Raw genomic sequence first — 110,648 nt, forward strand, 5'->3', positions numbered from 1 at the left:
CGCCGCGCCGATCGCCGACGCCCTCGCGCGGCTCGGCGAAGCGCTGGCGGCGGCGGGCGCCAAGGTCGACCGCACCAGCGACCTGATCCCCGATCTCGAGGCGCAGCAGCGCAACTACATGAAGATGCTCAACATCACGATCGCGCGCGGCGTGCCGCAGGATGGATCCGCGCCGACCACCTTGATCGAATGGTTCGACCTGCGCGACCAACAGGCCCGCAACAAGCGCGCGTGGAACCGGCTGTTCGGCCAGTATGATACGGTGATCGCACCGACGCTCGGCATCACCGCCTTCGCGCACGACGATACGCCTCTGCCCAAGCGCATGATCGACATCGACGGCGAGGCGACGCCGTTCGGGCTGCAGTTCGCCTATCCCGGCCTTGCCACCTTCCCGATGCTGCCCGCGACCAGCTTCCCGATCGGTACCGACCCGGACGGCCTGCCGATCGGTGTCCAGGCGATCGCCGACACGTACAAGGACCACACCGCCATCGCCGTCGCGCGGCTGGCGCACGGAGTGATGCAATGAGCGACCTCGACCAATTCCGCGCCGACACTCGCGCCTGGCTGGAGGCGAATTGTCCACCCGAGATGCGCGAGCCGGTGCGCAGCGACAAGGATGCGGTGTGGGGCGGCCGCGACCAGTCGATGCTGAGCCCGGCGCAGAAGGAGTGGATGGACAAGATGGGCGCGCGCGGCTGGACCGTGCCCGACTGGCCGAAGGAATATGGCGGCGGCGGGCTGTCGCCGGCCGAAACCAAGATCCTGCGCGAGGAAATGCAGCGCATCCGTGCGCGCAACCCCCTCAATTCGTTCGGCATCTCTATGCTCGGGCCGGCGCTGCTCAAATACGGCACCGAGGAGCAGAAGCTCGAGCATCTCCCCAAGATCGCGCGCGGCGAAATCCGCTGGTGCCAGGGCTATTCGGAGCCGGGCGCCGGGTCGGACCTCGCCGGCCTGCAAACCTCGGCCGAGGACAAGGGCGATCATTACCTGGTCAACGGGCAGAAGGTGTGGACGAGCTACGCCGACCAGGCCGACTGGATTTTCTGCCTTGTCCGCACCGACAAATCGGTCAAGCAGGCCGGGATCAGCTTCCTGCTGTTCGACATGGCGAGCGAAGGCGTCTCGACCAAGCCGATCCTGCTCATCTCCGGCTATTCGCCGTTCTGCGAGACCTTCTTCGACAATGTTAAAGTCCCCAAGCAAAACCTTGTTCATGAAGAGAACAAGGGCTGGGACGTCGCCAAATACCTGCTCGGTCACGAGCGCGAGATGATCAGCGGCATGGGCCTCGGTGCCGCGGGCGGCAATCCGCTGGTCGAGGCCGCCAAGAAGGGCGCCGACCCGATCCTGCGCGGCCAGATCGCGCTGTTTGAGGTGCGTGCCAAGGCGTTCAATGCGATGTCGGAAAAGTTCATCGACGAGCTCAAGGCCGGCAAGGCGCACCCCGCGCAGCCCAGCATGATGAAATATTACGGCACCGAGCTGAACAAGTCGCGCCACGAACTGCTGATGGCGACGGGCGGCTCCGACGCGCTCGAATGGGAAAGCGAGCGGTCGAACAAAGGCAGCGGCCCGCGCGCATGGCTGCGCACCAAGGCTAATTCGATCGAGGGTGGCACGAGCGAGGTCCAGCTCAACATCATTTCGAAGCGGATCCTGGAATTGCCGTCCTGATCGCCACCTTCGCGTAGACGAACAAGAAAGACTCATATGCCTTTGTATCTGAACGACGAACAGGCGATGCTGCGCGACACGGCGAGGGATTTCGTCGCCGAACATGCGCCGGTCAAGCATATGCGGGGCTTACGCGACACCAACGACGCGACCGGCTTTTCGCGCGACCTGTGGAAACAATTTGCCGAGATGGGCTTCACCGGCATCCTGATTGGCGAGGACGATGGCGGGCTCGGCCTCGGCCATGTCGAGGCGGGCGTGGTGCTGGAGGAGATCGGGCGCAACCTCTCCCCCTCCCCGTTCCTTGCCACCGCTGTCGCCGCGGTCGAAGCGCTCAAGGGCACCGCGCAGGCGGGCAAATATTTCCCAGGTATCCTGGCGGGCGAGACCGTGGCGGCGTTGGCGATCGACGAGGCAGCCAAGTTCCGCGATTCGGTCGCGCTCAAGGCCGAGCGATCGGGCAACGGGTTCAAGCTGTCGGGCAGGAAGCAGTTCGTCACCCACGGCCATGTCGCCGACCTGATCATAGTAGCCGCGCGTACCGCCGGGGCGGCCGATGACCAAGACGGCGTGACGCTGTTCGCGGTCGACAAGGGCGCCGTCGGCCTCACGGCCGAGGCCGAACGGCTGGCGGACTCAAGCCTCGCCGCGCGGCTCGAGTTCGACGGCGTCGAAGTCACCGCCGATGCGGTGATCGGCGAAGTCGACGCTGGGCGCGACCCGCTCGATCGCCTGTTGCGTGCGGGCCGCACCGGCGCCGCATCCGAACTACTCGGCGTCGGCGGCGGCGCGATGGATATGACGGTCGACTACCTCAAGCAGCGCAAGCAGTTCGGCGTCCTGATCGGCAGCTTCCAGGCGCTCCAGCACCGCGCCGCGCACCTCTACAGCGAGATGGAGGTCGCCCGCGCCGCCACGCTTCGCGCCCAGCAGATGCTCGATAGCGCATCTGATCGCGCCGACGAAGCCGTCTCGGTCGCCAAGGCGCAGGCGGGCCTCGCGACGATGCTCGCCGTCCAGGAGGGCGTCCAGATGTTCGGCGGGATCGGGATGACCGACGAGTTCGACATCGGCTTCTATATGAAGCGCCAGCGCGTGCTTGCCGAGATGTTCGGCGATGCGAACTTCCATGCCGACAAATTGGCGCGTAACGCCGGTTACTGATGGCCGAAGAAGACCCCGCCCCCCGCAAACGCTCGCCCGAGGAACTCGTCGCGGGCCTCGTCACGCTGCTCGACGTCGAGGAGCTCGACACCGATCTGTATCGCGGGATGAAGCTGCCCGGCGGGCGCGGGCGCGTGTTCGGCGGCCAGGTGATCGGCCAAGCGCTGCAGGCGGCGCAGCGCTCGACCGAGGGCAAGGACGCGCACTCGCTCCACGCCTATTTCATGCGCGCGGGCGATGATGCGCTGCCGATCGTGTACCGCGTGGTGCGCGATTTCGACGGCAAGAGCTTCGCGACGCGGCGTGTGATCGCGACGCAGAACGGCCAGCCGATCCTCAACATGGCGGCGAGCTTTCAGATCGCCGAGGGCGGGCTGCACCACCAGGACGCCTTCCCCGCCGACATCCCGCCGCCCGAAGAGCTCAAGTCCGAAAGCGAACTCCGCGTCGAAGCGGCGCAGCACATGCCCGAGGAGCACCGCGCGCGGTTCCTGCGCTGGGCCAGCCCGATCGATGTCCGCCCGCTCCATCCGCGCAACTGGTTCTCGCCCGTCGCGCGCGACCCGGTGACCTATAGCTGGATCAAGGCACTCGCCCCGCTCGGCGACGATACCGCGATGCACCGCGCGATCCTGGCGTACGCCAGCGACATGGGGCTGATGGCGACGAGCATGATGCCACACGGGGTCAACTGGATGACGCCGGGGATGCAGACCGCCAGCCTCGACCATTCGATGTGGTTCCACGAGGATTTCCGCGCCGACGACTGGCTGCTCTACGCGATGGACAGCCCGTGGGCCGGGCACGGCCGCGGCATGAACCGCGGGAGCATCTTCACGCGCAACGGGCGGCTGGTCGCGAGCGTCGCGCAGGAAGGCTTGATCCGCAAGCGCGAGCCGCGGGCTTAAACCGCCGTCCGCCCATATTCCTGCTTGGTCACCGGGTGACTCGACGACAGCCCACCATCGACCGCGATCGCCTGGCCGTTGACGTAGCTCGCGGCATCGGAGGCGAGGAAGGCGGCGACCTCGGCCAGTTCCTCGGGCTGCGCACCGCGGCGCAAGGGATTGAGGCGGCCGACGCGGTCCATCTTCCCCGCTTCGCGCGCATAATCGAAGGTCGGCTTGGTCATGCCCGTCTCGGTCAGCCCGGGGCAGATCGCGTTGACGCGGACGTTCGATCCGGAGAGCTGCTGCGCCGACGTCTTGGCGAGGTTGATCACCCCCGCCTTCGACGCCGAATAGGCCGGCGATCCCGCGCCCGACCGGATGCCCGCGACGCTCGCGGTCAGCACGATCGCCCCGCCGCCGCGCTCGGCGATCCTCGGCGCGGCGTGCTTGATCGCCAGATACGGCCCGATCAGGTTCACGCGGAGCACTTCGGTGATCAGCGCGACGTCGGTGTCGAAGATGTTCGCCATTCCGCCCGAAATCCCCGCATTGGCGAAGATGATGTCGAGCCCGCCGAAGCGATCGACCGCGAGTTGGACAGTGCGGATCACGTCCTCCTCCAGCCCCGCATCCATCTGGATCGCGACCGCGGTGCCGCCGGCGTCGGTGATCGTCTTCGCGGTGGCATCCGCGCCATCGGTCTTGTCCGCCACCACGACGCGTCCGCCCTCGCGCGCGAACAACAACGCGGTGGCGCGGCCGATGCCCGATCCGGCGCCGGTGACGATGATCGACTTGTCGGTGAAACGTGCCATCAAATCGTCACTCCCCCATCCATTACGATTACCTGCCCGGTAGTGAAGGCGGCGGCCTTCGATGCGAGGAACACCACGCCGCCGGCGATATCCTCCGGCTCGCCGATGCGGCGCAGCGGGACCGATCGGCTCGCTGCCTCCTGCCGCTTGGGATCGTCGACCAGCACCTTGGCGAAATCGGTACGGACCAGGCCCGGCGCGATGCAATTCACGCGAACGTTGTCGGGCCCGTATTCGTGCGCGAGGTTGCGCGCGAGCTGCATGTCCGCCGCCTTCGACACGCAATAGGCGCCGATCGCGGTCGAGCCGCGCAGGCCGCCGATCGACGAGATGATGATCACCGATCCGTCCCTGCGCTCGCGCATTTCGGGAACGACCATCGAAATCAGCCAATGGTTGGAGACGATATTGTTGTCGAGGATCTTGCGGAATTGCTCATCGGTGATGTCGGCTTGCGGGCCGTAATAAGGGTTCGACGCGGCGTTGCAGACGAGCACGTCGATCCGCCCGAACGCGGCGCGGGTTTCGTCGACGAGGTTCTGCAACGCCGCCTTGTCGGAGATGTTCGCCGCGACGGCGATCGCGGTGCCCTCGCCGTACTTACCGTTGATCTCCGCGGCGACCGCGTCGCACGCATCCTGCTTGCGGCTGGAGATGACGACCTTCGCGCCGTGCTCCGCGAGCTCGAACGCGGAGGCTTTCCCGATTCCTTTCGACGATCCGGTAATGACCGCGACCTTGCCGGTCAGATCGAACAGCGACATGGCACTCTCCCCAGTTTCACGCCCCCGCCTTTTCCGCGAAGGCCCAGGCCGAGTCCGCCAGCCGGTACACGTTCGCTGCCGATTTCTCCGCCTGTGCCGACGATGCCGTGCCCTCGACGATTCGCTTCTTGATGCCCTGAACGATCCCGGTCAGGCGGAAGAGGTTATAGGCGAAATACCAGTTGAGATCGGGCACCCCGTCGCGCCGGGTTGCGGCGCAATACCGCGCGACCATGTCGTCGATCGTCGGGATGCCACTGTCGCCGCCCGCTACGCCCTCGACGCCGGAGCGTCCCTCGGGCTTGGTCACCCACGACATCAGGAAATAGCTGAAATCCGCCAGCGGATCGCCGAGCGTCGACAATTCCCAGTCGAGCAACGCGATCACGCGCGGCTCGGTCTTGTGGAACATCATGTTGTCGATGCGGTAATCGCCGTGCACCACCGACGTGCGCGTCTGTTCGGGGATCGTACGCGGGAGGTAATCGATCAAGCTCTCGACCGCGGGCATATGCTCGGTTTCGGCGAGCTTATACTGCTTGGTCCAGCGCGCGACCTGGCGCTCGAAATAATTGCCCGGCTTGCCGTATTCGCACAGCCCCGCCGCGACGTAATCGGTGTTGTGGAGCGCGGCGAGCGTGTCGCACATCGCGTTGTAGATACCCGTGCGCTCTTCGGGCGCGTAATCGGGCAGCGTCCCGTCCCACAGGTTGCGCCCGTCGGCGAAGCCCATGACGTAGAAGTCGGTGCCGATCACATCCGGATCGGTGCACAAGCCATAGGGTCGCGCAACCGGGAAGCCAGTCGGGAAGAGCCCGGCGATCACGCGATATTCGCGGTCGACTGCGTGTGCGGAGGGGAGCAGGTTGCCGAACGGCTTGCGGCGCAGGACATATTGCCCCGACGGCGCCTCAATCTTGTAAGTCGGGTTGGACTGGCCGCCCGCGAACTTGGTGTAGCTGAGCGGCCCGGCGAACCCCTCGACGTTCGCCTGCATCCACGCCCCAAGCTTATCGAGGTCGAGCCGATCCTTCCCAGCCACTTCGATCGTCTTGGGTGCGTCGTCACTCATCAGGCGAACTCGATCACGCTGCGTGCGGCGTCGCCCTTGCGCAGTTCGTCGAACGCATCGTTGATGCGGGCCAGCGGCATCCGCTCGGCGATGATCGTGTCGAGGTCGAGCAGTCCGCGCAGGTAGAAATCGACCAGCCGCGGGATGTCGACCGGGAAGCGGTTGCCGCCCATCAGCCCCCCCTGCAGCTTCTTCGACCCGAGCAGGTCGAGCGCCGACAGCCCGACCTTGCTGCCGAGCGGCATCATGCCGAGGATCGTCGCCGTGCCGCCGCGCCGCAGCACCTTGACCGCGGTGTCGGCCGACGCCTCGCGCCCGACCGCTTCGATCGCGTGGTGCACCCCGCCCTTGGTCAGCTCGACCACCTCCGCGACGACATGCTCGCCCAGCGCGTCGTAGCTGTGCGTCGCGCCGAGCTTTTCCGCCAGCGCGCGCTTTTCCGGCACCGGATCGAGCGCGATGACCTTGCCCGCGCCGGCGATCTTGGCGGCGTTGACCGCGGCGAGCCCGATGCCGCCGCACCCGACCACGCACACCGTCTCGCCGGGCGTCACGTCGGTCGAATTGAAGATCGCCCCCGCCCCCGTGGTCACCGCGCAGCCGAGCAGCGCCGCGCGGTCGAGCGGCATGTCGGGGTCGATCGCGACACAGGCATGCTCGTGGACGAGCATCATCTCGGCATAGGCCGACAGGTTGAGCATCTGATGCACCGGCTGGCCGTTCATCGTCAGCCGCGGCGCCGCGTCTTTCGCGCGTTTGACGTCGCTCGAAATGCACAGCGCCATCCGGCCGCTGACGCAGAACTCGCAATGCCCGCAGAACGCCGAGAGGCAGGTGACGACCGCATCGCCGACCTTCACCGTGCGGACTTCTTCACCGACCGCCTCGACGATCCCCGCCGCCTCGTGCCCTGGGATCGCCGGTAGCGGCGTGGGGTATGCACCGTCGACGAAGTGCAGGTCGGACCGGCACACCCCGCACGCGACGGTGCGGATCAGCACCTCGTGTGCACCCGGTTTCGCTACATCGACGTCACAGATTTCGAGCGGCTTTTTCGGCTCGAACAATACGGCTGCCTTCATCTCAGCGGCTCACCCCGATATCCCCGCTCGACGCGATGTCGGCCTTGTAATCGGCGTATTTCCCGAACTCGTTGCGCGCGATCGCGCGGTTGTGCACTTCGTCCGGCCCATCCGCGAAGCGCAAAGTCCGCATGCTCGCCCACGCGCTCGCCAAATGGAAATCGCTCGACACGCCGCCGCCGCCGTGCGCCTGGATCGCGTCGTCGAGGATTTGCAGCGCCATGTTGGGCGCCTGCACCTTGATCATCGCGATTTCCTGCTGTGCCGACTTGTTGCCCGCCTTGTCCATCATGTCGGCGGCCTTGAGGCACAGGAGGCGCGTCATCTCGATATCGATCCGCGCGCGCGCGACACGCTGTTCCCAGATCGAATGGTCGGCGATGCGCTTGCCGAACGCGACACGCGACAACAGCCGCTTGGCCATCGCCTCGATCCCCGTCTCCGCTACGCCAATCGTGCGCATGCAATGGTGGATTCGCCCCGGGCCGAGCCGGCCCTGCGCGATTTCGAATCCGCGGCCTTCGCCGAGCAGCAGATTCTCGACAGGCACGCGCACGTCGGTCAGCGATACTTCGCCGTGCCCGTGGGGCGCGTGATCATACCCATAAACCGAAAGCATGCGTTCGATCTTCACGCCGGGGGCGTCGAGCGGCACCAGAATCTGGCTTTGCTGGGCATGACGCTTGGCGTCGGGATTGGTCTTGCCCATAACGATCGCCACCGCGCAGCGCGGGTCGCCGACGCCCGAAGACCACCACTTCCGCCCGTTGATGACGTAATGGTCGCCGTCGCGCACCATGCTGGTTTCGATGTTGGTCGCGTCGGACGAGGCGACCGCCGGCTCGGTCATCAGGAAGGCCGAGCGGATCTTGCCGTCCATCAGCGGCTTGAGCCATTGCTCCTTCTGGTCGCGCGTACCGTAACGATGAAGGACCTCCATGTTGCCGGTGTCGGGCGCCGAGCAATTGAAGCACTCGGACGCCCAGCCGAGCTTGCCCATCTCCTCTGCGCAGAGTGCATATTCGAGGTTGGTGAGTTGCGTCCCTTCGAACTCGAAACTGTCGTCGACATGCACCTGCCCCGAATGCGGCGGCATGAAGAAATTCCACAGCCCCTGCGCCTTGGCGATCTCCTTGACCACCTCGATCACCGGGTTGACGCCCCAGCGCTCGCCTGCCTTCGCGGCCTTCAGATATTGGTCGTGGCGCGGGCGGATCTCCTTGTCGATAAAGGCCTTCACCCGGTCGCGGAAATAGGTCTCGCGCTCGCTCAACGTGAAGTCCATTTTGACTCTCTCCTGTGGCTGTCGCGGACTCGGCTAGACCATACCGCACATTCGGTAAAGCCATGGATTTCCTCTTTGCGGCGATCCGCGCGAGATAGGAAAATGCCACATTCCGTTACGCAAAACCGCTAGCCCTGACCGTCGAAGCTGTTAAGCTTCGCATCATGGGGCAAAGTGACACGATCGAAGCGGAAGAAGCGACCGGAACCAAGCGCTTCCGCGCAAAACGCAACGCGATCCTGGCGGCGGCCTCGGAAGCGATCAACGAACAGAGCGCGAAGGGCATGACCTTCGCCGACGTCGCGCGCCGGGTCGGACTCAACACCACCAGCGTGACCTATTATTTCAAGCGCAAGGAAGACTTGGCGCAGGCGTGCTTCGAACACACGCTGCTGACCTTGGGCGACATGCTCGACGAGGCGCAGGCGGAGCCCACGCCCGAAGCGCGCGTCGCCAAATACCTCTCGCTCAACATGGGCCGCTTCGCCCGCATCCGCGAGCATGACGAGCGCGCGCTCGCGGGATTGAGCGATCTGCGCGCGATGGAAGAGCCGATGCTCGGCCGGCTGATGGCCGGCTGGCGCGACATCTTCCGCCGGACGCGCGCGCTGTGGGGCGAAGGCGCGCAAGGGCGGCAGAAGGACCTGAACGGCGCGCGCGCGCACGTGCTGCTCGAGAATACCTTCTGGATCCCCGCGTGGATCAACCGCTACGACCTCGACCAGTTCGAGCGCGTCGAGGCCCGGCTGATGGACATGTTCCGCCACGGCATCGCGACCAAGGGCGCCAAATGGGCGCCGACGATGCTCGACATCGAGCACGGGGAAGCCGAGCCGGGACGCGAGGCGTTCCTGCGTGCGGCGACGCGGCTGATCAACGAACTTGGCTATCGCGGGGCGAGCGTTCAGCGCATCGCGTCGGAGCTCAACGTCACCAAGGGTAGCTTCTACCACCACCTCGACGCTAAGGACGACCTGGTGATCGAATGCTACAAGCGCAGCTTCGACACGATCATCGAGGTGCAGCAGGCCGGCGAGGCGGCGGGCGGCGATTGGTGGCACCGGCTGTCGAGCGTGATCGCGACGTTGCTCGACGTGCAATTCTCGGTGCGTGGCCCGCTGTTGCGCACGACCGCGCTGACCGGCCTGCCGCGCCCGGTGCGCAATTCGATGATCGACCGATCGAACCGCATCGCGCGACGCTATGCCGGGATGCTCTCGGACGGCGCCGCCGAGGGGTCGATCCGCGCGGTCGACCCGCTGATCGTCAGCCAATCGCTGATGGCGCTCCAGAACGCCGCGTTCGACATGCGCAAATGGGCGAGCACGATGCCGCGCGAACAAGCGGTGGCGATGTACGCGTCGACCCTCGCGTTCGGGCTGTTCGACGATCGCGCGGCGGCGGGTTAGGCTGTCGCCACCTTCCCGAACCGCTCGGTCCGGCTGAGCAGCACGCCCGCCCGCCAATAGTGGAAGATCGCCCACGGCGTGATCGCGGCGAGGATGAACATCGCGTAGCGGAGCGATTCGGCGCCGAAATGCGGTTTGAGCATCACGCTCACGGCCCCCACCAACGGCGGCCCCAGCCCCAGCCCGATCAGATTGTTGATCAGCAGCGTGATCGCCGCCCACATCGCGCGTTGCTTGACCGGCGCCTGTCCCTGGATCAGCGAAAAGGTCGGGCCGAGATAGCAGCTCGTGAAGAACAGCGACGCGAGATAAGCGCCGAGTGCGACGGTCGAGTTCGACGCCGAGAAAAACAGTACGGTGAACGGCAGCGCACATGTCTTGAACACCGCGACCATCAGCGATTGCGCGTACAGCCCCTTCTTTTGCCCCAGCCGGTCGGCAACCCGCCCGCTGCCGAGCGCGCCGGCAAGGATGACGACGGCGGCGATCGGCGCGACGATCCAGGCGATATCGAGCTTGGTGTAGCCGAATGAGCGCTGCAGATAGCTCGGGCCAAACGCCGTCTGGCCATATCCGATCATCGACGTCAGCGTGAACCCCATGATCAGGTGAAGCGCCGCGCGGGTCTTGATCAGGCCCTTTAGGCTGTCGATGATCCGCGGCTTGGCGGTGTCCATCGCGATCTGCGCGTCGGACAGCCCGCGCTTGGGCTCGGGCACGACGGCCCAGATGATCAGCGCGAGTACGAGGCCCGGCAACCCGATCACGTACATCGCCGCGCGCCAGCCGTAGAAGGTCGCGACGGTGCCGCCGATCGTCGTGCCGATCGCCGCGCCCAACCCGACGCCGAGCGAATAGGTCGCCATCGCGCTGGTGCGCTTTTCGGGCGGATAGAGGTCGGCGATGATCGAATGGCTCGGCGGGCTCGACCCCGCCTCGCCGATCCCGACGCCGATCCGCGCGCCGAGCAATTGCCAGAAGCTCATCGCCAGCCCGCCGGCCGCGGTGAACGCGCTCCAGATCGCGAGCGCCGCGGCGATGATGCGCACGCGGTTGTACCGATCGGCGAGCCACGCGACGGGCAATCCCAGCCCGGCGTAGAAGATGGCGAACGCGAACCCCGCGATGATCCCCATTTGGAAATCGTTGAGGTGCAGGTCGCGAATGATGTCTTCGTTCAGGATCGCGAGGATCTGGCGGTCCATGTAGCTGAAGAAATAGGCGAAGGTGAGCAAGAGGAGCGTCAGCCCGCGCCTTCTGGCGACGAACGTGGCCTGAACTTCGGGGAGGCTGGTCGGGGAGGACAACGCGGTCCCTTTCTACGCGAGTACCAAAACAAGGCCCCGCCGCGCCGATGGGCGCGGCGGGGCCGATAAAGGCGTCAATCCGTCATCGGTCAGAACTTTACCGAGGCGCCGATCTTGAACTCGCGGCCGAACGGATTGCCGATGAACGGCTCGTAATTGTAGTCTTCGCGCGCGAACGGCGCCTTGGTGTCGAAGATGTTGATCACGGTGCCCGTCAGCACGACGTTCCACGGCAGCTTGACCTGCAAGTTGAAGTCAGTGGTCAGGAAGCTCTTGATGTCGGCCCCCGTCAGCAGCGAGATCGGCGTCGCCGGGATCGTCCCGTCGGGATTGCGCAACGACGCGTCGGGCGCGAACGGGCCGCTCTTCGTGTCGAAACGCTGGTCGTGCAGACCATCCGTGTAATAGACGGTCACGCGCGCATCGACCGGGCCGGAGCCGAGATCGACGAACGCCTGCCCCTTCCACTTGGGCAGCGGATACAGCGTCGACTGGTAGTTGAGCAGTCCGACACCGTCGAACGGATTGGCGACCTTCACCCCGGCGACCGAGATCGCGCTGATCCGGTTATGGATCGTATAGGTCGCATCCACGCCCACGCCGAACCGGAAGTTCGACCCAAGGAACTGGCTGGTGCGATATTCCGCGCTGAAATCGATACCGGAGTTCGACTGGGTCGCGCCGTTCTGGAGGAACGTGTTGACGCGTGAAATCTGCGCGACGGTGGTCGCCGCCGAGCATCCGGCATGGCCCGCCCCGGTGGTGAAGGTGAACCGGTCGGCCAGCGTCGGGTTGGTCGCGCAGGTATTGGGGGCGCCCGCCGGGAACAGCGTCGCCACCATCGCCGCCAATGGATCGGACACGATCACGCTCGACAGGTCGTAGCGGAAGTAGTCGACACTGGCATGGAAGCCGCCGAACTTGAGCAGCAGCCCGGCCGAATAGTTCTTCGATTTTTCGGGCTTGAGCGACGGATTTCCGTTGACGTCGACCGGGGTGAAGGTCGACCCGATCAGCTGCAACGAGGTCACGAAGCCGGTGGTGATGTTGGCCAGCGTCGGCGCACGGAAGGTGGTTCCGAAACCGCCACGCACCGCGAGCCAGTCGGTCACCTGCCAGCGCGCACGGATTTGCGGGTCGAAGGTCGATCCGACGCCCCCGCCATAATCCTCATACCGCGCGGCAAGCTGAACGTTGAGCGTGTCGAACACCGGTAATTGGAGTTCGCCGTACACCGCGTAGTTGCCGCCACGCTGGTACGAGTTGCGGCCGGTGCCGAGAAATCCGAACGCGCCGTTGGGTGCGCTCGGCGGCCCGACCGGCGACGCGGTTGGTGCGCAAGCTGCCGGATTCTGGTTGCCGGTGATCGAGGAATCGCGACACGGGTTGGTCAGGATATTGTTGTTGTTGCCGTAGACGGTGCTGAACTTGTTGTAGCGATATTGCGCACCGACGCCGAACTGGATCGCACCGCCGGGCAGCTTGAGCCCGGTGCTGCCGCTGATCGAAGCGTCCGCCACGAACAGCTGCGATTCGACTTGGGTAGTGCCCTTGACGAATATCCAGTTGGCCAGCGCAGCCGTGTTGGCGAGCGCCGCGTTACCCTGCGGATTGGTCGTGCCGTTGACCGCGCCAGCGACGACGGCGTTGCCGAACGGGTTGAGGTACATGCAGCCGCCGACCCCCGGCGTGCCCGTCAGATAGTTGCAGTTCGGACCGCCGAGGCCGCGCAACGCCAGCTGAACACGATCGCCGTATTCGTCGTAACCGTCGATGTAGCGATAATAATCATGATACGTGCCGGAGACGCTCCAGTCGATGTCGCTGCCGAGCTTGCCCGACAGTTCGGCGGTGATGCGAGTCGATTCCGACTTGCGCATGCCGCGTGCCGACCCCGGCTCATCGGGGTCGCCCAACGTCGAAGGATTGCCCCCCGCCAGATAGGGACGGAACAGCAGCAGCGGAAACACCGCGCCGGTGGTCGTTGCCGGGAACAGCGTCGGGTTCGCCGCACGATAGGCGATAAAACCCGGGTTGCTCGCGGGAACGTAGAAGCCGGTCACGAACGGCGTCGGGTTCGTCCCGCCGAGCGCGATGATCGATGGCGACTGCGTCAGCAGGTACGACGGCGACGTCAGATAGTGCGGGACGGTGCTGCGTCCGTACAGCGCGGTCATCTCGAACTTGGTGCTGCTCGACAGATCGACCTCGAAATCGACGAACGCGGTGCCGCGCTTTTCGAGATCGGCGAGGTTATCGAACTTGGTATATTGATTGTAGCAGCGCCCGTTCGCCCCGACATAGCCCCCGAGGGGAGCGCAGCTGGTGTCAGCCATCAGTGCGGTGGTCGGCGCGCCGCTCGCGGCGATGCCGAGGAAGGTCGCCGGATTGCCGCCGCCGGTCCAGCCACCCTGCGGGTTTTCGGTATACGGCTTGGTCAGATACGGCCGGTCGCGTACCGACAATTCGCCGCGCTTCGCAAAGCTGACGGCCGCGAGGAAGCGCCAATTGTCACCGACATGGCCGTAGCTCAGCGATGCATCGATATCGCCATCCGACCCACGCACGAATTTGTAACTCCCCGCCGCGCGGAAACCCTCCTGGTCGGTGCGCGTGATGAAGTTGACGACGCCCGCGATCGCGTCGGAGCCGTAGGTTGCGGCGGCGCCGTCCTTGAGCACTTCGATCCGGCCGATCGCGGCCGAGGGGATCAGGTTGATATCGACCGACGGTACGCCGTTGCCGGCGGTGACCAGACGGCGGTTGTTGAGCAGCACCAGCGTGCGTTGCGGGCTGAGGCCGCGTAGATTGGCGGTGGCGATGCCTTCGGCGCCCTGCGAGCGGCTGTCGAACTGGTTGGAATCGCCGAGCACGCCACTGGAGGTCGGCAAGGCCTTCAAGAGCTCGACCGCCGACGGGGAGCCCTGCTTCTCCAGATCGGCCGCGCCGATGACGTTGACCGGCAGCGCCGCATCCTCGGGCGTACCGCGGATGATCGAGCCGGTGATGACGATGTCCTTGCCATTGTCCTGCGAGTCGGCGGTGGTGTCGCCTGCTGCGGGCGCGGTCTGCGCCATGGCCGGTGTTGCCGCGATCGCCAGTACCGACGCCGCGCACGCGCAAAGCAGCTGTGTCTTGATCATGAGCCTCTCCCCAACGAGCCAGTGCGCTTGACGGCACCATACCCGGAAATCGAATAGGCACTGCGATTTCCGCTACGTCAAGCGTTCTTCGCGTTGCAAATCGCCATCTGTCTCGGTGTGTGGCGGAAATGTCATTGGCTTATGGTCCCGGATCAGGCCAAACCCGATACCGGAATCACAAATTTCAGCGCCGAATGAGTGCTCCGCGCGATCAATAGCCGTTGAGCGTCGCGAAACGGTCGCGCAGCGCCGAGGTGTTGCCCCACATCGCCTCGAGCACGCGCATCCGCTTGAGGTAGAAGCCCGCGTCATATTCGTCGGTCATTCCGATCCCGCCGTGGAGCTGGATCATCTCGCGACTCATCAAATGGCCGACCTCGTTCGCCTTGACCTTGGCGAGCAGCGCGGCCTGACGCGTGTCCCCGCCACTGTCGACCGCCGCGAGTCCCGCCTCGACCGCCGAGCGCATCAATTCGATTTCGCTGAACAGGTTCGCCATGCGGTGCTGGAGCGCCTGGAAGGTGGCGAGCACTTGCCCGAATTGGACGCGCTGTTTGAGGTAGGCGAGCGTCGTCTCGAACCCCTGCCCCGCCAATCCGAGCATCTCGGCCGCCGCGAGCACGCGCGCGCGGTCGAGCACCTTGTCGAGCAGATCGGCTCCGCCGCCCGTGAGCTTGTCGGCCACGGCGCCGTCGAAGGTGATTTCGGCATGGCTGCGGAAATCGGCGAGGTGCCGGCGCGAACGCGACACCCCCGCCGCGTCGCCGGCGACGAGATACAGGCCGTCCGTTGCGGCCACGACGAACAGCCCCGCGCTGTCGCCTTCCGCGACAAACGCCTTGGCCCCGCTGAGCTTTCCGCCCGAGACGCTCGCCTTGATGCCCGCCGGGTCGTGCCGCGGCCCTTCGTCGATCGCGAGCGCAGCGACGATCTCACCGCTGGCGATCCTGGGCAGCCACTTCGCCTTCTGTTCTTCGCTTCCGCCGAGGATGATCGCCGACGCCGCCGCGGCGGACGCCGCGAGCGGGCTCGCCGTTACCGTCTTACCGAGCTCCTCGATCACCAGCCCCAGGCTGAGCCAGCCGAAATCGGATCCGCCATAGGCTTCGGGAACGATGATCCCCGACCAGCCCATCTGCGCCATTTCACCATGGACCGACGCATCGAACCCCGCCGCCTCGTCGGCGTCGCGTACCTTGCGCCATGCATTCACCGGGCTTTCGTTGCTGGTCCATTCGCGCGCCATGTCGCGCAGCATCGTCTGTTCTTCGCTGAGTACGGCCATGTCGAATTCTTCCCGTAAAGTCGTTGGCGCTGACGCGATTATTGGTGGTCGAGCATCCCGAGGATGCGCTTGGCGATGATGTTGTTCTGGACCTCGGTCGATCCGCCATAGATCGTCGTCGCCTTGCCGAAGAGCCAGGCGCGGACGTTGTGGAGTTCTTCGGAAGTGAACCCCTCGCCTTCCCAGCCGAGCCCCTGCAGTCCCTCGATCTCGATGATCAATTCGGCGCGTTCCTGGCCGAGCTTGGTGCCGACGGTCTTGAGGATCGACGACACTTCGCTGACCCCTCCGACCGCCTTCGATTCGGCCATCACGCGCATCGCGGTGAGCTGAAATGCGCGCCAGTCCATCTCCCATTTGGCAATCCGCGCGCGCAAGTCGCGGTCGGCGATCCTGCCATCCTCCTCGCCGACGAACTTCTTGGCGAGATCGGCAAGGCTCGGCCCCGACATCTGCAGCCGCGACCCGCCGCCCGACAGGTTGGTGCGCTCGTGCTGGAGCAGGCGCTTGCCGATCGTCCAACCCTGCCCTTCCTCGCCGACCAGATTGCCCTTGGGCACCTTCACGTCGGTGAAGAACGTCTCGCAGAACGGCGACATGCCGCTGATCATCTTGATCGGCTTCACCTCGACGCCCGGCGCGGTCATGTCGATCAGCAGGAAGCTGATGCCCTTGTGCTTGTCGGACTTGTCGGTGCGCACCAGGCAGAAGCATTTGTCGGCCCATTGCCCGCCACTGGTCCAGGTCTTCTGGCCGTTGACGAGATAATGATCGCCCTTGTCCTCGGCGAAGGTCTGGAGGTTGGCGAGGTCGGACCCGGCGTTGGGTTCCGAATAGCCTTGGCACCAGCGGATCTCGCCCTTGGCGATCGCCGGGATATGCTCGTGCTTCTGCGCTTCCGAGCCGTACTCCAAGAGCGTCGGGCCGAACATCATCACGCCCATCCCGCCGATCGGGTTCCACGCCCCGACCCGCGCCATCTCGTCAGCCAGCACGCGCGCCTGCGCCTTGCTCAGCCCGCCGCCGCCATATTCCTTCGGCCAGGTGGGCACGCCCCAACCCTTAGCGCCCATCGCCTCGCGCCACGCCGTCATCTCCGGCGTTTCGCTGGTCGGCCCTTCGACGCTGGCGAGCGCGTTGCCCTTGCCCTTCAGCGACGGCGGGAAATTCGCGGCAAGGAAATCGCGCACCTCGGCACGGAAATCGTCGAGCGGGTCCGCGCTTGTTTGCGGTTCGGCCAAGGTCGCCATCGATGCTCTCCTATCGCGCGCCTGGGCGCGGTATCTATTCCATGATTTGAAGATGCGGTACGGCTGTCCGCGCGTCAATCCCGAGTTTCAGCGCAACGGCCCGCCGACCGGCAGGTTCGCTTGCTCGAGCGCGATCGCCTCTGCTTCGCGCGCGCGCAGGATGTCGAGGTTCTCCTCGTGCCGCTGGCGTGTGATCGGGTAGAAGCACAGGATCAGCGCGCCGATCGTCCACAGCCCCATCGAGGTCGGGATGTAATGGACCAGCAGGCTGCGCACCATGTCGCCGGTGACCGTGCCCGGCGCCGGCTTGTCGGGGAAATGCGACCAGGCGAGGATGCGCCCTGTCAGGAAAATCCCGATCGCGGTCGAGCATTGCATCATGAAGCTCGACGCGGCGAAGAACGTCCCCGAATCGCGCCGCCCGGTGCGTACCGCCGAATCCTCGACGACGTCCGCCAGCATCGCCGAGGTGCTGATCAGCGAGATCGCGACCATCGCGCCATAGGTCGAATCGATGAAGAACAAGGTCGGCATCAGCCGCGGGTCGCCCGGCGTCAGGAACATATGATTGAGCGCGAGGAACAGCGGCGTCAGCCCCCAGGCGACGCCCAGGATCGCGAACACCATCGCGGCGGTGCGCTTGCCCATATAATGCGCCGCGGCCGGAGCGAGCGGCGCGGCGATCGTCGCCGCCACAATGCCGCCGAGCGTCAGGAAGGCGAGCTGCCCGCCGTTGAGCTTCCACAGATACGTCCCAAAGAACAGGTTGATCCCCGTGTAGAGCCCGATCGCGCTGTACTTGAACACACCGAACCCGAAGATCGTTAGGAAGCCGCGGTTGCTGAACGACCGGAACATCTCGCGCAGGTGCGTGAACGCGCCGGTCCGCGGCGTGGTCGTGCTCTGTCGCAAATAGGGAATGCGGCTATGCGTGCCGAGCGCGCTGATCAGGATCACGGCCGCGATCAGCGCGGCACTGGTCAGCGCGAATGGCGGGTAGCCCGCGGGGTTGAGCTGGCCGCGCGGATATTTGGGCGTCGACGCGAAGAAGGTCGCGAGGCTGATCGCGCTGAACAGATACGCCCCGGCATAACCAAACCAGTAGCGGATCGAGAACAGCCCGGTCCGCACGCTGTAGCTGTCGGTCAGTTCGGGGGCGAGCGCGTTGCCCGTGATCTCGAACGCGCTGAGCGACATGCGGGTCAGCGCCGCGGTGACGAAGATCCATACGCCCATCGCCGCGTGGCCGAGTCCCGCGGGCGGGAACCAGGTGAGCGTGAAGAACAAGGCGACGGGGACGATCGACCCGTACATGAACGGGTGCCGCCGCCCCCAGCGGCTGCGCGTGACGTCCGACCAGCGGCCGATGAACGGGTCGGAAAAGGCATCGACGAACAGCGTCAACGCGATTGCCCCGGACACGATCGTCGCGGGCACCCCGACGACCTGGCTGTAGTAGAAAAGGAGGAAGGTGGTGAACGCCCCACCCTTTACCCCAGGCGCGACCGCGCCGACGCCGTAGGCCAGCCAGGTGAGCACCCCCATCTTGGGCACGGCGGCGCCCGCCGGCATGCTCGCACCACGCACCACATCGTCTGACGCCACCGTCGCCGCCATCCCGCTCTCTCCCGCTGGTCGGCTTTGCCGACTCCGGGTTTCGAACCTGCGGTATGCGTATGGCGCGGGTCAAGATATTTACGTCTCAGGAAAAACCGGCGTAACTTCGACCGTATGACCACCGGATCGCTCCCCGACCGTGTCCGCCGAGCACTGCAGGTCGTCGCCGACCCCGCGCGGGCGCCGGCGATGCAGGCGTATATGAAGTCGGAGATGCCCTATCTCGGCGTCTCGACCGTGCCGCGGCGCGCGGCGTTGAAAGCGGTGTTCGCCGGGATCGAGTGGCCCGACGCCGCGGCGTGGCAAACCGACGTGCTGGCGCTGTGGCGCGGCGCGACGTTCCGCGAGGAACGCTATGCCGCGGTCGAGCTCGCCGCACTCAAATCCGCCCGGCGCTTCCACACGATCGACGCGCTGCCGATGTACGAGGAGATGATCGTCACCGGCGCGTGGTGGGACCATGTCGACGAGATCGCGACGCACCGGCTGTGGACGATCCTGCAGAACGACCGCGCGGCGATGCGCAAGGCGATGCTCGGCTGGTCGACCGACGCCGACATGTGGAAACGGCGAAGCGCGATCATCTGCCAGGTGCCCGCCAAGGCCGCGACCGATCTCGACCTGCTCTACACCTGCATCGAGCCGTCGATCGGCCGCTCCCAGTTCTTCCTGCGCAAGGCGATCGGTTGGGCGCTTCGGCAATATGCCTGGACCGACCCCGACGAAGTCGCGCGCTACGTCGCCGCGAACGCCGACCGGTTGAGCGGGTTGAGCCAGCGCGAGGCGCTCAAGAATGGCGGGAAGCGGCGCGGCGCGTAGCGCTTCCGCATTTTTTCGCTGTCCTACTGGCCGCGACTTGTGACACGGTTGCCGAAGTGCTGGCCGTTCGTCGTTCGGTTCATCGCATTTCAAAGCGCGCGTCCGGTGACTTTCGTAACCTTCGAGTGGCCGACCGGGGGATGATATGATTCGTTTCGACCATCGCGCGGTGCCGATCGTGCTCGCGGCCGCCGTCATCGACGTGATCGGCTTCGGCGTCGTCATGCCCGTATTGCCGGGGCTGGTGACGCAACTCGGCCACATGAATCTGACCGAGGCGACGCGCATCGCCGGCTGGCTGCTCGCGTCGTTCGCCGTCGCGCAATTCTTCGCCGGGCCCGTGCTCGGCAATCTCGGCGACGCCTATGGCCGCCGCGTCGTGCTGATCGCGTCGATGGTCGCCTTCTCGTTCGACTATGCGCTGATGGCGTGGGCGCCGACGCTGGGGTGGCTGTTCGTCGGGCGGATCATCGCGGGCACCGCGGGCGCGATCTTCGGGCCGGCAGGCGCGGTGATCGCCGACGTGACGCCGCCCGAAAAGCGCGCGGGGGCGTTCGGCTGGCTGGGCGCGGCGTTCGGGATCGGCTTCATTATCGGCCCCGCGCTCGGCGGATTGGTCGCCGATTACGGCACGCGGATGCCGTTCCTGCTCGCCGCGGTTCTTGCGGGCACCAATGCGATCGCGATGATCCTGTTCCTCCCCGAAACGCACAAGCGCGAGAACCGCCGTCCGTTCCACCTGCGCGACGCGCACGTGATCGGGTCGTTCAAGCCGCTGTTTGCCGCGGGCAACGCGGCACCGCTGCTGCTCGCCTGGTTCCTGTGGCAGGTCGGCGGGATCGTCTACCCCGCGGTCTGGTCGTTCTGGGGCGCGATCCGGCTCGGCTGGGGCCCGAAGGACATCGGGCTCAGCCTCGCCTGGGTCGGGCTGGGCAGCGTCATCGTGCAGGCGTTCGTGACGCAGCGCTTCATCAAGGCGATCGGCGAGCGCAAGACCGCGATCGTCGCGCTGACCGCGGGCACGCTCAATCTGTTCGCGCTGAGTTTCGTGACGGCGGGGTGGCAGGTCTACGTGCTGTTCCTCGGCGGGTGTCTCGGCCAGATGGGCTGGCCGGCGATGCAGGGCATCCTGTCCCGAATGGTCGATGCGACGCGACAGGGCGCGTTGCAGGGCGGGATCGGCAGCATGAACTCGGTCGCGCAGATCCTGGGGCCGCTGATCGCGGCGCAGAGCCTGGCGTTCGGCGCGGCGCACGGGTTCGACGGGCTGGCGTTCGTCGTCGCCGGGGCGCTGATCGGGAGTGCCGCGCTGATCATCGCGTTCCGGCTGCAGCCGTTGCGCTATGTCGACGATGCGAGCAACGTCGAGACCGCGCCCTAGCCTTCCTTGCCCGGCCGCCGGGTCAGCGCCATGTCGAGGTGGCCGCCGGCGTCGATCAGCGTGACTTCGCCGGTGATCGCGCGGCTCAACGGGTCGAGCAGGTGGACGATCGGCGCGGCGATCTCGTCGGGTCCCGTCGCGAATCCCATTGGCACGCGGCTGGCGATGTTGGCGTTAAGCTTCTCGAACCCTTCGGCGCCCAATCGTTTCTCGAACCACCCCGTCCCGACATAACCCGGCGCCACCGCGTTGACCCTGACCGCCGGCGCGAGCACCCGCGCGAGGCTCTTGGTCATCGTGATCAGCGCGCCCTTCGACGCGGCATAGGCGACCGACGACCCCATTCCGAACATGCCCGCGACGCTGGCGACGTTGACCACGGCGGACGCATCCTGCGCGCGCATCGCCGGGGCGCAGGCGCGCACCATCTGGAACGCGGCGATCGTGTTGAGGCGGTAGATGTCGACGAAATCCTCGGCGTCGAGCGCGTCCAGATCCTCGTGGTTGGCGAACTTGGTGCGACCGGCGTTGTTGACCAGGAAGTCGATCCGCCCGAACGCATCGGTCGCGGCCTTGGCGAGCGCGCGGCACGCGGCGTCCTCGACGATATCCGCCTGTACCGCGATCGCGCCGTTGCCAGCCGCCGCCGCGACCGTCTCGGCATCGTCCTTGCTCGACGCATAGTTGACCACACACCGCACCCTGCGCTCAGCGAGCATCCGCACGACGCTCGCGCCGATGCCGGTGCCGCCCCCGGTGACGATCGCGACGCGGCCTTCAAACCCCGTGCTCATGCCTTGGCGCTCGGTCGTGCCGACACGCGCTCGTGCCACGCCTTCAGATGCAGCGCTTCGTCGGGCATCTCGACTCCGATGAATTTGCCGAAATCGATCGTTGTCAGCAGCACGATGTCGGCCATCGAATAGGCATCGCCCGCCAGGAACGCTCGGTCGGCGAGGACCGTGTCGAATTCGCGCATGACATGGTCGATCCGTGGGCGGTTGCTCTCGCCGAACTCGGTATATTGATGCGGCACGACCTTCGCGGTCAGCGGGTGCGTGTGAACCCACACCATCCCGATCGGCGTCATCAGCCGCATTTCCGCGCGGCGGATCATCTGGTCGATCTCGGCGGCCTCACGCGCGTCCGCACCGAACATCGGGGGTTTAGGATGAAGGTGATCGAGGTAGCGGCAGATCGACACGCTTTCGGTGATCACGCTCCCGTCGTCGAGCTGGAGCGACGGGGTCTGGCCCATCGGGTTGATCGCCAGATATTCGGGCGACTTGTGCTCGCGCTTGAAGATTTCGACCTGCTTGGTCGGCAGCTCGATCCCCTTTTCGGCGGCGAAGATGCGGACGCGGCGCGGATTGGGTGCCGGATTTCCGGTGTTGAAGAACAGCATTGATTTCCGCTCCCGATTCTCGTTTTCGAATTTGGCGTATGGCATTCGGGCGGCGCTTCGCCTAGCGGATTGGCATGAGCGCGGCCGATCTCCTGACCTCCGATTTCGCGACGCTGCCCGACATCATCCGCGAACATGGCAAGGAGCGCGGCGGCAAGACGGCGGTCGCCGACGACAATACGATCCTGAGTTATGCCGAGCTCGACGCGCTGATGGATCGCATCGCCGCGGCGTTGCAGCGCGACGGCGTCGAGCAGGGCCAATCGGTCGCGATCATCGCCTCGGCCTCGGTCGAATATGCCGCCGTGTTCCTCGGCACGCTCCGCGCCGGATGCGTCGCCGCGCCCTTGGCGCCGAGCTCGACCCCGGAATCGCTCGCCGCGATGATCGAGGATTGCGGCGCGCCGATTGTGTTCGTCGACGGCGACAACGCCACCGCGATCGCGGGCCAGGACATCGCGGCGAAGCAGGTTCGGCTCGACACGCAGGCATTCCACGACTGGCTCGCTCCCGAGGGCGCCAAGTCCGCGCCGGTGACGATCGACCCGAGTCACGGATTCAACATCATCTATTCGTCGGGAACCACCGGCACGCCCAAGGGGATCGTCCAGAGCCACGCGATGCGCTGGGCGCATATCGGGCGCAATTCGGCGGGCGGGTATGGTGAGGCGGTGACGATGAACTCCACCCCGCTCTATTCGAACACGACGCTGGTCAGCTTCCTCCCGACGCTTGGTTGGGGCGGCACGTCGGTGCTGATGAAGAAGTTCGACGCGCGGCGTTTCCTCGAGCTCGCGGAAAAGCACCGCGCGACGCACGCCATGCTGGTGCCGGTGCAGTATCAGCGGATCATGGGCCTGCCCGATTTCGACAGCTTCGACCTGTCGAGCTTCCGTCTCAAGACCTCGACCAGCGCGCCGTTCGCGCCCGCGCTCAAGGCCGATGTGCTCGCGCGCTGGCCGGGCGTGCTGATCGAATTCTACGGGATGACCGAGGGCGGCGCATCGACCGGGCTCAACGCGACCGAGCATCCCGACAAGCTCCACACCGTCGGCCAGCCGCTCGCCGGCCACGACATGCGGCTGATCGACGACGAGGGCAACGAAGTGCCGCAGGGCGAGGTCGGCGAGGTCGTCGGCCGCTCGCCCGCGATGATGACCGGCTATCACGGCCGCCGGCAAGCCACCGCCGATGCCGAATGGTACGACAGCGAGGGCAACCGCTTCATCCGCCACGGCGACATCGGGCGGTTCGACGAGGACGGTTTTCTCATTTTGCTCGACCGCAAGAAGGATCTGATCATCTCGGGCGGGTTCAACGTCTATCCGGTCGATATCGAGGCGGTGCTTAAAACACATCCGGCGGTGCACGACTGCACCGTGATCGGCGTGCCGTCGGAAGCGTGGGGCGAAACCCCGGTCGGCTTCTACGTGCCCGATACGGGTGTGAACGCGAGCGAGGCCGAGATCATGGCGTGGACCAACGCCCAGCTCGGCAAGACGCAGCGGCTGTCGGCGCTCCACGCGATCAACGAGCTGCCGAGGAGCGCGATCGGCAAGGTGTTGAAGCGCGAGTTGCGCGACCGGCTGACTCAGGGGGGCTGATGCAGAGTTTGAAAGCGATCATCGACGCGCTCGAGCCGGTCGACGGCGGGTGGAAGGGCGCGATCCCCGACACTTGGCTGCAAGGGCGGACGAGTTACGGCGGGCTGTCGGCGGCGCTGGCGCTGCACGCCGCGCAACAGGTGGAGTCCGACCTGCCGCCGCTGCGCTCGGCGCTCGTCGCGTTCATCGGGCCGTTGTCGGGCGCCGTCACGATCCGCGCGAGCAAGCTGCGCCGCGGGCGCAACGCCGCATTCATCCAGGCCGACGTCGAAAGCGAGGCGGGTCTCGGCCTGCGCGCGACCTTCGTGTTCATGAGCGCGGTCGAATCGAAGGTCGATCATCAGGTCGGATCGCCGCCCGATTTCGCGCGTCCCGGTCCCGACGATCAAACATACAAGGGCGAGAACTCCAACTTCTTCATTCAGAATTTCGAGCTGCTCGACCGCCGCGACGCGACCGTCGGCCCGACCGAATGGCTCCGCTGGGTGCGGCTGCAGGACCGCGCGGGACTCGATCCGATGGTCGAGCTGGTCGCGATCGCCGATTGCCTGCCGCCCGCCGCGCTGAAGCTGGTCGGCGGCCCCGCGCCGTGCAGTTCGATGACGTGGCAACTCAACGTGCTCGGCCCGCAACCGGCGACCACCGACGGCTGGTGGCTGCTCCGCACCAACGCCGATTATGCGAAGGGCGGTAGCTCGAGCCAGGAAATGATGATCTGGAACGCCGACGGCCAGCCGATCGCGGAGCAGATGCAGAGCGTGGCGATTTTCGCCTAGCAAGTGAGCTATAGCGACAAATTGCGACAATTTCCGCGTGGACTGACACGCGTGGGTGACGAAGGGTGGCGATAAGCAAAGGCGTTAGGAAGAACACCTTCCCTGTCGAGGATCGCTTTGATGAACCGCTTCCTTTTTGCCGCCATCCTCGCCACTGCGGGCTTCGCCGCCGCAGGCCCGCTGTCGGCGCAGACCGCGCCCGCGCCGCAGGACAATCCGGACCGCATCGAAACGCGCGACGACGCGCTGGCGAAGGCCGACCAGCGCTTCGATCGGATGGACGCCAACCATGACGGCAAGATCGACGCGACCGAAATGGCGGCGATGCGTCCTGTCGGCGCGCTCGGCACCATGCCTCCCGCGCCGCCGGCCGGTGGTGCCGTGCCGCCGCCCGCCCCGGGCGGCCGCATGTTCGCGCGGCTCGACGCCAATGGCGATGGCGTGATCGACCGTGCCGAGTTCCGCGCACAGGCGCTGCGCCGCTTCGACCGCATCGACGCCAACCATGACGGCAAGATCGACGCCGCCGAACGCCAGGCCGCACGCGATGCGATGGGCATGCGTGGCGGTCGCGGCCCCGGCGGCGACATGCCGCCGCCACCTCCTCCGGCCCCAGTACCTGCCAGCTGACGCGCCGAAACCAGACGCCGGGCAATAATCCCCAAGTTGCCCAGGCGGCCGGGCGGGCGCCCCTCCTCGCCCGCCCGGCGCTAGCCTTCCCAAGGAGATCAGCTTTGCCTAGCATAACGCGATGAGTGGCCTTCCCCACATCCTGCTGGTCGACGACGAGCGATCGATCCGCGAGCCGCTCGCGCAATATCTCACCAAACAGGGCTTCCGCGTGACGCAAGCCGGCGACGCCGAGGGTGCGCGCGCGCGGATGACCGCCTATGCGATCGACCTCGTCATCCTCGACATCATGATGCCGGGCGAGGACGGGCTGAGCCTGTGCCGCCACATTCGCGCGTCGGGCGACATCCCGGTGATCCTGTTGACCGCCAAGAGCGAAGAGACCGACCGCATCGTGGGGCTCGAAATGGGCGCCGACGATTATGTCGTGAAGCCGTTTTCGCCGCGCGAGCTGGCAACGCGCGCCAAGGTCATCCTGCGCCGTGCCGCCGCGACCGGCAACCGCCAGCACGCGCCCGAAAGCGGGTCCTACGCCTTTGCCGGCTGGGTGCTGAAGACCGGCGAGCGTGCGCTGGTCGACCGCGAAGGCGTGTCGGTTCCGCTGTCGACCGGCGAATACAATCTGCTCCACGCGCTCGCATTGCGCCCGCGCCAGGTGCTGACGCGTGACCAGTTGCTCGACCTGACCCAGGGGCGCGAGGCGATGGCGTTCGACCGCGCGATCGACAATCAGGTCAGCCGGTTACGCCGCAAGATCGAAACCGACCCCAAGAACCCCGAACTGATCAAGACTGTGTGGGGCGGCGGTTATACACTCGCGGCGGAGGTGACTCGCCTTTGATGCTGTGGCCGCGCAACCTGCCGGGGCAGATGGCGGTGCTGGTCGCGCTCGCATTGTTCGTGGCCCAAGCGATCAATTTCGGCTTCACGCTCCACGATCGCCAGCAATTCCGGCTCGAGCAAGTCGTCGGCCCGGTCTCGGCGCGGATCATCGACGCGACGCAGAACCCGCGCGGGCGCGACCCGGTGGTCGATGCGCGCCTGTCGATCCTGCGCCCGGGCGAGACGCCGTGGGACCGCTTTCGCCCGCGCCCGCAAGCCGACAATCCAATGCCGGGTGGGCTGCCCCGGCGCCACGATGTCGAGAACGACATCCGCCGCAAGCTGAGCGAGGCTGGCATTCCGGTCGCCAATGTCATTGCCGCGATCCGCATGGTCGGCCCGAATGACCCGCGATTGTCGCGCCTGCCGCGCTATCGCGCGGAACGATTGCGCATGACCGGCACCGAAATGCTGATCGCGGTGGAACAACCGGGTGCTGGCTGGTGGGTGCAGGGTGTGGCGTGGGACGATTCCGACTGGTCGATCCTGCGCGGGCTGATCGGGCAGACGCTCGTCCTCTACGCGATCGTGCTGCTGCCGGTGCTGTGGGCAACGCGGCGAATCGCGCGGCCGCTGCGCAAGCTCGCCAGTGCCGCCCGGCGCTTCCATCCCGGTGAAGAAGAGGGTCCGATCGAGGAAAGCGGACCGCACGACGTCCGCACGCTGATCACCGCGTTCAACCAGCTGCGCACACGCGTGACGGCGATGCTGGACGAAAAGGACCGCATGCTGGGCGCGATCGGGCACGATCTGCGCACTCCGCTCGCCGCGCTGCGCGTACGGATCGAATCGGTCGATGACGACGACGACCGCGCCAAGATGGCGGACACGATCGACGAGATGAACGGCACGCTTGATGATATCCTGTCGCTCGCCAGGCTGGGACGGCCGAGCGAGCCGGTGACCGAGGTCGACCTCGCCGCACTGGTCGATGCGGTGGTCGAGGATTTCCGCGACCTTGGGAAACAAGTCGATTTCGCCGAGAGCGAGCGGCTGAAGATGCGGCTGCGCCCGTCGCTGATGCGCCGCGCGGTGCGCAACCTGATCGAGAATGCGGTCAAATATGGCGGCGGCGCGGAAGTGTTCCTGCGGCCCGGCCTGCATTCGGTCGAGATTACTGTTTGCGATAGCGGGCCCGGCATCCCGCCCGAGCGGATCGGCGAAGTGTTCGAGGCGTTCACGCGGCTCGAAAGCTCGCGCAACAAGGAGACCGGCGGGATCGGGCTCGGCCTCGCGCTGGCCCATGCGATCGTGCGCGAAGCCGGCGGCGACATTCGCCTCACGAACCGCCCCGAAGGCGGGCTCGCCGCGACGATCACGCTGCCGCGCTAGGCGGCCGGTCGCCGGGTGCCGGTCTCGTTGCGCACGAGCAGCATCGCCGCCGCCGCCAGCATCATCACCCCCGCCGCGACCGCCATCGTCCAGATCGGCTCCTTCGGGAAGAAGGCGTGGATGATCGCCCCCATCACCGTCGCCACCACCAGCTGCGGCAGCACGATGAAGAAGTTGAAGATGCCCATGTAGATGCCGAACTTCTGCGGCGGCAGCACGCTGGCGAGGATCACGTACGGCATCGTCAGGATCGAGGCCCAGGCGAACCCGACCCCGATCATCGGCAGCAACAGCATCTGCGGATCGCGGATGACCAATAGCGAGGCGAAGCTGGCGCCGCCGATCAGCAGACAGACAATGTGCGTGCGCGCCGCCCCGATCCGCTTCGCCAGCAGCGGCAGCACGAACGCCGCGACCGCCGCCACGCCGTTGTAGACGGAGAACAGCACGCCAACCCAATCGGCGCCGTCGTTATACGCTTTCGCGGCGGTATCGGTCGAATGAAACACATATTGCGCGACCACCGGGGTCGTGTAGATCCACAGGATGAACAGCGCGAGCCACGAGAAGAATTGCGCCAAGGCCAGCCGCTTCATCTGATCGGGCATGGTCACCAGATCGCTCATGATCTGGACCAGCGCATTGTCCCGATCGCCGCGGATCATCGCGGTGGCGACTAGCATCAGCGCCCCCGCTCCGGTCAGGATGCCGCCCAGGACATAGAGATCGCGTTCGAGCGACCAATGATGGATCGCCGCGATCAGCACCACGCCCAGCCCGAGCAGCGTGAGACCGGCGCGGGTCAGCACCGCCGGCAGCCCGCCGACGGCCGGCGTTTCGCGATGCCCCTCCCCGGCATCGCCGAACGCCGCCATTTGCTCGGGCGGATATTCGCGCGTGGTCAGCACGGTCCACAGCACCGCGCCGAAGATCGCGACGCCGCCGAGGTAGAAGGAATAGCGCACCGAATCCGGAATGCCGCCCGTCGCCGCGACGTTGCTGACGCCCAATTTCGCCAGCGCGAACGGCGCCAGGCTGCCGATTACCGCGCCCGCGCCGATGAACGCGGTCTGGAAGGCATAGCCCGCGGTACGCTGCGATGGCGCGACCATGTCGCCGACGAACGCGCGGAACGGCTCCATCGACACGTTGATCGACGCGTCGAGCATCCATAGCAGCAGCGCCGCGACGAGCAGCACGCCCGCGTTTGGCATGCCGAAGAGCGCCAGCGCGGCGAGCGTCGCGCCCGCGAGGAAATAGGGGCGCCGCCGCCCGAATCGGCCCCAGGTGCGGTCGCTGAAATGGCCGATGACCGGCTGCACCAACAGGCCGGTCACCGGTCCCGCGATCCACAGCAACGCCAGGCTGCCGACGTCGCTGCCGAGCGACTGGAAGATGCGGCTGACGTTGGCGTTCTGCAGCCCGAACGCGATCTGGATGCCGAAGAACCCGAACGAGATGTTCCACAGCCCGCGCCAGTTCTGCCGCGGCTTCGTCGCCGTCATCGCGTCCATCACTTCGCCTCGCTGGTCGAACGGCGCACGATCAGACGCGGCGGGAGCATCATCGCTTCGGTCGGCTGCGCGCGGATTCGGCGGAGCAGATTGTCGACGAGCATTTCGCCGGCCTTGGCATAATCCTGCGCGATCGTGGTCAGCGGCGGGTGCGACAGGCTCGCCGCCGGGATGTCGTCGAACCCGACCACCGACACGTCGCGCGGCACGTTGAGCCCGGCCTCATCAAGCGCGCGCATCGCGCCGATCGCGATCAGGTCGCTCGCGGCGAAGATCGCGTCGAAAGCAATCCCGCGTGCGATCAGCGTCTGCGCGGCTTCGTATCCCGACGCCTCGGTGGTGATCGCATCGACCTGCAACGCCGGGTCGGGCACAATCCCCGCCTCGGCCATCGCCGCGCACGCGCCGCGATAGCGCTCCTCGAGCTCGGGTGAATGGCTCGACGCTTCGCCCAGAAACGCGATCCGCTGGCGGCCGAGCCCGATCAAATGCGCCGCCGCATCGCGCCCGCCGCGGAAATTGTCGCACCCGATCGTCGTCCCCGGCTGCCCCGGCTGGACCGACCCCCAGCGAACGAAATGCGTGCCCTGCGCCTCGAGCTGTTCGAGCCGCGCGCGGTAGGTCTCGTAATCGCCGTAACCGAGCAGAATGATCCCATCCGCCTTGTGGCTGTCCTCGTAATCGACGTGCCAGTTCGATGAGAGCTGCTGGAACGAGGTGAGCAGGTCGTACCCCCGCAAGGCGCACGTCCGCGCGATCGACCCCAGCATCGACAGGAAGAACGGGTTGATCAGCGAATCGTCTGGCGTCGGGTCCTCGAAGAACAAGAGCGCCAGCGTGTTGGTGTGGCGGCTGCGCAGCGACGAGGCATTCTTGTCGACCTTGTAATTGAGCTGCGCGGCGATCGCCTCGATCCGCTTGCGCGTCGCCTCGTTCACCGTCGGGTCACCGCGCAGCGCGCGCGACACGGTCGGCTGCGACACGCCGGCGCGCTGCGCGATGTCGAACGATGTCGGCTTATCGGTCAGCATCGCGCGCCGGACTCTCCCACTGCCGGCCGTCGAGCGCGGCCGGGTCGGCACGAGTGTAGCGGCGCTCGCAGCGGCGCGATAGGGTTCGCTCGGCAAGATCAATCCCCTCCCCCGGATGCTTATGTCAAACAGGCTAAGCGGGCGTGGCGGAGGCGGATACATCGCAACATACGTATTCAGCCGGCAAGGTGGCGCGGGCGTGGCACAAGGACCGGAACGGGAGGACGGGATGCTGAAACCGATCGCGCTGGCGTTGCTCGCGAGCCTGAGCCTGGCGGTCGCCGCCGACGCCGCGACCCCGCCCGATCGCTACGCGCCCAAACCCTATGTCACGCTCAAGCACCCGGCCTGGTCGAAGGACGCAATCCTCTACCAGCTCAACACGCGCCAGTTCACGCCCGAAGGCACGTTCCGGGCCGCGGAGAAGCAATTACCGCGGCTCAAGGCGCTGGGGGTCGACATCATCTGGCTGATGCCGGTCAACCCGATCGGGGTGCAGAACCGCAAGGGCACGCTCGGCAGCCCCTACTCCGTTCGGGACTATTACGGCGTGAACCCGGAGTTCGGGACGCTCGCCGATCTCAAATCGTTCGTGAATACCGCGCACAGACTGGGCCTGCACGTTATCCTCGATTGGGTCGCCAACCACACCGCGTGGGACAATTCGCTCCACGCCCAGCACCCCGACTGGTACGAGCACGACTGGAAGGGCGCGAACCGCCCGACGCCGTGGTGGGACTGGTCCGACATTATCGACCTCGACTATTCGAAACCGGGGCTACGCCGGTACATGACCGACGCGATGAAATATTGGGTGCGGACCGCCGGGATCGACGGCTTCCGTTGCGACGTCGCGGGGTATGTGCCGCTCGATTTCTGGGAGAATGCGCGGGCCGAGCTCGACGCGATCAAGCCCGTCTTCATGCTCGCCGAGTTCGACCAGCGCGACGTTCACCGCGCGGCGTTCGACGCGAGCTATGCGTGGAAATGGAACAACGCGATGGCCGATATCGCTGCGGGCAAGGCCGATGTCGGCGCGCTGTTCGGCTATTATTCGGAAGTCCAGAGCGCGTGGCCGGCCGAGGCGATGCGGATGACCTATACCGAGAACCACGACCAGAATGCGTGGGAAGGGACCGAGTTCGAACGCTTCGGCAAGGCGCTGCCGGCCGCGATCGTGCTGTCGTTCGTCGGCGAGGGCTTGCCGCTGATCTACAACGGTCAGGAAGCGGGCAATCCCAGGCGGCTCAAGTTCTTCGAGCGCGACCCGATCGAGTGGCGCGACCATCCCAACAACGATCTGTTCAAGCGGCTGATCGCGTTCCGCAAAAGCCATCCAGCGCTGTGGAACGCGCCGTGGGGCGCAGCGATGACGCCGGTGGTCAACAGTGCGCCCACGAAGGTGCTGTCGTTCGTCCGCGCGAAGAACGGCGACAAGGTGTTCGCGCTGTTCAACCTGTCGGGCGATCCGCAGACGGTAAGCTTCACCGACGGGCCGAGCGACGGCAGTTATGTCGACTTCGCCGACGGCTCGGCGCTGATGATTACGCGCGCCACAACCGTCAAGCTCGCGCCGTGGAGCTATCGCGTGCTCGCGACATCGCGCTAAATCGTCAGCGATGCAGCCGTGCAACACCGGCGAATGCATAATCCTGAATACGTATGTGGCCGCCTTGGCCGCTTATGCCCCGCATCATAGAGCGCTTGCATCTGCAACGCGCCGTGTGGGCGCGTGCCGAAGCCACATATGGCGCGGCCGCAAGGGGAGGAATTCATGACCGTTTCTCGTTCGCTCCGTCGTACCGACCTGGCGCTCCGCGTCAGCGGCATCGCGCTCGCCGGAGCCTTGGCAATGGCCGCGTCGCCCGCCTTCGCGCAGACGACGCCTGCACCTGCGACCGGCGATCAGGCGGCGTCCGACGATCAAAGCAACGACATCGTCATTTCGAGCTTCCGCAACGCGCTGCGCACCGCAACCGCGAAGAAGAAGAATTCGGAGCAGGTCGTCGAGTCGGTGTCGGCCGAAGATATCGGCAAGCTGCCCGACAACGGCATCGGTGAATCGATCGCCCGCCTCCCCGGCATTTCCGCGCAGCGCAACGCCGGCCGCGCGAACATCATCTCGATCCGCGGCTTCGGTCCGGACTTTTCGAGCACGACGCTGAACGGGCGGCAGCAGACCACCACCAACGACAGCCGCGCGGTTGAATTCGACCAATATCCGTCGCAAATCCTAGCCGGAGTGGACGTCTACAAGACCGCCGAGGCGGACAAGACCGCGGGCGGGCTGGTCGGCAGCATCGACCTGCGCACGGTCCGTCCGCTCGATGTCGGCAAGCGCGTCTTCGCTGTCGGCGTGCGTGGCACGTTGGTCGACCAGAAGCTCGACCCCAATTCGAGCAACAAGGGCTATAGCGGCTTCGCGACCTTCGTCGACACGTTCGCCGGCGGCAAGGCGGGCATTTCGCTGTCGGCAGCCTACACCAACGACCCGTATCAGACGCGCGACTTCAACGCCTGGGGCTTTGGTGGTTATCCCGGCGGTGCGCAGGGCATGAACGGCATCAAGACCTGGCTGGAAACCGACAAGCTGAAGCGCTTCGGCACGAATGGTACGTTCCAGGTGCGGCCCGACGACAATCTGACGATAACGATCGACGCTTTCTATTCGCACTTCGTCGACAAGATCGACCAGCGCGGGTTCGAAATGCCGTTCAATTGCGGCGGCGGGTGCGGCCACGACGCGATCAGCAACGTCACGTCGTCGGGCGGCCTCGTCACCGGGGCGACGATTACCGGCACGCCGATCATCGAGAATTACGCCAACGATCGCACCGCCGATCAATATTCGGTCGGCTGGAATGCCAAGTGGAAGAACGACCGCGGCTGGAGCGTCATGGGCGACCTGAACTGGTCGCGCACCGATCGCGTCGACGATTCGATCCAGACGACGGCGGGCCTCGGCCGGGCGCTGCCCAATGCGACCGGGACCGTCAGCTACACCACGACCCCGAACGGGCCGCAGTTCACCAGCAATTACAATGGCACGAACTCCGCGCTGGTGCTGACCGACGTCGAGGGCTGGAGCGGTTCGCCGGTCCAGGCCGGATATCGCAACACACGCAAGACGAAGGACGACCTCGTCGAAGCCAAGGCAGAGGTCGAGCGCGACATCGGCGGCTTCGTCAAGTCGATCAAGGTCGGCGCCGACTATACGACGCGCACCAAGGCGCTGACCGGGTTCGAAGGCTTCCTGAGCCCGCCGGGCGGTGCTGCGACCGCGGCCATCCCGTCGAACCTGCTGCTCGCCCCCGTCACGCTCGATCGGGGTCTCGGGACGATCATCGCCTATGATCCGCGCGCCATCATCAGCAACGGCGTGCTGGTCTTCTCGCCCAATATCGACGCCGGCAAGGGCGTCAATTACGGGACGGAGAAGGGCTATAACATCACCGAGAACGTCTGGACGCCCTATGCGATGGCGACGCTCGATGCCGATCTCGGCTCGGCGAAGCTGACGGGCAACATCGGCGTGCAGGGAATCCACACCAGCATCGCGTCGAGCAGCGTGCTCTTCCCGACGGTTCATGACAATTACTGGATGGTCCTGCCCAGCCTGAACCTGAACCTGCGGACGAACAGCGACTTCGTCATCCGCTTCGCCGCGTCGAAGGAAATGATGCGGCCGCGCCTGCCCGACCTCAACAACGTGATCTCGTTCGGCTACGATCCCCAGCTCAAGATCTACTCGGGCGGCGGCGGCAACCCGCAGCTGCGGCCGTATCGCGCGACCGCGTTCGACCTGAACTTCGAAAAGTATTTCGGTACGAAGGGCTATGTCGCGCTGCAGCTCTTCTACAAGAACATCGATACCTATATCGCGAGCGGAAACGGCATTTTCGACTTTGCCGGCCTGCCGGTACCGCCGAACCAGCCGGTCCCGCCGACGACGGTCGGCATCATCGGTGGCCAGGCGAACACGCATGGCGGCCACATGTACGGTGCCGAAATCGCCGGCACGTTGCCGTTCGAAGTGTTCTCCAGCGCGCTGTCCGGTTTCGGGATCACCGGAGGTGCCGGGTACACCGAGACCAAGGTCTTCGATTTCAACAACAACCCGACGGTCATCCCGGGCTATTCGAAGTGGGTCGCCAGCGCGACCGTGTTCTTCGAAAAATACGGGTTCAGCGCGCGCGGCAGCATGCGGTATCGCTCGCAATACCTCGGTGACTTCGCGCTCTACAGTGGCGGGCTGGATCGCCAGACCGTGCTGGGCGAGACGATCTACGACGCGCAGGTCGGCTACGATTTCTCGTCCGGCGCGCTCAAGGGCCTGTCGCTCTACGTGTCGGGCCAGAACCTGACCGATACGCGATCGGCTACGCTGGGCATCGTGACGCAACCGCTGTCCTACCTGAAATATCAGAGCTACGGGCGCCGGTTCATCGCCGGGGCGACCTTCAAGTTCTGATGACACGAACCGCCTCGCCGGATAACCGGCGGGGCGCGTCGGTTGTGAAGGCAGTACATGAGTAAGCGGGCACCCCTCGAGATCGTCATCGCGGGTGGTGGCACGGCTGGCTGGACCGCCGCGGCCACGCTCGCGCGATTCCTCGGCAATTACGCGACGGTCGCGCTCGTCGAATCCGATGCGATTGGCACCGTCGGGGTCGGCGAAGCGACGATCCCGCAGATTCATAATCTGATCGTCGGGCTCGGGCTCGATCAGGCGGAGTTCCTCCGCGATACCAACGCCAGCTTCAAGCTCGGGATCGAGTTCACCGACTGGGTGCGCCCGGGGCACAAATATTTCCACAGCTTCGGGCAGGTCGGGCGCGGGGTCGGGCTGATCCCGTTCCGCCAGCTGTGGCTGCGCGCGCGTGAGCTCGGGCAAGCGGGCGACTACGGCGACTACAGCAACAACGTCGCCGCCGCGCGGCTCGAGCGCTTCGCGATCGCCGACGGCCGCGACGGCGCCGCGCCCGACCTGGCCTATGCCTATCATTTCGACGCGCACCTCTTCGCGCAGATGCTGCGGCGCTACGCGGAAGACCTCGGCGTCAACCGCGTCGAGGGGATGATCGAGCGCGTCGAGCGCGACCCGGAGAGCGGCGATATCCGCGCGCTACGGCTCGACCGCGACCGCGCCGTCGCGGGCTCGTTCTTCATCGATTGCACCGGGTTCCGCAGCCTGTTGCTCGGCAACACGCTCGGCGTGCCGTTCGTCGACTGGCGCCGCTGGCTGCCGTGCGACACCGCGCTCGCCGTCCCCAGCGAAAACGTCCCGGCGATGCGCCCCTACACGCAGTCCGGCGCGCGGCCGGCGGGGTGGCAGTGGCGCATCCCGCTCCAGCACCGCGTCGGCAACGGGCACGTCTTCTGTTCCGAATTCATGGGCGTCGACGAAGCGAGCGAGATATTGCTCGCCAACGTCGAGGGGAAAGCGCTCGCCGATCCGCGCCCGATCCGCTTCGTCAGCGGGCACCGGGAGCAATTCTGGTCGCACAATTGCGTCGCGCTGGGCCTCGCCGCCGGGTTCATGGAGCCACTCGAATCGACCAGCATCCACCTCGTCCAGTCGGGGATCGGGCGGTTGCTCAACGTGCTGGCGGGCGACCTGACCGACACGACGGCGGCGCGCGACACGTTCAACAAGCTCTCGACGATCGAATGGGAGCGGATCCGCGACTTCATCGTGCTGCACTATGTCGCGAACGAGCGCGTCGGCGAGCCGTTCTGGGACCATTGCCGCGCGATGGAATTGCCCGCGACGCTGGCCGAGAAGATCGACCTGTTCCGCGAGGCCGGCCTGTTCGTGCGCGAGGAGGACGAGCTGTTCCTCGACGACAGCTGGGGGCAGGTCATGATCGGCCAGGGCATCATGCCGCGCGGCTGGTCGCCGCTCGCCGACAACGTGCCCGCGCAGGACATCGGCCCGTTCCTCCAGGCGATCGCCAAGTCGTGCCGCGTCAAGGCCGAGGCGCTGCCCGATCACCGCGCGTTCATCGCGACGATGACCGGCCGCGCGCTGGAGCAATTCGCATGATCCGCCGCGCCGCAATCGCCGCGCTGCTTGTGACCGTGCTCGTCCAGCCCGCAGCGTCGGCGCCTGCGCCCGCGGCGTCGTACCGCGACCGTCTGCCCGAGGATGAGGTGATCTATTTCGTCCTGCCCGACCGGTTCGAGAATGGCGATCCGGCCAACGACCGCGGCGGACTGACCGGCGACCGGCTGGTCACCGGGTTCGATCCCACCGCCAAGGGTTTCTATCACGGCGGCGACCTCAAGGGCCTGGTCAAGCGTCTCGACTATATCCAGGCGCTCGGCGCGACCGCGCTGTGGGTCGGGCCGATCTTCAAGAACAAGGCGGTGCAAGGGCCCAAGGGCGACGAGAGCGCGGGGTACCACGGCTACTGGATCACCGACTTCACCCGCGTCGATCCGCATTTCGGGACCAATGCCGACTTCAAGGCGCTGGTCGAAGCGGCGCACGCGCGCGGGATGAAAGTCTATATGGACATCATCGCCAATCACACCGCCGACGTGATCAAGTACCGCGAATGCGTGCCCGACACGCGTTGCGCGTACCGCAGCCGCGCGGACTATCCTTACACGCGGCGCGGCGGCGTAACCGGCCCGGCGATCAACCCCGGCTTCACCGGCGAGAATTACGCCAAGCTGACCGACCCGACCTGGGCCTACACGCCGTACCTGCCCAAGGGCGAGGAAAACGCCAAGACGCCGGCGTGGCTCAACGACCCGCGCTGGTACCACAATCGCGGCGACTCCAATTTCCTCGCCGAGGATTCGCAGCTCGGCGATTTTTCGGGCCTCGACGATCTGATGACCGAGAACCCGCGCGTGATCGCGGGGATGATCGACATTTACGGAAAGTGGATCGACGATTTCGGGGTCGACGGCTTCCGCATCGACACCGCGCAGCACGTCGATGCCGGGTTCTGGCAGGCGTTCGTCCCCGCGATGCTGGCGCGTGCTAAGGCGAAGGGCATCCCGCACTTCCACATCTTCGGCGAGATATTCACCGACCAGATGGACCCGGCGCGGCTCGCCGAGCATACGCGCGTCGACAAACTCCCCGCGGTGCTCGACTTCGCGTTCATGCGTGCGGTGATCGACACCGTCGGCGGCAGCGCCCCCACCAGCGAATTGTTCCGCCTGTTCTTCGCCGACCCGGTCTACGAAAACGGCGAGGCCGGCGCGCGTACCCTCCCCACCTTCCTCGGCAACCACGACGCCGGGCGGTTCGCGCAATTCGTCAAAGCAGGTTTCCCCAAGGCGAGCGACGATGAAATTCTCAAGCGCGTGATGCTCGGCCACGCGATGCTGCTGACGCTGCGCGGCGTGCCGACGATCTATTACGGCGACGAGCAGGGCTTCGTCAGCAAGGGCGGCGATCAGCTGGCGCGCGAGGACATGTTCGGGAGCAAGGTCGCGGTCTATAACGACGAGACGCTGCTCGGCACGACCGGAACCACCGCAACGCCGCGCTTCGGCACCGACAACCCGATCTTCCGCCTGATCGCCGAGTTATCGCGCATCCGCACCAGCCACCACGCGCTGACCCGCGGGCGACAGGAACTGCGCGCGTGGGGCGACAAGCCCGGGCTGTTCGCGGTGTCGCGGTTCGATCCCGACACGGGCAAGGAAGTGCTGATCGCGTTCAACACCTCGACCGCGCCGGTGTCGGCCAACGTGCTGGTCGATCAGGCGTCCAAGACATTCCTGCCGCTCCATGGCGAGTGCGCACTGAAGCCGGCTGCGCCGGGGAGCCTCGAAGTCAAGCTCGCCCCGCTCGATTTCGTACTCTGCGCCGCGGGATGAACGAAGTCGCGCGCCTGACGCCGGCCACGGCAAGCACGCGCGAATGGTGGCGCGGCGCGGTGATCTACCAGATCTATCCGCGCAGCTTCGCCGATTCGAACGGCGACGGGATCGGCGACTTGCCGGGGATCACCGCGCACCTCGACCATGTCGCGAGCCTGGGCGTCGACGGCATCTGGCTATCGCCGTTCTTCACCTCGCCGATGCTCGATTTCGGCTACGACGTCGCCGATTATTGCGGCGTCGACCCGATCTTCGGCACGCTCGCCGATTTCGACGCGCTGATCGCCAAGGCCCACGCGCTCGGGCTCAAGGTACTGATCGATCAGGTCTATTCGCACTCGAGCGACCGGCACCCTTGGTTCCTCGAAAGCCGTGCCGACCGCACCAACCCGCGCGCCGACTGGTACGTCTGGGCCGATGCCAAGGCGGACGGATCGCCGCCCAACAACTGGCAGTCGGTGTTCGGCGGTCCGGCGTGGACGTGGGACGCACGGCGCGGGCAATATTACATGCACAATTTCCTGGGCGCGCAGCCGCAGTTGCACGTCCACAATCCATTGGTGCAGGACGCGTTGCTCGCGACCGCCAAGTTCTGGCTCGACCGCGGGGTCGACGGGTTCCGCATCGACGCGATCAACTTCGCGATGCACGATCCCGCGCTGACCGACAATCCGCCCGCGCCGGGCGGCAAACGCACGCGCCCGTTCGATTTCCAGCAGCACCTCCACAACCAGAGCCAGCCCGAAATCCCGCTGTTCCTGGAACGCGTGCGGTCGCTCGCGGACCGCTACGGCGCGACCTTCACCGTGGCCGAGGTCGGCGGCGCGCATCCCGAGGCGGAGATGCATTCGTTCACCGCGGGCGACCGGCGGCTCAATTCAGCGTACGGCTTCAACTTCCTCTATGCCGACAAGCTGACCCCCGCGCTCGTCCACGACGCGCTGGCGCAATGGCCGCAGGAGCCCGGCACCGGCTGGCCGAGCTGGGCGTTCGAGAACCACGACGCGCCGCGCGCGATCTCGCGCTGGGTCGGGCCCGAGCATCGCGCAGCGTTCGCGCGGCTCAAGCTGCTCTTGCTGATGTCTTTGCGCGGCAACCTCTTCCTCTACCAGGGCGAAGAGCTCGGGCTGACGCAGGTCGATATCCCGTTCGAGGCGCTCAAGGACCCCGAGGCGATCAGCAACTGGCCGCTGACGCTGTCGCGCGACGGCGCGCGCACGCCGATGCCGTGGCGCGGCAACCCCAACGACCATGCCGGGTTCAGCACCGCGACGCCGTGGCTACCGATCGGGCAGGACCACCTCGACCTCGCGGTCGATCGCCAGAACGGCGATCCCGCGTCGCTGCTCAACCTGACGCGCCGGTTGATCGCGTTCCGGCATGCGAGCGACGCTCTGATGACCGGCGACGTGACGATGCTTGCAGTGACCGACAGCGTGCTGGCATTCGAGCGGCGCGCGGGGGCGGAAACCCTGCTCTGCGCGTTCAACCTCGCGGCCGAGCCGGTCGATTGGGCGCCCGCCGAGCCGGCGGGCTGGCGGACGGTCGAAAGCGTCGGCGCGGTCGAGGGTTGGCGGTTGGGCGGTTTTGCGGGACTGATCGCGCAGGCGATGTAAGGAGACGGCAATGCGGTTATGGACGTTCGCGCTGGCGCTGCTGGCGAGCCTGATCGCGCTGCCCGCATTCGCGCAGACCTCCATCCCCAGCGCCACCGTCGAATCGCCGGGCAAGACGCTCAGCGTCACGCTCGCGATCGGCCCCGAGGCGCGCGCGAGCTACACCGTCTCCCGCAACGGCCAGCCGGTGATCGCGCCGTCGCTGCTCGGCTTCCTGTTCACGGACGCGCCGCAATTCGCGCGCGACCTCGAAATCACCAACGTCACGCGGTCGAGCTTTGACGACACCTGGACCCAACCGTGGGGCGAGTGGCGCACGATCCGCAATCACTACAACGAAATGCGCGTACGCTTGCGCGAGGTGAACAAGCTCCACCGCTCGCTCGACGTGGTGTTTCGCGTCTACGACAACGGCATCGGGTTTCGCTACGAATTCGAGGACGGCTGGAAATCGGTCAACATCGCCGAGGAACTCACCCAATTCTCGATCGCCGAGCCCGCCACGGCGTGGTGGTCGACCGCGTTCGAATCGAACCGCGAGGAACAGCTCGAACACCAGACCCCGATCGCCGAGATCGGCACCGCGCAGACCCCGCTGACGCTCAAGACCGCAAGCGGGCTGCACATCGCGATCCACGAGGCGGCACTGGTCGATTATTCGGGGATGAACGTCGCCAAGGTGCAGGGCGGACTGCTCAAGGCGGTGCTGACGCCGTCGTCGAGCGGCCCGAAGGTGAGCCGCGAGGCGCCCTTCCCGACGCCGTGGCGCGTGCTGCTGATCGCGCCCGACGCGCCGTCGCTCTACATGGCCAATCCGCTGATCCTCAACCTCAACGAGCCCAACAAGCTCGGCGACGTATCGTGGGTCCACCCACGCAAATATGTCGGCATCTGGTGGGGCATGCACCTCGATATCCAGTCGTGGAATTCGGGGCCGAAGCACGGCGCGACCACCGCCAACGTCATGAAGATGATCGACTTCGCCGCGGCCAACGGGTTCGGCGGGGTGCTGGTCGAGGGATGGAACGTCGGGTGGGATGGCGACTGGTTCGCCAACGGATCGACCTTCAGCTTCACCCAGCCCTACCCCGATTACGACCTGCAGAAGGTAACGGCCTATGCCAGGTCGAAGCATGTCGTGATCATCGGCCACAACGAAACCTCGGCCAATATCGCGCATTACGAGGAGCAGATGCGCGGCGCGTTCGACCTGTACCAGAAGCTCGGGATCGACACGGTCAAAACCGGCTACGTCTCCGACGCCGGCGGCGTCCAGGCGATGGGCGCCGACGGCAAGATCCATTTCGAATGGCACGAGGGCCAAGTGATGGCGCGCCATCATTTGCTCGTCGTGACCGAGGCCGCCAAGCGCCATATCGCGATCGACGCGCACGAGCCGATCAAGGACACGGGCCTGCGCCGCACCTATCCCAACTGGGTCAGCCGCGAGGGCCAGCGCGGGATGGAATATAACGCCTGGGGCGTGCCCAAGAACCCGCCCAACTGGGAAAGCGAGCTGGTGTTCACGCGGATGCTCGGCGGGCCGTTCGACTTCACACCCGGCGTGCTGAGCCTGAAAGGGCGCGGCGACACCGACATCCTCTCGACCATCGCCAAGCAGCTCGCGCTCTACGTCGTCATCTATTCGCCGATCCAGATGGCGGCCGACCTGCCGGAGAATTACGCGAAATATCCGGGCCTTTTCCAGTTCATCAAGGACGTCGCGGTCGATTGGGACGACACGCGCGTCCTGAACGGCGAAGTCGGGCAGTACGTCACGATCGTGCGCAAGGCGAAGGGATCGGGCGACTGGTTCCTGGGATCGGTCGGCGACGACACCGCGCGCAAGTTCGACGTCAGCCTCGATTTCCTGTCACCTGGCAAGACCTACACCGCGCAAATCTACCGCGACGGCGACGATGCGGACTACCGCACCGACAAGCGCCATTCGATCGTGATCGAGACGCGCAGGGTCAAGAAAGGCGACGTGCTGACCATCGCGCTCGCCCCCGGCGGCGGACAGGCGATTCGGTTCAAGGCGGGGCGTTAGGCCGGCTGCCCTTCGCTGTCGCTCAGGATCGTTCAGGCCAGGATGCGCCCCGCGCATCCGCGAGTCCTGAACGATGGTGCGGGCGGTGGGAATCGAACCCACACTCCTTGCGGAACCGGATTTTGAGTCCGGCGCGTCTACCAATTCCACCACGCCCGCGTGAGGAAACGGCGGCTTGCCTAGACGAGGAGATTCGTCCGGGCAAGCCGCGTCGCGGTTACTGGAAGGTTTCCGCCAGATTGGCGGCACCGCCCATCGGATCGGGGCCGTATTTGTTGGGTCCGGGCGTCCCCGGCAGGCAATAGAAGACCAACAATACGATGGCGCAGACCAGCCCGATCAGCATCAACACACCGGCGAGGCCGGCCATGGCGAGCGAACCGGAGATCAAGCCCATGAACATCAGCGCGATACCCAGACCGTAAGGTCCCAGCGGCAGGAGGATCCACCAGCCGCTACGGTCGGTATCATGCAACCGACGGACACCGACGGCGATCGACGGGATCAGCGTCCCGAGCGACCATATCCCCCCGAGGACGCCAACGCTCGACATCGCCGCCATCCCGGCACCGCCCGGAGCCAAGCTTGTGGTGCTCGTCGACTTGAGTCCGAGTATGCCGTCGATCAAGCCGAGCACGAAGCCGACGATGACGGTGAACAACACCCACATCCAGAATTCCATGCGGCGTGACCGGCCGCTGAACTCGGCATACCGCTTCAGCGGCATCAGCATCCATTCCATTCTAGTTCTCCCCGTTTGGGTTTCGGCGCCGGCGCATGTTGCCGGCAATCGTCGCGACTCGATCGCGATGCGCGGACCGATCGGTCATCATGATGTTGACGCGGGGAGCGGCGCCCGTTGCAGCGTTGCCAGTTGATCCATGCTGCTTACTCCCCCGAGTCGCGGGGAACAGCCTATTCCTTCGTGGCGTAATTACAAACCCGGCGAACGGACCTGGCCGGACGAGGAGATTGGTCCGAGCCTTGCCGTGTCGGTGCTATTGAAAGGTGTTCGCCAAATCGGCGCCGCCGCCCTTAGGATCCAGGCCGTAGTCATTCTCTCCCTTGATGCCGGGCAGGAAGTAGATGACCAGTAGGACGGCGAACAGCAACCAGCTGAGGCCACTCAGGTAACTTCCGATGAGGATCAACAGGCCCGACTGACTGATTGCCCCCAACGTCCCGACAAGAAACGAAAGGAGATAAGGCCCCCAGGACAACATTATCCACCATCCCGAGCGGTCGAGGTCGTGCAATCTTCGTACCTGGACGGCCAGCGTCGGAAGCAACAGGCCAAGCCAGAGGAAAAAAAGCACCAGGCCAAACGTGCTGAGCGACAGGATGACCGCCCCCAAATCTATCCCACTGATCGACGACACGGCATAGGGCATCCTGCCCGATGCGCTCAAACCTACCGCGGCGATTGCGGCGAGGATGACGACCCACAACAAGATATACCCGACGAAATACCACCATATTTCTTGCCGCTGGGAACGCCCCGCGAACTGGGCATATCTCTTTAACGGCAATATCATCCACTTCACGGGCGTTCCCCTTGAGCAATCAATTGATCGGCGCGCGGCGGCGGTAGCTCAGCGCCTCGGCGATGTGCACGCGTCCGACCTCGTCCGCACCGGCCAGATCGGCGATCGTACGCGCGACGCGCAGAATCCGGGTGTAGCCGCGCGCCGACAGCCGCATCGCTTCGGATGCCTGGGCAAGCAGTGTGCGGCCCGCCTCGTCGGGCGTCGCCACCGCTTCGAGCAGATCGCCGTCGATCTCCGCATTGGTGCGCGCCGCATGATCGGCATAGCGTTCGGTCTGGATCGCGCGCGCCGCCGCGACTCGCGCGGCGACCTCGGCCGACCCTTCCGCGGGCGGCGGCAGGACGAGGTCCGCGGCGCTGACCGCTTGCACCTCGACGTGGAGATCGATGCGGTCGAGCAAAGGCCCCGAAACCTTCGCCTGATAGTCCGCTGCGCATTTCGGCGCGCGGGCGCAGGCGAGGCTCGCGTCGCCGAGATGCCCGCAGCGGCACGGGTTCATCGCCGCGATCAGTTGCACGCGCGCCGGGAAGGTCACGTGCGCGTTCGCCCGCGCGACACTGACCGTGCCCGTTTCGAGCGGCTGGCGCAGCGAATCGAGCACCGCGCGCTGGAATTCGGGCAATTCGTCGAGGAACAGCACGCCGAGATGCGCGAGGCTGACCTCGCCGGGCCGCACGCGCAGCCCGCCGCCGACCAGCGCTGCCATCGACGCCGAGTGATGCGGCGCACGGTACGGCCGAGTCCGCGTGATCCGCCCGCCCTCGAGCGTGCCCGCTACCGACTGCACCATCGACGCCTCAAGCGCCTCGGCGGCGTCGAGCGGCGGCAGGATGCCCGGCAGGCACGACGCCATCAGCGACTTGCCCGCGCCCGGCGGGCCGATCATCAAGAGGTTATGCGCCCCCGCGGCCGCGATCTCGAGCGCCCGTTTGGCGGTCTCCTGCCCCTTGACCTGTTTGAGGTCGGGACCGAAGCCCGGCTCGTCGGCCTCGCCCGGCGACGGCGCGCCGAGCAGCTGATTGCCCTTGAGGTGGTTGAGCAGTGACAGCAGGTCGGGAGCCGCGACGACCTGCACCGACCCCGCCCACGCCGCTTCCGCACCCTGTGACGCCGGGCAGACCAGTCCCTTCCCTTCCTCCGACGCGTGCAGCGCAGCAAGCAACACCCCCGGCGACGGCGCGATCCGGGCGTCGAGCCCGAGCTCGCCCACCACGACGAACTCGCTCAGCGTCTCGGCATCGACCACGCCCATCGCACCGAGCAGCGCCAGCGCGATCGGCAGGTCGAAATGCGTGCCCTCCTTGGGCAGATCGGCGGGCGACAGATTAACCACGATCCGCTTGGGCGGGAGCGATAGCCCCATCGCGGCGATCGCGCCGCGCACGCGCTCGCGGCTTTCGCCCACCGCCTTGTCGGCCAGCCCGACCACGGTGAAGCTCGGCAGCCCGGCGATCAGGCTGACCTGCACCTCGACCCCGCGCGCCTCCAGCCCCAGATACGCGACCGTCGATACCAGTGTCGCCATGCAGCCCCCGCTTTCGGCGATTTTGTAACAGCATGCACCAACTTTGGAACAGCGATCAGCGCATCGAATGTTCCCAATGTTCGCACTGGCATGGAGGGAGGCGGACCCGCGTCTGCCCATCGCCAATGAGCGCTCGACGGGTCTCACGCGAACTCCAACATTGCAAGTTTCCGTGTCTTGCGCAGCCAACACACCACACCCACATCGCGAACCGATGCATGGACTCGCCCCCCTCGCGTTGACTTCGCGAACTACCTCGCTTATGCGCGCCCCCAGCAAGGCCGCCTGCGTGGCGGCCCTTTTCTATTCAGACGATCAGGGAATGAGCGATGAAGCGGACTTTTCAGCCGAGCAACCTGGTGCGGGCGCGCCGGCACGGCTTCCGCGCGCGGACGGCGACGGTGGGCGGGCGCAACGTGCTCCGTGCACGCCGGGCGCGCGGCCGCAAGAAGCTGTCGGCGTAACGTCTGATCCTGCTTCGCAGGATGGCGGCACCAGCCCGCTCCCCCACCCGGCCTCCCAGTCATTGTACCCTATGGGAGGCCGGGTGGGGGAGCGGGCTGGTGCCGTTTCCAACGTCGTCCTGACGACGTTGACAAAACGCCGCGATTTCCTGGCGGCTAACAGCGGCAAGCGCGCTCCGATGCCGGCCTTCGTGCTGCTCGTGAAGGCGCGCGATGACGGCGATGCGACGATGCGCGTCGGCTATACGGTCACCAAGAAAATCGGGAACGCCGTGGTGCGCAATCGCATCAAGCGGCGCTTTCGCGCGCTTGTCCGCGACGTGCTGCCGGTGAGCGGCGTGGCGGGCGCGGATCATGTCCTGATCGGGCGCAGCGGCGGCCTGACCCGCGATTTCGCGCAGTTGCGCGTCGATCTCACCAAGGCGCTGGCGAAGGTCGCGCGATGATCGGCCGCTTCTTCACTTGGCTGCTGATCAGGCTCGTGCGCTTCTGGCAGATTGGCCCGTCCGCGATTCTGCCGCCGTCGTGCCGGTATCAGCCGTCATGTTCCGCCTATGCAATCACCGCGCTTCGCCGCTATGGGCCGCTCAAGGGCGGGTGGCTGGCGATCAAGCGGATCGGGCGGTGCCATCCCTGGGGCGGGTTCGGGCCCGACCCCGTTCCCTGATCATCGATAAGGTTTCCCCTACGTGAGCAACGACAATCGCAATTTCATCACCTTCGCGGTGATCGCGGCGCTGATCCTGTTCGGCTGGCCGGTGATCGCGGGACGGCTGTTCCCGCCCGCCAACCCGCCGGTGACGAGGATCGAGGGCGGCAAGACCAAGGTCGTGCCCAACACGACGGCGCCCTCCCCCAGCACGCCAGCGAAGACTCGCGACCTGAAGGCCGTGCTGGGCGAAAGCGCCGGACAGCGCGTCGCGATCGACACGCCGACGCTGAAGGGTTCGATCAACCTGAGGGGTGCACGGATCGATGACCTCGTGCTGAGCGATTACAAGGAAACGATCGCCAAGAATTCGCCGGCGATCCGTCTGCTGTCGCCGGTCGGCACGGCCGATGCTTATTATGCGCAGTTCGGGTGGCAGGATAATGGCCTGAAGCCGCCGAGCACCGACACCGTGTGGCAGGCGAGCGGCGACCTGCTCGCCCCCGGCAAGCCGGTGACGCTGACCGCCGCCAACGGTCAGGGTCAGGTGTTCGGGATCGAGCTGTCGGTCGACGACCAGTATATGTTCACGATCCGCCAGACGGTGGTGAACAAGAGCGGCGCGCCGGTCAGCGTGGCGACGACGGGATTGATCGGCCGCGCGCAGCAATCGAAGGATCTCGACAGCTGGACGATCCAGATCGGGCCGATGTCGGTCCATGACAAAAAGGCTGATTACAATCTCAACTGGAAGGACGTCGCCGCCTCCAAGCCCTTCACGACCAATGGCGGCTGGCTCGGTTTTACCGATAAATACTGGCTGACCGCGCTGGTCCCCGATCAGGCATCGAGCTTCGCCGGTCAGTTCACCGCGCCGACTGGCCAGGGTTATGCCGCCGATTACGCGCGCGCCGCGACATCGCTCGCACCCGGCAAGGCACTGACCCAGACCAGCCGCTTCTTCGCCGGGGCGAAGGAAGTGCGGATGATCGACCATTATTCGGACAACCACTTCGCACCGATGCTCGATTACGCGATCGACTGGGGCTGGTTCCGCATCATCGAAAAACCGATCTTCTACTATCTCGACTGGCTGTTCCGCATGGTCGGCAATTTCGGCGTGGCGATCATGCTGCTGACCGTCACGATCCGCGGCCTCATTTTCCCGATCGCGCAGCGCCAGTTCGCGTCGATGGCGTCGATGCGCGCGATCCAGCCCAAGATGAAGGCGCTGCAGGAACGCTACAAGGACGACAAGCAGCGCCAGCAGCAGGAGATCATGAAGCTGTACAAGACGGAGAAGGTCAATCCGCTGGCGGGGTGCCTGCCGACGCTGATCCAGATCCCGATCATGTACTCCCTGTACAAGGTGCTGATGCTGACGATCGAAATGCGGCACCAGCCGTTCGTCGCGTGGATCAAGGATTTGTCCGCGCCCGACCCGCTGACCCCGATCAACCTGTTCGGACTGCTCGATTTCGTGCCGCCGCACTGGATCGCGATTGGCGTGGTCCCGATCCTGCTCGGGATTTCGATGTGGCTGCAGTTCCGCATGAACCCCGCGCCAATGGACGAGGCGCAGAAGCAGGTCTTCGCGCTGATGCCGTGGGTGCTGATGTTCGTGATGGCGCCGTTCGCGGTCGGCCTGCAGGTCTACTGGATCACCAGCAACTTGCTGACCGTGCTGCAGCAGAAGGTGCTCTATGCACGGCACCCGGCGCTCAAGCAGCCGGTGGTCAAATAGGGTGAGCGACTTCGACGAGGACGCGATCGAAGCCGCGCGGAAGGTGTTCGCGGGACCGATCGCGTTCCTCAAGTCCGCGCCGAAGCTCGAACATCTCCCCGGCGCCGACGTGCCCGAGGTGGCATTCGCGGGGCGTTCGAACGTCGGCAAGTCGTCGCTCTTGAACGCGCTGACCAACCGCAACAGCCTCGCGCGCACGTCGAACACGCCAGGGCGGACGCAGGAGCTCAACTTCTTCGACGTGGGCGAGCCACTGGCATTCCGGCTGGTCGACATGCCGGGTTACGGCTTCGCCAAGGCGCCCAAGGACGTCGTCAAGAAGTGGCGCTTCCTGGTCAACGACTTCCTTCGCGGGCGCGACGTGCTCAAGCGGACGCTGGTGCTGGTCGATGCGCGGCACGGCCTCAAGGACGTCGACCGCCAGATCATGGACATGCTCGACAAGGCGGCGGTGAGCTATCGCCTCGTCCTGACCAAGGCCGACAAGATCAAGCCGACCGAGCTGACCGATGTCGCCGTGCGTACCGCCGAGGAAGCGCGCAAGCGTCCCGCCGCTCATCCCGAGATCATCGCGACGTCGAGCGAGACCGGGACCGGCATCGCCGAGCTGCGCGCCGCGGTGATCGAGGCGATCGCCGGCTAGCTTTCGCGCGGCGCGGTCGTAAGAGTCGGGCGAACAAGGGAGTTTTTCCGAATGAAGCGCATCCTTCTCGCGGCGACATTGGCGGCGCTGCCGCTGACGGCGGCAGCATCGCGCGATCGTGTGGCCGCGCCGATCAGCAGCGCCGACGTGCTCGCCGCCGAGCGCGCGCTGGCGGGTCCCGAGATGCGCGGGCGGGGCAGCGGAACCGCCGACGAAGCGCGCGCCGCCGACTGGGTCGCGGTGCAATTCAAGGCGGCGGGGCTCAAGCCCGCCCCGGGGATGGACGGCTATCTCGAGATCGCGCCGATCGTGCGCCGCACCGCTGCGGGCACGCCGACGCTCACGGTCGACGGCGTCGCCCTGCCGGGAGTCGGCGTCGTGACGACCGACGGCGGGATCGTCGAAGGCAAGACCGCGATCATCGACGGAACCGAGAGCGGCATCCCCGACGCCGCCGTGCTGGTCTATACCGGCGCGCCCGACCGCCTGTCGCAGGTGCGCCGCGCCGCGCGCGGCAAGGCCCGTCTGATCCTGACCGCCGAGAGCGACGCGATGCGCCGCTACCTCGCCGCGAGCGGCGGCAAGCCGCAGCTGCGCACGACGCTCGAGGGTGGCGGCGCTTGGTCGGGCGTGGCGCTGGCGACGCTGCCGGCCGACGCGCTGGCGCGGATCAAGCCCGGCAGCAGCGTATCGCTCGACGTGCCGTTCGCGTCCGAGAAGGGCGTCACGACCAACGCGATCGCCTATCTGCCCGGCACCGATCCCAAGGCGGGTGTCATCCTGCTCTCCGCGCATCTCGACCATCTCGGCGTGCGGCCCGACGGGACGGTGATGCCCGGCGCCAACGACGACGCATCGGGCACCGTCGCGGTAATCGAGCTCGCACGCGCCTTTGCGAAGATGAAGCCGGCCAAGCGCAGCATCCTGTTCGTCGCTTATGGCAGCGAGGAACTGGGCGGGCTCGGCTCGACCTGGTTCGGCCAGCATCCGCCGATCGCGCTCGACCGTATCGTCGCCAATATCGAGCTCGAGATGATCGGCGCGCAGGACGCCAAGCTGCCCAAGGGCGCGCTGATGGTGACCGGCGCCGAGCGGTCGACGCTGTTCGCGATGCTCAAGGCCAACGGCGCGCTGGTCGCGCCCGATCCGTACCCGGAGCAGCACTTCTTCGAGCGTTCCGACAATTACTCGCTCGCGCTCAAGGGAATCGTCGCGCACACGCTGTCGGGGTGGGTCGGGCCGACCTATCACCAGCCGACCGACACGGTGGAGAATCTCGATATCGCGTACATGACCGCAGCGATCAATTCGCTGGTCGCGCCGATCCGGACGTTGGCCGACGGCGATTTCACGCCGCAATGGACCGCGAACGGGCAACCCGTCGGGAGCCGGTAGGGCGCGCCGTCCCTCGCTCTTAATGCGTTGGTAACGCCGCAGCGCTATTCCTACCCTAGCGCAGAGGTGCGCGCGGGACACGTGGCATGCGGTTTTTCATTCTGTTCGGGCTGTTCGCCGCGGTGGTCGGGGACCTGATGTTCCTCGACGGTGAATATACGCGCGCGTTCGGCCATTACCTCGCGAGCTTCGGCGACGCGATCCGCAACAGCAGCGCCGATCTGTGGGGCGTCAACTAAGCCCGATTGCTCCCCATCGCCGACCCGGCTAGATCGGTTGCAACACGCAATCGATTTGGGGAGAGGCACGATGACGGTACCGGCCACGATGCGCGAGCTGCGATCGCTGATCGCCGACGGCAAGCTCGAACTGTCGCTGCAGGATGTCGCGGTCCCCACCCCCGGCCCGGGCGAAGTGCTCGTCCGGATCGAAGCCGCGCCGATCAACCCTTCCGACCAGCCGCTGTTGCTCGGTCCCGCCGACCTCTCGACCCTGGCGAGCAGCGGCGGCGTCACCACTGCGGCGATCCCCGAGGCGATGGCGGGCATGGTCGCCGCGCGTAACGGCGCGTCGCTCCCGGCCGGCAACGAAGGCGCGGGCGTCGTGGTCGCGGCGGGTGACGGTGCGGAGCATCTGATCGGCAAGACCGTCGGCGTGCTCGGCGGCGCGATGTATACGCAGTACCGCAAGGTGCCCGCAGCCTCCGTGCTGCCCTATGCCGACGGCGTGACCCCGGCGCAGGGCGCGTCCGCCTTCGTCAACCCGCTGACCGCGCTCGGCATGGTCGAGACGATGAAGCTGGAGGGTCACACCGCGCTCGTCCACACCGCCGCCGCGTCCAACCTCGGGCAAATGCTCAACAAGGTGTGCATCGCCGACGGCGTGACCCTCGTGAATATCGTCCGCAACGACGAGCAGGCGAAAATCCTGACCGATATCGGCGCGAAATATGTCGTCGACTCGTCCAAGTCCGATTTCCGCGCGCACCTGGCCGACGTGCTGTTCGAAACCGGCGCGACGATCGCGTTCGACGCGGTCGGCGGCGGACCGCTCGCCGGGCACATCCTCGGCGCGATGGAAGCGGCGCTGGTCAGGAAGACGCCGCCGACCGGCGGCTACGGCTCACCGGTGCACAAGCAGGTCTACATCTACGGCCGCCTCGACCTGTCGCCGACCACGCTCGCGCCCAACATGGGCTTCGCCTGGGGTGTCGGGGGGTTCCTGCTCACCCCGTTCCTGATGAAGATCGGGCAAGAGGGTGTGCAAAAACTGCGCCAGCGCGTCGCCGACGAAATCCTCACCACGTTCGCGAGCAGCTACACCTCCGAAATATCGCTCGCGCAGGCGATCGAGCCCGACACGATCCGCGGCTGGCAGCGCAAGGCGACGGGCGAGAAATACCTGATCAACCCGACGCTCTGAAGCCCTCGCCACTTTTACTGATCGCGATCAGCAATTTAGGTAGCGCGCGTTAACCAAATCTATGGCATGACCGTCCCTGCATTTCAGGGGACCAGCGATGGACGAGGATGCGAAGAAGCCCGCGGACAAACGCGGCGGCACGGACCGGCGGCAAGGCGAGGACCCGGATTTTCCCGGTCCGGAGCGCCGCGTCGGCGACCGCCGCAAGGACAAGCCCGCGCCGAAATAATTCGGCTGGCGCTGCGATCGACCGACGCGCCGGTTGCCCGCCGGCGTGATCGCCACTACGCCCGCGGTCATGCTCAAGCTCATCATCGGCAACAAGGCCTATTCGTCGTGGTCGCTGCGCGGCTGGCTCGCGGTCAAGCAGTCGGGGCTGCCGTTCGAGGAAGTCGTCGTCCCGCTGTACGACGACGATTGGGACAAGCGGCGCCAGGGCGACGAGTTCGCGCCGTCGTCGGGCAAGGTGCCGATCCTGTGGGACGGCGACGTGGTGGTGTGGGATAGCCTCGCGATCGTCGATTTCCTCAACGACAAAACCGGCAACACCAAGTTCTGGCCGACCGACGACGCCGCGCGCGCGATGGCGCGGTCGATGGCGGCGGAGATGCACTCGGGCTTCCAGAATCTGCGCGCCAAGCACACGATGAACATCCGTCAGGTCTATCCGGCGCAACGCCCCGACGACGACGTGCTCGAGGAACTGTCGCGGCTGATGGAAATCTGGGCGCAGGCGCGCGCGCGGTTCGGCGGCGATGGGGCTTTCCTGTTCGGCGATTTCGGCGCGGCCGACATCATGTTCGCGCCGGTGTGCACGCGGATCGTGACATACCAGCTCCCCGTCGCGCGCTTCGCCGTGCCGTACGTCGAGGCAGTGCTCAACCACTCGTTCATGCAGGACTGGATCGCTGCCGCGCAGGAAGAGGAATGGGTGATCGAGAAGTTCGAGCAACCCGAGGCCGCCTAAAACCGGCTGCCGTCCTTGCGGCGTTGCTCGCCGACCCCGGCGTAGAGGTGCATGTCGATGTCGGGATAGTGGCAGTCGCTGACTCCCGTCCCGCCGATCGCAACGAACACGCAATCCGTGTCCGACCGGTTTTGGAGCACGTGGCCGTTTCCGTCTCCCTTCGGGAACGCCGCGATGTCGCCCGCGCGCATGACGTGCTCGCCATCGTTATCGACCAGCACCCCCTCGCCCGCGATCATGATCACCGCTTCGTCCTCACCCTCGTGCCAGTGGCGTTGCGCCGACCAGGCGCCGGGCTTGAGCGTGACATGGCTGAACCCGAAATCGCCAATCCCCCCGGCGGGGGCCAATCGGCGGTACCAGCGCTCCTTCACCACCCCGGCATGTTCGGGCGGATAGCCGGTCTTGTTGGTCTGCGGGATTGTATCGAGATCGAGCTTGGGCAATGCGTCCCCCATTGCGGTTTGCCAGGAGCGCATCTTGCCCCAAGTCGTCGATCTGACCAAGGCGTTGATCGCTGCCGAAAGCGTCACACCGGCGCGGGGTGCGGTGTTCGACGTGCTCGCGCAGACGCTGAGCGTGATTGGGTTCGAGATCGACCGCTTTGTGGTGGGCGAGGAGCCTGACGGCCCGGTCGAGAACATGATTGCACTGCGCCGAGGGACGGGACCGCACCTGGCGTTCGCGGGGCACCTCGACGTAGTGCCGCCCGGTGACGGCTGGAGCAGCGGCGCGTTCGCGCCCGAAGTACGCGGCGACCTGCTCCACGGGCGCGGTGCGGTCGACATGAAGGGCGCGATCGCGGCGTTTGCCGCGGCGGCGGCGCGCGTGGAGGGGCCGACGCTCAGCCTGCTCATCACCGGCGACGAGGAAGGCCCCGCGACCTACGGCACGCGCGCGATCATCGACCGCATGACCGAGCGTGGGCTCAAGCCCGATTTCTGTCTGGTCGGCGAACCGACGTCCGACCAGCGGCTCGGCGACACCATAAAAATCGGCCGGCGCGGGTCGGTCAACATCTGGATCGACGTGCCGGGCAAGCAGGGCCACGTCGCCTACCCGCACCTCGCCGACAATCCGATTCCCAAATTGGTCGCGGCGCTGGCGGCGATCGATGCCATCGCACTCGATCAGGGCAACGGCTGGTTCCAGCCGTCGAACATCGAAGTGACCGACGTGACGGTGGGCAATCCCGCGACCAACGTCATCCCCGCCAAGGCGTCGGCGCGGCTGTCGATCCGCTTCAACGACGAGCAGCGCGGCGAGGATCTGGTCGCACTGATCGAGCGCACCGTCGCGCTCCACGCCCCCGAGGCGACGGTGATCGCGCGCATTTCGGGCGAGGCGTTCCTGACGGAGCCGGGGCCGTTATCGGATCTGGTGTCGGACGCGATCGACGCGGTCACCGGGGTGGCTGCCGCCTTTTCGACCACCGGTGGGACCAGCGACGCGCGGTTCCTGTCGCAACTGTGCCCGACGGTCGAGTTCGGGCTGGTCAACGCGACGATGCACAAGACCGACGAAGCCGTGGCGCTCGCCGACCTCGAAACGCTGACCGATATCTACGCCGAAATCATCGCGCGGGTCAGCTGAGCGGCACGAACCGCACCGGCAGCCCGTCCTTCGGTCGCGGGATCGGGAAGAATTGCCACGCCGCGCCGCTGCTCGGGTCGGCCTCGATCCGGTAGCGCGACAGCAAATTCGCCATCAGCAGCTTCATCTGCATCGTCGCGAAATGCAGCCCGATGCACATGTGCGCGCCACCGCCGAACGGCACCCAGGCGAAACGGTGGCGGCCCCTCGACGCCTCGGGCGTGAAGCGCAGCGGGTCGAACCGCGTGGGCTCGGGCCAGATATCGGGCATGTTGTGCGTCCAGGTGATCCCGATCCCGACCTGCGTGCCGGCGGGAATCCGATATCCGCCGAATTCGAAATCGCGAAGCGCGCGGCGCGGCAACGACGGCACCGGCGGCATCAGCCGCAACGCTTCCTTGAAGGCGTATTCGGTCAGGACCAGGCGATCGAGTTGTTCGGCGAACGGAACCTGCGAATCGAGCGTCGCGATCTCCGCGCGCAATTTCTCCTGCCAATCGGGATTGCGCGCGAGCAGCATCACCAATGTCGTCGCCGACGACGTGATCGTGTCGTGCGCCGCCATCATCAGGAAGTTCATGTGATCGGCGATCGCCGCGGCGGAGAGCGGCTGGCCGTCGTCATCGGTCGCGCGGCAGAATTGCGAGAAGAAATCCTCGCCGTTGCCGCCCTTGGCACCGTGCCGACGGTCGGGGATTTCGCGCTCGAACCAGTCGATCAAATAGGCGCGCGCCCGGACGCCTTTGCGCATCATCGTCCCGGGCAAAGGCACGCGGATCGGCGCGATACTGGCCTGCACCTCGTCGACGAATGCCTGGTTGATCCGGCTGGCCTCGGCGCCGAGCTCGACGCCGAGAAAGCTCGTCGCGGCGAGATCGAGCGTGAGCTTTTTGATCGCGTCGTAGAACCGCATCTGGCGCCCGCCCCAGCTCGCCACCTGCGCGGCGATACCGGCGTCGAGTTGCGTCGCGTAATGCCGCATCGGTTCGGGCTTGAACGCCACCGACATCACCTTGCGGTCGGCGCGGTGATGATCGAAATCCATCAGCATTAGCCCGCGCGGGAACAGCAGGTTGAGCAGCGGCCCCCAGCCCTGTTCGGACGAAAAGAGCTTGTCGCGGTCGAACAGAACCAGTTCGTTGGCCTCGGGCCCGAGCAAGGCGATATTGGTCTCGCCGAACGAGCGGTTGCGATAGACCGGCCCGAACCGCTCGACCATCCGCGTGCCGAACCGCACGGGGTCGCGCAGCATGCGCAGCGTGTTGCCGACGATGGGCAGGCCGTTGTCGCCCGGAATATGCGCGAGCGCATCCTTGGGCGCGCGTGGTAGCCAGTGCGGGTTGGCCTTGAACGTGTGCGCGAGCGCGGTCACTCGACCGTCACGCTCTTCGCTAAGTTACGCGGCTGGTCGACATCGGTCCCCTTCGCCACCGCGACATGATAGGCGAGCAATTGCACCGGCACGGCATAGACCAACGGCGCGATCAGCGGGTGGACTTTCGGCATCTCGATCGTTGCGAGGCAATTTTCGCCGGCTTCGGCCAGCCCCTCGGCGTCGGAGATCAGCACGATCTTGCCGCCACGCGCCTGCGTCTCCTGCATGTTGCTGACGGTCTTTTCGAACAGCGGTCCCGACGGCGCGATGACGATCACCGGCACATTCTCGTCGATCAGCGCGATCGGCCCGTGTTTCATCTCGCCAGCCGCATACCCTTCGGCATGGATATAGCTGATTTCCTTGAGCTTCAGCGCGCCTTCGAGTGCGAGCGGATAATCCGGTCCGCGCCCGAGATAGAGCACGTCGCGCGCCGGGGCGATCAGCGGCGCCATCGCGGCGATTTCCTCGTCATGGTCGAGCGCGGCGTTGAGCGCGGCGGGTGCCTCGACCAGGTGATGCACCACCTCGATCTCTTCCTCGCGAGTCATTTTGCCTTTCACTACCGCCAAATGCGCGGCGAGTGCGGCGAGCACCGCAAGCTGGCATGAAAACGCCTTGGTCGAGGCGACGCCGATCTCCGGCCCGGCATGCGTCGGGAGCAGCAGGTCGGCCTCGCGCGCCATCGTGCTGGTCGGCACGTTGACCACCACGGCGATCTTCTGTCCCGCTTTCTTGGCGTGGCGCAGCGCCGCGAGTGTGTCCGCGGTCTCGCCCGACTGGCTGATGAACAGGGCCAGCCCGCCCTCTTCGAGCACCGGGTCGCGGTAGCGGAACTCGGATGCGACATCGATGTCGACCGGCATCCGCGCGAACGTCTCGAGCCAATATTTGGCGACCATTCCGGCGTAGAAACTGGTGCCGCACGCGACGATCGTGATGCGCTTGACCGCCGACAAGTCGAAGTCCATCTGCGGCAGCGCGACGGTCTGCTCGACCCCGCGCAGATACGAGCGCAGTGTTTGGGCGACCACGATCGGCTGCTCGAATATCTCCTTCTGCATGAAGTGGCGGTAATTGCCCTTTTCGATCATCGCACCGGTCGCGCCCGACAGCACGATCTCGCGCTCGACGACGTTGTTCTCCGCGTCGAAAATCTGCGCACCGTCGCGAGTGATGACCACCCAATCGCCCTCGTCGAGATAGGCGATCCGCTGGGTCAGCCCGGCCAGCGCCAGCGCGTCCGAGCCGAGATAGGTCTCGCCGTCGCCATATCCCACCACCAGCGGCGACCCGAGCCGCGCGCCGATCAGCAAGTCATCATGCTGGCGGAACGCGATCGCCAGCGCGAAGGCGCCGCGCAGTTCGGGGAGTACCGCCTTCACCGCGTCGGCGGGCGATGCGCCGGCCTCGACGCGCTCGCTGACCAGGTGGGCCACGACCTCGGTATCGGTTTCGCTCTCGAACACCCGCCCGCGCCTCTGGAGTGCTTCGCGCAACGGCTTGAAATTCTCGATGATGCCGTTGTGGACCAGCGCCACCTCGCCGGTCGCGTGCGGGTGTGCGTTCGAGGTAGTCGGCGCGCCATGCGTCGCCCAGCGTGTATGCGCGATCCCTGTATGCCCGGGTGCCGGATCGGCGGCGAGCACCGCGACCAGATTGGCCAGCTTCCCCTCGGCGCGGCGGCGGATAAGCCGGCCGTCCTGCACGGTGCACACGCCGGCGGAATCATAGCCGCGATACTCCATCCGCCGCAGTCCCTCGACCAACCGGTCCGCGACCTGATCCTTGCCGACAATTCCGATGATTCCGCACATGGTTAGGACGCTTTCTTACAAAGTGTAGGGAACGCGGATGCCCGGCATCGCTGCGGGGAAATCCTTGGTGTTTCGAGTAACGAGGATCGCGCCGTTGACCTGAGCGGTCGCGAGAATGAAGGCGTCGAACAACTTCATCTTGGTGCGATGACGGATATCGGCGGCCGCCTGGGCAATCCGCTGGTCGATCTCAACGACTTCGAATGCGTGAAGCAGCGATTGTACTTCCCGCCGACTCTCGGGCGGCTCGCCGGCCAGCAACTCGGTCCAGACGATCCGGCTGATACGATGCTTGCGGTATCGTCCCAGTTCACTGATCGCCTGTGGCCGGTCGAACAGCCAGTCGATCAATATATTGGTATCGAAGAACGGGTCGGCCACGGCTCAGGCGGGGTCGCGGTCTTCGCGCATCGCGCTCTGATACTCGACGGCGTCGCCGATGTCCCGCCGATGCTTCCAATACCCCGCACCGCGTGCGATCCAGTCCTTGCTGGCTTCCGCGCGATAGCTCGACACCGCTTCCCGCAAGACGGCCGCGCGCGACTTGCCTTCTTGGCTCGCCCTTTGGTCGAGCCATTCGATATCGTCGTCGGGAATATCTACCAGTGTCCGCATGATATCGCGATATCATATCGCGATATCATGTCAACTGCCATCGCCCATTCGCGTCAGCCGAGCACCTCGATCTGGTCGATCGTATCGACGTCGATCCGTGTCTGGAAATATTGCGTGCCGTCGCGCTTGGTAATCGGCACGCGGCGCGCGACACCCTTGATCCGAACGCGTTTGCCCTTGAGCAGATCCTGCGGAAAGCCGCCCAGCTTCGCATGGAGCTTGTTCACGACGTCGGCGTGGAGTTCGGCGGACAAATTGGCCGCGTCGTGATAATCGGCCGCCGAATTGAGATAGGCGTTGAAGCCCGATGCACCGGTCGATCCGACGGTGAATTCGAACACGCCGCTCACTTCGTGCGAGTTCGCCGCCGAAGCGGCTGCGATCGCCTGATCGGGCGTCATCGGCGCGGTACCCTGTCCAAATGCCGGCATGGCGATCGACAGCGCCGCCGCCAGGACCATATTTATCGCTCTACTCACTGACTCTTCTCCGCCTTCTTCGCGCTCATCATATCGCGGAATCGTTTCGCCCAGCCCGGCTTTGTCTCCTGCGGCGGTCGGACCAGCCGCAATGCATCCGCTTCCACATCCTGCGTTACGGTCGATCCCGCACCGACGATGGCACCGGCACCTATCGTCACCGGGGCGACCAGTGCCGAGTTGGAACCGACGAACGCCCCCGCGCCGATCACGGTCTTGTACTTGAAGAAGCCGTCGTAATTGCAGGTGATCGTTCCCGCGCCGATGTTCGCGCCTGCGCCCACCTCGGCGTCGCCGATATAGGACAAATGGTTAGCCTTGGCGCCCTTGCCCAGCGTAGCCTTCTTAACTTCGACGAAATTGCCCACCTTCGACTTCTCGCCGAGCACCGCGCCGGGCCGCAGCCGCGCATAGGGGCCCACCTCCGCGCCCTCTCCCACGCTCGCGCCCTCGATATGAGAATTGGCGCGGATCGTCGCGCGGTCGGCGATCGTAACGCCAGGACCGAAGAACGTATTCGGCTCGATCAGCACGTCGCGGCCGATCTTCGTGTCCCATGCGAACCACACCGTATCCGGCGCGATCAGGCTCGCGCCCGCGGCCATCGCCGCCTCGCGCCGCGCGGCCTGCCAGCGGCTCTCGGCATAGGCAAGCTCGGCGCGGCTGTTGATCCCGATCACTTCGTCGGGGTCGGTCTCGACCACTACCGCGCGGTCGCCGTCGGCCAGCGTGAGCGTGATCACGTCGGGCAGGTAATATTCGGCCGCCGCATTGTCGTTACCGACACGTTCGAGCAGCGGCCATAGATCGGTCGAGCGCACCGCGGTGACCCCGGCGTTGCACAAGGTGATGGCGCGCTCGTCGTCGCTCGCGTCCTTGAACTCGACGACCTTGGCGATCGACCCGTCGCGGTCGGCGATGATCCGGCCATAGGCTTTGGGATCGTTCGGCCGGAAGCCGAGCACCGCGACGCGCGCCGCCTCGTCGCCACTCACATGCTCGACCAATCTAGCGATCGTCGCGGGCTTGAGGAACGGCACGTCGCCGAAACACACGATCGCTATCCCGTCGAACCCGGCAAGGGCATTCTTCGCCATCAACGCGGCGTGCGCGGTGCCGAGCTGTTCGTCCTGCGGCGCGATCCTGACGCCGAGCGGCACGACAGCCGCCTCCACCTGTTCGCGCCGCGCGCCGACCACGACGACCTTTTCCGCCGCGCCGACGGCGTCGAACGCGTCGATCAAATGAAGCAGCATCGGCCGCCCGGCGATCGGGTGGAGCACCTTGTGCAGGTCGGATTTCATCCGCGTGCCCATGCCAGCGGCAAGGATGATCGCGGCGATCGGATCGGTCATCGGTTCAGCATCTCCGTCGGCGCGCCCTGCCACGAAGACCTTGCCATTGCCATAGCGATGGCGGGCGGATCAATTGAGGATCAGCGCCTGCGAATTGATGTTGTAGCCTGCCAACACCGCCTTTCCGCCATCGATACGATATACGAACGTCTCGGTGGCTGGTCCCTTGGCGAAGGTCGTTTGGTAATTGAGCGTCAGGAAATGCCCGCCGGGATTGACCGCATCGTTGAATCCGACCTGCTGACTGGCCCCGCTAGCGCCGAGCTTGCGGTGCACGGCATCGAGCAGCTGGATAAATTGGCCCGGCGTTGTCTTCATCTCGGGACCGGCCGCTGCCTCGATCGCGGCAGATTGCCCCGCATCGAGTTGCTTGTGGAACGCCGCGACGGCATCGCCGCCGGCCTTCACGTCCGCGCCCATCGAACAGCCGCCGAGCACTAGCCCCGCCGCGATCGCGATCGACAACCGTTTCATTCTACGCTCTCCTTACCCTAGCGCCGCCCAGACCGCCGCCGCGCGATTTCCTCGTCGTCGGCGCGTGCGAGCATCAGGCGGTCGACTCGATCGATCGAGTCGGACACATCGTCCTTCTTGCGCGGATTGGCCTCGTGCGCCGCGCGATAGCGGGTCAGCGCATCAGGATACGCCCCGGCAGCCTCCGCACAGACCGCCAGGTTGTAGAGCACCGACGCGTTGTTGGGCATTTGCCCGTCGAGCGCCGCCCATTGCTGACACGCGCCGCGCGCGTCGCTCTTCGACAGCTTCACGATGGCCTTGAACTGATTGCCCAGATCCTTCGGCATACCGTCGCGGTCCTCGCGGAACCGCACGCTGTAGTTTTGGACCGACGGGCGCACGTCGGCGCGGATGCGGCTGGCGATGTCGCGGATCTGCGCCGACACCATCTGCTCGACCGCGATCGACGGCGAACCGCCCTCGCACCAGCTGGTCTCGCTACGCCCCGACTTGTTGTCCGAATAGACCGACAGCCGCGTGTCGGTGCGGATCAGCCGCACGCTGACCGTCACGACCACGACGCGGCGCGTGCACGGCACCGGCACTTGCGCGCGCTTGGTGCACTCCTTGCTGCGGTCGCCGTCCTTCCATTCGACGCAGCGCTCGACGCTGCCCTTGTAGGGATTCTCCTCCACCCCTGTGGTGACGCCGCCGGTCAGAACACCGTCAGGCTGCCCGCCGGGCACGCCGATCGCCTGTTCGAGCAATGTCTCAACCTGCCGGCCGTCGCGGCCGTCGAAGCGGTCGACCGCGACGAACTCGAGCCGCCCCGCTTCGCGCACGCCCGCGGGAAACTTGCCGCGCATCTGCGCGCTTTCGGCGTGCGCGATGCCCACGACCACGACAGCCGCCAACGCCAGTCCGCCCCAATATCCCCGCATGTCGATCTCCCCCGAGTCGCGCGCAGCTATACATCATCGGCGGCTGGCACCGCACGCCGCGCTGCGATAGGGCGGCGGCGATGGACGCCGCCCCGCCCGCCGCTACCGCGCCTCACCTCGACAGCGTGCTCGAAGGCATTGTCGAGCCGGTGCTGGTGCTGGCCGACGGGCAGGTCGAGGCGGCCAACACCGCGGCGCGCGAGCTGCTCGGCAACCATATCGTCGGGCAGGACGTGCGCCTCGCGATCCGCCACCCCGCCGCCGCCGAGCGGCTGACCGCGCCGCCGGGCACGGGGGCTGCGGGGCCGATCAACCTGGTCGGGCTGGGCACGCTCGACCAGCGCTGGGAATTGCGCGTCACCGACACCCCCGACAGGCGCCGGGTGGTTCATCTGATCGACCAGACCGGGAGCTATGCCGCGGAGCGCATGCGGGTCGATTTCGTGGCCAATGCCAGCCACGAACTGCGCACGCCGCTCGCGTCGATCCTCGGGTTCGCCGAGACGCTGAGCGAGAACGACGGCGCCGACCCGACGATGCGCGCACGGTTCCTGAAAGTGATGGTCGACGAGGCGCGGCGGATGCAGCGGCTGGTCGAGGATCTGATCTCACTGAGCCGGATCGAGGCCGAGAAGTACCGCCTGCCCGACGCCTCGATCGATCTCGGCGCGTTGCTCAACGAAGTCGTCGTAGAACTGACCGACACGCACGACCCGCGCGCCGCCGATATCGCGGTCGAACTGGCGGGCGACGTGCCGCCCGTCGCGGGCGACCGAATCCAGCTGAGCCAGGCGCTGCACAATCTGATCGGCAACGCGATGAAATACGGCCGCGCGGGCACCCCCGTCGCGGTCAAGCTGTGGCGTTACCCCAACGGCATGGTCCGCCTGTCGGTCGGCGATGAGGGCGACGGCATCGCGCCCGAGCATATCCCGCGCCTGACCGAACGCTTCTATCGCGTCGATTCGGGGCGCAGCCGGGCGGTCGGCGGCACCGGGCTTGGCCTTGCGATCGTCAAGCATGTCGTCGAGCGGCACCGCGGGCGGCTCGACATCGCCAGCCAGGTCGGGCGCGGCACCGTCGTCACGATCCTGCTCCCCGCCGAACAGGGTGTCATCAAAGGGTAACGCGCGCGTCACACAGGCGGGTGGCGGGCACCGATGATTCTTCGCGCCCGATCGTTGGAGAAATTCGACCGTGGCCACCGATTTCGCCGCTCACGCCTTCGACCGCGATATCGGGCGGCTGCGCGGCATGCTGAGCCAGATGGGCGGCCTCGCCGAACAAGCGATCCACGATGCGATCAACGCGCTGCAACGCGCCGACACCGCGCTGGCCACGCAAATCCGCGAAAGCGACAAGAGCATCGATGTGCTCCAGGCCGAGGTCGAGGCGCTCGCGGTCAGTATCATCGCCGGGCGCAAGCTGGTCGACGGCGACCTCCGCGACGTGGTCGCCGCGCTCAAGATCGCAGGCGTGATCGAACGGATCGGGGATTACGCCAAGAACATCGCCAAGCGCGTACCGCTGATCGACGGCGAGGAGCGGATCGAGCCGATCTCGGTCATCCCGGCGATGGCGCGAATCGCGGCGGAAATGGTCCACGACGTGCTCGACGCCTTCGCCGCGCGCGATGCGCAGGGCGCGGTGCTGGTGTGCGAGCGCGACCGGCTGCTCGACGATTTCTACGACGGCATCTTTCGCATGCTGGTGACCTACATGGTCGAAAATCCCAAGACGATTGGTCAGGTCGCGCACTTGCTGTTCGTCGCCAAGAATCTGGAGCGGATCGGCGATCATGCGACCAATGTCGCCGAAATGGTCTATTTCGCCGCAACGGGCGAACAGATGCCCGAACGCGTCAAGACGGGGGGAGCCGCATGAGCCGCGTGAAGATGCTGCTGGTCGAGGACGACGCCTCGCTCGCCGAACTGCTCGCCTATCACTTCAAGCGCGAGGATTTCGACGTCAAGCATACCCCCGACGGCGAAGAGGCGTTGCTGCTCGCCAAGGAAGCGGCGCCCGATATCGTCCTGCTCGACTGGATGGTCGAGGGACTGTCCGGGATCGAGGTGTGCCGGCGCCTCAGGCGGATGCCCGAGACCGCGAATATCCCGATCATCATGCTGACTGCGCGCGGCGAGGAAGAGGATCGCGTGCGCGGTCTGGAAACCGGCGCTGACGACTACGTGACCAAGCCGTTTTCGCCGCGCGAGCTGGTCGCGCGCGTCGGCGCGGTGCTGCGCCGCGTGCGTCCGGCGCTGGCGGGCGAAGCGCTTACCTATGCCGATATCGAGATGGACACGGTCGGCCATAAGGTTCGGCGCAGCGGCGAGGTGATCCCGCTCGGCCCCACCGAGTTCCGCCTGCTCAAGCATTTCCTCGAACATCCCGGCTGGGTGTTCAGCCGCGAACGCCTGCTCGACGCGGTGTGGGGGCACGACAGCGATATCGAGAGTCGGACGGTCGACGTGCACATCCGACGGCTGCGCAAGGCGATCAACAAGGGTGACCGCCCCGACCTGATCCGCACCGTAAGATCGGCGGGATATTCCCTCGACACAGGCGTTTAGCACGACAAGTTGAATCGCCTCCGAAACGAGGGAGCCATTTCGGGGTTACCGCGTTTTGCCTCCTGTCACGCGCTGCGTGATCGAACTCAGGAGAGTCGCATGAAACTGTTAGTCGCCGCGGCGCTTGCCGCATTTGCGATGCCCGCCATCGCCCAGGATATGCCGCAGACCGCGCCGCCGCCCGCTCCGGTCGTCGTGGCCCCGCCGGTCACCCTGCCATCGCCGAACATGCCGCCGGCAACCACCGACGGCAATTACCCGATGTGCACCAGGACCATCGTCGATCATTGCACCGAGCGCTCGAATGCGCGCGGCGAGCGGCTGCACTCGACCCCGCGCCCCCCGGGCCAATAAGTCGACCGCTGGCGGCGCGGGGCACGACGCCTCGCGCCGTGCGGTCTCAAAAATCGGGAGACGGCCATGAAATTGTGCCTCGCCTTGCTGTGCGCGGCGATCGCCATGCCGGGATATGCGCAAACCACGCCCGCGCCGACCGACCCGGTCGGCGGCTATCAGCCGGCCAATCCACCCGTGCCGCGCCCGCCCGGCGTGCCCATCGTCTTTGTCCAGGCTCCGCCACCCGAGGTGGCCTATCCCCCGCCCGCACCGCTGCCCGACTATCCGTTCTGCAAGCCCGGCCAATTCGACAAGTGCAAGCAGCGCCACGACCCCAAATAACCATCACAATGTTTTTCGTGGTTCCGGTATGGCCGGACTTGCGCGGCCTGCGCATTCGCCTAGGAAGCGCTCCAGATCATTTCAGGGAGCGACCAGATGACCATCCGTTTCGATGACAAGGTGGCGATCGTCACCGGGGCCGGTGGCGGTCTGGGCCGCGAGTACGCGCTGGCGCTGGCAGCACGCGGGGCGAAGGTGGTGGTCAACGATCTGGGCGGCGCGCGCGACGGCACTGGCCATTCCGACGCCGCGCTCAAGGTCGTCGAGGAGATCGAAGCCGCAGGCGGCACGGCGATGTCGAACGGCGGCAGCGTCACCGAATACGAACAGATGGTCGAGATGGTCGCCAAGGCGAAGGAAGCCTGGGGCGGCGTCCACATCCTGATCAACAACGCCGGCGTCCTGCGCGACAAGAGTTTCGCGAAGATGGAGCCGGCCGATTTCCGCTTCGTCGTCGACGTGCACCTCAACGGATCGGCCAATTGCACCAAGGCGGTGTGGGAGATCATGCGCGAACAGGCGTATGGCCGCATTCTGATGACGGCGTCGTCGACCGGGCTGTTCGGCAATTTCGGACAGGCCAATTACGGCGCCGCCAAGCTCGGGCTCGCGGGGCTGACCAAGACGCTCTACCTCGAGGGCGCCAAGTACAACATCCGCGTCAACACGATCGCACCGACCGCGGGCACGCGGATGACCGAGGACCTGTTCCCGGCGGAAGCGTTCAAGGCCTTCTCCCCCGACAAGGTCGCGCCTGCCGCGCTCTATCTGGTCAGCGAGGATGCACCGTCCAACGCGATCGTCGGCGCGGGCGCTGGCGTATTCCAGGCGGCCTATGTCACGCTGACCCCGGGCAAGCTACTGACCGGCGACGAGCTGTCGCCCGAAGGCGTCGCGGCGCACTGGGCGGAGATCACCGACCGCACCGGCGAGATCGTTCCGGCGTCGGGCAGCGAGCAGTCGATGTCGATCATGAAGACGCTGACGGCGGGCTAATCCGGCCAGCCGGCGGAACTCGCGTTCGGCATGATGGTTACACTTCCGCAAGGAGTAAGGAGGATTATCATGGCCGACGACGGAAAGACGACGATTGTCGAGACGGGGAATGGCGGCGGTGGCGGCGGCGCGATCGCCCTCCTCGCGATCGCGATCATCGCCATCGCGGTAGTGCTGTTCCTGGTGTTCGGCCAGGGGTTGCTGAGCAACAGCAAGACGGTCGACGCGAACGTCAAGATCGACACGCCTGCGAAGTAACACCGGCCCCCGGGTCGGCGCCATGCGCGCCGGGCCGGGCCCACTTGGTGTATTGCTACACTAACTCACCTATGCTATGGCGATCCTCCGAGAGGAGAGAATTGCCATGTATAGTGAAAGCGATCTGGAGGGCGCGGTGGCGGCGGGGGTGATGCCCCTGACCACCGCCGACGCTTTCCGCCAGCACGTTGCCACCACGCGCTCGACGCCCGCGGTGGACGAGGAAAGTTTCCGGCTGCTGACCGGGTTCAACGACATTTTCGTCGGTATAGCGATCGCGCTGCTGCTCGCCGCGCTGGCGCAGCTGGGCGATTGGGTCGATCACGCGCTGGCGGGGGCGGCGGTCGCCGCCGCGGCGTGGACGCTGGCCGAATATTTCACGCGCCGGCGCCATATGGCGCTCCCCAGCATCATCTTGTTGCTCGCTTTCGTCGGCGGCGTTGCGGCGACGATGATCGGCGCGCTGGTCGACCTCGACCCCGACTGGAGCGACCGCACCAACGCGCTGGTCGGATCGGGCATCGCGCTGGTGACGGTCGGCGCGACGTGGCTGCACTGGAAACGCTTCATGGTGCCGATCACCGTCGCGGTCGGCGCGGCCGCGCTGGTCGCGATGGCGATGGGCATCTTCTTCGCGATCACGCATGCCAGCGAGCAGGCGATCTATCCGCTCGTGCTGATTGGCGGCCTCGCCACCTTCGCGCTCGCGATGTGGTGGGACGGCACCGACCTCAGGCGCCAGACACGGCGCAGCGACGTGGCGTTCTGGCTCCACCTCGCCGCCGCGCCGATGATCGCGCACCCGGTGTTCCACCTGCTCGGCGTGTTCGAGGGCGATATCGGCGTGGCCCAGGCCGTTATCGTGATGGCGCTGTACGTGGTGTTCGCGATCATCGCGCTGGCGATCGACCGCCGCGCACTGCTCGTGTCGAGCCTGGCCTACGTGCTCTACGCGCTGTCGACCTTGTTCCATCAGGCCGGCGCGGTCGAGCTGTCGATGGCGTTCACAGCGCTGGTGATCGGATCGGCACTGCTGTCGCTGTCGGCGTTCTGGCAGCCGATGCGCCGTTCGGTGATCGGGATGCTGGGCGGGTTGGGCGACCGCTTGCCGCCGGTGCAGTTGGCGCACGCCGCCTGACCGAAAAGACCTGAACGACTTGGCCCGGCGGTCGGCGCGACCGCCGGGTCTTTTGTGTCAGCCGCGCACGTGCACAACGATCAGCCAGATGGTCAACACGATCACGATCCAGGGCAGCAAGAATACCGCCACACCAGCGGCGCGACCAAATCGTTCGGCGACCCACTCGACGGCCAACGCCCAGCCCTCGAACATTGCTTCGAAGACAGCCTCGAGGATCATTCCTCGATCAGCTTCATCAGCCGCCGTTCGACCGGCGCGAGGACCGGGCCGAGCTCGTGCCCACGCTTGAGCACCATCCCCTGTTCGTTGACCAGCGCCCACATACCCTGCCTGTTGCGCAAGTCGGGGCGCTTCTCGATGCGGATTTCGGGGCGCTCGGTCGCGCGGCGAAACGCGGCGAAGATGGCGGCGTCGCGGCTGAACTCGATCGCGTAATCGCGCCAGTGCCCGGCGGCGACCATCCGGCCGTAGAGGTCGAGGATGCGCGTCAGTTCGACGCGTTCGAACCCGATCTGGCTCGGCTGGCGGCCTGTGGGGAGCGGGAATGGCGTGACGGTGCCCATCTACGCCCCCGCCGGGAGGCCATTACGCACGGTCGCGCAAATCCTCTTGCTCGGCGAGCAGCGCGTCAAGCCGCTTCCTCAACGTCTCGATTTCGCACCGCATCAGTTCGAGCTTCTGCGTCTGTGGGTCGAACTGCTCGCTGCACGGCGTGCCATAGGCGAGGAACGGCTTCTCGCCCTTCCCTTCGACCATCGTCGCGCGCGCCGGGATGCCGACCATCACCGCACCCTCGGGCACGTCCTTGGTAACGACCGCATTGGCGCCGATCCGTGCGCCGGCCGCAACGGTGATCGGCCCGAGCACCTGCGCGCCCGACCCGATGATGACATTGTCGGCGATGGTCGGATGCCGCTTGCCCGCGACGCCGTCGGCGGGGTTGGTCCCCCCCAGCGTCACGCACTGGTAGATCGTGACGTTGTCGCCGATCACCGCGGTCTCGCCGATCACCGTGAAGCCATGATCGATGAACAGGTTCCTCCCGATCACCGCCCCCGGATGGATATCGATCGCGGTGAAGAAACGCGCGATGTGGTTGACCCAGCGCGCGAGGAAGAACAGTCGCGCGCGGTAGAGCGTATGGGCCACGCGGTGATAGGCGAGCGCCCACACGCCCGGGTAGAGCAGGATTTCCATGCGCGACCGCGGCGCGGGATCGCGCGCGCGGATCGAATCGAGATATGCCCTGAGGCCGGCCATTGGCGATGTCCCCTACGCCTTGAACGACACATCTAGGCGTTTGGCCCAGCAATTTCCAGCAGCGGCCCGTCTCGCCTTGGAACGGGCAAAATCCATCTTTGTTGTCGGGTTTGGTGGAAAACGGCATGCTGACTGCTTGAATAACGGAGAAACGCCTCGATGTTCGACCTGTCAGCCGCCAGCGTCGAGGCGATCGTGCCGTTCATCGCGATCGGCTTTGCGGCGCAATTGGTCGACGGCGCGCTGGGCATGGCGTTCGGGCTGATCAATTCGACGCTGTTGATCAGCGTGATGGGCGTACCGCCCAAACTCGCCTCGGCAAGCGTGCATGCGGTGGAAAGCTTCACGACCGCGGCGTCCGGAATCAGTCACGTCTTGCACAAGAACGTCAATTGGCGGCTATTCGCGCGGCTGGTGATCCCCGGTATGATCGGCGGCGTGATTGGCGCCTATGTTCTTTCGAACGTCGATGCCTCGGTCGCCAAGCCGTTCGTGATGGCCTATCTCGCCGCGATCGGGTTCTATCTGCTGTACCGTGCATGGCACAGCGCGGTCGAACCCCGACAGCCCAAGATCATCGAGCCGCTGGGGCTGGTCGGCGGCTTCCTCGACGCGGCGGGCGGGGGCGGCTGGGGGCCGGTGGTGACGAGCAACCTGCTGGTCCAGGGCGCCTCCCCGCGCGAGACGATCGGCACGGTCAATTCGGCCGAGTTTTTCCTGACCGCGACGATCTCCGCGACGTTCATCTGGCAGCTCGGCTGGGCCGCTTTCACGCTCCAGACATTGGGTGTCCTGATCGGTGGGTTGCTCGCTGCGCCGCTCGGCGGGTTGCTCGCGAAACGGATGCCCGCGCGGCCGCTGATGACGATGGTCGGCGGGCTGCTGACGATCACGTCGGCGTTTTCGATCTGGCAGGCGCTCGCCGACTGATTTTCGCGGGCCGATCGGCTAAAGCGGTCACATGACGACCTACCTGCCGACGCTCAAGCAACTGCAATATCTCGTCGCGCTGAAGGATCACGGCCATTTCGGCCGCGCGGCGGAAGTGTGCTTCGTCACGCAATCGACGATGTCGGCGGGGATCCGCGAGCTCGAGACGCTGATCGGCGTTACCCTGGTCGAGCGCACGCGCCGCGTCGTGCGCTTCACGCCGCTCGGCGACCGCATCGCCGACAAGGCGCGCCGCGTGATCCGCGAATCGGAGGAACTGGCCGACATGGCGCGCGCCGCCGGACGGCCATTGTCGGGCGAGATGCGGATGAGCGTCATCCCGACGATCGCCCCCTTCATGCTGCCGCGCATCCTGCCCGCGCTGCGCCGCGACTATCCCGAGCTCAAGCTGTTCCTGCGCGAGGAAACGACAGGCGTGGCGTGCGAAGGGCTGCACAATGGCCGCACCGACTGCGTGTTGCTCGCGCTGCCGTACGCCTGCGGCGAGATCGCGGCCGCGCCGCTGTTCGACGACCGGCTGTTCGTCGCCTTTCCCGACGGCGACCTGCCGCAGGCACCCGCGACGATCGCGGCGGACGATATCGACGAGACTCGGTTGTTGCTGCTCGAGGACGGGCACTGCCTGAAGGACCACGCGCTGGCGGCGTGCAACCGCCCTGAGCTCGGCGCGCAGGCGATGATGCTGGGGACGTCGCTCCACACGATCGTGCAGATGGTCGATAACGGGCTGGGCGTGACGATGCTGCCCGAAATGGCGATCGACGCCGGGATATTGGAGCATACGCGCGTGTCCGCCCGGCCGCTCGCGGCGGAGCATGCGACGCGGACGATTGCGCTCGTGTGGCGGCGCGCTTCCCCGCGCGAGCGCGACTTCAAGCTGCTGGCCGAAGTGCTGAAGGCAGCAACCTAGCGCCATTTCTCCGCCGCGGCATGGTCGCTCGCGCGTTCAACGACCCAGCTTGCGTCGCCACCTCGCGTCTCGCGCTTCCAGAACGGCGCGTCGGTCTTGAGCCGGTCGATCAGGAAGCTGCACGCCTCCAGCGCGGCCGAGCGGTGCGGTGCGCAGGTGCCGACGAATACGATCCGCTCGCCCGGCGTCATCGCGCCGACACGATGGACGATCGCCGCGCCCACCAGTTTCCAGCGCTCGACGGCCTCCGCCGCCAGCTTTTCAAGTGCCGCTTCGGTCGCGCCGGGATAATGTTCGAGCAGCAGCTCGCCGACCCCGTCATCGGCGCGGACCAGCCCAGTAAAGGTCGCAACCGCCCCACCGCCGCTCGCTTCGAGCGCTTCGAGTTCGGCCGCAACGTCGATCGGCGTTTCGCTGACGAGGACGCGGATCATCCGCCGGTCACCGGGGGAAAGATCGCCACCTCGCGCGCGCCAGTAATCGGCGCATCGAGCGGCACGAATCGCTGGTCGATCGCGGCGCGAAGCTTAGCCTTGTCAGCGAGCACCTCGTGCCTCAGCCAATCGATCAGATCGCTGACCGTCTTCACCTCGGCGGGCGGATCGACGCGCTCCTGCGCCTTTCCCACGCCCTCGCGGACCCAGGCGAAATAGAGCACCTCGATCATCAGTCCATGTGCTTCAGGCCGACGCGCAGATAATCCCAGCCGGTGATGCACGTCAGGATCGCGGCGCCCCACAGCGACGCCAGCCCGACCGAATGCACCCAGGGCTCGGACGGCATCGCGCCGGCGAGGATCAGCGCGCCGAGCGCGAGCAACTGAAGCGTCGTTTTCCACTTGGCGAGCTGCGACACCGGCACCGATACCTGAAGCCCACCGAGAAACTCGCGCAGCCCCGACACCATGATCTCGCGTAACAGGATGATCATCGCCGCGATCAGGTGCCACCCGCCGATGTCGCGCGTCGCGACCAGCATCAGGATCACCGCCGCGACCATGATCTTGTCGGCGATCGGATCGAGGAAAATGCCGAGCTTCGACACAGTCCCCTGCGCGCGCGCCAGATACCCGTCGAGATAATCGGTCACCGCGATCAACGCATAGAGCACGAACGCCATCGCATAGCCCGCCGGCCATCCCGGCCACCACAGACACGCGACCAGCACCGGCACGCCGACGATTCGCGACAGGGTCAGGATGTTGGGAAGCGTCCACATTTTGCCCATCCTAACCGTGCCTTGCCGCAACGCAAAGTGCCGCCGGGCAAACCGGAGATACGAAACAGCGATTGTCGGCAACGCGGCGGCTGGGCTAAGAGCCGCGCCTCATGTCGGCGAACGAGGCTCCACGAATTTCATGCTGAATGCGCTCGGTCTCATGAAGCAGCGCCGTTTCCTGCCGCTGTTCGTCACGCAGTTCCTCGGTGCCTTCAACGACAATCTGTTCAAGCAGGCGATGGTGCTGGTCGTCGTCTACCAGATCTATAACGATCCAGCGGCGGAACAGAGTTTCAACGGTATCGCGAGCGCGCTCAGCATCATCGCGTTCGTCCTGCTATCCGCGCTCGCCGGGCAATTGGCCGACGCGTTCGACAAGACCCGGATCATCCGCATCGTCAAAACCGCTGAGATCGCGATCATGGTGGTGGGCGGTGCCGGGCTGCTGCTGGCGAAGGGCGGGCACACCCATATCGGGCTGGTGTTGATGCTTGGTACGATCTTCGCGCTCGGCGTCCATTCGACCTTCTTCGGGCCGATCAAATACGCGATCCTGCCGCAGCATCTGAAGGAAGACGAAGTGCTCGGCGGCACCGGCCTCGTCGAATCGGCGACCTATATCGCGATCCTGCTCGGCACCGTGCTCGCCGGGTTCATGAAGGTCGAGCACGCGGTGATCGGGACGCTGGTGGTGGCCGGTATCGGCTGGCTCGCCGCGCGGCGCATCCCGCCCGCGCCACGCCAGGGGCCTAAGCTCAAGATCAACTACAACCCCTTTACCTCATCGTGGCGGTTGATCTCCGGCACGATGCACATTCCGCGGCTGTTCCTCGCGATCTGCGCGATCAGCTTTTTCTGGACGATGGGGATCGTGCTGATCGTCATCTTCACCCCTCTCGCCAAAAACGTGCTGACCGCCGACAAGCATGTCGCGACGCTGCTGACCGCTCTTTTCTCGGTCGGGATCGCGATCGGGTCGGTCGCGATCAATTCGCTGCTCAAGGGCCATACCTCGGCAAAGTTCGGTCCCGCCACGGTGTTGGTCATGGGCGGGTTCGTGATCCTGTTCTCGATCCTGTGCCAGGCATGGCCAGCCGCCCCCGTGGGGCATCTCTACACCACGAGCGAGTTCATCGCGGTGCCGTTCGCGTGGCTGGTGGTCGCGGCGTTGGTCGGAATCGCGATATTCGGCGGGATGTTTGTCGTGCCGCTCTACGCGTTCCTCACGACGACGGTGCACCCGGACGAAACCTCGCGGACCGTCGCCGCCAACAATGTCGTCAATTCGGGCGCGATGGCCGTCGGGTCGGTAATCGTGTCGCTACTGACCGCCTGGGGCGTCGGGTCCGCGCAAATGCTTTATCTGGTCGCCCTTATGTGCCCGGTGTCCGCATGGCTCGCGTGGAAACTGCACAAGGCGTGCGATTAGGGCCTACGATCAGAAAATCAGCGTATAGATGCAGGTGAAGAACGCCGCGAAGCTCAGCATGAACAGCTTCCAGTCCTGATCGTCGCTGCGCTTCGCCATCTCGGCGCGGAGCGCGAGACGCTGGCGGAAGTGATGACGGCGGCCGCGCGGGCGAAGAGCGAAATCGTGTGACATAGGCAGCAGTTAACGCGCCATTTACGATTCGGACCAACGCTATTGACGGTTAACCGGTGTGCGGGTTTGGGACGCTGCGCAGTTAACGCTTACCGCTTAGTTTTTGGCTGGGCGCCGCGGCTAAGCCGCGTCGTCGGCCGGGGCCTTGGCCCCGCCGGCCGTTCGCGCCTGAAAGCTCAAAATAGCTTCGCTATTTTATTGCCCGGCGCGAAATGGTGGAGCCGAGGGGGATCGAACCCCTGACCTCTGCAATGCCATTGCAGCGCTCTCCCAGCTGAGCTACGGCCCCACGTCTTCGCAGGAAGGCGCCGCCCCTAACCGACGCGGCGCCTGTTTGACAAGCGGGAGTTACCCCGCTCGCCGCATAAAATCACTGATCGTCGTCGTTGCCGCCGGTTTCGACGCCCAGATCGTCGTCACCGCCCAGATCGACTTCGTCGTCCGCGGACGGCTCTTCGTCCTCGGCGATGTCGATGTCTTCGCCTTCCAGATCCGCATCGTCCTTTTCGGGCTTGTCGGTCTTGATCACCTCGAACGGCAGCGGCTGCTTCGACTTCAGGATCGTTTCGGGGTGGAACGCGGTGCTGCACGCGATGCACACCACCGGGTCTTCGTTGCCCAGGTCATAGAAACGCGTTCCGCATTTCGGGCACGTGCGCTTCGTGCCCCATTCCGGCTTGATCATGCCGACTTCTACCTTTCGATTTATGCGATTTTCGGGTCGTGAACCCTAAAGTGGCGGGCGCCTTGCCATAGCGCAAGGGCACTGTCAAAGCCCCGGCGATGTCGTTTCCCGCGCCCCAGCCGGTCGAGATTTGCGCGAGCGGCGCGCTCACGGGCCGCGTGACGGTGCCGGGCGACAAGTCGATCAGCCACCGCGCGCTGATGCTCGCCGGGCTGGCGGTGGGCGAGAGCCGGATCGAGGGATTGCTCGAGGGCGAGGACGTGCTCGCGACGGCGGCGGCGATGCGCGCGATGGGCGCAACGATCGAACGCGGGGATGATGGCGTCTGGCGCGTATGGGGCGTCGGCGTCGGCGGGTTGCTCCAGCCGGCGGGCGCGCTCGACATGGGCAATTCGGGCACGTCGACACGATTGCTCGCGGGACTGGTCGCGAGCCATCCGATTACCGCGACCTTCGTCGGCGATGCCTCGCTCAGCAGGCGCCCGATGGGGCGCGTGATCGAGCCGTTGTCGCTGATGGGGGCGGATATTAACGCCAGCCCCGGCGGGCGCTTGCCGATGATGGTGCGCGGGATGAGCCCGGCGGTGCCGATCGAATATACGCTCCCCGTCGCCTCCGCGCAGGTCAAGTCGGCGGTGCTGCTCGCCGGGCTCAACACGCCGGGCGTGACGCGGGTGATCGAACCTGTGCTGACGCGCGATCATAGCGAACGCATGCTGGCGGGTTTTGGCACGACGCTGATCATCGAGTCGACCAATCGCGGCCGCATCATTTCGATTACGGGCGAGGCCGAACTCAAACCGCAGAACATCGTCGTACCGGGCGATCCCAGTTCGGCGGCGTTCTGGGCGGTGGCGGCGTCGATCGTGCCCGGGAGCGAGGTGACGATCGCCAATGTCGGGCTCAATCCGACCCGCGCCGGGCTGTTCGCCGCGCTACGCATGATGGGCGCCGACATCACCGAGGTCGACCCGCGCACTGTCGGCGGCGAGCCGGTCGCCGATCTGATCGTGCGCCACGCAGCCCTCAGCGCAGTCGAGGTACCGCCCGACCTCGCGCCGAGCATGATCGACGAATATCCGGTGCTGTTCGTCGCCACCGCGCTCGCGAAGGGCCGCACGGTGGCACGCGGCGCACACGAATTGCGCGTCAAGGAATCGGATCGCATCGCCGCGATGGCTGCCGCATTGGGGGCGTGCGGGGTGGCGGTAGAAGAGTTCGAGGATGGGCTCGCGATAACCGGGACCGGCGGTGACCCGATCCCCGGCGGCGCGACGATTGCATCGTTGCTCGACCACCGGATCGCGATGGCGATGGCGGTCGCGGGGTTGGTCGCCAAGCAACCGATCACGATCGACGACGCCACACCGGTCGCGACCAGCTACCCGACTTTCTTCGCGACGCTCGAGGGGCTGAGGACATGATCGACCGGCGCGCTTTCCTGCTCGCGGGCGGCGCGCTGGCGGCGAGCCTCGCCCTGCCCACCGCGCTGTTCGCGCGCGACCCCGACGGCTACGCGCCGCCCGATCTCGAGAAGATGGTCCCGGTCGAGGGCGGCCGCGTCTATGTCCGCGTCAACGGCGATCTGCGCGGACCGAAGCCACCGATCGTCATGCTCCACGGCGGCCCTGGCGGCACGCACGCGCATTTCCTGACCGCGCTGGCGCTCGCGAACGAACGCGCGGTGATCCTCTACGACCAGCTCGACAGCGGCCAGTCGGACCGGCCCAACGACCCGAAGAACTGGCGCGTGGCGCGGTTCGTCGACGAGGCGGAACTGGTGCGCAAGGCGCTCGGCGTCGATCGCTGGCACCTGCTCGGACACAGCTGGGGCGGCACGCTGGCGCTCGAATATGGCGCGCGGCGGCCGGCGGCGTTGCGCGGGCTTGCGCTCGCCAGCCCGCTCGTCTCGACCAGAAGCTGGATCGCCGACGCTAACGCGCTGCGCGGCTCGCTCCCCGCCCCGATCCAGGCCGAGATCGCGCAATGCGACACAGCGCCCGGACCGGTGTGCGACGCCGGGACCAATGCCTTCTACCGCGCGTTCAACGGCCGCGAGCCGGCAACGATTCCCGCCATGGCCTATGCCCGCGCGCATCCGGGCGGGTTCAACCCGAAACTCTACAACGCGATGTGGGGCGCGAGCGAGTTCGTTTCGACCGGCAGCCTCAAGGACTATGACGGCGAACCATTGTTGGCAAAGCTCGACGGCAAGCGCACGCTGTTCATCGGCGGCCAGTACGACGAGGCCCGCCCCGCCACGCTCGCCGGTTTTGCCGCGCGCGTGCCGGGCGCGGAGTTCGCCACCGTCCCCGGTTCCGCGCACGGCCTGTTCTCCGATCGACCGCAGGAAACCATCGCTTTGGTCCGTGCATGGCTGGCGCGGCAGGACGCGCTCGCCTAATTTCGCGCGAATGAAGGAAGAATCATGATCATCGCCGTCGATGGCCCCGCCGCCAGCGGCAAGGGCACCATCGCCCGCGCGCTCGCCAGGCATTACAAGCTGCCGCACCTCGACACCGGCCTGCTCTACCGCGCGGTCGCCGAAAATGTGCGCCGAATGGAGCTAAACCCGGAAATCGAAGCGGATGCGGTCGCGGCGAGTAATTTCGACGACACCCTGCTCGACGACGACATCCTGCGCAGCGACGAAGCCGGGCAGCGCGCCTCAATCGTCTCGGCGCATCCGCTGGTCCGCGCGGCCCTCCTCCAGCGTCAGCGCAAGTTCGCCAATCAGCCCGGCGGCGCGGTGCTCGACGGGCGCGATATCGGCACGGTGATCGCGCCCGACGCCGACGCCAAATTGTTCATCAAGGCGACGCCGCAGATCCGTGCGCGCCGCCGCCACGCCGAGCTCAAGGAGCGCGGCTCGACGATCAGCCTCGACCGCGTGCTCGCCGACATCCGCGCGCGCGACTTGCGCGACACCGGGCGCAACGCCGCCCCGCTCATCATGGCGGCCGACGCGGGCATTCTCGATACCAGCTTCCTGTCGATCGAGGCTGCGGTGATCCGCGCGATCGAACTGGTCGAACGGCAGCTTCGGCTGAAATCAGCCTGAGCCGGCAAGCTTCTCGCGCCACGGCCTGGCCAGCCCGTGATAGAGCCGTTCCTTGCACACCAAGGCCGACACGGCGTGCGCGATCAACGCCGCGAGGAACAGCGGTAGGATCAGGCCGCGGCTGGCGGTCGCCTCGACGATGATGATGACGGCGGTCAGCGGCGCACGCACGACGCCGGTAAAGTACGCGACCATGCCGAGCAGCACCACCGCGCCGCCCGGATCGTCGGGGAAGATCACGCGCAGTATCGCGCCCAGCCCCGATCCGGTTGCCAATGACGGCGCGAAGATGCCGCCGGGCAGCCCGCCCGCGGCGGTCGCCAGCGTCGAGCCGAACTTGGCCGGGCCAAACCACCACGGCGCGTTGGTGCCGTCGATGATCGCGCGCGCCGCCGAATAGCCGGTCCCCCACGTCAACCCCGTTGCCACGCCGATCGCCGCAACCGCCAGACCGCAGATCAGCGCCCAGAGCACCGGTCTCTTGTCGAGAAAGGGCAACCAGCGCCGCTTTGCCGCGCCCGCGCCGAGCATCGCGCGCGCAAACAACCCGCCCGTCAGCCCGCCCAGAACGCCCGCAACCGGCGCCACGCGCAACACCGCGCCGACGTTCATGGTCTGCCCGACGACGCCGAAATAGATATAGTCACCCGACAGGCCGAGGCTCACGACACCGGCGATCAGGATGGTCGTCATCACCAACAGCGCGACGCGCTGTTCATAGGCGTCGGCCAGTTCTTCGATCGCGAACGTCACACCGGCGAGCGGCGTGTTGAACGCCGCCGCGACGCCGGCCGCGCCACCGGCAATGATCATCGACGACCGCATCGGCGCGCGCAGCACGCGATGATAGACCGTCATGACCGCCGCCGACACCTGCACTGTCGGTCCCTCGCGCCCGACCGACGCGCCGCACAGCAAGGCGGCGACGGTGAACAGGCATTTGAGCAAACCAGCCTTCAACGAGATCAATATCCGCGCCGCTTTCTTGACGTCGTGCGCGGCGGCGATCACTTGCGGGATGCCCGAACCCGCCGCTTCGGGTGCGACCAGCCGGGTCAGCGCGGCGATCGCCGCGAACCCCAATGGCGTGATCACCAGCGGCCAATAATGATGGCTCGCCGCGACCGCCGAAAATGCACGGCTTGCTTCATCCGCCATTCGCGCGAACAGCAAGGCGGCGAGGCCGACCGTCACCGCGCCCGCGCCCATTGCGATCCGCCGCCGCCAGACGGCGGAGGCCGGACCGTGCCGCCTGAGCAGCACGCGCCAGCGTCGGTTGAGCGTGATTGGCATCCGCGCTCGCTTAGGCGCGCGCCTGCGAAAAAGCCAACGCCCGCGCCACCTTGCCTTAACGCCTCTCCGGCGCTATGTGCGCGCCCGTCCAGCGAGCAGGTTCTCGTGGAGGTTGGCGCGACGGAGTTCCGTTCGCGCCCTTTTCGCTTTTTTAGCGCTTAGCGTTCCTCCGCCGTCCCGTTCGTTCGGATGCCGTGCCGACATGCGGTCGCCGCGGCGTTTTGGCCAAGACCACCGGAGACAACCGGTTGGCCGGAAAACGTTGATTAGGAACTCTATTTTATGGCTTCTGCCGCAACCCCGACGCGCGACGATTTCGCGAAACTTCTCGAACAGACCCTGGGTGATGCCGACGGCTTCGAAGGCCGCGTGGTGCATGGCACCGTCACCGGCATCGAAAACGACATGGCCGTCATCGACGTCGGGCTGAAGTCCGAAGGCCGCGTGCCGCTACGCGAATTCGCTGCGCCGGGCCAGAAGGCCGACCTGAAGGTCGGTGACGAAGTCGAAGTGTTCGTCGACCGCGTCGAGAATGCGATGGGCGAAGCGATGCTGTCGCGCGACCGCGCACGCCGCGAAGCCGCGTGGGACAAGCTCGAAGCCGAGTTCACTCAGTCGGCGCGCGTCGATGGCGTGATCTTCGGCCGCGTCAAGGGCGGCTTCACCGTCGACCTCGACGGCGCCGTGGCGTTCCTGCCGGGCAGCCAGGTCGACATCCGCCCGGTCCGCGACGTCCAGCCGCTGATGGACATCCCGCAGCCGTTCCAGATCCTCAAGATGGACCGCAAGCGCGGCAACATCGTCGTGTCGCGCCGCGCGGTGCTCGAGGAAACCCGCGCCGAGCAGCGGTCAGGTCTCATCCTCAGCCTCGCCGAAGGCCAGATCATCGACGGCGTGGTCAAGAACATCACCGATTATGGTGCGTTCGTCGACCTCGGCGGCATCGACGGCCTGCTCCACGTCACCGACCTGTCGTACAAGCGCGTCGGCCATCCTTCGGAAGTCCTGAACATCGGCGACACCGTCAAGGTGCAGATCATCCGCATCAACAAGGACACGCAGCGCATCTCGCTCGGCATGAAGCAGCTCGAGAGCGATCCGTGGGACGGCGCCGCCGCCAAGTATCATGTCGGCGCGAAGATGTCGGGCCGCGTGACCAACATCACCGAATATGGTGCGTTCGTCGAGCTGGAGCCGGGCATCGAAGGCTTGGTCCACGTCTCCGAAATGAGCTGGACCAAGAAGAACGTCCACCCGGGCAAGATCGTCTCGACGTCGCAGGAAGTCGATGTCGTCGTGCTCGAGGTCGACGAGGACAAGCGCCGCATCTCGCTCGGCCTCAAGCAGGCGATCAGCAACCCGTGGGAAGCCTTTGCCGAGGCGCACCCGGTCGGCTCGACGGTCGAGGGCGAAGTCAAGAATGCCACCGAATTCGGGCTGTTCATCGGGCTCGACAACGATGTCGACGGCATGGTTCACATGTCCGACATCGCGTGGGGCATTTCGGGCGAGGACGCGCTCAACCTGCATCGCAAGGGTGAGACGGTGAAGGCGATCGTGCTCGACATTGACGCCGAGAAGGAGCGCATCTCGCTCGGCATGAAGCAGCTCGAGCGTGGTGGCCCGTCGGGCGCCCCGTCGGCGGCCGCGACGTCGGGCGACAAACTCCACAAGAACGCGATCGTCACCGTGACCGTGCTCGAAGTCCGCGACGCGGGCCTCGAAGTGCAGGTCGGCGAGGATGGCGCGACCGGCTTTATCAAGCGCACCGATCTCGGCCGCGACCGCGACGAGCAGCGTCCGGAGCGGTTCCAGGTCGGGCAGAAGTTCGACGCGATGGTGACCGGGTTCGACCGGTCGAAGAAGCCGACCTTCTCAATCAAGGCGATGCAGATCGCCGAAGAGAAGCAGGCGGTCGCCCAATACGGCTCGTCCGATTCGGGCGCATCGCTCGGCGACATCCTCGGCGAGGCGCTCAAGGCCCGCGAAACCAAGAAGTAAGACCCGGAATGGGTAGCGTCGTCCCGGCGCTACCCACTTTCGGCTTGGTTGTGTCGAATCGGTCCTATTGCGAAACGTGATTTACGATTAAGGTAGATCAATGATTCCGTCGGCGCATGGAAGGGTGGCGACGGCGGGACCGTACACGGCCGGGTTTCCCGGTCTTTTTTGGGGTGGGGAGACCGTGTCCAGATGATCCGTTCGGAACTGATCCAGAAGCTTTCGGAGGCCAATCCGGACCTCGCCGCTCGCGACGTCGAGGCGATCACGACGACCTTTTTCGACGAGATTGCTCGCCGGCTGGCCGCCGATGGCCGCGTCGAGCTGCGTGGGTTCGGTGCGTTCTCGACTCGCGCCCGCGACGCCCGCACCGGCCGCAACCCGCGCACCGGCGAACTCGTCGCGGTGGACGCCAAGCGCGTGCCATACTTCAAGCCCGGCAAGGAAATGCGGGTTAAGCTCAACGTGTGAGCGAAGGCGGCCGAGGCTAAGCGCAGCTTAGGGTCGGACTCGCCGCACGCCGGCCGGCCTCGCAAAGCGAGGACCGACGACCCGGCTTTGCCGGGTCGGCCCAACGCCGAAATTCCCCTTACTTAAAAACACTAGCTTCCTGAGCCGTCACGCGAGTAAATCGCGTGACGTCGGTCCTTGGCTGCGCCAAGGCCGGCCGGCTCGACGAAGTGGCGAACAAGCTGCGCTTGTCCTTCTCTTCGTCAGCGCGCGGACGTGGCGAAATTGGTAGACGCACGGGACTTAAAATCCCTCGCCCTCTGGGTGTGCGGGTTCGAGTCCCGCCGTCCGCACCATGGCGCCGCGGCGCCTTCTTTGGCATGAAGCGCAGCGATGCTGCGCCGCTGGCTCCTTCCCACGCTTGTCCTGTGCCTCGCGGCGGCATGCCAGCAACGGCCCGACAAGGGGGCGGTGGTCGTCTCCGCCATCGGCGGGCGGCCATCCTATATCGATGTCGACAAGCGGGTGGGCGACGCCACGCAGCGGCTGTTGCTCGATTCGACCGCGCAGGGTCTCGTGCGGTTCGACGCCGCAGGGCAGATCGAGCCCGGCCTCGCCGAGCGCTGGATCGTCATCGACGCCGGCCGCACCTACATCTTCCGCCTGCGCGAGGCGGAATGGAGCGACGGGGCCAAGGTCAGCGCCGCCGACGTCGCGACGATCCTGAAACGCGCGATCGCGCCGGGCTCGCGCAATCCGCTCAAGCCATTCCTTGGTGCGATCGACGATGTCGCCGTGATGACCGATGCAGTGATAGAGATCCGGTTGAGCCGCCCTCGTCCCGATTTGCTCAAGCTGTTCGCGCAGCCCGAACTCGCGATCCTGCGCGAGAATCCACTGGGCGGCAGCGGACCGTTCCGCGTCGCCTCGACCGACGGGACCGGCGTGCTGCTCCGCCCGGCGGCAGATCTCACGCGGTCGTCCGACGATGACGGGCCGGTGGCCGCGCCCGAGCAGGACGTGCGGCTGGTCGGCGAAACCGCGTCGCGCGCGCTGGTGCGATTTGCGGCCAAGCAGTCGGACTATGTCGCCGGCGGCACCGCCGCCGATTTCCCGCTGATTGCGCACGCCGGGATCGCGCCCGCCAATATCAAGCTCGATCCGGCGGCGGGGCTGTTCGGGCTGGCGGTCGTGCGGCGCGAGGGATTGCTGGCGAGCGCCGCGGGCCGCGCCGCGATTGCGCAGGCGATCGACCGGACCGCGCTGATCGCGGCGATCACCCCCGACTGGGGCGCGCCGGTCGAGCGGCTGTTGCCCGAGAAACTCGATTCGGCTAACCCGCCCGCGACCCCTACCTGGACCACGCTGGCGGCCGACGCCCGTCTTGCCGCCGCGCGCGCCGAAGTCGCGAAGTACCGCGCCGCCAATCCCGGCCCGGTCGAGGTCCGGATCGCACTCCCGTCGGGTCCCGGCGGCACCCTGCTCTACGGCCAGATCGCGTCGCGGCTGATCCTGATCGGCGTGCGGCCCCTGCGCGCGGCGATGAACGAGCCCGCCGACTTGCGGCTGGTCGATGCGGTCGCGCCGTACGACAGCGCGCGCTGGTACCTCGCGACCGCGTGCGTCGCGTGCAGCGACGAAGCGCAGGCGGCGCTGGAGGCGGCGCGCGACGCCCCCGACATGGGCACCCGCGGCCAGCATATCGCGGAGGCCGACGGACTGATGGCGTCCGACGTCGCGTTCATCCCCATCGGGACGCCACTACGCTGGTCGCTGGTCGCGCTGCGGCTCAAGCAGTGGCAGGGGAACGCGCGCGGCTGGCACCCGTTGAATCACCTGCGCGCCGACACCAATTGAGCAGGACGATGGCCAACACGACTCGCATGTCCCCTTCGGGGCTCAGCAACCTTCCGATCGGTTCCGATGCCGCATCGGTGCGCCGCCGGATCGAGGCGCTCGAGCATCTGCTCGAAGGGCTGTTCACGATTCCCGGCACCAAGCGCAAGGTCGGGCTAGACGTCATCCTCGATATCGTCCCCGTCGGCGGCGACGTGATCGGCGCCGCGATGGGCGCTTACATGGCGTGGGAAGCGCGCAACCTCGGCATGTCGAAGACGCAGATGGCACGGATGTTCGGCAATGTCGGGGTCGATTTCCTGCTCGGGCTGATCCCGTTCGTCGGCGCGATCCCCGACTTCTTCTTTCGATCGAACACGCGCAACCTGAAGATCATCAAGAAGCACCTCGACAAACATCACCCCGCGACGGCGGTGATCGAAGGCTAGCGCCGACGCCCGCGCCAGATTTTGAGCGAGGCATTGGCGGCAAGGCCCCCGGTTCCTGTGCGGCAGCGCGTGTAATTGAGCCGCGTGTCGAGGCACAGCCATAGCTCGTCGAGCCAGCTGCGGTTGGCGGTCACGCGCACCGCATTGGCCGGCACGCTCGGGTTCGCCGCAGCAAACGCCGCGACGAACTGACCGACGGTCAGCGGTCCGCGCGACAGAGCATCCATATCGGGATAGCGTAACCGTCCGTATAGCGCGCTCGATTTGGCGAAATAGGCTGCGGGGAGCAGCCCCGTGCACGTCCCGTGCTTGGCCCATTCGTGCTGGATCAACTGCGCCGAGGGCGTCGCGCACATCATGCCCTTGACCGTCGCGGGCGACAGCAGCGGCGTGGCGGCGCAATATTGCGGCCAGTCCTTGCCAACCCCGTCGGGCCACAGGCCGTGCAGCGTGAAACCGAATCGGTTGCCACCGCCGCACTGGAACCGCGCCGCCGGGGTAAACCCGCCTTTGCGGCAAAACTCCGGGCTCCACGTGATCGCCAGCGTGTAACCGCCGATCGGCAGGACGCGTTGCGGCTGGTCGGTCGAAGGCAGATCGGCGACCGGCCGCGGCGGGTTGGCAGGTGCGCTGCACACCAACGCCTGCGCGGTGGCGACGCCGGGCACAAGCGCCGCCGTTACCGCGACGATCGCCGCGAAGCGCTTCACGCCGTTTCGCCGAACCAGGCACGCGCGTCGGGGCGGAACAGCATCCATACCGCGACCGCATTGAGCACCAACACCGCCACCGACAGGATACCGGCGATCCCGTCGGGCCGCGATCCGAGCGCCAGCGTGAACAGAAAGCCGGCAAGCGACAAGCCGAAGAACACGACCACCACCCATTTCGCGACGACGCTCGCCGAGCGCGCGGTGAAATACCACAGCAGCAGCGAGATCGTCAGCCCGAACACCATCGCGAGCGGCATGAACCAGTCGCCCAGCATCGCCCTCGTCTGCGCCGCCTCGACCGTGCCGTTGACGTCCTTCCACGTCATCGCGGCATTGACGACGCCGAGCAGGATCGAGCCGAGGTAACAATATTCGAACGTGACGATCGACTTCGGTCGCATTGCGTCCCCCTATTTAGTTCAACAGTTTGTCAGCCTCTTAGCGCGAAATCCAGCCCGATATCCGCCGCCGGCGCCGACTGAGTCAGCCGCCCCACGCTGACATAGGTCACGCCCGTCTCCGCAATCGCGCGGATCGTGTCGAGTGTCACGCCACCCGATGCCTCGGTCGGCACGCGCCCGCCGATCAGCGTCACCGCGCCGCGCAACGTCGGCACATCCATGTTGTCGAGCAGCAGATGCGTCGCCCCCGCCGTGAGCGCCGGCTCGATCTGGTCGACCCGGTCGACCTCGACGATGATCCGCGCAATCCCCGCATCCTTCGCGCGGCGCACCGCCTCGCCGACCGATCCGGCCACCGCGACATGGTTGTCCTTGATCATCGCCGCGTCCCACAGCCCCATGCGGTGATTGGTCGCCCCGCCCATCCGCGTCGCGTATTTTTCGAGCGCGCGCAGGCCGGGGATGGTCTTGCGCGTGTCGAGCAACGTCGCGCCGGTTCCGGCGATCTTGTCGACATAGGCGCGGGTCATCGTCGCGATGCCCGACAGATGCTGGACCGTGTTGAGCGCGGATCGCTCGGCGGTCAGCAGCGCACGCGCGTTGCCGGCGATGCGCATCAGGTCGCTTCCGGGCGCGGCGCGATGCCCATCCGGCATCAGCATATCGATTTCCGCCGCCGGGTCGAGCGCGCGAAAGAACGCAGTGGCGATCGGCAACCCCGCGACGACGATCGCATCGCGGCTATCCATCACGCCGCCGAACCGCGCGTCCGCGGGAATTACCGCGGTCGAGGTGATGTCCCCGCCCTCGCCCAGATCCTCCGCCAGGGTGGAACGCACGAAAGCGTCGAGGTCGAATCCCGAAATATCGATCATGGCGCGGTGGTAGCAGAGCAGGCCCGGCGCGACAGCCGAAACGTCACGTGATGACGATGGGCTCCGGGGGCTTGCAATAGAGCATCGGCTTGGTCAGCCAAAGCTCGGTTTGATCGGCCAGGCGAGCGAGCGACGGCCCGATCGACGCGAGCGCACCCGGCGGCACGTCGACGCTCCGCATGACCTTGCCGGACTTGTCGATGATCTCGAGCTTCAGCGGACCGGCGGCATCGAGCGCCAGCACCTTGCGCCAGTCGGGTGCCGCCGGAAGCCAGGGCAGGACGACTCGCCCCGACGCGCCCACCAGCGCGAATGTCGTTCGGTCGGGGTCGGCATCCTTGTCCGCGATGATCACCTGAAGCGTGGCCGGTAACGCTCCGTCAAAGGGAGACCGGAGAACATTGCGAAACCAGGGTAACGAAAAACCGCGCGTGCCGTTGGCATAGGGCCAGCTGGAGATCGCCAATTCGATGCCGGGCGCGAGATCGATCTTCGTCGCATAATGGCCGGCCCATGGCGTGTAGTTCACCATGGCCGAGCCGATGGTCGCCGAACAATCGGTGAATTGACCGGGATCGATCGGCTCGGGAAGTCCGGTCGACTGCGCCACACAGGCCGCGCCCGTCATCTTGACGTCCGCCGGAACCGCGGCGGCCTTTGCACGGCGCGCGGCTTCCAGGTCGATCGTCAGCGTGGCCCGCGGGATCGTGCTACCCTTGGCGTACACGCGGAACCGCAACCGGCGCTCGCCGGGAAACCGGTCGAGCACCGTCGGCAGGTCGAACCGGTAGATGATCAGGTCCTGCTTCGGATCGGCGTCGGCGGCAAAGGCCGCGGCGTCAGATCCGCCATCGAGCACGCCACGCGACCCTTCGGGTATCGTCAATTCGTCATCGAACCATCCGTTCGCCTGGATGATCTGGAGTTCGGGCGGTGCCGATGGCGCGCCATGCCAGCCGACATAGCCCTCGAACCGCCGCCGCTTGCCCGGCACGATCCCGCCCCACGCCGCCTGATAGACGAATGCGCCGTCGGACGATGTCGTGCGGACGAGAGACGTCCCGCCAGCATCGATCCGGCAATAGCGATACGGCGAATCTTCGGCACGCGCCGCCGGCGCCCACAAGACGAAGAGGAAAGCCAGCATCCCGGCGAATCGCATGGTCATGGCGACAGTCTATCGCGATTGCCGACGCGGCGCGATCGACCTAGCATCGCCGGATGACCGCCTATGTCGCCCTGCTCCGCGCCGTCAACGTCGGCGGCACCGGCAAGCTGCCGATGACCGAACTCGTCGCGATGTGCGAGGAGGCCGGCTTCGAGAAGGTGAAGACTTATATCGCAAGCGGCAACGTCGTTTTCACCAGCGGCAAGAGCGAGAAAGCGGTCAAGGCCGCGCTCGAAAAGGCGATGCACGCTTACGCCGGCAAGCCGGTCGGTGTGATGGTGCGCACCGCAAGCGAGATGGCGGCAATCGCCAAGGCCAATCCGTTCGCGAAGGCACCGGGCAACCGCGTCGTCGCGATCCTGCTCGACGCCGCGCCGCCCAAGGACGCGATTGACGAGGCGCGTCACATCGACGGCGAGGAAGTGAAGCTCGGCAAGCGCGAGATTTACGTCCGCTACACCGACCATGGCATGGGTCAGTCGAAGCTCGTCATTCCCGCCGCCAAGGCCGGCACCGCGCGCAACATGAACACCGTCGCCAAGCTGGCGGAGATGGCCGTCGCGCTCTAGAAAGCTCCCCAAACAAGAGGGGATCATTCATGCGCCGCACCGCCATCCTGCTGCTCGCCGCCGCCGCTACGCTCGGCGCGACCGTTCCCGCCACCACGCCGGCCGCGGTCAAGAAGGTCAACGCCAGCGCGCAATTCGCGGCGATCTCGAAGCGCTACATCGACAGCATCGCGCGGTTCCAGCCGGGCTACGGCACGCAGCTCGGCGATCACCGCTTCGACGACAAACTGCCCGACATCACGCCGCGTGGGCGCGGCAACCAGATCGCGTTCGAGCAGGCCATGCTAGGCAACCTGCGCACGGTCGATTTCAAGGCGCTGAGCCGCGACAATAAGGTCGATTACCTGCTGCTCAAGAACCAGCTCGAATTCGATTTGTGGGACCTGACCGTGCTCAAGAGCTGGTTGTGGAACGCGCAGAACTACAACGATGCGGCGGCAGGCGCGCTCTACACGCTGGCGGCGCGCGATTTCGCGCCATGGCCGCAGCGGCTGCGCGCGGCGACCGCGCGGATGGAGGCGCTGCCCGCGTTCCTGCTCGAGAGCCGCAAGCAACTGGCCGCGGCGAAGGTGCCGGCGATCTACGCATCCACAGTCTCGAAGCAGAATAGCGGCATCGTCGAGATCGCCGAAGGTATGCTCGCGCCGCACGCCGGCGAGCTGTCGGGCGCGGACCGCGCACGGTTCGATGCGGCGCTGACGAAGCTGAAGGCCGCGGTCGCCGATCAGCAGGTGTGGCTCGACAAGACCTTGGTCCCGGCGGCGAAGGGCGACTTCCGGCTCGGCGCGAAGCTCTACGACCAGAAGATGAAATTCGCGCTCGTCTCCGACATCACGAGGATCGAGCTGAAGGCGAAGGCGACCGCCGCCGCCGCCGCGACCCGCGCCGAAATGTATGCGCTCGCCGGCGAGGTGCTGTCTGGGCCGCTCCCCGCCAACCCGACCGCCGCCGAGCAGCAAAAGGCGATCGAGGCGGCGCTCGACCTCACCTACGCCAAGCGCCCGACGCGCGACGGCCTGATGGACGCTGCCAAGGCGACCCTCGCCAGCGCGAGCGATTTCGTCCGCGCGAAGGACCTCGTCACGATGCCAACCGCGCCGGTGAAGATCATCACCATGCCCAAGTTCCAGCAGGGCAATGCGGTGGCCTATTGCGACAGCCCGGGCGCGCTCGACAAGGGCCAGGACACCTTCTTCGCGATCTCGCCGATCCCCGACGACTGGACCGACGCGCAGGCGACCTCGTTCCTGCGCGAATATAACAGCTACATGATCCACGACCTCAGCATCCACGAAGCGATGCCGGGGCATTGGCTGCAGATCGACCATTCGAACAAGGACAAGTCGGTGCTGCGCGCGGTGCTGTCGTCGGGCCCGTTCGTCGAAGGCTGGGCGGTGTACGGCGAGGGGATGATGGCCGATGAGGGCTATCTGAACGGCGATCCGTTGTTCAAGCTGACCGTGCTCAAGATGCGGCTGCGGTCAATCACCAACACCCTGCTAGACATCGGCATCCAGACCGAGGGAATGACTCGCGACCAGGCGATGGACCTGATGATGCACGGCGCGTTCCAGCAGGAGCGCGAGGCGGCAGGCAAATGGGTCCGCGCCAGCCTGTCGTCGACGCAATTGCTCAGCTATTTCTCGGGCTACGAGGAGCATATGGCGATGCGCGAGGAAGCAAAGCGCCGCTGGGGCGCGAAGTTCGACCTCAAGACCTACAACGACGCCGTCCTCGCGCACGGCTCGCCCCCGGGGCGGTTCGTCCGCGAACTGGTGTTCAACCTGCCGATCGAATGAACCCGCGCAGCACGTTGCCCTCGGTCGACAGGTAGTTGTCGCGGTAGTTGAATCGCGGCGTGTCGCTGAACAGCAGGTAGTAATATTTCATCTGCTCGGACCACCAATAGCCCGGGCAGTAATCGGCTTGGCGCTTTGTCGTGACGTCGGCCATGTCGGTGTAGCCGTATGGCGCACGGTTCCAGCGTTTCATGTTGAGGTAATGCGTGCGGCTCAACTCGCGCCATTCGGGCCGGCGGTCGAGCAGCCAGTGGTTGAACGCCGCGTCGGCGAGTTCGGGGCGGAGGGCGTTGGTGACGGCGGTCGGCTTACCCGTCGCCGGCTCGTAGCCTTCGGGCAAGATGCCGAACTTGTCCTGTACGCTCGCCCAGGCGCGCGTATAAGTCGCGCCGATTGCCCCCGCGCCGCCCTGCGCTAGTAGCCCGCCATAGAAACTGGCGAGCTCGTCCTGCTCGGTCGTCAGTCGCGCGCCCGTTTCGAAATCGACATCGACGAACCACAGATGCCCGCCGATATGCTGCACCTGATGCTGCACGATTGCTGCGGTCAGCGCGTCGTACATCCGCTTGCAGTCACGGTCGCCGAACAGCTGCCACCCGTCCCAGCAATATTCGTAATAGCTGTCGCACGGCGGCGCGATCGAGGCGCGGCGGCTGAGCCATTGGCTAGTGCGCACGTCGATCTTGTCGGCAAGCAGCCCGATCTTGCTGCGGCGCTGGTACATCGCGGTCAGCGCGCGCTTGGCCGCTTCGTAATATTTCGGGTCGCCGGTCAGCTTCGACAGCGTGCCGAGCTCGGCGATGTGCGTCCCGCACTCAGCCGGATTGGTCGCGGGATCGCGCACCGCCTTCGTCCGCAGGTTGACGTAGCGATACGGCATCCCCGTCGGCGTATCGAACGCCGGGAGCAGCCGGTCGGCGAGGTCGCGCGCCTTCGCCAGCAGCGCCGGATCGCCGCACGCATGATGCGCCGAGAGCAACCCGCCGACGAGGCGGATCTCGGTCTCGAACACCGACACCTCGCCATCGACGTCGAAATCGGCATTGGCCTTCACCCACGCCAGCGCATCGGCGAACTCCTGGTCGAGCCCCATCACCCACAACGTATCCATCGCCTCGATCAGCGACAGTCCCAGATGATGGATCTTGAGCGGGAAGCTGCGGCTGCCGCCGCTCACCGGCAGGAAATCGTCCTTGCCCCAGGCACGTTCGCGATAGTTGGCCCACGCCCATTTCATCTCCGCCTTCACATCGGCGGCGAGCGCGTGCCAGTCGGTGCGCGGCGGCTTGGCGAGCACGGGTGCCGCGGCGAGCGCGCCCAACGCGGCGGTCGCCTCGCGGCGGGAGATCAAACTGTTCACGGCCCCATCCTATCCGTTCGTGTCGAGCGAAGTCGAGACACGCCGACGGGGGAATGCATCTCGACTTCGCTCGATGCGAACGGCAGGTATAAAATACCAAGACGGAGTGCGCGCATGGCGAAGAAGGACGGCGGCAAGAAGCTCCAGCTCGGACTGGTCCAGATGCAGCTCGCGCACGCCAAGACCGGCGAGCGCACGATCATCGTGCTCGAGGGGCGCGACGCGGCGGGCAAGGACGGGACGATCAAGGCGCTGACCGAGCACCTCTCGGTGCGCTCGACCCGCGTCGTCGCATTGCCCAAGCCGAGCGACCGCGAGAAATCGCAATGGTATTTCCAGCGTTACGTCGCGCAGCTCCCCGCAGCGGGCGAGCTCGTGATCTTCAACCGCAGCTGGTACAACCGCGCCGGGGTGGAGGTGGTCAACGGCTTCTCCACACCCGAGGAACAGGCACAGTTCCTGAAGGACGTCCCCGATTTCGAACGGATGCTGGTCGAAAGCGGGATCAAGATCGTCAAATTGTGGCTCGACATCACCAAGACCGAGCAGAAGGAACGGCTCGGCGACCGCGCGACCAACCCGCTCAAGGCGCTCAAACGCTCCCCGCTCGACGCCGTCGCGCAGGACAAATGGGACGATTACACGAAAGCGCGCGACGCGATGCTATTGGCGACTAACAGCGCGATCGCGCCGTGGATTTGCGTGCGGGCGGACCACAAGAAGAAGGCGCACAAGGCGGTGATCCGGCATGTGCTGCGGCATCTGGCGCCGGACGAGGTGGCAAAGACGGTCGAGGCGCCCGATCCGGACGTGCTGTTTCCGTTCGAGGCGAAAGCGCTGAAGGACGGGCGGTTGGAACGTTAAGCCGCGGGTTCTATCCAATCTTGAACGTTATGGTTGCGCCAAAAAGCGCATATCCATGATCTTGAATGTCAGCGATGACCTGATCGCTATCGACCGCGATCCTGTTTTCACCCGGATTGAAATCCACTTGCCGAGGAAATGGGCGAACCTGATGATAATCGGGATCAGTACCGGCCGGAAGAGAGACCTTTGTAACGTCGCTGTTTGCAGGAACCGCTAGATATTTGTCGCCGTGACTAGCGCTCCGGTAGATATCGATCAGCATGTTATAACTCCTTACATTGTGCCCTTGGCGATCGCCGCGCGCACATGCCGTGCCGCTTTGTGGGTGGTCAGAGGTTCAATCCCCCGTCACCCTGACCGGCCCCAAATCCCCCATTCCCACGGTCCCGCTCGCCATCGCTAGCATCGCGTCTAGGCTCTTCTTCGCGCGCAGCCGCAAGCCTTCTTCGATCTCGATGCGCGGCTCCAGATCGCGCAGCGCGACGTATAGTTTCTCCATCGTGTTCAGCGCCATGTACGGGCAGATGTTGCAGTTGCAGTTACCGTCCGCGCCCGGTGCGCCGATGAAATGCTTGTCGGGCGCCGCGCGCTCCATTTGGTGGATGATGTGCGGCTCGGTCGCGACGATCAGCGTGTCGCCGGCCATCTCCCCGGCGAACTTCAGGATGCCGCTGGTCGAGCCGACATAATCGGCATGGTCGAGGATATACGGCGGGCATTCGGGGTGCGCGGCGATCGGCGCGCCGGGGTGTTGCCCCTGAAGCTTGAGCAATTCGGTTTCGCTGAACGCCTCGTGCACGATGCACACGCCGGGCCACAACAGCATCTCGCGCCCGGTCTTGCGCGCTAGATAGCCGCCGAGATTCTTGTCGGGGCCGAAGATGATCTTCCGGTCCTTGGGGATCTGGCTCAGGATCTTTTCCGCCGACGAACTGGTGACGATGATGTCGCTGAGCGCCTTCACCTCGGTCGAGCAGTTGATGTAGGTCAACGCGATCGCATCCGGATGCTGCGCGCGAAACGCGGCGAACTGGTCTGGCGGGCAACTGTCCTCGAGGGAGCAACCCGCGTTCATGTCGGGGAGCACGACGATCTTGTCGGGCGACAGGATCTTCGCTGTCTCCGCCATGAAGCGCACGCCACAGAACGCGATCACCTCGGCGTCGGTCGCCTGCGCCTTCTTCGACAAATCTAGGCTGTCGCCGACGAAATCGGCCAAGTCCTGGATTTCGGGCTTCTGATAGTAGTGCGCGAGGATCACCGCGTTGCGCTCCTGCCGCAGCCGGTCGATTTCGGCGCGCAGGTCGAGGCCCTTCAGGTTGGGATGCTGTTCCATGCGTGCCAAATGGCCCGCGCGAGCCGTGGGATCAAGGCGCGGGCGGCGGCGACCCGAACGCGAGTGGCGGAACGGCGGCTCCCGGCGTACCTGCGGTGACCGCGCGGTAGATCGCGGTTCCGGCCGGGCTGAAGGTCAGCAGTTCGGTAGCAATGATCGAACACGCCATGACCGCAGCGCCGCACCACCAGGCCGGATGAACTCGGCGGCCGCGGCGCAGATCGGCGACGATGCCGATCGCCGGAAAGATCAACACCGGCAGGAACGCCGCCTCGTACGCGCGCGGCATCAGCAAGGGCGACGGCAACAGCCGGCTGATCGCGGGCGCCATCAGCATCGCCGTGCCGCAATAATGCAGTCGCCGGTGCCAGTCGGTCCGCCGCCGCATCGCGATCGCCGCCCAGGTGAGCCCGGCGAACGTCAGCACGGTCATCGGATCGAAGATCAGGAAATTAAGCGGATAGAAGAAGAACGGTATCGCGCCTCGCTGCACCATCCCGACCGTCACCGCGGTGCCGAGCACGATCATCGCCGCGATCCATCCCGCGCCGATCCAGCCGAGTCGGCGATGGAGCGCCATCGACCCGCGAGTAACGAATATGTTCTGGAGGACGTAAATCACGATCCATCCCATGAACGTGACCGCGTGAAGGTGGATCAAAAGCGGCCGATGGAAGGTCGACCGTCCCATCGCGAGGTGAAAGCTGAAGCCGGTGAAAACCAGCGCCATCATCACCAGCGCCATCGTCAGAAAAAAGCGGTCATCGCGCCCCAGCGTCGGCATCGGCTCCGGCAGCGGCTCGGCAAGAGTGGCCATGATCTTTCCCCCCGAAAAGAATATTACCGCGCACGATATCAAATCGTTTTGCGTCCGGCCAGCGCGACGATCAACCGCGCAGTCGCCACCCTCCCACGTCCCTCGCCACTGCGCCGCGCGCTTCCAGCTCAATCAGATGCGCGAGCACCGACCGCTCGGCGGCCGGGAGCAAGCGCGAGTCGATCCCGACATACATTTTCGCGACCATCGCCGGAATCGCCTGCGGCGCGGTGGCGAGCAGACGGAGGATCTGTCCCTCGCGCTTCCTGCGGTGCCCGATCAGCCCGCGCACGAGCCGCTGCGGCTTGGCGACCGGGTCGCCGTGCGCCGGATAATAGATGCGGTCGTCGCGGTGCTGCAGCTTGGCGAGGCTCGCCATATAGGCCGCCATGTTGCCGTCGGGGGGCGAGACAATGGTGGTCGACCAGCCCATCACATGGTCGCCGGTGAACAGCGCCTTCGTTTCAGGGAGCGCGAACGCGAGGTGGTTGCTCGTATGGCCGGGCGTCGCGAGCGCGGTCAGCGACCAGCCCGTGCCCCAAACGCCGTCACCCTCGCCCAGCACGGAATCGGGTACATAGTCAGCGTCGAAGCTGGCATCGGCGCGTGGGCCGAGATCGTCGAGCGCAAGCGGCGCGCAACCGACGATGGGCGCGCCGGTCGCGGCCTTGAGCGGGGCGGCGCCGGGGCTGTGGTCGCGATGCGTGTGAGTGATGACGATCGCCGTCACGGGACGGCCGTCAATCGCGGCGAGCAAGGCGGCGATGTGCGCGGGATCGTCAGGGCCGGGATCGATCACCGCGAGGTCAGTTTTCCCGACCAGATGCGTCTGCGTGCCGGTATGCGTGAACGGCGACGGATTGTTCGCTAGAACCCGTGTCACCAGCGGTTCGAGGACCTGCGGCACGCCGGGCTGTTGCTCATCCATCGCAGGGCGAAATGGCGCGTGGCCCCCGCCTTGGCAAGGGTTTGGGGGTGGGGGTCAGGGGCGATGCGTGACCGGCACCGCCCCATTCCCCTCCCCGGCCCGCTCAATCGGGCTTGGCCATGTCCGCTTCCATGTCGCGGATCGCTTCGTCGATCCCCTCGAGCGCTTCGCGGCGCTTGTCGCCCGACAGCGAGCTGTCGTTTGCCATTCGCTCGCGCGCGCGGCGCAAGCCTTCGAGCGCGCGGCCGTAGGCCAGGCGCTGCACGTCCTGCGCGCGGACCGCCTGATCCGCCGCGCGGCTCGCCATGCGTTCGATGCGGTCGGTGCAGATGATCATGACGTGCTTGCCGCCCTCAACCCTGCGCACCACGGTTTCCTTGTCGCCGCCCCTGCCGCGCATGCAGTTGCCGGAGCGGATATCGGGCATGTCCTTGAGCTCGGGCATGTTCGGCAGGTCGGGCATCACCGCCACGTCGGGCATGTCGGGCAGGTCGCGCACGTCTTCGCTGATCGTCTTGCCGTCCTTGTCGATCTTGATGATCTTGATCTTCTTCACTCGCGTCGGCGACTTGGGCGCTTCGGGCGGCGCGAACCCGGCGGGCGGCGCCGGGGGTGCCGGCAAATCCGATCCTTCGGGCATTGCCGGGGGGGCGGGCGGCGCGGTCTGCAACTTCGCATCGAGCCGCGCGATATCGATGCCCGTGGCTTTCTCCACGCCGGCGCGCACGCTGGCGGCGGCGGCGGTGCCGCTCGCGGTGAGGCCGAGCCCCCCGATCATCAGCGCAGCGACGGCAGCACCGCCCAGTGCTCGGGTGACGCGCGAACGCGGTCCGGTTGTAAGCATTCTCAGTCGTCCTTTCAGGTCGTTTATCGTGTGGAGGTGGCACGCCGCGGAGACGGCGCCGCCGTGCGCGGCCTTGACGATTGCGCAGGCATAGGTGTGACGGTCGACCGCCGAACGGCCGGCGAGCACACGGGCGTCGTTGGCCATTTCCTGGTCGCTGCGGAACGCGCGGAAAGCGCGCCAGGCGAGCGGGTTGAACCAGTGCAGCGCGAGCACCGCGAGCGCGACCCAATTGGCGACCAGATCGCCGCGCTGGTGGTGACCGAGCTCGTGGAGCAGCGCGAGCTCGCGCTCTTCGGCGTCGTAACGTTCGGTGAAATCGCGCGGGAACGCGACGTAGCGGCGGAAGATGCCGAACGCGAGCGGGCCGGAAGCGGCGCCCGTCTCGATCACCTCGACCGCGCCGGCGCGCTCGGTTCGCGTGCTGCCCGCGATCATCCGCCGGCAAAAACGCCAGTGGCTGACCGCGTGCCAGCACAGGAACGCCGCCGCGCCCACGCCCCACAGCACGGCCAAGGGCAAACCGAGCGAGGAAAACAGGGACGTGGGCGCAACGGCCGAGCCTCCGAGCGGCTCGATCACGTAGACAGTCAGCGTTTCGCTCGCGCGTTGCGCCAGCGCAGGCGCCGCGGTTTCGCGCCAGGCGGGAAGCTGCGGCAAGGGCGGCAACGCGAGGCGGATCGCCGGGAGCGCCCACAGCGCGTAGGCGATGCCCGGCCCGAACGCGCGGCGAACGGGGCCGCGGATGACGAGCACGATCGCCATCAGCACGGCGGAGGCGACCAATGCCTCGATCGCCCAGCCGATCACGACTTGAGATCCTTCAGCAGCGCTTCGATCTCGGCGATGTCCTGCGCGGTCAGCTGATCGCGCTCGGCGAGGTGGGCGACCAGCGGGGTCAGCTTGCCGCCGAACAGCCGGTCGATCAGCCGCTGCGATTCACCCGCGACATAATCCTCGCGCGCGACGATCGGGCGGTAGAGGTAGCGACGCCCCTCTTCCTCGTGCGAAATCACGTTCTTGGCGAGGAGCCGGCCGAGCAACGTCTTGACGGTGTTGGCGCTCCAGTCGCGTTCGGCGGGGACGCGCTCGGCGACGTCCTGGGCGCTGAGCGGGCTTTGATCCCACAGCACCTCCATCACGGCATGTTCGGCATCGCTGATTCGTTCGGCCACGATTCGCTCCCGCTTTGACTACGTATGTAATCGCAGCGATTACGGTTGTGGTCAAGTGGGATCGATCGACACCCCGAAAGTGCCTGAAATCGTCGGAAAAACTTACAGCGCGCGAGGCCAGCGCCGGGTCATTAACCATCGTCTGCCGCAGGAAACCGCGCCGCGCTTCGTTTGGCACGCGCCCTGCAACGTATCGCGTGCCCGAGCGGTTTCCCGCTTCAGCAGGGTGGACCGGCGCCTCCCCCGATCTCGCGCCGGTCCACCCTCACCCGGCTTTTCCAGAATTATTCGGCAGCGACAGGTATCGAGTCGGTCGGCATGCCACTGCGGTAGCGCCATCCTCGGCCCGACCGCGCACGCGCGGCGGCGTGCATCATCGCGCGCGGGTAGATGTCGTTGAACAGATTCTCGAAGGTCCGCCGCCAGCTGAAATTGGCCTCGACGTGCGCGCGCGCCGCGGCACCGACGGCGCGATGATCGCCGCGCCACAGCTGAGCGACGTTCGCCGCCATCGCGGTCGTGTCGTCGACACGCCCGAGCAGCCCCAGCCCCGCCGGCACGCGATCGGGCATCGCGCCCGATGCGACGCCGACCACCGGCAGCCCACACGCTTGCGCCTCGATCACTGAAATCCCGAACGTCTCGTCCGCCATCGCCGACACGTAGAGATCCGACGATGCCAGCGCGCGGGCGAGCTCGGCACGATCTTTCTCGAAACCGTGAAAGGCGATCGGCAAGCCCTTCGCTTCGGCCTGCAGCCGCGCCATCAGCTTGCCGTCGCCCATCATCACCATCGCCGCGTCGAGATCGGCGGGCAATTTCTTGAACATCGCGATCAGCCGATCGGCGCGCTTCTCGTTGTCGATCCGGCCGGCATAGATCAACAGCGGCCCCGTACCGCCCAAGCCGAGTTCGCGGCGAAAGACCGGGTCGCGCTTGTCGGGCGAGAACATGCTCGTGTCGACACCGAGCGGCAGCACGTCGGTGCGCGTGACCTTGCGCGCGGCGAGCGCTTGGCGCGCGTCCTCGCTCAGCGTGTAGACCCAGTCGAATTCGCGATAGGTGATCTCGGCATAACCGTAGATCAGCCAGCGCAGCGCCCGCGCGACTGGCTCGCCGAACTTCTCCTTCCCCACGCGATAGACGTGCGCATTGGGAAAATCGGTGCGGTACCCGGCGACCAGCGCGGTTTCCGGAAACGCCTTGCGGTGATTGATCGCGGTCCAGGGCAGCACCCACGGACACAGCGACTCGATCACGTCCGGGCGGTACTTGGCCAGGATGTCGCGCACCACCTTCGTACGCAGGATGAAACGGTAATTGGGGCTGCCGTGCACCGGTTTCGCACCGACCTCCGCGAAGATGTGGCGGCCGTTGACGGTGATTCTGTCCTCTGGCCCCGGCACGATCTGCAGCAGGTGATGCGGCGTGTGCGTCAGCACGTAATCGCGCTTCTCGCGCAGGTACGTACTGATCCCGCCGCCGCCGGAGGGCGCGTAGCTTTGCGTCAGGTCACAGAGGATCAGCGGACCCGTCCCCGGTCCGCGCTTCAGCTCGCCTTCGTATAGCATCGTACGCCTTACATGATCGATCGGTTACGTGTGCGTAACGCCCTGATCGGCCATGAGTTGCGCGAGCTCGCCGCTTTCGTACATTTCCATCATGATGTCGGACCCGCCGACGAACTCGCCCTTGACGTACAATTGCGGGATGGTCGGCCAGTCGCTGAACGCCTTGATGCCCTGACGCACCTCCTGGTCTTGCAGCACGTCGGTGCTGTCGAACTCGACGCCGAGATGCTGGAGAATCGCGACGGCGCGGCTCGAAAAGCCGCATTGCGGAAACAACGGCGTGCCCTTCATGAACAGCATGACGTCGGCGCCGTTGACGATACCGGCGATGCGGTCGTGGGTGGGATCGGTCATCGGTAGAACTCCTTCACTCGGCGGCGCCTATTCGACAGATGTGGTAAGCTGCAGCGCGTGCAACACCCCACCCATGCGGTCGCCCAACGTGGCATACACGGCCTGATGCTGGCGAACGCGCGGCATCCCGGCGAACGACGCGCTGACGACGCGCGCGGCATAATGGTCGCCGTCGCCGGCAAGATCGGTGATCTCGACTCGCGCATCGGGGATGCCCGAGACGATCAGCGCTTCGATATCGGCCGCGGCCATCGGCATTATTGCGATTCCATCAGCTGGCGACGCGCCTCGACGGCGTAATCGTCTATCGCTTTCCTGACCATCGCGTCGTCGACCTCGACCCCCGCCGCGGTCAGGTCGCCGAGCAGCTTGCGGACGACATCCTCGTCACCGGCTTCCTCGAATTCGGCATGGACGACTGCTTTCGAATAGGCATCGGCTTCTTCGGGCGTCAGCTTCATCAGCCCCGCCGCCCATTGCCCGAGTAATTTGTTGCGCCGCGCGACAACGCGAAACGCCATCTCCTCGTCGCGGGCGAACTTGGCTTCGTGCGCGCGCTCGCGGTCGTCGAAAGTGGTCATGGTCGCTCCCGGCCGGTTATTATGTCCTGGGAGATAAGGTCGCGGGCGCGCTATGGGAAGGGCCGTCAGTCCGCCACCTTCACCACGAGCTTCCCGATGGCGCCGCGCGCGGCCATCTTGGCGATCGCCTTGCCGCCGTCCTCGAATGCGAAGTTTTCGGTGACGCGCGGGGCGATCTTGCCGTCCTTCCACAGCCGGAACAGCCGGTCGATGTGCGCGGCGTTGGCCTTGGGGTCGCGCGCTGCAAAGGCCCCCCAGAACACGCCGCACACGTCGCAGCTCTTGAGCAAGGTGAGGTTGAGCGGCAGGCGCGGGATGCCGGCGGGGAAGCCGACCACCAAATAGCGCCCTTCCCAGCCGATAGAGCGTAGTGCCGGCTCGGCGTAGTCGCCGCCGACCGGATCGTAGATTACGTCGTAGCCGGTCTTGCCACCTGCCGCCTTGAATGCTTCCGCGAGCGCCTTGGACTGATCCTTGTCGAACGGCGCGCGGCCGTAGACGATCGTCTCATCCGCGCCAGCCTCGCGGCACGCCGCAGCCTTTTCCTCGCTCGACACCGCCGCGACGACGCGCGCGCCGAACGCCTTGCCAAGTTCGATCGCCGCCAGCCCGACCCCGCCCGCCGCGCCGAGCACGAGCAGGCAATGCCCTTCCTTCAAATGCCCGCGATCGAGCAACGCATGGATCGTCGTGCCATAGGTCAAGATTAGCGACGCACCCTCTTCGAAAGTGCGTCCGTCGGGCAGCGGGTAGAGACTCGCCGCGGGCACTGCGACCTTTTCGACCAGTCCGCCCGATCCGGTGGTGCACAACACGCGGTCGCCGGGTTTGAACTTGGTGACACCCTCGCCGACGCTGTCGACCACGCCCGACACTTCGCTGCCCGGCGCGAACGGGCGCGGCGGCTTCATTTGATATTTGTCCTCGATGATCAGCACATCGGGGTAATTGATGCTGCACGCCTTGACCGCGACGACCACCTGACCCGGACCCGCGACCGGATCAGGCAATTCGTCCATCACCAGCGTTTCAGGGCCGCCCGGTTCCTTCGACAGCAACGCCCGCATGCTTGGTCTCCCGGCTGAGCCACGGGCGCTCGGCAGCGACCGCGGATTCGTATTTCGAAATCGCGGTATCCCTTGCCAGCGTCAGCCCGATCTCGTCCAGCCCTTCCATCAGGCATTGGCGGCGGAACGGGTCGAGCGAAAATTCGAAGCGATCCTGGAAGGGGGTTGTGACGGTCATCGTCTCGAGATCGACGGTGATTTGGTCGGTGCGCGCCACCTCGACCAACCGGTCGATCGCGTCCTGCGGCAGGACCACGGGCACGATTCCGTTCTTGACCGCATTGCCCGAGAAGATATCCGAATAGCTCGGCGCGATCACCGCGACGATGCCCATGTCCCTGAGCGCCCAGGCGGCATGCTCGCGGCTCGACCCGCAGCCGAAATTGTCGCCCGCGATCAGGATCGGTGCGCTGGCGTAGCGGGGATCGTCGAAGATGTTGCCGGGTGTGCTACGAACGGTCTCGAACGCGCCCTTGCCCAGCCCGGCGCGCGAAATCGTCTTGAGCCAATGCGCCGGGATGATGACGTCGGTGTCGATGTTCTTCGCGCCCCACGGATAAGCGCGGCCTTCGACCCGACGGACCGGGTTCACTTGGCCGTCTTGTCTGCCGGCACGGGCGTCGCCATCGCGGCATAGGCGGCCACGCCGCTCAGGACCGAACCGATCACCAGCAGAACGAGTACGCGTTTCATCACTCAACCCCCATCAACTCTCTAACGTCGGTCAACCGGCCCATCACCGCCGCCGCCGCCGCCATCGCCGGGGAAACCAGATGTGTCCGTGCGCCCGGCCCCTGCCGTCCTACGAAATTCCGGTTCGAGGTGGAAGCGCATCTCTGACCAGCCGGTACTTTATCGGGGTTCATTGCCAGGCACATCGAGCATCCGGGCTCGCGCCACTCGAACCCGGCGGCCAGGAAGATGCGGTCGAGCCCCTCGGCCTCTGCCTGCCGCTTGACGAGGCCCGAACCGGGAACGACCAGCGCGCGGACGCCGTCGGCGACATGGCGGCCGTTGGCGACGGAAGCCGCGGCGCGCAGGTCCTCGATCCGGCTGTTGGTGCAGCTGCCGATGAAGACATGCTCGATCCCGACGTCCTGCATTGCTGTGCCTGGGGTCAGGCCCATGTAATCGAGCGATTTCTGCGCGGCGATGCGCTTCGACGGATCGGCGAAGCTTTCGGGGTCGGGCACGGCACCGGTGATCGGCACGACATCCTCGGGGCTGGTGCCCCACGTCAGCGAGGGCGCGATGTCGGTTGCCGATAGGGTGACGGTGGCGTCGTAGCGCGCGCCCGGATCGCTCGGCAGCGTCCGCCACCACGCGACTGCCCAGTCCCACTCGTCGCCCCCCGGCACCATCGGGCGGCCCTTCAGATACTCGAACGTCTTGTCATCGGGTGCGATAAGCCCGGCGCGCGCGCCGCCTTCGATCGACATGTTGGCGACGGTCAGGCGTCCCTCGATAGAGAGGCCGCGGATCGTGTCGCCGGTATATTCGACGACATGGCCGGTCCCGCCCGCAGCACCGATCCGCCCGATGATCGCGAGCACAACATCCTTCGCCGACACGCCGAAACCGAGCGCGCCCTCGACGCGCACTTCCATCGTCTTCGACTGCTGGAGCAACAACGTCTGCGTCGCCAGCACATGCTCGACCTCGCTGGTGCCGATCCCGAACGCCAACGCGCCGAGCGCGCCGTGCGCCGAGGTATGGCTGTCGCCGCAGACGAGCGTTGTCCCCGGCAGCGTGAAGCCCTGTTCGGGCCCGACGACATGGACGATCCCCTGCTCCGCGGCGAGTGCATCGATATAGGGGACGCCGAACTCGGCGACGTTGCGGCGCAACGCTTCGAGCTGGTTGGCGCTCTCCGGATCGACGATCGGGATCGGCGCGCCGGTCGCGTCAACGCGGGGCGTGGTCGGCAAATTATGGTCGGGCACCGCCAGCGTCAGATCGGGCCGCCGCACCGTGCGCCCGCCCGCGCGCAGCCCCTCGAATGCCTGTGGGCTGGTCACTTCGTGTACCAGATGCCGGTCGATATAGATCAGGCACGTCCCGTCGTCGCGCCGCTCGACGACGTGCGCGTTCCAGATCTTTTCGTAGAGGGTGAGCGGAGCCGCCATCTTGCGCGCCCTACTCGCTTGTTGCTCAATCGCAAGCCACAAAGGAATTTTGTTGCGCGGGCGAGGTGTAGCTTGCGTCGTGTTCGAACGGATGTTCGCGCCCTTCGCGTAGCGCCGCGGTAACGGCCGCGAAGTCGGTTGCGCAGCGAAAGCCCAACTCGCGCTCGATCAGCCCGGCATCGTAGATCCGCCCGATGCTCGCCGGCAGCGACCAGCCGCGCGCCGCGTAAAGCTCCGCGGCATCCGGAAAATATCGCGCGATCACCGCCCGCGCATCGCGTTTCAGCTCGGCAGCGTCACCTCGCGCAAACGGCGTCGGCGCGGAGACGATATACGTCCCGAACCCGACCTCCGGCGCCCGTTCCAGCGCCGCGACATGCGCCGCCGCGCAATCGGCGACTGTCAGGCGGCGGTTGAGAAATTCGTTCGCTTTCATGTTCTCGCCCGACAGGTCGCGATGCGTGTCGTCGTCCTCGGGGAAGAAGCGCGCGGTACGGAGCACGATCACCGGCAACCCGGTCTCGGCATGCACCAGCCGGCACGTCTCTTCGGCGGCGCGCTTCGTCACGCCGTAGATATTGCGCGGGCTGAGCGGCCCGCTCGTCTCGTCCAGCCACACCGCTTCGTCGGACGTTTCGTCGCGGATCGCCTGGGTGATCATAAGCGACGTAGTCGAGGTAAACACGAACCGCTCGACCCCCGCTGCGACCGCTTCTTCGAGCAGGTTGAGCGTCCCCGTCACGTTGACGTCGACGAATGCCTGCCGCGGATAGCGCACGATGTCGGGCTTGTGCAGCGCCGCCGCATGGATCACGCCCTCGATCCCGTGGCTCAGCATCGTCCGCTCGACCAGCGCGCGGTCGGCGACTGTCCCCACCACCTGCGTGTCCGGTCCCGGCGCGACGTCAAGCCCCGTCACCTCGTGCGCGGCATCGCGCAGCATCGGCGCGAGATAGCGGCCGAGCCATCCCGTCGATCCGGTCAGCAGGATGCGCATGGTGTTACGCGGCAACGAGCGGCCTGGGCGCCGGCTCGTTCTCGTTCGCATCGGCCCAGTCGGTGCGGCGCGGCAGCCACGGGTTGAGGAACAGGAAGGGGATTTTCAGAAACAGCAACTCGCGGTGGATCCAGAAATCGGTCAGCCGCTCGGTCCATTTCGCCTGCCGCCGCCCGGTCCGCGCCAGCCAGTCGCGATACGGCATCCAGTGGCTCGGCTCGTCCTTCTCGACGATCCGGAAGATGCGCAGCATCACCGGGTCGTGCTTGATCAGCGGCGACTTCAAGAGCTTCTCGACCTGCCACATCCCGCGCATCTCGGTCAGCATGATCACGCGGCACAGCCGCTCGAACATATCGGGGGAATCGATCACCTTTTGGGTGTCGAGCTCGTCGATCGTCACCCCGAAGATGATCTCGACGAAACGGTCGATATGGCCGAGCGCGCGGTCGACCTTGAGCGGCATCGTACCCTGCAATTCGAACCAGCGGCGGAACATCATGTAATGCTTGCGCTCGTCGGCGCGGTGTTTCTCGATCGCGGCGATGAAGACATGGTCGTCGGGCGCGCGCACCCGCACCGCTTCCAGCACGCGGTCGATCGACGTGTACCCGCGGTGCTCGTTATAGATGTAGATCGACGCGAGCACGTCGAGATAGCGGCGGCGGAACGCTGCGAACATGCAGGAACGTTACTCTTCGTCGCCATTCCCGACAATCACAAGGATCAGGCTGTCGCCATCGCTTCATAGCTCGCGGTCGTCTTCGCCGCGAGCTCGTCCGCGGTCACGCCGGGCGCGATCTCGATCAGCCGGAACGGCGAATGGTGGTCGGGCCGCTGGAAAACGGCAAGGTCGGTAATGATCATATCGACCACGTTCTTGCCGGTCAGCGGCAAGGTGCAGGACGGGATGAACTTCGGGTCGCCGTTCTTCGACGTGTGCTCCATTACGACGATGATCTTCTTGACCCCGGCGACCAGGTCCATCGCGCCGCCCATGCCCTTGATCATCTTGCCCGGGATCATCCAGTTGGCGATGTCGCCATTCTCCGCGACTTCCATCGCGCCGAGCACGGTCAGGTCGATATGCCCGCCGCGAATCATCGCGAAGCTCTGCTCCGAGCCGAAATAGACCGATTGCGGCAGCTCGCTGATCGTCTGCTTGCCGGCGTTGATCAGGTCGGGGTCGACCTGGTCGTCATAGGGAAATGGCCCGATCCCGAGCATGCCGTTCTCGGACTGCAGCGTCACTTCGACGCCCGCCGGGATGTGGTTCGCGACCAGGGTCGGGATGCCGATGCCGAGGTTCACGTAATAGCCGTCGCGCAATTCCTTCGCGGCGCGCGCCGCCATGTCGTCGCGAGTCCAGGCCATCAATCGTCCTTTCTGGCCACCGCGATCGGCAGCGGCAAATCATTGGTCGGCGCATCGCGCTCGGCGGCCATTCCTTCCCAGATGCGATCGAGCATCTCGGCCTCGGGACGCCCCAGCGCCTTGCCCCACGCGGCGGCGGCATGGCGCGCGGCATCGACCAAGGCGATACCGAACATGGCTGGGTCGGCGCCCAGCGCGCGCGGGTTGATGAAATAGCTAGCCGGGCCATTATCCTTGGCCCAGGCACGCAGGAACTCGCGCCCCCCGCCCAGCATCTCGGCATAGGGTACCAGATCGATCGGGATCGGTTTGTCGTCGCTCATTTCGTTTGTCCCGGTGTCGGCGCTGGCGGGTAGACAACGACGGGCGGAGGTGCCGGGCTGACCGGCGCGGGCATGTTGCCGATCGATGGCCCAGGATCGGTCCAGCGCCGATTCTTCGGGAAGACGTCGTCGATATTGCCCTTGAGCGCCGTGCCGTAGACCGGGTTGGGCAGTACGAACCAGCCGTGCCCCCACAGCATGCGGAGCAGCGGCGAATTGGTCATCGCGCGGCGCGACGCCGGCGTCATGTCACCCGCGTTGAATAGGTCGGTGAAATCGCCGAGCTGGTCGCCGACCATCGCGATGACGCAATATTTGGCAGAGATCGCCCAGCGGCGCGCGTCCTTGCCGCCGCCCGTATTGCCGGCATCACCCTTGAGCCACAGATTCTTGAGGTGCACCGCCGGGCCAAGCCCCGCGAGCGTCAGCGCGGCAACGGTCGAATCCGCGGTCGCCACCGAACGGTTCGAATTATAGACCACGGTGATTCCGGCACGCTGTGCCGCGCGGATCGCTTCGAGCGCGCCCGGCACCGGCTCGACTGCGCCGATCCCGCTCGTTTCCCAACGGTCCCAGCGGCTCTGGTCGTACGGGCCGTTGCGCTGGCTGTCGTCGGCTTCGTAGCCCAGGTTCTGCAGTGCGGTTTCGTCGATGTCGAGGACCACCGCCGGCTGCTGGCTCGGCCCGCACGTCATGAATTTCGGCGCAGCGAGCGTCGCGTTGGGCGCGAGCACCACCGACTGCACCGGGTGCCCGACCTGAAAGTCGCTGGCGCGCGCGAGCAGGAAATCGGTCAGGCTGAGATACGCCTGGATGCTGATTGCCGACGCCTCGCCCGATCCGTAGAGATACTGCATCCCGGGCGGTACGCTGTCCGGCACCGCGGGCGGCGGAGCGGTGGGAAGCGGCGTCGCTTGGCCCGGCGCATCCGCGGGCGTCGCGGGTTGTGCCGCCGCCGCGACAGCAACCGGCGTGCCGCGTCGCGATGACGACGGCAGGTCTTCGTCGCGCTTCTTGTCGAAGAACTTCTTCTTGCCGATCAGCGCGCCCGAAATAATGGGCGCGGCGGCGGCGATGCAGCCGTTGAGCGACATGCTGCCCGCGAGCAGCGCCAGTGCGAAAGCGCGCCTCATGCCGCGGCCCGCTCGCGAACGGTGCGGAACTCGATCTTCTTGTCGTACGGCGCGCCGACGATCATTCGGTTGACGTAGATGCCCGGCAAATGGACCTGGTCGGGATCGAAGCTGCCGACGGGGACGACTTCCTCGACCTCCGCTACGCAGACGCGTCCTGCGGTCGCCATCGGCTGGTTGAAGTTGCGCGCGGTCTTGCGGAAGATCAGGTTGCCGCTCTCGTCGGCCTTCCACCCCTTGATGATCGACAGATCGGCGCGAATGCCGCGCTCGAGGATGTAATCCTCACCGTCGAAATTCTTGACCTCCTTGCCGTCGGCGACCTGCGTCCCAACCCCGGTCTTGGTGTAGAAACCGGGAATCCCGGCCCCGCCCGCGCGGCAGCGCTCGGCGAGCGTCCCCTGCGGGCAGAATTCGACCTCCAGCTCGCCAGCCAGATATTGCCGTTCGAACTCCTTGTTCTCGCCGACGTACGAGCTGATCATCTTCCTGACCTGGCGCGTGCGCAGCAGCTTGCCGAGCCCTTCACCGTCGATCCCGGCATTGTTGCTGGCGATCGTCAACTCCTTGGTCCCGGCGTCGCGGATCGCGTCGATCAGCCGCTCCGGGATGCCGCACAGGCCGAACCCCCCCGCGCAGATCGTCATGCCGTCGAACAATACGCCGTCGAGCGCCGACGCGGCATCGGGATATAATTTACGGGCCATGCGGACTCCCTAATGATTTCCGGCGAATAGAAGCGCGGCGGTGCCGGGGCAAGCCGCAGAGGTTGCGATCGCTAGACGCGCGTCCCGAACACGCGTCCGATCGCAAAGGTCGCCGCGAGTGCGAGCGCGCCCCAAAACACCACGCGAAGCGCGCCACGCACGATGTTCGCCCCGCCTACGCGGGCGCCGATCCCGCCCGTTATGGCCAACAGGACGAGCGTGATGCCGATCACCGCGACGACAAGCCGCTCGCCGCCGAAGAGCAGGGTCGCCAAAACCGGGACGATCGCACCCGCCGCGAAACTGGCCGCCGACGCCAGCGCCGCCTGTATCGGCCGCGCCGCCAGATTCTCGCTGATTCCCAGTTCGTCGCGCAGGTGAGCGCCAAGCGCGTCGTGCGCCATCAACTGATCGGCGACTCGCAGCGACAGATCATGGTCGAGGCCGCGCTGGCGGTAGATTGCCGCCAGCTCGCGCCGTTCCGCATCGGGTTCGTCGGCCAGTTCCGCCTTTTCGCGCGCGATATCGGCGCGCTCGGTGTCGGCCTGGCTGCTGACCGAAACATATTCGCCGGCCGCCATCGACATCGCCCCCGCGACGAGCCCCGCCACGCCCGTCAGCAACACCGACGATTGGCTGGCATTCGCCGCTGCCACGCCGACGATCAGGCTGGCGGTCGACAGGATACCGTCGTTCGCACCGAGCACGGCGGCGCGCAACCAGCCGATGCGTTGGACGAGATGGCCCTCGTGATGCCTGCGGATCGCCACGCCGCGACGCTATAGCGTTCCCGCGCCCAAGCCCAGTGCTACCTCGAGATCGGCGAGCGCTTGATCTTCCGAGATCACCTTGATCGCCGCCATGCCGAGTTCGGCGGCGGGTTTGCAGTTGATCCCCAAGTCGTCGAGATAGACACACTGCGCCGGAGCGACGCCGAGCGCATCGCACGCCATGTGGTAGATCGCCGGGTCGGGCTTGCGGATACCGACCTTCGAGCTTTCGACGACATGATCGAACCGCGCGAGGATGGCCGCGACGGCCGCGGCTTTTTCCGCGGTCCGCGCCATTCCCGCCCCGCTGCCGGTCGGCACGTTGTTGGTAATGCACCCGATCCGGTAGCCGTTGGCTTTGAGCCAATCGAGCGCGGCGACCATCGCCGGGCGGATATCGCCCGCCAGCACTGCCAGCACGTCGTCGCCGCGCAATTCGTGACCCAGCGCACGCGCTTCCTCGGCGAAGATCGCATCGAACGTCGCGGCATCGATCTCCGCGCGCTCGAACCGTGCCCAGGCATTGCCGTCGCGTTCCAGCGCATTGATCCGGCGGATGATGTCGCGCGGCAGCCCACGCTCTTCCTCCAGCCGGTTGAACGCCTCGAACGGTGACGACGTGATCACCCCGCCGAAATCGAAGATGACGGTGTCGCGCGTCATACCGTCATCGGCCCGCGCCGCGGCTCCTTTGCGCGAATGCTTTGCGCCGTCACGTTCAGCCCCGCCGCCGCCAGCGCCACCGGAATTTCCTTGCCTGGCGTGGTCAGCATGATCTGCTCGAACACCATCGACCGCGCGAACAGCGGTGTCGCGGTGACATGGTCGATCCACGCCGCGACGCGCGGCCACCGGGCCGCATCCGGGCTCCAGCCCGCAAGCGCGGCGTTCCGGAAGAACGCGGCATAAGTCAGGTCGGTCATCGACAGATCTGCGAACAGGAAGCCGGCAAACGGCGCTTGCGTCTCCAGCCAGTCGATCGCCTCGGGCAATTCGTGCGCCAGCACCTGCACGACCGCCGCCTCATCGCATTCCTGCTGCCATACGCGCGGGCGGACGTTGCGCTGGAAGAACAGCTTCCAGATCATCACGTCGCCCAACCGGCTGTCCGCGAATTCCTCGAGCCAGCGCGCCCGCGCGCGCTCCGCCGGATCGCGCGGATAGAGCGGCTTCTCCGGGTAGCGGTCCTCCAGATACTCGCAAATCACCGTGGAATCGGGGATCACCAGGTCACCGTCGATCAGCACCGGGATACGGCGCAGCGGATTGAGCTTGGTGAACTCGTCGCTGCCGAAGAACGGCACGATCGGGTCGACTTCATAGTCCACGCCCTTGTGGTCGAGCGACAGGAACACCTTGCGCGCGTAGGGCGAGACGTGATTGCCGATGATGCGGATCATGCGTTGTACGCCAACTTCAAACCGGGCCGCGGCCAGCGCATCTTCGCCAGCCGCCCGGTGCCCGACAGGCAAATATAGGCATCCATCATGTCCGTCCCGCCCCAGCAGATGTTGGTGGTGAAGATGTCGTCGGTCGGCACGAACTCGACCAGCTCGCCCGCCGGCGAAATCACGCTGATCCCGCATTCGCCGATCGTTGCGACGCAGATGTTGCCGCTCTCCTCGACCCCGAGCGAATCGAAGAATTTGTACCCCGCCGGGCGATAGAGCGGAATGCCGGGACCACCCGGCCCCGCGGTGCCGTCGACCTGCCCCGGCGCAGTCACATCGAACGCCATCAGCCGGCACGTATAGGTTTCCGCGGCATAGAGTCGCTTGCCGTCGGGTGACAGGCCGACACCGTTGGGATTCTCGCTCGGGAAGATCACTTCCTCGAGGTGGCTGCCGTCGGCCTTCGCATAGAAAATGCCGGTGACGTCGCGCTCCCGTTCGCGCGTCTTGCCGTGGTCGGTGAACCAGAACCCGCCGGCGTCGTCGAACACGATGTCGTTGGGCCCGCGCAGCACGCAGCCGAAATCCCCGTCCTTGTAGAGGATCTCGACGGCGCCAGTCGCTAAGTCGATCCGTTCGATCCGCCCCCCCGAATAATCATCGGCCTGTCCGTGCGGCGCGAGGAGGCCGTTGCGGTCGACATAGTTGAACCCGCCGTTGTTGCAGCAGTAGAGCTTGCCATCGGGGCCGATCGCCAAGCCATTAGGCCCGCCGCCGGGTTCGGCCACCGTTTCCTTCGATCCATCAGGTCGCACGCGCGTGATCCGGCCGGCGGCGATCTCGACCAGGACGATGCTACCGTCGGCCATCGCCACCGGTCCTTCGGGAAAGCGCAATCCGTCGGTGACAATCTCGTAATCCGGCATGTCCGCTCCCCCGATGAAAGCCACTCTTGCCGCGTCGAGTCGGCAAAGAAAAGGGGCCGCCCGGTACCAGGCGGCCCCTCCCACATCAGCCAAATGACGGCGTCGAGCCGCGCAGCGATCAGATATCGTCGCCCAGCGCGCCTTTCACCTTGCCGATGAGCTGTTCGGCCTTGCCCTTGCCCTGTTGGGCCACGCCTTCGTCGTGCAGTTCGGCATCGCCCTGGTGGCCGCCGATCGCTTGCTTCGCCTTGCCGACCGCTTCGTCGACATTGCCTTTGACCTTGTCGGTGAGTTCACCCATCGAAACGCTCCTGTCGTTTCGCTTCGCGCGGACGGGGGTATCCGCGTATAAGCTGCGGAAATTGAAACGGTTATCCGAGCGCGCGGTTCCTAGGGGAAGACGCGTTTCAGAAACCCCAGCACCGCCGCCCAATTCTCGTCCGCACCGGCCGGGTTCTTGGCCGGGTTGAGCGTCGACGACCCATGGACGCCGCTGCGCGGGACGTATTGCAGACGGTCGGTGCTGGCCGTCGCGGCGACGATCGCCTTGGCCGCAGCCTCCTCCTCCAGCGCGTTCGCCGAGGTGACGAAGACCGGCACCGTCACCTTCGCGGCTGCGGCCTCGACCATCTTCTTGTCGTCGAAATATTCGCCGGGGGAGAAGGCGATCACCGCCTTGACGCTGTTCTTCGCATCTTGAGCATTAGCGAGCAGAAAAACGAGGCTCGCCGAGTAGCTCGATCCCCACAACACGACCGGCAACCCTTTAGCATCGGCCCATTTGAGCGCGATTTCGAGGTCGGGCAGCGCGCCGAGATAATCGGTCTTGCCGGTATAGCCCACCATCGTGCGGTTGGCGCCGTAGAGGTTGCCGCCGATGCGCTGATCGATCGCCAGCGCCGAATAGCCAGCGCGCGCCAGCCGCGGCGCGATGTCGGCATATTCGCCGCTCGACGACCCCGCTTGATGGAACAGCAGGATCAGCGCCTTGGGCTCGGCCGCCGGATAATAGGTGCCGTACACCGTGACGCCGTCGATCGCCGTGAGCGTCACCGGTTGCGGCGCGGGCGCAGGTTTTGCGGCGCCTTCGTTGACCAGCGACTGCTGGTTCTCGACCTCGGGTTTGCCGCCGTTGCAGGCGGCGAGCAGCGATGCGCCCGCCAGGATCCACAGACGCATGCGCGCTCCTCTCAAATCAGCCCCGCGAGCGGACTGGACGGATCGGCGTACATCCGCCGCCCCATTCGTCCTGCGAGATAGGACAAACGCCCGCTTTCGACCGCCAGTTTCATCGCGCGCGCCATCATGACCGGATCCTTGGCTTCGGCGATCGCCGTGTTCATCAGCACCCCATCGCAGCCGAGTTCCATCGCGACGCCGGCATCCGAAGCGGTACCCACTCCCGCATCTACCAGCACCGGCACCTTCGCGCCCTCGACGATCAGCCGGACGGTCACGCGATTCTGGATCCCCAGTCCCGACCCGATCGGTGCGCCGAGCGGCATGATCGCCACCGCGCCGGCCTCTTCCAACTGCTTCGCGGCGATCGGGTCGTCGACGCAATAGACCATCGGCTTAAAGCCGTCTTTGACCAGGATTTCCGTGGCTTTGAGCGTTTCCCTCATATCGGGATAAAGCGTCCGCGCCTCGCCCAGCACCTCGAGCTTGACCAATTCCCAGCCTCCCGCCTCGCGCGCCAGCCGCAGCGTGCGGACCGCGCTGTCGGCGTCGAAACAGCCGGCGGTGTTGGGCAGGTAGGTGATCTTCTGCGGGTCGATGAAATCGGTCAGCATCGGCGCGGTCGAATCGCTGACGTTCACGCGACGCACCGCCACCGTGACGATCTCCGCCCCCGATGCTTCGACCGCGGCGGCGTTCTGCGCGAAATCCTTGTACTTACCGGTCCCGACGATCAGCCGCGAGCGGAACGTCTTGCCCGCCACGGTCCAGCTGTCGTCGGTCTTCACCGTCGCATGGTCGCCGCCGCCGACGAAATGGACGATCTCGATCTCGTCGCCATCCTCGACCATCACTTGCGCCAGCGTCGAGCGCGGCACGACCTCCAGATTGCGCTCCACCGCGACCTTTTCGGGGACGAGTCCGAGCTCCGCGGCAAGCTGCGCGAGTGAAAGGTCAGCCGCGACTCGGCGGTGCTCGCCATTCACGGTGATCGAGACGGTGCCGTCGGTGTGCATGGTATTCATCGCAATTCGCGATATAGGGACGCAGGCCAGAGCGCCACACGGAAAGGCTGTCGTGCCCGAAACAATTCTCGTCCTGAACGGCCCCAATCTCAACCTGCTCGGCACGCGCGAGCCGGAGATTTACGGGGCGGACACGCTCGACGACATCGCCGGGCGGCTGACCGAGCGCGGCAAGGAACTGGGCTTCGCGATCGACGTGCGGCAATCGAACCACGAGGGGCATCTGGTCGACTGGCTCCACGAATCGCAGGACCGCGGGGTCAAGGCCATC

Annotated in this window: 117 protein-coding genes and 3 tRNA genes (2 of these 120 cut by a window edge); 52 read left to right on the top strand and 68 right to left on the bottom strand. The window is 66.1% G+C overall.

What is annotated here, in order from left to right; translation table 11 throughout:
- The 4 genes in view from E7773_RS12445 to E7773_RS12460 are tightly spaced (at most 36 nt apart) and all read left to right on the top strand, a layout consistent with a single transcriptional unit that may run on beyond the window.
- On the top strand, window positions 1-532 hold the final stretch of the coding sequence (locus E7773_RS12445) for an amidase family protein (protein WP_293991741.1). 782 nt of this gene lie to the left of the window's left edge; the window shows 532 of its 1,314 coding nt (coding positions 783-1,314); its start codon lies off the left edge, out of view; the stop codon is at window positions 530-532.
- On the top strand, window positions 529-1,683 hold the full coding sequence (locus E7773_RS12450; RefSeq protein ID WP_293991743.1) for an acyl-CoA dehydrogenase family protein: 1,155 nt from the start codon (window positions 529-531) through the stop codon (window positions 1,681-1,683). The genes E7773_RS12445 and E7773_RS12450 overlap by 4 nt, the downstream gene beginning before the upstream one ends.
- A 36-nt stretch (window positions 1,684-1,719) precedes the next feature.
- Window positions 1,720-2,847, top strand: coding sequence for an acyl-CoA dehydrogenase (locus E7773_RS12455; protein WP_293991745.1), 1,128 nt, complete (start codon window positions 1,720-1,722; stop codon window positions 2,845-2,847).
- Window positions 2,847-3,755 carry an acyl-CoA thioesterase II gene (locus E7773_RS12460; RefSeq protein ID WP_293991748.1) on the top strand — a complete coding sequence of 303 codons (909 nt, stop codon included), beginning with the start codon at window positions 2,847-2,849 and terminating at the stop codon, window positions 3,753-3,755. The genes E7773_RS12455 and E7773_RS12460 overlap by 1 nt, the downstream gene beginning before the upstream one ends.
- On the opposite strand, the gene E7773_RS12465 is transcribed toward E7773_RS12460, so the two are convergent.
- The 5 genes from E7773_RS12465 to E7773_RS12485 are packed head-to-tail and all read right to left on the bottom strand — an operon-like array spanning window position 3,752 to window position 8,755.
- Window positions 3,752-4,552, bottom strand: coding sequence for an SDR family oxidoreductase (locus E7773_RS12465; RefSeq protein ID WP_293991751.1), 801 nt, complete (start codon window positions 4,550-4,552; stop codon window positions 3,752-3,754). The genes E7773_RS12460 and E7773_RS12465 overlap by 4 nt on opposite strands.
- Window positions 4,552-5,316 (bottom strand): SDR family oxidoreductase, encoded by a 765-nt coding sequence (locus E7773_RS12470; RefSeq protein ID WP_293991753.1) that lies wholly within the window; start codon window positions 5,314-5,316, stop codon window positions 4,552-4,554. Before E7773_RS12470 ends, E7773_RS12465 begins: the two co-directional genes overlap by 1 nt.
- A gap of 16 nt (window positions 5,317-5,332) precedes the next feature.
- Window positions 5,333-6,388: a phosphotransferase family protein gene (locus tag E7773_RS12475; protein ID WP_293991755.1), complete on the bottom strand. Its 1,056-nt coding sequence runs from the start codon at window positions 6,386-6,388 to the stop codon at window positions 5,333-5,335.
- On the bottom strand, window positions 6,388-7,470 hold the full coding sequence (locus E7773_RS12480) for a Zn-dependent alcohol dehydrogenase (RefSeq protein ID WP_293991757.1): 1,083 nt from the start codon (window positions 7,468-7,470) through the stop codon (window positions 6,388-6,390). Before E7773_RS12480 ends, E7773_RS12475 begins: the two co-directional genes overlap by 1 nt.
- Before the next feature lies 1 nt (window position 7,471).
- Window positions 7,472-8,755, bottom strand: coding sequence for an acyl-CoA dehydrogenase family protein (locus tag E7773_RS12485; protein WP_293991760.1), 1,284 nt, complete (start codon window positions 8,753-8,755; stop codon window positions 7,472-7,474).
- A 164-nt stretch (window positions 8,756-8,919) separates the two neighbouring features.
- On the opposite strand from E7773_RS12485, the gene E7773_RS12490 reads away from it, so the two are divergent.
- Window positions 8,920-10,164 (top strand): TetR/AcrR family transcriptional regulator, encoded by a 1,245-nt coding sequence (locus E7773_RS12490; protein WP_293991763.1) that lies wholly within the window; start codon window positions 8,920-8,922, stop codon window positions 10,162-10,164.
- On the opposite strand, the gene E7773_RS12495 is transcribed toward E7773_RS12490, so the two are convergent.
- From E7773_RS12495 to E7773_RS12515, 5 genes are all read right to left on the bottom strand, one after another.
- Complete coding sequence (locus E7773_RS12495) at window positions 10,161-11,471, bottom strand: MFS transporter (RefSeq protein ID WP_293991765.1); 1,311 nt, start codon at window positions 11,469-11,471, stop codon at window positions 10,161-10,163. The two genes, E7773_RS12490 and E7773_RS12495, sit on opposite strands and share 4 nt — an antisense overlap.
- A gap of 89 nt (window positions 11,472-11,560) precedes the next feature.
- Window positions 11,561-14,614: a TonB-dependent receptor gene (locus E7773_RS12500; protein WP_293991767.1), complete on the bottom strand. Its 3,054-nt coding sequence runs from the start codon at window positions 14,612-14,614 to the stop codon at window positions 11,561-11,563.
- Between the two features lie 211 nt (window positions 14,615-14,825).
- Window positions 14,826-15,899 carry an acyl-CoA dehydrogenase family protein gene (locus E7773_RS12505; protein WP_293991769.1) on the bottom strand — a complete coding sequence of 358 codons (1,074 nt, stop codon included), beginning with the start codon at window positions 15,897-15,899 and terminating at the stop codon, window positions 14,826-14,828.
- Window positions 15,900-15,937: 38 nt separating this feature from the next.
- Window positions 15,938-17,149 carry an acyl-CoA dehydrogenase family protein gene (locus tag E7773_RS12510; protein ID WP_293991773.1) on the bottom strand — a complete coding sequence of 404 codons (1,212 nt, stop codon included), beginning with the start codon at window positions 17,147-17,149 and terminating at the stop codon, window positions 15,938-15,940.
- Between the two features lie 87 nt (window positions 17,150-17,236).
- Window positions 17,237-18,766, bottom strand: coding sequence for an MFS transporter (locus tag E7773_RS12515; RefSeq protein WP_293991775.1), 1,530 nt, complete (start codon window positions 18,764-18,766; stop codon window positions 17,237-17,239).
- A 114-nt stretch (window positions 18,767-18,880) separates the two neighbouring features.
- Between E7773_RS12515 and E7773_RS12520 the strand changes: the two genes are divergently transcribed.
- Together E7773_RS12520 and E7773_RS12525 are read left to right on the top strand one after the other, a co-directional pair.
- Complete coding sequence (locus E7773_RS12520; protein ID WP_293991777.1) at window positions 18,881-19,585, top strand: DNA alkylation repair protein; 705 nt, start codon at window positions 18,881-18,883, stop codon at window positions 19,583-19,585.
- 145 nt (window positions 19,586-19,730) lie between these two features.
- On the top strand, window positions 19,731-20,966 hold the full coding sequence (locus tag E7773_RS12525; RefSeq protein WP_293991778.1) for a TCR/Tet family MFS transporter: 1,236 nt from the start codon (window positions 19,731-19,733) through the stop codon (window positions 20,964-20,966).
- On the opposite strand, the gene E7773_RS12530 is transcribed toward E7773_RS12525, so the two are convergent.
- Window positions 20,963-21,760: an SDR family oxidoreductase gene (locus E7773_RS12530; protein ID WP_293991779.1), complete on the bottom strand. Its 798-nt coding sequence runs from the start codon at window positions 21,758-21,760 to the stop codon at window positions 20,963-20,965. The genes E7773_RS12525 and E7773_RS12530 overlap by 4 nt on opposite strands.
- A complete protein-coding gene (locus tag E7773_RS12535; RefSeq protein ID WP_293991781.1) occupies window positions 21,757-22,371 on the bottom strand; it encodes a glutathione S-transferase family protein in 615 nt (204 codons plus the stop codon). The genes E7773_RS12530 and E7773_RS12535 overlap by 4 nt, the downstream gene beginning before the upstream one ends.
- Before the next feature lie 74 nt (window positions 22,372-22,445).
- Here E7773_RS12535 and E7773_RS12540 point away from each other — a divergent pair, with 74 nt between their 5' ends.
- From E7773_RS12540 to E7773_RS12560, 5 genes are all read left to right on the top strand, one after another.
- Complete coding sequence (locus tag E7773_RS12540) at window positions 22,446-23,975, top strand: class I adenylate-forming enzyme family protein (protein WP_293991783.1); 1,530 nt, start codon at window positions 22,446-22,448, stop codon at window positions 23,973-23,975.
- The gene (locus E7773_RS12545; protein ID WP_293991785.1) at window positions 23,975-24,751 is read left to right on the top strand and encodes a thioesterase family protein; all 777 of its coding nucleotides are present in this window, start codon (window positions 23,975-23,977) and stop codon (window positions 24,749-24,751) included. The genes E7773_RS12540 and E7773_RS12545 overlap by 1 nt, the downstream gene beginning before the upstream one ends.
- A gap of 120 nt (window positions 24,752-24,871) precedes the next feature.
- Window positions 24,872-25,381, top strand: a complete 510-nt coding sequence (locus E7773_RS12550) for an EF-hand domain-containing protein (RefSeq protein WP_293991788.1) — start codon at window positions 24,872-24,874, stop codon at window positions 25,379-25,381.
- A 121-nt stretch (window positions 25,382-25,502) separates the two neighbouring features.
- On the top strand, window positions 25,503-26,222 hold the full coding sequence (locus tag E7773_RS12555; protein ID WP_293991790.1) for a response regulator: 720 nt from the start codon (window positions 25,503-25,505) through the stop codon (window positions 26,220-26,222).
- A complete protein-coding gene (locus E7773_RS12560; protein WP_293991793.1) occupies window positions 26,222-27,595 on the top strand; it encodes a HAMP domain-containing sensor histidine kinase in 1,374 nt (457 codons plus the stop codon). Before E7773_RS12555 ends, E7773_RS12560 begins: the two co-directional genes overlap by 1 nt.
- Here the strand turns inward: E7773_RS12560 and E7773_RS12565 are convergent.
- Together E7773_RS12565 and E7773_RS12570 are read right to left on the bottom strand one after the other, a co-directional pair.
- Window positions 27,592-29,109, bottom strand: coding sequence for an MFS transporter (locus E7773_RS12565; RefSeq protein ID WP_293991795.1), 1,518 nt, complete (start codon window positions 29,107-29,109; stop codon window positions 27,592-27,594). The two genes, E7773_RS12560 and E7773_RS12565, sit on opposite strands and share 4 nt — an antisense overlap.
- A complete protein-coding gene (locus E7773_RS12570) occupies window positions 29,109-30,140 on the bottom strand; it encodes a LacI family DNA-binding transcriptional regulator (RefSeq protein ID WP_293991797.1) in 1,032 nt (343 codons plus the stop codon). Before E7773_RS12570 ends, E7773_RS12565 begins: the two co-directional genes overlap by 1 nt.
- 229 nt (window positions 30,141-30,369) lie before the next feature.
- Here E7773_RS12570 and E7773_RS12575 point away from each other — a divergent pair, with 229 nt between their 5' ends.
- The 6 genes from E7773_RS12575 (at window position 30,370) to E7773_RS12600 (ending at window position 41,651) form a co-directional block, all read left to right on the top strand.
- Window positions 30,370-31,749: an alpha-amylase family glycosyl hydrolase gene (locus tag E7773_RS12575; RefSeq protein WP_293991799.1), complete on the top strand. Its 1,380-nt coding sequence runs from the start codon at window positions 30,370-30,372 to the stop codon at window positions 31,747-31,749.
- Between the two features lie 165 nt (window positions 31,750-31,914).
- On the top strand, window positions 31,915-34,611 hold the full coding sequence (locus E7773_RS12580; RefSeq protein ID WP_293991802.1) for a TonB-dependent receptor: 2,697 nt from the start codon (window positions 31,915-31,917) through the stop codon (window positions 34,609-34,611).
- A 57-nt stretch (window positions 34,612-34,668) separates the two neighbouring features.
- Window positions 34,669-36,186, top strand: coding sequence for a tryptophan halogenase family protein (locus E7773_RS12585; protein ID WP_293991804.1), 1,518 nt, complete (start codon window positions 34,669-34,671; stop codon window positions 36,184-36,186).
- The gene (locus E7773_RS12590) at window positions 36,183-37,982 is read left to right on the top strand and encodes an alpha-amylase family glycosyl hydrolase (protein ID WP_293991806.1); all 1,800 of its coding nucleotides are present in this window, start codon (window positions 36,183-36,185) and stop codon (window positions 37,980-37,982) included. The genes E7773_RS12585 and E7773_RS12590 overlap by 4 nt, the downstream gene beginning before the upstream one ends.
- Window positions 37,979-39,601: an alpha-glucosidase family protein gene (locus E7773_RS12595; RefSeq protein WP_293991808.1), complete on the top strand. Its 1,623-nt coding sequence runs from the start codon at window positions 37,979-37,981 to the stop codon at window positions 39,599-39,601. The genes E7773_RS12590 and E7773_RS12595 overlap by 4 nt, the downstream gene beginning before the upstream one ends.
- A gap of 10 nt (window positions 39,602-39,611) precedes the next feature.
- Window positions 39,612-41,651, top strand: coding sequence for a glycoside hydrolase family 97 protein (locus E7773_RS12600; protein ID WP_293991810.1), 2,040 nt, complete (start codon window positions 39,612-39,614; stop codon window positions 41,649-41,651).
- Window positions 41,652-41,725: 74 nt separating this feature from the next.
- On the opposite strand, the gene E7773_RS12605 is transcribed toward E7773_RS12600, so the two are convergent.
- The 4 genes from E7773_RS12605 to E7773_RS12620 form a co-directional block, all read right to left on the bottom strand.
- Window positions 41,726-41,810: transfer RNA gene (locus E7773_RS12605), tRNA-Leu, on the bottom strand.
- Between the two features lie 58 nt (window positions 41,811-41,868).
- A complete protein-coding gene (locus E7773_RS12610; RefSeq protein WP_293991812.1) occupies window positions 41,869-42,393 on the bottom strand; it encodes a DUF805 domain-containing protein in 525 nt (174 codons plus the stop codon).
- Between the two features lie 256 nt (window positions 42,394-42,649).
- On the bottom strand, window positions 42,650-43,186 hold the full coding sequence (locus E7773_RS12615; protein ID WP_293992302.1) for a DUF805 domain-containing protein: 537 nt from the start codon (window positions 43,184-43,186) through the stop codon (window positions 42,650-42,652).
- Between the two features lie 28 nt (window positions 43,187-43,214).
- Window positions 43,215-44,723: a YifB family Mg chelatase-like AAA ATPase gene (locus E7773_RS12620; protein WP_293991815.1), complete on the bottom strand. Its 1,509-nt coding sequence runs from the start codon at window positions 44,721-44,723 to the stop codon at window positions 43,215-43,217.
- A 329-nt stretch (window positions 44,724-45,052) separates the two neighbouring features.
- On the opposite strand from E7773_RS12620, the gene rpmH reads away from it, so the two are divergent.
- The 10 genes from rpmH (at window position 45,053) to E7773_RS12670 (ending at window position 52,007) form a co-directional block, all read left to right on the top strand.
- Window positions 45,053-45,187, top strand: a complete 135-nt coding sequence (gene rpmH / locus E7773_RS12625) for a 50S ribosomal protein L34 (RefSeq protein ID WP_225008303.1) — start codon at window positions 45,053-45,055, stop codon at window positions 45,185-45,187.
- Window positions 45,188-45,270: 83 nt separating this feature from the next.
- Window positions 45,271-45,633, top strand: a complete 363-nt coding sequence (rnpA, locus tag E7773_RS12630; protein ID WP_293991820.1) for a ribonuclease P protein component — start codon at window positions 45,271-45,273, stop codon at window positions 45,631-45,633.
- A complete protein-coding gene (yidD, locus tag E7773_RS12635; protein WP_293991822.1) occupies window positions 45,630-45,854 on the top strand; it encodes a membrane protein insertion efficiency factor YidD in 225 nt (74 codons plus the stop codon). The genes rnpA and yidD overlap by 4 nt, the downstream gene beginning before the upstream one ends.
- A gap of 22 nt (window positions 45,855-45,876) precedes the next feature.
- Window positions 45,877-47,580 (top strand): membrane protein insertase YidC, encoded by a 1,704-nt coding sequence (yidC, locus tag E7773_RS12640; RefSeq protein ID WP_293991824.1) that lies wholly within the window; start codon window positions 45,877-45,879, stop codon window positions 47,578-47,580.
- A gap of 1 nt (window position 47,581) precedes the next feature.
- Window positions 47,582-48,223, top strand: coding sequence for a ribosome biogenesis GTP-binding protein YihA/YsxC (yihA, locus tag E7773_RS12645; protein WP_293991827.1), 642 nt, complete (start codon window positions 47,582-47,584; stop codon window positions 48,221-48,223).
- A 51-nt stretch (window positions 48,224-48,274) separates the two neighbouring features.
- Window positions 48,275-49,618 (top strand): M28 family peptidase, encoded by a 1,344-nt coding sequence (locus tag E7773_RS12650; RefSeq protein ID WP_293991830.1) that lies wholly within the window; start codon window positions 48,275-48,277, stop codon window positions 49,616-49,618.
- A gap of 86 nt (window positions 49,619-49,704) precedes the next feature.
- Window positions 49,705-49,857 (top strand): hypothetical protein, encoded by a 153-nt coding sequence (locus E7773_RS12655; protein ID WP_293991833.1) that lies wholly within the window; start codon window positions 49,705-49,707, stop codon window positions 49,855-49,857.
- A gap of 70 nt (window positions 49,858-49,927) precedes the next feature.
- Window positions 49,928-51,040 (top strand): zinc-binding dehydrogenase, encoded by a 1,113-nt coding sequence (locus tag E7773_RS12660; protein ID WP_293991835.1) that lies wholly within the window; start codon window positions 49,928-49,930, stop codon window positions 51,038-51,040.
- A gap of 97 nt (window positions 51,041-51,137) precedes the next feature.
- Complete coding sequence (locus E7773_RS12665; RefSeq protein ID WP_293991837.1) at window positions 51,138-51,269, top strand: hypothetical protein; 132 nt, start codon at window positions 51,138-51,140, stop codon at window positions 51,267-51,269.
- A 69-nt stretch (window positions 51,270-51,338) separates the two neighbouring features.
- Complete coding sequence (locus tag E7773_RS12670) at window positions 51,339-52,007, top strand: glutathione S-transferase family protein (RefSeq protein ID WP_293991839.1); 669 nt, start codon at window positions 51,339-51,341, stop codon at window positions 52,005-52,007.
- Here the strand turns inward: E7773_RS12670 and E7773_RS12675 are convergent.
- The gene (locus E7773_RS12675) at window positions 52,004-52,453 is read right to left on the bottom strand and encodes a cupin domain-containing protein (RefSeq protein WP_293992304.1); all 450 of its coding nucleotides are present in this window, start codon (window positions 52,451-52,453) and stop codon (window positions 52,004-52,006) included. The two genes, E7773_RS12670 and E7773_RS12675, sit on opposite strands and share 4 nt — an antisense overlap.
- A 34-nt stretch (window positions 52,454-52,487) precedes the next feature.
- On the opposite strand from E7773_RS12675, the gene dapE reads away from it, so the two are divergent.
- Complete coding sequence (gene dapE / locus E7773_RS12680; RefSeq protein ID WP_293991842.1) at window positions 52,488-53,600, top strand: succinyl-diaminopimelate desuccinylase; 1,113 nt, start codon at window positions 52,488-52,490, stop codon at window positions 53,598-53,600.
- Here the strand turns inward: dapE and E7773_RS12685 are convergent.
- The 8 genes from E7773_RS12685 to E7773_RS12720 form a co-directional block, all read right to left on the bottom strand.
- On the bottom strand, window positions 53,593-54,972 hold the full coding sequence (locus tag E7773_RS12685) for a cytochrome P450 (protein ID WP_293991844.1): 1,380 nt from the start codon (window positions 54,970-54,972) through the stop codon (window positions 53,593-53,595). The genes dapE and E7773_RS12685 overlap by 8 nt on opposite strands.
- Window positions 54,969-56,792 carry a glutamine--fructose-6-phosphate transaminase (isomerizing) gene (gene glmS / locus E7773_RS12690; RefSeq protein ID WP_293991847.1) on the bottom strand — a complete coding sequence of 608 codons (1,824 nt, stop codon included), beginning with the start codon at window positions 56,790-56,792 and terminating at the stop codon, window positions 54,969-54,971. The genes E7773_RS12685 and glmS overlap by 4 nt, the downstream gene beginning before the upstream one ends.
- Before the next feature lie 15 nt (window positions 56,793-56,807).
- The gene (locus tag E7773_RS12695; RefSeq protein WP_293991849.1) at window positions 56,808-57,173 is read right to left on the bottom strand and encodes a type II toxin-antitoxin system VapC family toxin; all 366 of its coding nucleotides are present in this window, start codon (window positions 57,171-57,173) and stop codon (window positions 56,808-56,810) included.
- A gap of 3 nt (window positions 57,174-57,176) precedes the next feature.
- Window positions 57,177-57,407, bottom strand: coding sequence for a ribbon-helix-helix protein, CopG family (locus tag E7773_RS12700; RefSeq protein ID WP_293991852.1), 231 nt, complete (start codon window positions 57,405-57,407; stop codon window positions 57,177-57,179).
- Window positions 57,408-57,460: 53 nt separating this feature from the next.
- Window positions 57,461-57,886 carry a hypothetical protein gene (locus E7773_RS12705; RefSeq protein ID WP_293991854.1) on the bottom strand — a complete coding sequence of 142 codons (426 nt, stop codon included), beginning with the start codon at window positions 57,884-57,886 and terminating at the stop codon, window positions 57,461-57,463.
- Complete coding sequence (gene glmU, locus E7773_RS12710) at window positions 57,883-59,241, bottom strand: bifunctional UDP-N-acetylglucosamine diphosphorylase/glucosamine-1-phosphate N-acetyltransferase GlmU (protein WP_293991857.1); 1,359 nt, start codon at window positions 59,239-59,241, stop codon at window positions 57,883-57,885. Before glmU ends, E7773_RS12705 begins: the two co-directional genes overlap by 4 nt.
- A gap of 69 nt (window positions 59,242-59,310) precedes the next feature.
- Window positions 59,311-59,715 (bottom strand): hypothetical protein, encoded by a 405-nt coding sequence (locus E7773_RS12715; RefSeq protein WP_293991859.1) that lies wholly within the window; start codon window positions 59,713-59,715, stop codon window positions 59,311-59,313.
- 17 nt (window positions 59,716-59,732) lie between these two features.
- Window positions 59,733-60,638 (bottom strand): hypothetical protein, encoded by a 906-nt coding sequence (locus tag E7773_RS12720; protein ID WP_293991862.1) that lies wholly within the window; start codon window positions 60,636-60,638, stop codon window positions 59,733-59,735.
- 80 nt (window positions 60,639-60,718) lie between these two features.
- On the opposite strand from E7773_RS12720, the gene E7773_RS12725 reads away from it, so the two are divergent.
- The 8 genes from E7773_RS12725 (at window position 60,719) to E7773_RS12760 (ending at window position 66,281) form a co-directional block, all read left to right on the top strand.
- The gene (locus E7773_RS12725) at window positions 60,719-61,765 is read left to right on the top strand and encodes an ATP-binding protein (RefSeq protein ID WP_293991865.1); all 1,047 of its coding nucleotides are present in this window, start codon (window positions 60,719-60,721) and stop codon (window positions 61,763-61,765) included.
- 70 nt (window positions 61,766-61,835) lie between these two features.
- Complete coding sequence (gene phoU / locus E7773_RS12730; RefSeq protein WP_293991867.1) at window positions 61,836-62,522, top strand: phosphate signaling complex protein PhoU; 687 nt, start codon at window positions 61,836-61,838, stop codon at window positions 62,520-62,522.
- Window positions 62,519-63,211: a phosphate regulon transcriptional regulator PhoB gene (gene phoB / locus E7773_RS12735; protein WP_293991869.1), complete on the top strand. Its 693-nt coding sequence runs from the start codon at window positions 62,519-62,521 to the stop codon at window positions 63,209-63,211. The genes phoU and phoB overlap by 4 nt, the downstream gene beginning before the upstream one ends.
- A gap of 99 nt (window positions 63,212-63,310) precedes the next feature.
- Complete coding sequence (locus E7773_RS12740) at window positions 63,311-63,565, top strand: hypothetical protein (protein ID WP_293991872.1); 255 nt, start codon at window positions 63,311-63,313, stop codon at window positions 63,563-63,565.
- 66 nt (window positions 63,566-63,631) lie between these two features.
- Window positions 63,632-63,889, top strand: coding sequence for a hypothetical protein (locus E7773_RS12745; protein ID WP_293991874.1), 258 nt, complete (start codon window positions 63,632-63,634; stop codon window positions 63,887-63,889).
- A gap of 96 nt (window positions 63,890-63,985) precedes the next feature.
- Complete coding sequence (locus tag E7773_RS12750) at window positions 63,986-64,885, top strand: SDR family NAD(P)-dependent oxidoreductase (RefSeq protein ID WP_293991877.1); 900 nt, start codon at window positions 63,986-63,988, stop codon at window positions 64,883-64,885.
- Window positions 64,886-64,954: 69 nt separating this feature from the next.
- Window positions 64,955-65,143 carry a hypothetical protein gene (locus E7773_RS12755; protein WP_293991879.1) on the top strand — a complete coding sequence of 63 codons (189 nt, stop codon included), beginning with the start codon at window positions 64,955-64,957 and terminating at the stop codon, window positions 65,141-65,143.
- 106 nt (window positions 65,144-65,249) lie between these two features.
- On the top strand, window positions 65,250-66,281 hold the full coding sequence (locus E7773_RS12760) for a hypothetical protein (RefSeq protein ID WP_293991881.1): 1,032 nt from the start codon (window positions 65,250-65,252) through the stop codon (window positions 66,279-66,281).
- A 57-nt stretch (window positions 66,282-66,338) separates the two neighbouring features.
- Here E7773_RS12760 and E7773_RS12765 read toward each other — a convergent pair whose 3' ends face one another.
- Genes E7773_RS12765 through epsC form a run of 3 tightly spaced genes read right to left on the bottom strand, consistent with a single transcriptional unit; the run spans window position 66,339 to window position 67,544 of the window.
- Window positions 66,339-66,503 carry a hypothetical protein gene (locus tag E7773_RS12765; RefSeq protein ID WP_293991884.1) on the bottom strand — a complete coding sequence of 55 codons (165 nt, stop codon included), beginning with the start codon at window positions 66,501-66,503 and terminating at the stop codon, window positions 66,339-66,341.
- Window positions 66,500-66,847, bottom strand: a complete 348-nt coding sequence (locus E7773_RS12770; RefSeq protein WP_293991886.1) for a DUF2794 domain-containing protein — start codon at window positions 66,845-66,847, stop codon at window positions 66,500-66,502. Before E7773_RS12770 ends, E7773_RS12765 begins: the two co-directional genes overlap by 4 nt.
- A 22-nt stretch (window positions 66,848-66,869) precedes the next feature.
- Window positions 66,870-67,544, bottom strand: a complete 675-nt coding sequence (gene epsC, locus E7773_RS12775; RefSeq protein ID WP_293991888.1) for a serine O-acetyltransferase EpsC — start codon at window positions 67,542-67,544, stop codon at window positions 66,870-66,872.
- 159 nt (window positions 67,545-67,703) lie between these two features.
- Between epsC and E7773_RS12780 the strand changes: the two genes are divergently transcribed.
- The gene (locus E7773_RS12780) at window positions 67,704-68,474 is read left to right on the top strand and encodes a sulfite exporter TauE/SafE family protein (protein WP_293991891.1); all 771 of its coding nucleotides are present in this window, start codon (window positions 67,704-67,706) and stop codon (window positions 68,472-68,474) included.
- 31 nt (window positions 68,475-68,505) lie between these two features.
- Window positions 68,506-69,405, top strand: coding sequence for a hydrogen peroxide-inducible genes activator (locus E7773_RS12785; protein ID WP_293991893.1), 900 nt, complete (start codon window positions 68,506-68,508; stop codon window positions 69,403-69,405).
- Here E7773_RS12785 and E7773_RS12790 read toward each other — a convergent pair.
- The 3 genes from E7773_RS12790 to pgsA are packed head-to-tail and all read right to left on the bottom strand — an operon-like array spanning window position 69,402 to window position 70,623.
- Complete coding sequence (locus tag E7773_RS12790; protein WP_293991896.1) at window positions 69,402-69,839, bottom strand: molybdenum cofactor biosynthesis protein MoaE; 438 nt, start codon at window positions 69,837-69,839, stop codon at window positions 69,402-69,404. The genes E7773_RS12785 and E7773_RS12790 overlap by 4 nt on opposite strands.
- Window positions 69,836-70,075 carry a molybdopterin converting factor subunit 1 gene (gene moaD / locus E7773_RS12795; RefSeq protein ID WP_293992306.1) on the bottom strand — a complete coding sequence of 80 codons (240 nt, stop codon included), beginning with the start codon at window positions 70,073-70,075 and terminating at the stop codon, window positions 69,836-69,838. Before moaD ends, E7773_RS12790 begins: the two co-directional genes overlap by 4 nt.
- On the bottom strand, window positions 70,072-70,623 hold the full coding sequence (pgsA, locus tag E7773_RS12800; RefSeq protein ID WP_293991898.1) for a CDP-diacylglycerol--glycerol-3-phosphate 3-phosphatidyltransferase: 552 nt from the start codon (window positions 70,621-70,623) through the stop codon (window positions 70,072-70,074). Before pgsA ends, moaD begins: the two co-directional genes overlap by 4 nt.
- A 139-nt stretch (window positions 70,624-70,762) precedes the next feature.
- Between pgsA and E7773_RS12805 the strand changes: the two genes are divergently transcribed.
- A complete protein-coding gene (locus E7773_RS12805) occupies window positions 70,763-72,052 on the top strand; it encodes an MFS transporter (RefSeq protein ID WP_293991901.1) in 1,290 nt (429 codons plus the stop codon).
- Between the two features lie 9 nt (window positions 72,053-72,061).
- Here E7773_RS12805 and E7773_RS12810 read toward each other — a convergent pair whose 3' ends face one another.
- From E7773_RS12810 to E7773_RS12820, 3 genes are all read right to left on the bottom strand, one after another.
- Window positions 72,062-72,226 carry a hypothetical protein gene (locus E7773_RS12810; protein WP_293991903.1) on the bottom strand — a complete coding sequence of 55 codons (165 nt, stop codon included), beginning with the start codon at window positions 72,224-72,226 and terminating at the stop codon, window positions 72,062-72,064.
- A gap of 213 nt (window positions 72,227-72,439) precedes the next feature.
- A tRNA-Ala gene (locus E7773_RS12815) sits at window positions 72,440-72,515 on the bottom strand.
- Window positions 72,516-72,596: 81 nt separating this feature from the next.
- Window positions 72,597-72,911 (bottom strand): TIGR02300 family protein, encoded by a 315-nt coding sequence (locus tag E7773_RS12820; protein ID WP_293991905.1) that lies wholly within the window; start codon window positions 72,909-72,911, stop codon window positions 72,597-72,599.
- A gap of 98 nt (window positions 72,912-73,009) precedes the next feature.
- Between E7773_RS12820 and aroA the strand changes: the two genes are divergently transcribed.
- From aroA to cmk, 3 genes are read left to right on the top strand one after another with little or no spacing between them, the layout of a single operon-like run.
- The gene (gene aroA, locus E7773_RS12825) at window positions 73,010-74,335 is read left to right on the top strand and encodes a 3-phosphoshikimate 1-carboxyvinyltransferase (RefSeq protein ID WP_293991907.1); all 1,326 of its coding nucleotides are present in this window, start codon (window positions 73,010-73,012) and stop codon (window positions 74,333-74,335) included.
- Window positions 74,332-75,315: a proline iminopeptidase-family hydrolase gene (locus E7773_RS12830; RefSeq protein ID WP_293991909.1), complete on the top strand. Its 984-nt coding sequence runs from the start codon at window positions 74,332-74,334 to the stop codon at window positions 75,313-75,315. Before aroA ends, E7773_RS12830 begins: the two co-directional genes overlap by 4 nt.
- A gap of 24 nt (window positions 75,316-75,339) precedes the next feature.
- Entirely contained in the window at window positions 75,340-75,972 is a 633-nt protein-coding gene (gene cmk, locus E7773_RS12835) for a (d)CMP kinase (protein ID WP_293991911.1), read from the top strand.
- Here the strand turns inward: cmk and E7773_RS12840 are convergent.
- On the bottom strand, window positions 75,964-77,265 hold the full coding sequence (locus E7773_RS12840) for a chloride channel protein (protein WP_293991913.1): 1,302 nt from the start codon (window positions 77,263-77,265) through the stop codon (window positions 75,964-75,966). The two genes, cmk and E7773_RS12840, sit on opposite strands and share 9 nt — an antisense overlap.
- A gap of 282 nt (window positions 77,266-77,547) precedes the next feature.
- On the opposite strand from E7773_RS12840, the gene rpsA reads away from it, so the two are divergent.
- From rpsA to E7773_RS12865, 5 genes are all read left to right on the top strand, one after another.
- Window positions 77,548-79,266 (top strand): 30S ribosomal protein S1, encoded by a 1,719-nt coding sequence (rpsA, locus tag E7773_RS12845; protein WP_293991915.1) that lies wholly within the window; start codon window positions 77,548-77,550, stop codon window positions 79,264-79,266.
- A 192-nt stretch (window positions 79,267-79,458) separates the two neighbouring features.
- Window positions 79,459-79,737 carry an integration host factor subunit beta gene (gene ihfB / locus E7773_RS12850; RefSeq protein WP_293991917.1) on the top strand — a complete coding sequence of 93 codons (279 nt, stop codon included), beginning with the start codon at window positions 79,459-79,461 and terminating at the stop codon, window positions 79,735-79,737.
- 249 nt (window positions 79,738-79,986) lie between these two features.
- Window positions 79,987-80,072: transfer RNA gene (locus E7773_RS12855), tRNA-Leu, on the top strand.
- Window positions 80,073-80,109: 37 nt separating this feature from the next.
- On the top strand, window positions 80,110-81,573 hold the full coding sequence (locus tag E7773_RS12860) for an ABC transporter substrate-binding protein (RefSeq protein ID WP_293991919.1): 1,464 nt from the start codon (window positions 80,110-80,112) through the stop codon (window positions 81,571-81,573).
- 8 nt (window positions 81,574-81,581) lie between these two features.
- Window positions 81,582-82,001: a DUF4112 domain-containing protein gene (locus E7773_RS12865; protein ID WP_293991921.1), complete on the top strand. Its 420-nt coding sequence runs from the start codon at window positions 81,582-81,584 to the stop codon at window positions 81,999-82,001.
- On the opposite strand, the gene E7773_RS12870 is transcribed toward E7773_RS12865, so the two are convergent.
- The 4 genes from E7773_RS12870 to E7773_RS12885 are packed head-to-tail and all read right to left on the bottom strand — an operon-like array spanning window position 81,998 to window position 85,158.
- A complete protein-coding gene (locus E7773_RS12870; protein ID WP_293991924.1) occupies window positions 81,998-82,711 on the bottom strand; it encodes a ribonuclease T2 in 714 nt (237 codons plus the stop codon). The two genes, E7773_RS12865 and E7773_RS12870, sit on opposite strands and share 4 nt — an antisense overlap.
- Entirely contained in the window at window positions 82,708-83,115 is a 408-nt protein-coding gene (locus tag E7773_RS12875) for a hypothetical protein (protein ID WP_293991926.1), read from the bottom strand. The genes E7773_RS12870 and E7773_RS12875 overlap by 4 nt, the downstream gene beginning before the upstream one ends.
- 29 nt (window positions 83,116-83,144) lie before the next feature.
- Window positions 83,145-83,990: a carboxylating nicotinate-nucleotide diphosphorylase gene (gene nadC / locus E7773_RS12880; protein WP_293991929.1), complete on the bottom strand. Its 846-nt coding sequence runs from the start codon at window positions 83,988-83,990 to the stop codon at window positions 83,145-83,147.
- A 43-nt stretch (window positions 83,991-84,033) separates the two neighbouring features.
- The gene (locus E7773_RS12885; RefSeq protein WP_293991931.1) at window positions 84,034-85,158 is read right to left on the bottom strand and encodes a hypothetical protein; all 1,125 of its coding nucleotides are present in this window, start codon (window positions 85,156-85,158) and stop codon (window positions 84,034-84,036) included.
- A gap of 53 nt (window positions 85,159-85,211) precedes the next feature.
- Here E7773_RS12885 and E7773_RS12890 point away from each other — a divergent pair, with 53 nt between their 5' ends.
- Window positions 85,212-85,727, top strand: coding sequence for a DUF1697 domain-containing protein (locus E7773_RS12890; RefSeq protein WP_293991934.1), 516 nt, complete (start codon window positions 85,212-85,214; stop codon window positions 85,725-85,727).
- A gap of 29 nt (window positions 85,728-85,756) precedes the next feature.
- The gene (locus E7773_RS12895; RefSeq protein WP_293991936.1) at window positions 85,757-87,526 is read left to right on the top strand and encodes a DUF885 domain-containing protein; all 1,770 of its coding nucleotides are present in this window, start codon (window positions 85,757-85,759) and stop codon (window positions 87,524-87,526) included.
- Here E7773_RS12895 and E7773_RS12900 read toward each other — a convergent pair.
- A complete protein-coding gene (locus tag E7773_RS12900) occupies window positions 87,507-88,886 on the bottom strand; it encodes a glycoside hydrolase family 47 protein (protein WP_293991938.1) in 1,380 nt (459 codons plus the stop codon). The two genes, E7773_RS12895 and E7773_RS12900, sit on opposite strands and share 20 nt — an antisense overlap.
- A 114-nt stretch (window positions 88,887-89,000) precedes the next feature.
- On the opposite strand from E7773_RS12900, the gene ppk2 reads away from it, so the two are divergent.
- Window positions 89,001-89,750 carry a polyphosphate kinase 2 gene (ppk2, locus tag E7773_RS12905; protein WP_293991940.1) on the top strand — a complete coding sequence of 250 codons (750 nt, stop codon included), beginning with the start codon at window positions 89,001-89,003 and terminating at the stop codon, window positions 89,748-89,750.
- A 10-nt stretch (window positions 89,751-89,760) separates the two neighbouring features.
- On the opposite strand, the gene E7773_RS12910 is transcribed toward ppk2, so the two are convergent.
- The 26 genes from E7773_RS12910 to thiS form a co-directional block, all read right to left on the bottom strand.
- Window positions 89,761-90,015, bottom strand: a complete 255-nt coding sequence (locus E7773_RS12910) for a hypothetical protein (protein WP_293991943.1) — start codon at window positions 90,013-90,015, stop codon at window positions 89,761-89,763.
- 75 nt (window positions 90,016-90,090) lie between these two features.
- Window positions 90,091-91,089, bottom strand: a complete 999-nt coding sequence (nadA, locus tag E7773_RS12915) for a quinolinate synthase NadA (RefSeq protein ID WP_293991945.1) — start codon at window positions 91,087-91,089, stop codon at window positions 90,091-90,093.
- A 31-nt stretch (window positions 91,090-91,120) separates the two neighbouring features.
- Window positions 91,121-91,906 (bottom strand): hypothetical protein, encoded by a 786-nt coding sequence (locus E7773_RS12920; RefSeq protein ID WP_293991947.1) that lies wholly within the window; start codon window positions 91,904-91,906, stop codon window positions 91,121-91,123.
- Window positions 91,907-91,976: 70 nt separating this feature from the next.
- Window positions 91,977-92,834: an MBL fold metallo-hydrolase gene (locus E7773_RS12925; protein WP_293991950.1), complete on the bottom strand. Its 858-nt coding sequence runs from the start codon at window positions 92,832-92,834 to the stop codon at window positions 91,977-91,979.
- A 103-nt stretch (window positions 92,835-92,937) separates the two neighbouring features.
- Window positions 92,938-94,488, bottom strand: a complete 1,551-nt coding sequence (locus E7773_RS12930) for a M56 family metallopeptidase (protein ID WP_293991952.1) — start codon at window positions 94,486-94,488, stop codon at window positions 92,938-92,940.
- Window positions 94,485-94,853, bottom strand: coding sequence for a BlaI/MecI/CopY family transcriptional regulator (locus E7773_RS12935; protein ID WP_293991954.1), 369 nt, complete (start codon window positions 94,851-94,853; stop codon window positions 94,485-94,487). The genes E7773_RS12930 and E7773_RS12935 overlap by 4 nt, the downstream gene beginning before the upstream one ends.
- Before the next feature lie 284 nt (window positions 94,854-95,137).
- Complete coding sequence (locus E7773_RS12940; protein ID WP_293991957.1) at window positions 95,138-96,424, bottom strand: glycosyltransferase; 1,287 nt, start codon at window positions 96,422-96,424, stop codon at window positions 95,138-95,140.
- A gap of 24 nt (window positions 96,425-96,448) precedes the next feature.
- Complete coding sequence (gene grxD / locus E7773_RS12945) at window positions 96,449-96,778, bottom strand: Grx4 family monothiol glutaredoxin (protein WP_293991960.1); 330 nt, start codon at window positions 96,776-96,778, stop codon at window positions 96,449-96,451.
- Between the two features lie 27 nt (window positions 96,779-96,805).
- The gene (locus E7773_RS12950) at window positions 96,806-97,036 is read right to left on the bottom strand and encodes a BolA family transcriptional regulator (RefSeq protein ID WP_293991962.1); all 231 of its coding nucleotides are present in this window, start codon (window positions 97,034-97,036) and stop codon (window positions 96,806-96,808) included.
- Window positions 97,036-97,359 (bottom strand): DUF1476 domain-containing protein, encoded by a 324-nt coding sequence (locus E7773_RS12955; protein WP_293991965.1) that lies wholly within the window; start codon window positions 97,357-97,359, stop codon window positions 97,036-97,038. Before E7773_RS12955 ends, E7773_RS12950 begins: the two co-directional genes overlap by 1 nt.
- 65 nt (window positions 97,360-97,424) lie before the next feature.
- The gene (locus tag E7773_RS12960; protein WP_293991967.1) at window positions 97,425-98,426 is read right to left on the bottom strand and encodes an NADPH:quinone oxidoreductase family protein; all 1,002 of its coding nucleotides are present in this window, start codon (window positions 98,424-98,426) and stop codon (window positions 97,425-97,427) included.
- Window positions 98,389-99,018 (bottom strand): 3-isopropylmalate dehydratase small subunit, encoded by a 630-nt coding sequence (gene leuD / locus E7773_RS12965; RefSeq protein ID WP_293991970.1) that lies wholly within the window; start codon window positions 99,016-99,018, stop codon window positions 98,389-98,391. The genes E7773_RS12960 and leuD overlap by 38 nt, the downstream gene beginning before the upstream one ends.
- A 100-nt stretch (window positions 99,019-99,118) precedes the next feature.
- Complete coding sequence (leuC, locus tag E7773_RS12970) at window positions 99,119-100,552, bottom strand: 3-isopropylmalate dehydratase large subunit (protein WP_293991972.1); 1,434 nt, start codon at window positions 100,550-100,552, stop codon at window positions 99,119-99,121.
- A 25-nt stretch (window positions 100,553-100,577) separates the two neighbouring features.
- Complete coding sequence (locus tag E7773_RS12975) at window positions 100,578-101,549, bottom strand: NAD(P)-dependent oxidoreductase (RefSeq protein WP_293992309.1); 972 nt, start codon at window positions 101,547-101,549, stop codon at window positions 100,578-100,580.
- Window positions 101,550-101,553: 4 nt separating this feature from the next.
- The gene (locus tag E7773_RS12980; RefSeq protein ID WP_293991975.1) at window positions 101,554-102,231 is read right to left on the bottom strand and encodes a ferritin-like domain-containing protein; all 678 of its coding nucleotides are present in this window, start codon (window positions 102,229-102,231) and stop codon (window positions 101,554-101,556) included.
- 44 nt (window positions 102,232-102,275) lie between these two features.
- A complete protein-coding gene (locus tag E7773_RS12985; RefSeq protein ID WP_293991979.1) occupies window positions 102,276-102,923 on the bottom strand; it encodes a 3-oxoacid CoA-transferase subunit B in 648 nt (215 codons plus the stop codon).
- Complete coding sequence (locus E7773_RS12990; RefSeq protein ID WP_293991981.1) at window positions 102,923-103,246, bottom strand: DUF5076 domain-containing protein; 324 nt, start codon at window positions 103,244-103,246, stop codon at window positions 102,923-102,925. The genes E7773_RS12985 and E7773_RS12990 overlap by 1 nt, the downstream gene beginning before the upstream one ends.
- Window positions 103,243-104,379, bottom strand: coding sequence for an HAD family acid phosphatase (locus E7773_RS12995; protein ID WP_293991983.1), 1,137 nt, complete (start codon window positions 104,377-104,379; stop codon window positions 103,243-103,245). The genes E7773_RS12990 and E7773_RS12995 overlap by 4 nt, the downstream gene beginning before the upstream one ends.
- The gene (locus E7773_RS13000; protein ID WP_293991986.1) at window positions 104,376-105,086 is read right to left on the bottom strand and encodes a CoA transferase subunit A; all 711 of its coding nucleotides are present in this window, start codon (window positions 105,084-105,086) and stop codon (window positions 104,376-104,378) included. Before E7773_RS13000 ends, E7773_RS12995 begins: the two co-directional genes overlap by 4 nt.
- A 71-nt stretch (window positions 105,087-105,157) precedes the next feature.
- Window positions 105,158-105,850 (bottom strand): VIT family protein, encoded by a 693-nt coding sequence (locus E7773_RS13005; RefSeq protein WP_293992312.1) that lies wholly within the window; start codon window positions 105,848-105,850, stop codon window positions 105,158-105,160.
- 15 nt (window positions 105,851-105,865) lie between these two features.
- On the bottom strand, window positions 105,866-106,519 hold the full coding sequence (locus E7773_RS13010) for an HAD-IA family hydrolase (protein ID WP_293991989.1): 654 nt from the start codon (window positions 106,517-106,519) through the stop codon (window positions 105,866-105,868).
- Window positions 106,516-107,256 carry a glutathione S-transferase family protein gene (locus E7773_RS13015; RefSeq protein WP_293991992.1) on the bottom strand — a complete coding sequence of 247 codons (741 nt, stop codon included), beginning with the start codon at window positions 107,254-107,256 and terminating at the stop codon, window positions 106,516-106,518. The genes E7773_RS13010 and E7773_RS13015 overlap by 4 nt, the downstream gene beginning before the upstream one ends.
- Window positions 107,253-108,173: an SMP-30/gluconolactonase/LRE family protein gene (locus tag E7773_RS13020; RefSeq protein WP_293991994.1), complete on the bottom strand. Its 921-nt coding sequence runs from the start codon at window positions 108,171-108,173 to the stop codon at window positions 107,253-107,255. The genes E7773_RS13015 and E7773_RS13020 overlap by 4 nt, the downstream gene beginning before the upstream one ends.
- A gap of 118 nt (window positions 108,174-108,291) precedes the next feature.
- Window positions 108,292-108,474, bottom strand: a complete 183-nt coding sequence (locus tag E7773_RS13025) for a CsbD family protein (RefSeq protein WP_293991996.1) — start codon at window positions 108,472-108,474, stop codon at window positions 108,292-108,294.
- 89 nt (window positions 108,475-108,563) lie between these two features.
- Complete coding sequence (locus E7773_RS13030) at window positions 108,564-109,352, bottom strand: alpha/beta hydrolase (RefSeq protein WP_293991998.1); 789 nt, start codon at window positions 109,350-109,352, stop codon at window positions 108,564-108,566.
- Between the two features lie 11 nt (window positions 109,353-109,363).
- Complete coding sequence (thiS, locus tag E7773_RS13035) at window positions 109,364-110,368, bottom strand: sulfur carrier protein ThiS (protein WP_293992314.1); 1,005 nt, start codon at window positions 110,366-110,368, stop codon at window positions 109,364-109,366.
- 61 nt (window positions 110,369-110,429) lie between these two features.
- Between thiS and aroQ the strand changes: the two genes are divergently transcribed.
- Window positions 110,430-110,648 carry the 5' portion of a type II 3-dehydroquinate dehydratase gene (gene aroQ / locus E7773_RS13040; protein WP_293992001.1) on the top strand. The gene runs 216 nt beyond the window's last position, so 219 of the gene's 435 nt are visible here — the first part of the coding sequence; its start codon is at window positions 110,430-110,432; the stop codon falls past the right edge of the window.

Source organism: Sphingomonas sp. (assembly GCF_004799495.1).
Lineage (GTDB): Bacteria > Pseudomonadota > Alphaproteobacteria > Sphingomonadales > Sphingomonadaceae > Sphingomonas.

What these genes read in the sequence shown, in the direction of transcription:
- grxD (WP_293991960.1), bottom strand. Translation starts at nt 96,778, where the DNA reads ATGACCGATCCCACCCACGACCGCATCGCCGGTATCGTCAACGGCGCC.
- ihfB (WP_293991917.1), top strand. Translation starts at nt 79,459, where the DNA reads ATGATCCGTTCGGAACTGATCCAGAAGCTTTCGGAGGCCAATCCGGAC.
- E7773_RS12540 (WP_293991783.1), top strand. Translation starts at nt 22,446, where the DNA reads ATGAGCGCGGCCGATCTCCTGACCTCCGATTTCGCGACGCTGCCCGAC.
- nadC (WP_293991929.1), bottom strand. Translation starts at nt 83,990, where the DNA reads ATGATCGATATTTCGGGATTCGACCTCGACGCTTTCGTGCGTTCCACC.
- E7773_RS12450 (WP_293991743.1), top strand. Translation starts at nt 529, where the DNA reads ATGAGCGACCTCGACCAATTCCGCGCCGACACTCGCGCCTGGCTGGAG.
- E7773_RS12890 (WP_293991934.1), top strand. Translation starts at nt 85,212, where the DNA reads ATGACCGCCTATGTCGCCCTGCTCCGCGCCGTCAACGTCGGCGGCACC.
- E7773_RS12895 (WP_293991936.1), top strand. Translation starts at nt 85,757, where the DNA reads ATGCGCCGCACCGCCATCCTGCTGCTCGCCGCCGCCGCTACGCTCGGC.
- E7773_RS12975 (WP_293992309.1), bottom strand. Translation starts at nt 101,549, where the DNA reads ATGCGCATCCTGCTGACCGGATCGACGGGATGGCTCGGCCGCTATCTC.
- leuC (WP_293991972.1), bottom strand. Translation starts at nt 100,552, where the DNA reads ATGGCGGCTCCGCTCACCCTCTACGAAAAGATCTGGAACGCGCACGTC.
- E7773_RS12865 (WP_293991921.1), top strand. Translation starts at nt 81,582, where the DNA reads ATGGCCAACACGACTCGCATGTCCCCTTCGGGGCTCAGCAACCTTCCG.
- E7773_RS12610 (WP_293991812.1), bottom strand. Translation starts at nt 42,393, where the DNA reads ATGGAATGGATGCTGATGCCGCTGAAGCGGTATGCCGAGTTCAGCGGC.
- aroA (WP_293991907.1), top strand. Translation starts at nt 73,010, where the DNA reads ATGTCGTTTCCCGCGCCCCAGCCGGTCGAGATTTGCGCGAGCGGCGCG.
- E7773_RS12580 (WP_293991802.1), top strand. Translation starts at nt 31,915, where the DNA reads ATGACCGTTTCTCGTTCGCTCCGTCGTACCGACCTGGCGCTCCGCGTC.
- E7773_RS12510 (WP_293991773.1), bottom strand. Translation starts at nt 17,149, where the DNA reads ATGGCGACCTTGGCCGAACCGCAAACAAGCGCGGACCCGCTCGACGAT.
- E7773_RS12545 (WP_293991785.1), top strand. Translation starts at nt 23,975, where the DNA reads ATGCAGAGTTTGAAAGCGATCATCGACGCGCTCGAGCCGGTCGACGGC.
- E7773_RS13000 (WP_293991986.1), bottom strand. Translation starts at nt 105,086, where the DNA reads ATGGCCCGTAAATTATATCCCGATGCCGCGTCGGCGCTCGACGGCGTA.
- E7773_RS12650 (WP_293991830.1), top strand. Translation starts at nt 48,275, where the DNA reads ATGAAGCGCATCCTTCTCGCGGCGACATTGGCGGCGCTGCCGCTGACG.
- E7773_RS13020 (WP_293991994.1), bottom strand. Translation starts at nt 108,173, where the DNA reads ATGCCGGATTACGAGATTGTCACCGACGGATTGCGCTTTCCCGAAGGA.
- E7773_RS12715 (WP_293991859.1), bottom strand. Translation starts at nt 59,715, where the DNA reads ATGAAACGGTTGTCGATCGCGATCGCGGCGGGGCTAGTGCTCGGCGGC.
- E7773_RS12760 (WP_293991881.1), top strand. Translation starts at nt 65,250, where the DNA reads ATGTATAGTGAAAGCGATCTGGAGGGCGCGGTGGCGGCGGGGGTGATG.
- E7773_RS12560 (WP_293991793.1), top strand. Translation starts at nt 26,222, where the DNA reads ATGCTGTGGCCGCGCAACCTGCCGGGGCAGATGGCGGTGCTGGTCGCG.
- E7773_RS12600 (WP_293991810.1), top strand. Translation starts at nt 39,612, where the DNA reads ATGCGGTTATGGACGTTCGCGCTGGCGCTGCTGGCGAGCCTGATCGCG.
- glmU (WP_293991857.1), bottom strand. Translation starts at nt 59,241, where the DNA reads ATGACCGATCCGATCGCCGCGATCATCCTTGCCGCTGGCATGGGCACG.
- E7773_RS12480 (WP_293991757.1), bottom strand. Translation starts at nt 7,470, where the DNA reads ATGAAGGCAGCCGTATTGTTCGAGCCGAAAAAGCCGCTCGAAATCTGT.
- nadA (WP_293991945.1), bottom strand. Translation starts at nt 91,089, where the DNA reads ATGGAACAGCATCCCAACCTGAAGGGCCTCGACCTGCGCGCCGAAATC.
- E7773_RS12785 (WP_293991893.1), top strand. Translation starts at nt 68,506, where the DNA reads ATGACGACCTACCTGCCGACGCTCAAGCAACTGCAATATCTCGTCGCG.
- E7773_RS12960 (WP_293991967.1), bottom strand. Translation starts at nt 98,426, where the DNA reads ATGCGGGCGTTGCTGTCGAAGGAACCGGGCGGCCCTGAAACGCTGGTG.
- E7773_RS12940 (WP_293991957.1), bottom strand. Translation starts at nt 96,424, where the DNA reads ATGCTATACGAAGGCGAGCTGAAGCGCGGACCGGGGACGGGTCCGCTG.
- E7773_RS12740 (WP_293991872.1), top strand. Translation starts at nt 63,311, where the DNA reads ATGAAACTGTTAGTCGCCGCGGCGCTTGCCGCATTTGCGATGCCCGCC.
- E7773_RS12670 (WP_293991839.1), top strand. Translation starts at nt 51,339, where the DNA reads ATGCTCAAGCTCATCATCGGCAACAAGGCCTATTCGTCGTGGTCGCTG.
- E7773_RS12500 (WP_293991767.1), bottom strand. Translation starts at nt 14,614, where the DNA reads ATGATCAAGACACAGCTGCTTTGCGCGTGCGCGGCGTCGGTACTGGCG.
- ppk2 (WP_293991940.1), top strand. Translation starts at nt 89,001, where the DNA reads ATGGCGAAGAAGGACGGCGGCAAGAAGCTCCAGCTCGGACTGGTCCAG.
- E7773_RS12550 (WP_293991788.1), top strand. Translation starts at nt 24,872, where the DNA reads ATGAACCGCTTCCTTTTTGCCGCCATCCTCGCCACTGCGGGCTTCGCC.
- phoB (WP_293991869.1), top strand. Translation starts at nt 62,519, where the DNA reads ATGAGCCGCGTGAAGATGCTGCTGGTCGAGGACGACGCCTCGCTCGCC.
- E7773_RS12665 (WP_293991837.1), top strand. Translation starts at nt 51,138, where the DNA reads ATGGACGAGGATGCGAAGAAGCCCGCGGACAAACGCGGCGGCACGGAC.
- E7773_RS12465 (WP_293991751.1), bottom strand. Translation starts at nt 4,552, where the DNA reads ATGGCACGTTTCACCGACAAGTCGATCATCGTCACCGGCGCCGGATCG.
- E7773_RS12950 (WP_293991962.1), bottom strand. Translation starts at nt 97,036, where the DNA reads ATGCCGATGGCCGCGGCCGATATCGAAGCGCTGATCGTCTCGGGCATC.
- E7773_RS12535 (WP_293991781.1), bottom strand. Translation starts at nt 22,371, where the DNA reads ATGCTGTTCTTCAACACCGGAAATCCGGCACCCAATCCGCGCCGCGTC.
- E7773_RS12525 (WP_293991778.1), top strand. Translation starts at nt 19,731, where the DNA reads ATGATTCGTTTCGACCATCGCGCGGTGCCGATCGTGCTCGCGGCCGCC.
- rpmH (WP_225008303.1), top strand. Translation starts at nt 45,053, where the DNA reads ATGAAGCGGACTTTTCAGCCGAGCAACCTGGTGCGGGCGCGCCGGCAC.
- E7773_RS13025 (WP_293991996.1), bottom strand. Translation starts at nt 108,474, where the DNA reads ATGGGTGAACTCACCGACAAGGTCAAAGGCAATGTCGACGAAGCGGTC.
- E7773_RS12990 (WP_293991981.1), bottom strand. Translation starts at nt 103,246, where the DNA reads ATGAGCGACGACAAACCGATCCCGATCGATCTGGTACCCTATGCCGAG.
- E7773_RS12565 (WP_293991795.1), bottom strand. Translation starts at nt 29,109, where the DNA reads ATGGACGCGATGACGGCGACGAAGCCGCGGCAGAACTGGCGCGGGCTG.
- E7773_RS12750 (WP_293991877.1), top strand. Translation starts at nt 63,986, where the DNA reads ATGACCATCCGTTTCGATGACAAGGTGGCGATCGTCACCGGGGCCGGT.
- E7773_RS12620 (WP_293991815.1), bottom strand. Translation starts at nt 44,723, where the DNA reads ATGGCGACACTGGTATCGACGGTCGCGTATCTGGGGCTGGAGGCGCGC.
- E7773_RS12555 (WP_293991790.1), top strand. Translation starts at nt 25,503, where the DNA reads ATGAGTGGCCTTCCCCACATCCTGCTGGTCGACGACGAGCGATCGATC.
- E7773_RS12720 (WP_293991862.1), bottom strand. Translation starts at nt 60,638, where the DNA reads ATGCGGGGATATTGGGGCGGACTGGCGTTGGCGGCTGTCGTGGTCGTG.
- thiS (WP_293992314.1), bottom strand. Translation starts at nt 110,368, where the DNA reads ATGCACACCGACGGCACCGTCTCGATCACCGTGAATGGCGAGCACCGC.
- epsC (WP_293991888.1), bottom strand. Translation starts at nt 67,544, where the DNA reads ATGGCCGGCCTCAGGGCATATCTCGATTCGATCCGCGCGCGCGATCCC.
- E7773_RS12505 (WP_293991769.1), bottom strand. Translation starts at nt 15,899, where the DNA reads ATGGCCGTACTCAGCGAAGAACAGACGATGCTGCGCGACATGGCGCGC.
- E7773_RS12455 (WP_293991745.1), top strand. Translation starts at nt 1,720, where the DNA reads ATGCCTTTGTATCTGAACGACGAACAGGCGATGCTGCGCGACACGGCG.
- E7773_RS12830 (WP_293991909.1), top strand. Translation starts at nt 74,332, where the DNA reads ATGATCGACCGGCGCGCTTTCCTGCTCGCGGGCGGCGCGCTGGCGGCG.
- E7773_RS12615 (WP_293992302.1), bottom strand. Translation starts at nt 43,186, where the DNA reads ATGATATTGCCGTTAAAGAGATATGCCCAGTTCGCGGGGCGTTCCCAG.
- E7773_RS12520 (WP_293991777.1), top strand. Translation starts at nt 18,881, where the DNA reads ATGACCACCGGATCGCTCCCCGACCGTGTCCGCCGAGCACTGCAGGTC.
- E7773_RS12490 (WP_293991763.1), top strand. Translation starts at nt 8,920, where the DNA reads ATGGGGCAAAGTGACACGATCGAAGCGGAAGAAGCGACCGGAACCAAG.
- E7773_RS12595 (WP_293991808.1), top strand. Translation starts at nt 37,979, where the DNA reads ATGAACGAAGTCGCGCGCCTGACGCCGGCCACGGCAAGCACGCGCGAA.
- rpsA (WP_293991915.1), top strand. Translation starts at nt 77,548, where the DNA reads ATGGCTTCTGCCGCAACCCCGACGCGCGACGATTTCGCGAAACTTCTC.
- E7773_RS13015 (WP_293991992.1), bottom strand. Translation starts at nt 107,256, where the DNA reads ATGATCCGCATCATCGGCAATCACGTCTCGCCCTACGCGCGCAAGGTG.
- E7773_RS12820 (WP_293991905.1), bottom strand. Translation starts at nt 72,911, where the DNA reads ATGATCAAGCCGGAATGGGGCACGAAGCGCACGTGCCCGAAATGCGGA.
- E7773_RS12570 (WP_293991797.1), bottom strand. Translation starts at nt 30,140, where the DNA reads ATGCTGACCGATAAGCCGACATCGTTCGACATCGCGCAGCGCGCCGGC.
- E7773_RS12925 (WP_293991950.1), bottom strand. Translation starts at nt 92,834, where the DNA reads ATGGATGAGCAACAGCCCGGCGTGCCGCAGGTCCTCGAACCGCTGGTG.
- yidD (WP_293991822.1), top strand. Translation starts at nt 45,630, where the DNA reads ATGATCGGCCGCTTCTTCACTTGGCTGCTGATCAGGCTCGTGCGCTTC.
- E7773_RS12875 (WP_293991926.1), bottom strand. Translation starts at nt 83,115, where the DNA reads ATGCGACCGAAGTCGATCGTCACGTTCGAATATTGTTACCTCGGCTCG.
- E7773_RS12805 (WP_293991901.1), top strand. Translation starts at nt 70,763, where the DNA reads ATGCTGAATGCGCTCGGTCTCATGAAGCAGCGCCGTTTCCTGCCGCTG.
- E7773_RS13030 (WP_293991998.1), bottom strand. Translation starts at nt 109,352, where the DNA reads ATGCGTCTGTGGATCCTGGCGGGCGCATCGCTGCTCGCCGCCTGCAAC.
- E7773_RS12770 (WP_293991886.1), bottom strand. Translation starts at nt 66,847, where the DNA reads ATGGGCACCGTCACGCCATTCCCGCTCCCCACAGGCCGCCAGCCGAGC.
- E7773_RS12575 (WP_293991799.1), top strand. Translation starts at nt 30,370, where the DNA reads ATGCTGAAACCGATCGCGCTGGCGTTGCTCGCGAGCCTGAGCCTGGCG.
- E7773_RS12585 (WP_293991804.1), top strand. Translation starts at nt 34,669, where the DNA reads ATGAGTAAGCGGGCACCCCTCGAGATCGTCATCGCGGGTGGTGGCACG.
- E7773_RS12470 (WP_293991753.1), bottom strand. Translation starts at nt 5,316, where the DNA reads ATGTCGCTGTTCGATCTGACCGGCAAGGTCGCGGTCATTACCGGATCG.
- E7773_RS12700 (WP_293991852.1), bottom strand. Translation starts at nt 57,407, where the DNA reads ATGCGGACACTGGTAGATATTCCCGACGACGATATCGAATGGCTCGAC.
- E7773_RS12765 (WP_293991884.1), bottom strand. Translation starts at nt 66,503, where the DNA reads ATGATCCTCGAGGCTGTCTTCGAAGCAATGTTCGAGGGCTGGGCGTTG.
- E7773_RS12790 (WP_293991896.1), bottom strand. Translation starts at nt 69,839, where the DNA reads ATGATCCGCGTCCTCGTCAGCGAAACGCCGATCGACGTTGCGGCCGAA.
- E7773_RS12840 (WP_293991913.1), bottom strand. Translation starts at nt 77,265, where the DNA reads ATGCCAATCACGCTCAACCGACGCTGGCGCGTGCTGCTCAGGCGGCAC.
- E7773_RS12755 (WP_293991879.1), top strand. Translation starts at nt 64,955, where the DNA reads ATGGCCGACGACGGAAAGACGACGATTGTCGAGACGGGGAATGGCGGC.
- glmS (WP_293991847.1), bottom strand. Translation starts at nt 56,792, where the DNA reads ATGTGCGGAATCATCGGAATTGTCGGCAAGGATCAGGTCGCGGACCGG.
- E7773_RS12780 (WP_293991891.1), top strand. Translation starts at nt 67,704, where the DNA reads ATGTTCGACCTGTCAGCCGCCAGCGTCGAGGCGATCGTGCCGTTCATC.
- E7773_RS12485 (WP_293991760.1), bottom strand. Translation starts at nt 8,755, where the DNA reads ATGGACTTCACGTTGAGCGAGCGCGAGACCTATTTCCGCGACCGGGTG.
- E7773_RS13010 (WP_293991989.1), bottom strand. Translation starts at nt 106,519, where the DNA reads ATGACGCGCGACACCGTCATCTTCGATTTCGGCGGGGTGATCACGTCG.
- E7773_RS12530 (WP_293991779.1), bottom strand. Translation starts at nt 21,760, where the DNA reads ATGAGCACGGGGTTTGAAGGCCGCGTCGCGATCGTCACCGGGGGCGGC.
- E7773_RS12655 (WP_293991833.1), top strand. Translation starts at nt 49,705, where the DNA reads ATGCGGTTTTTCATTCTGTTCGGGCTGTTCGCCGCGGTGGTCGGGGAC.
- E7773_RS12515 (WP_293991775.1), bottom strand. Translation starts at nt 18,766, where the DNA reads ATGGCGGCGACGGTGGCGTCAGACGATGTGGTGCGTGGTGCGAGCATG.
- E7773_RS12980 (WP_293991975.1), bottom strand. Translation starts at nt 102,231, where the DNA reads ATGTTCGCAGCGTTCCGCCGCCGCTATCTCGACGTGCTCGCGTCGATC.
- E7773_RS12955 (WP_293991965.1), bottom strand. Translation starts at nt 97,359, where the DNA reads ATGACCACTTTCGACGACCGCGAGCGCGCGCACGAAGCCAAGTTCGCC.
- E7773_RS12860 (WP_293991919.1), top strand. Translation starts at nt 80,110, where the DNA reads ATGCTGCGCCGCTGGCTCCTTCCCACGCTTGTCCTGTGCCTCGCGGCG.
- E7773_RS12660 (WP_293991835.1), top strand. Translation starts at nt 49,928, where the DNA reads ATGACGGTACCGGCCACGATGCGCGAGCTGCGATCGCTGATCGCCGAC.
- E7773_RS12995 (WP_293991983.1), bottom strand. Translation starts at nt 104,379, where the DNA reads ATGAGGCGCGCTTTCGCACTGGCGCTGCTCGCGGGCAGCATGTCGCTC.
- E7773_RS12590 (WP_293991806.1), top strand. Translation starts at nt 36,183, where the DNA reads ATGATCCGCCGCGCCGCAATCGCCGCGCTGCTTGTGACCGTGCTCGTC.
- cmk (WP_293991911.1), top strand. Translation starts at nt 75,340, where the DNA reads ATGATCATCGCCGTCGATGGCCCCGCCGCCAGCGGCAAGGGCACCATC.
- E7773_RS12885 (WP_293991931.1), bottom strand. Translation starts at nt 85,158, where the DNA reads ATGACCATGCGATTCGCCGGGATGCTGGCTTTCCTCTTCGTCTTGTGG.
- E7773_RS12810 (WP_293991903.1), bottom strand. Translation starts at nt 72,226, where the DNA reads ATGTCACACGATTTCGCTCTTCGCCCGCGCGGCCGCCGTCATCACTTC.
- E7773_RS12725 (WP_293991865.1), top strand. Translation starts at nt 60,719, where the DNA reads ATGGACGCCGCCCCGCCCGCCGCTACCGCGCCTCACCTCGACAGCGTG.
- E7773_RS12475 (WP_293991755.1), bottom strand. Translation starts at nt 6,388, where the DNA reads ATGAGTGACGACGCACCCAAGACGATCGAAGTGGCTGGGAAGGATCGG.
- E7773_RS12460 (WP_293991748.1), top strand. Translation starts at nt 2,847, where the DNA reads ATGGCCGAAGAAGACCCCGCCCCCCGCAAACGCTCGCCCGAGGAACTC.
- E7773_RS12745 (WP_293991874.1), top strand. Translation starts at nt 63,632, where the DNA reads ATGAAATTGTGCCTCGCCTTGCTGTGCGCGGCGATCGCCATGCCGGGA.
- E7773_RS12910 (WP_293991943.1), bottom strand. Translation starts at nt 90,015, where the DNA reads ATGCTGATCGATATCTACCGGAGCGCTAGTCACGGCGACAAATATCTA.
- pgsA (WP_293991898.1), bottom strand. Translation starts at nt 70,623, where the DNA reads ATGTGGACGCTTCCCAACATCCTGACCCTGTCGCGAATCGTCGGCGTG.
- E7773_RS12985 (WP_293991979.1), bottom strand. Translation starts at nt 102,923, where the DNA reads ATGGCCTGGACTCGCGACGACATGGCGGCGCGCGCCGCGAAGGAATTG.
- E7773_RS12920 (WP_293991947.1), bottom strand. Translation starts at nt 91,906, where the DNA reads ATGGCCACTCTTGCCGAGCCGCTGCCGGAGCCGATGCCGACGCTGGGG.